Source organism: Cyclobacterium xiamenense (assembly GCF_042140265.1).
GTDB classification, from domain to species: Bacteria; Bacteroidota; Bacteroidia; order Cytophagales; family Cyclobacteriaceae; genus Cyclobacterium; species Cyclobacterium xiamenense_A.
The window spans coordinates 2,978,256-3,093,598 of record NZ_CP159481.1 but is presented as its reverse complement, the minus strand read 5'-3'; the positions used below and the strand labels follow the sequence as shown (position 1 = coordinate 3,093,598).

Sequence of the window (115,343 nt, the reverse complement as noted above, 5' to 3'; positions counted from 1 at the left end):
AGATGGCCAAGTATATTCGAATATTAGTGGTTTCACCACTTCTGATTTAGGAATCACCCACAAAAAGGGGTTTCCTACGCTTATACAAAAAGCTGAATATCCAGATAGCAACGCCTATTTAGACTGGTTCAATCAAGTGTGGGAGAATGAAGAAGACCTAAAGGATGTAACTCAAAAAGTGCAGGATTACTTCGAGAGTGCATATAAGGAGAACAGCCCCGATTTTATTTACTTCATTACGCTATACAACATATTTAACGATTTTTTAGATGATTTGTCCTTGGACAACCTACCAAATGACCAAATCGGTTTCAAAGACACATTGGTTTGGAACAAACTCTACAATTTTCAGCAAGATGCAGTTATTGGTGCCATTAACAAACTGGAAAAATACAAGGGATGCATCCTGGCTGATTCTGTTGGATTAGGTAAAACTTTTTCTGCGTTAGGGGTGATTAAGTATTACGAAATGCGGAATAAGGACGTCTTGGTCCTTTGCCCTAAGAAATTAGAAGCAAATTGGAACACCTACCGGCATAACGATAAAAATAATGTCTTAGCCTCCGATAGATTCCGTTATGACGTACTGTTCCATACAGATCTAAGTAGAAAAGGTGGTATCAGCAATGGACGTGAATTGGCCAATGTCAATTGGGGTAACTATGGGTTAATCGTAATAGACGAATCCCATAACTTTCGAAATAATAAGACTGTAGTTAGTAGAGAGAATCGCTATCAAAGATTGATGCGAATGGTTATTAAGGAAGGTATTGAAACAAAAGTACTTATGCTTTCTGCAACCCCTGTAAATAATAGGTTTAACGACCTCCGGAACCAATTGGCGTTGGCGTACGAAGGTGATGCTGAAAACATTGATCAGAAGCTAGATACGCAAAGTGGAATTGACCAGGTATTCAGAAAAGCACAGCTTGCGTTCAATATTTGGAGTAGATACGAAACTTCGGAACGTACTACTGAGAAACTGTTAGAAATGCTTGATTTTGATTTCTTTGAGATATTGGACTCATTAACCATCGCCAGATCAAGGAAGCATATTACCACCTACTATGATACGACTGATATTGGGAAATTTCCGGAAAGAAACAAACCCATATCCATTCAAAGTCCATTGACCGATTCCGATGAAGCAACGTACGAGGATATTGCCGAAAAGCTTACGCTACTTAATTTATCTATTTACACTCCCTTATATTACATTCTTCCTAGCAAAATAAAGGCATATGCCGATCTATATGATAAAGAAGTCCGCTCAGGGTTAGGAAAACTTTCTCAAGTAGATAGAGAATTGAGCCTACGGATACTGATGCGTATCAATTTGCTAAAGCGTTTGGAAAGCTCCGTGGACTCTTTCCGAATCACACTCGAAGGGATTATTGGACAAATTGAAAGTGCGATCAAAACCATTGATAAAGGTGGTGCTGATGAATATGAAGGTATTCATAAAATATTGAATGATGAGAATTACGATTTTGAATCTAACTGGGCGGATGAAGAACAAATAATTGGTAAGAAGATTAAGGTACACGTAGCCGACTTGGATACCACAAGGTGGCGTGAAGATCTGAGTGAAGACCTTGCTATCATAAGTCAACTGTGGAGTGATATTGTTGATATCACTGGTGATAAAGACATGAAGCTGCAACAATTGATTGGATTACTGAAAGAAAAAATTCAAAACCCCTTCAACCCAGGAAATAAAAAAGCAATCGTGTTTACAGCGTTCGCAGACACCGCTAATTACTTATTTGAAAATATTCATGACCTCCTAAAAGATACTTACGGGCTAAATACTGCGATAATCACTGGGTCCCGAAGATTGTGTACAACAAAGAAAATTCCGTCCGATTTAAATGCCATTTTAACTTGCTTCTCCCCCCTTTCCAAGGACAAAAAACAGCTTTATCCAAGGGTTTCAGAGTCAATTGATTTACTCATAGCTACAGATTGTATTTCAGAAGGTCAGAACCTACAAGACTGCGATTTCCTCATTAACTACGATATACATTGGAATCCGGTAAGAATCATCCAGCGCTTTGGACGAATCGATAGAATAGGCTCAAAAAACGAGACCATTACTATGGTAAACTTTTGGCCAGATGTAACGCTAGATAATTACATCAACCTCAAACAGCGTGTTGAAAACAAAATGCTTATCAGCAACATGGCAAGTACAGGTGACGATAACATTCTCAATACCGAAGAAAAGGACTTAGAATACCGAAAAATTCAGCTTCAAAAACTGCAAGAAGAAGTAATCGATTTGGAGGATTTACGTGAAGGGGTAAGTATTACAGATCTAGGTTTAAATGACTTTAGAGTCGATTTATCCAATATGATCAAGGAATACGGTGAATTGAAAAATATTCCCGAGGGACTGCATGCAGTAGTGAAATCAAGCCAAATACTTGAAAGCGGAGTTATTTTTGTTCTCAAAAACGTGAACTCTAACGTCAATATCAATAAGCTCAACAGGTTACATCCTTACTATTTGGTTTATATGAAGATGGACGGCGAGCTGATTCTAAGTCATTTAGAGTCTAAGAAAATTTTAGATGCCATGAGAATGCTTACAAAGGGAGAGACATTGCCAATGGAAGACGTTTGTAAAGAACTAGCGCAAGAAACTGATGATTACCATCAAATGAGTGACTATTCAATCTTACTGCAACAAGGAATTGGTTCAATACTCCAAAAAGAGGAAGAGAAAGAAATTTTGAGTCTTTTTAAACCAGGTGGAACATCAGCTCTCAAGGAAAAAATAAAAGGTGTTGAAGACTTCAAATTGGTATCATTCTTGATCATTCGCTAATGGAATTTTTTAATCTTCCAGTAAGAACAAGGGTTGGCAAAGTTGTTCCAAAGAATGCATTTGATCAATCAACGAATACCAAACAGAAAAAGATTTTTGCAGATTATATCAGGAGGATTACCTGGACCCATAAGCTTTCACCCGATACCATAAATCTGAACTCCCAGGATATTGAGGAAATCCAGGTTTTCAAGGTTGAACTCAAAATAAAATCCAATATCCTTAAAATCCTTGAAATCATAAACAAATCGATTCCATACCATATCGTATTTTGGGTCGAATTTGAAGACCATGCATACATCTCCGCATCGATGAAACACCCCCACCCAACCAACAACAACATTTCCGTAATCGATTGGACGTTTAATTCAGCGTGGTTTAAGAAAAACGAAAACAAAATTAATTTAACCTTAAAAGGTAGTTTAGATTCCGTTTTTAAAGATTTATGCGTGAAAATAACAGGAAAGCCAGAATTAGGGAGAAAATCTATGGCAGCGATCCTTCAAAATCAGGAGGAGATCAAAAGCTTAAAAGGGGAAATTAGGAGGATTAAGTCTGCAATCACTAAGAGTTCCCAATTCAATGAGAAAGTTGAACTTAACCTTAAATTAAAAAAACTTGAGCACCAAATGAAAATCATAGAATAGTCATTAATAATATCTTTTTAGTAATACTTTTTGTTATAATTGCCAAATTATTTATTTTTTTTACTATCTTATACACTCACCACCTTATAGATAGCCCCCCCCTGATAAATAGATTGGGAGTACCCCCGTCAAGTCAATACCAATCTGTTTTTTGTCATAACGCTTTCTTTAAAAAACACAGATTCATTTTACTGTCTGGATTTCGAGTATTGATTAGATCAAGGACGTATGCACACGAGCCTGATTTTGACCATTTACTCAATAAAATCTATTCTCTCACATTAAATAATATAGCACTTATGGAAAATTTGAATTTCAGAAAGGCTGCCAGGAAACAGGCTAAAATCAAAATAGGTCTGCAAGGATCTAGTGGATCTGGTAAGTCTTATTCAGGCCTATTACTGGCTTATGGACTGGTAGGTGACTGGTCTAAAATTGCCGTGATAGACAGTGAAAACAATTCTGCGGATCTGTATGCTCATTTAGGTGATTATAACGTGGTTCCAATTGCAGCCCCATTTACACCTGAAAAGTACGTGGAGGCAATTCATCTTTGTCTACAGCACCAAATGGAAGCCATCGTCATTGACAGTATGTCTCATGAATGGGAATACCTGGTAGATGCGCATTCCAAAATGCCTGGTAATACCTTTCAGAATTGGGGTAAAATTACACCCAGACACAATGCCTTTGTCAATGCCATATTACAGGCTCCTATACATGTTGTCGGAACAATTAGATCTAAACAGGACTATGTGATGTCTGAAAAAAATGGCAAACAGGTTCCGGAAAAAGTGGGTCTAAAGGGAATTACCAGAGATGGTATGGATTATGAGCTGACGATTGTATTTGACATTGACACTAGGCATAGAGCTACAGCATCTAAGGATCGGACCAATCTATTTGTAGATAAACCTGATTTCCTGATTTCAGCGGAAACTGGTAAGGCCATCAAAGAATGGTGCAACGTAAATAATCCATCTCAGGATTTAGAGCCTTTAGAGGATATCGGTGAAATGATAGCTGGCTGTACTACTCTGGATAAGCTGTATCATTTGTTCAATGAGCATCCTCAATTCCAGGAAAGCCACAAGGATAAATTTATCCGGCAAAGAGAAAAAATCGAGTTTAACCAAAAATTACATTCAAATGGAAAATTTTCAAATTCAGCATTCCGCCATTAATTCAGAAGCTGCCAGAGGCCATTCTCAGTCTGGATTTATTGAAGCAAATACAGTACCCATGCAATTGGAGGAAATCAGGGATAAGCACATTATCCCTGTTTTTTTGAAGGACAATGAACCCACCATTTCTCAGGTAGAGTTTGTGGAGGTAATGACAGAAGCTGCCAGAGAAGTGTTTGGTATTAGTGCCTTACCTAGTCCTCAGTTAAGGGTATCTCATCCAATTAAAGGGAGAGTATATGAAGCCAGGCACAAAAAGGCCAGTGATTTGATGGACAATGAAAAGACCATCTATTATGAGAGGATGGCCATGCTGATTACTATTCCAGGATTTACGGAAGAAATCAATGGCAATACCTTGGAGCTTAACATTGGTGGTGTTAAGGCGTATAACCTGGATAACCTTAATAGTACCAAGGGATCCAAAGAGCACTTTAAATTTTTTGTTGGATTCAAGAACATGGTCTGTACCAACCTCTGTATCTCCACTGATGGTGCTAAAATGGACTGTCAGGCCAGATCTTTGGATGAATTGTATGCTGCTGCATTAGACCTTTTCAGGAATTACAATGCAGGGTTTCACATGGATGCTATTAATGGGTTAACAGACTATTCATTAACCGAAAAGCAGTTTGCCCAGATAGTAGGTAAGTCAAGGTTATACCAATACCTGCCCAAGGAGGAAAAGCAACAGATTCCTGAGCTGCTGATCAATGATACCATGATTTCCAAGGTAGCGGATTGTTATTTCTCAGATAAAAATTTCAATAGATCCGGGAATGGTGAAATAGACCTGTGGAGGTTTTATAACCTGCTTACAGGTGCTGTAAAGTCCTCCTACATTGATCGTTTTATCGAAAGGGAAGTCAATAGTTTTGATTTCACCCTGCAAATCAAAGAAGCTCTGGATCGTGGTCATGGTAACTTCTGGTATCTCAATTAATTGTTCTCACCTAAATCAAAAGCCTGCCAGTTTGGTGGGCTTTTTTTTACTTAAAAAAATATACCATGATCAATACCGTAAATGAAATCAACATCAGCTACAGCCCTAATAAGCAGTACCTGGAAGGCTGTACTATTTCCAGTTCTCAGGATTCCTTTAATTTGTTATACACTTTGTTCGACCAGAATACCATTTATTTGAGGGAGGAATTTATAATCCTCTACCTGAATAGGGCAAACAAGGTATTGGGCTACTGTAAAGCCTTTACAGGAGGTGTAGCAGGAGTAGTTTGTGATCCAAAGATTATCCTGGCCATAGCCTTAAAAGGGTTAGCTTCAGGTATTATACTTGCTCACAACCATCCTTCAGGAAATAGAAGGCCCTCTGAAATGGATAGAAAGGTAACAAATAGACTAAAATTAGCTGCCAAGGAAATGGATATTCAGCTATTGGACCATTTAATCCTGACCCCTGATGCTGATTACTTTAGTTTTGCAGATGAAGGAATGATTTAACAATTGTGACACTGTCAACAGCCGTATTTCAAAGAAAGGGAAATATTTAATGGCTATTCGTTTTTTACTCTTTCGACTAATAGATTAGAGTAAGACATGGTTTAATTTTAATAGAAAAAACCGCTTTATTTGTGAGGCGGTTTTTTTCTTTTCACATTCGATTTTCCTTTGGTTAGTTCTTAATTCGAGATTTTTTACAGGTTTTGTATCTTATTTGTATCTCATATAACTTAACCTACTGATAATCAATAGTACTTCACATATTGTATCGGAAAGTAAAAACCTTTGAGGTTTTGAAAACCTCGAAGGCCATATGTTTGCAAGAGCAATAGCATAAGTTTCAGGAAATCATTAGATTAAGTTTTCTAGAACCATGCTATAACCTCCGAAACTTATGCAAACACAAGTTAACAAAAACGATTTTTCCGGCCAAAACATTTATGTGGGTATTGATGCCCACCTCAAAAGCTGGAAAGTTACAGTGATGATGGATAATCTTCATAAACGCACGTTTTCACAGGATCCCTGTGCAGAGACTTTGTACAATTATCTTGTCCGGAACTATCCGGGTGCTACCTACTTCAGTGCCTATGAGGCTGGATTCTCGGGATACTGGACTCATTACAAGCTTTGCGCTCTTGGGTTCAATTCCATTGTGGTCAATCCTGCTGATATTCCGACAACCGGCAAGGAAAAAGTACAGAAAGAGGATGCCAGGGACAGCCAAAAAATTGCCCGGTCCCTAAGAAACGGGGAACTGGTCCCTATCTACATACCCTCTTTGGCCTCTCTTGGTGACAGGGGGCTTATGAGGTTAAGAAAAACTGTCGTCAATGATACCACCAGGATCAAAAACAGGATCAAGGCCAGCCTCCATTTTAACGGCATAAGTATTCCCGGGGAAATAAACAGCCCAAAATGGAACAAAAAGCTTCTTAGATGGCTGGATGGACTTGAACTCGGTATGGTGGAAAAACAAATAATGGACAGTCATCTGTCCATTTTGTACCATATGCGGAAAACCACCCTAAATGTCACCAACCAAATACGAACCCTTTCCAAAACAGAAAAGTATGAGCAGGAAATCAAGTTATTGATGACCATTCCAGGAATCGGGCTCCTGACGGCAATGACCCTATTGACCGAGCTGGAAAGGCTGGACAGGTTCAACTCCCTCGACAAACTATGCTCTTTTATCGGCCTTGTACCGTCAACCAACTCATCCGGGGATACCGAAAGAACGGGTAATATCACCCCCAGGGGGCATAAGGTGCTGAGAGCTGCTCTAATAGAATGTGCCTGGGTCGCTGCAAGGACTGATCCGGCATTGGCAAAAAGCTATAACCAATATTGCAAAAGGATGAAAGCCAATCAAGCCATAACCAGAATAGCAAAGAAACTTTTAAGCAGGATCAGATACGTATTGAAAAACAAACAGCCCTATGTGCTTGGAGTCGTCAAATAAAACCGCACAAACATATTATTCTGTAAAACAATCCCCAACCTTTATTGGGACCGTTAAAAAACCTTGCAGCAACTAAGTTGACTGTTATCTCGAAGGCTACGGCCCAATATCCAATAAATTAAAATGTGGCAATGCAGCTCATTGAGTCTGTTAATAGAAGGTTGTTTTATGGAGTAAGTTGCTGTTTTTGATAGTAGTAAAACGAGTTTTTTAAGCTATCAAAAGACAAAGAATTCAAAGATAAAAAAAGCCCCTAACTAAAGGGGCCTGGGAGTATATTCTCCGTCATGAACCCTATTGCTGGTGGGTTGCTCTCCAGCAGAGCCCACTTCCTCTTCAGATTCATGTTTTAAAGATAAAATGTATCTTTCTCAAGAAAAAATATCCCCGCAAATTAGGAAAGCAACATAGAAGGTTTCACCGTGAATAGTATTAATGGATCCCAATTCTAGAAATTTTTAGAAAAAGTAGAAGACTCCTAACCATTAGTTAGCTATATTTTTAGACAACTTCTGAAGTTAATTTAATACCCCCAAAAAAATCTACCCATCTTTACCGATAACCTTATCCCCCTGTCACCTCCCGGATCACACGAAGCCAGTTTAAGCCCAGGATTTTTTTAATTCGTTGCTCGCTATAACCAAGCCGCTGCATGGCCAGGGTAATTTGGGGAAAATCGCTGATATCCTTAATTTCCCTTGGCAGTTCCGGACCACCATCCAAATCAGAACCTATGGCAATGTGGTCTTCTCCTACTAAATTCACCCCGTAGTCGATCACTTTCGCCAGTTGATCCACGTGCATCCAATAGGGATCTGGAATCGTTCCCGTGAAATTTAGGGGAACCTCTTTCATCAGTTCCTGATCCACTTCCTCAATGGTCTCCAACTCTGCGCTTTGAACGGAGGCCGGCGTGGTCTCTTTGGTGTCTGTCTGCCATTCCCAGTATTTTGGGTTGTTAAACAGGCTACCAAAGTGAATCCCAATCACCCCTCCTTTTGATGCCAGCGCTTTCGCTGCTTCGTCGGTAATGCAGCGTGGGTGAGGTACGATGCTGTAAAATCCTCCATGGCTGTAAATAACGGGATGTTTACTCGCCTCAGCAGTCTGCAGGATCGCCTCATTCGATGCATGGGCAATATTGATCACCATTCCAAGGCGATTCATTTCGGCAATGATTTCCTTTCCTAATTCGTTAATGCCACCCCAACGACGAACATCGTTACAGGTATCTATAAACGCATTGGTGGTATTGTGGGCGGTAAGCTGCATGGACCGAAGACCCAGGCGGTAAAGCGCCCGAAGCAGGTTGATGTCCCCATCCAGGTCAAAAGGTCCTTCCAAATCCAGAAATGCTGCAATCTTCCCCTTCCTGGTGATGCGCTCTATATCCGAAGCGGTAAGTGCCAGCTCGATTACGGAATGATTCTTTTCGATTTGATCCAGTGCCAGGTTCACCACCCGAAAGGTGTTTTTTGTTTCAAACCGTCCGGGATAATAATGCTCAGGAGTATAGACGGTGAAAAACATCGCATCCACGCCTCCTTCTTTAGCCCTTGGCAGATCTACTGTCCCGTCGCTGTAGCGTTGCCCAATATCGGTACCAAACAGCAGTTCCCGGGTCATGACATGTGTGTGTCCATCCATCACCAGTGCTTTGCGATGCAACTCAGGCATCTGATCATCTTGGGAGTACAAAGAACGATTGTCTCCGGCGGCGGAGGTGGATAACAAGGGTTCCAATGGAAAAACATTTCCAGCTAATGGCAACAAAGCCAAGCGCTTAATGAGGTCTCTGCGTTTCATGCGACTATCGGATTATCAGTTACGAGTCAAAACCCCTTATATAGGGCCGGCTGGGGGGTCGTTCACCTGTATTAAATTGTGGACCCCGGGTGGAGCGGTAGCTCATATCCATGTAAGGGGTCTGGATGGGGCGTCCAATCGCCGTGAAACGACCGTTCTCCCAGTTGGATTCCATGTAATGGTTAACAATGCCGGTCGAAAGCAATAATCGCTCGGCGGGGAAGGGTTCCTGCTTGGTAACCATCATTTCGGTAATCCAGTGAGGCTGGGCATTGGAAGCGTGGTACTGATCAAAGGGGCCTGCCCAGCCCAGCATAGAGACGATGGTGGGCGCTTCCTGTCCGTCAATCTCTCCGGCGTAGGTCCATCCCACATCCCTGCCTGAGAGTACCGCAGCGTTGTTTCCATCATTGTATTCCACCAGACACAAATTGGCCCGATCATTCTGCTTGAAATGTCCAGATGGTAATTCAAATTCTGTCGCGACTGCGTCGACCAACCTGCTGGCCCAGGCATTTCGTTCAACCCATTTCCAGACCTCAGGACCCCGGATTGACTGTACCGATCGGATGCCGGTCTCCCCACCCTTTCTGCGCTCTACGAACGCTTGAAGCACATCAATACAATGGAAAATACCGCCTTCGTCGGATGCCCCACCTAGTACGACCGAATGCGTTATTGGTGTATCGATAGGCAGCTCGATCTCAGGCTTGCGGTAGTAAAAAGGTATGGATGAACCACCGGTCAATGGAAAATTAAGCTCCCGGGATTTGTCAAACATCCACTTGGCCTCATCCCAATTGTAGGAAAGGTGCTTGTCATTGAAGACCGGAACGGACCGCCCGCTTTGCTCGAATACCTGGATCACCTGGCTGTAGAGCAGCCAGCGTGGCAAAAGCCAATGCCCCTTCAAATCCTTGGGATAATCACCATGTTCTCCGACGATAACCACGCCATCCACTGCCAGCTCCTTCCCTCCCAACGTCAGGGCATCCGCTACCTTTCTGAATAGCGGAATATCTTTGGCAATTGCAACCTTTTGGCCCAACTCACTTTGTTCGTATTGGTGCAGGAAAATCGATGCTACCTCTACTCTCGACGGGGTATGAGCACCCTGCCACCAGTAGCCATCAATCAGCTTGGTGACAATCCAGTCTGCGTGCGATCTCGTAGCCCCCCAATAACTCGCCAATACGGCAATACGAGGGCGGGCTTGCCGGGACTGAGCGACCGCCGGGAAACCGATTCCGGTTAAGGTAGAAATCCCTGCCAAACCAGTTATCCCGAGCATTTCGCGCCGACTTAAAAATCGATGGCCTTTTTTTCTTTCTTCTGGGAAATGGAAACCACTTTTCCCTGCATTTTCTTTTCCAGGTATTTTGCCCATAAGGTGTACGTCTTGTTCGAACCGGAATGAGTGACACATGCTTCCGGAACATACAAATCTATACAAATACCGGACATTTGCCCCTTTGTATCGGCTGTTTTTTGGGATTCTGCCACTGAATTATTTACCGAAAGCGAAGTATTACTACCTGTCCCACAGCTGCTTGATTCGACTAGCAATAATTCGAGCGTGCCGCACCATTTATTCTTTACTGTCGGTGAAACAACAAGTGTACCGGTACTTTCGTCGGACTTTTGGTATCTTTCCGTCCACAGCTACCTTCGCTGGATCGAAGCAGGTAGACATGCAATTCCCCTGCACCATCTCGCTATCTGCACCGAACGTTTTTCATGATGCGCTAAAGTGAAAATCTTAACAGCTTTTTCGTAGATTTGATACAACCGTAAGCAATCTGTCCCATGAAACAAAAGGTCCTGTGGGCGATTTTATTTATCGCCCCTTTTTTTGCATTCTCCCAAACGGATTCGTTTCACCATTCCTTTGTCGAGAATTTTTCCGATACTTCATCTTTATATTTTAGGTATGGGTCTACCGGAAACAAAACGGAATTTAAATACAAGTTGGGTGTGCCTTCTCCTACAGAAGTCAACTCCAAAATCCTATCCTTTAAATTAGATCCGAGCGATAGTGCCGGGGCCGGTCGGGGACCCGAAATCATCTCCAAAAAGTTTACCCACTTTGGTACCTATTCTGCCAGGTTGAAAATTCCTCAAGCCAATGCCATCCAACCAAACGTCGGTGCAGTGGTAGGTTTTTTCACCTATCACATGGATAGTATTTCCGGTTTGAGTGAAATTGATTTTGAATGGCTGCTGGCGGACCCGAAAGTTATCTACGTGGGTACCTGGACGGGCCATTCTGGTGAACTTAAACGCGTTGGCAGGATCATCAATCTGGCAGAAGGAATAATCTACAGCACGGCCTACAGGGAAGATCACCGGGATATTCGTGAACCGTTAAAAGGACTGCAAAATCAGCCACAGCACCTTCCGGCCAAGGAAGGATTTGATGCCTCCGAGCAGTTTTATACCTACGGCTTCGATTGGTATCCTGACCGGATCCGCTGGTGGATGCTCGATCCGGAAAGTGATGAAAAAATAATCCTCTGGGATTACCAGGGTACAGATAAAGGAATCCCCCAACACCGCAGCCTTTACCGGATGAATTTCTGGCATACCAACAATTGGTCCGTGCACACCAATCCACAATCGACAGAGAAACCGCTGCACCCTTACGAACTGGAGGTGGATTGGATGTCCTACAAGCCTTTCAAAGAAGACGCCAACTAATTTCCTTCCCGGTGTAGGACATCAGGCCCAGAACCGTAAGGATGCATTAAACCATCCCGGCCAGAGATAGCCTGATCAATCGGGCGGAAAAAAGCAGAAGCCTTATTTGGCTATGCGGACACCACCAAAGGTCTGCCGAATGATCTTTCCATTCCGGATAATAAAGGTATCGGTACCGTAGCTCAAAACAAATTCCGGGGTTTCGGCTTCCCATACGATGTACCCCACGTCCGCTACCGCCAGGCTTTGATTGAGGGTGAGCCGGGCTTCCTGACTGGGGAATGCGCGAAAGGCATTGCCAAAATTTTTCCGGATTTCATCCAAACCCCGAAAGGTACCGTTTGGGGTGATCAGAATGGATTCTTCTACATAGTCTTCCATGACCCCATCCAAATCGTTTGCCAGAAAGGTTTGCCAATGATGGTCCAGTACGGCTTTTGTTTGGGATTCGTCGATTTCCCCGGAGGAGGACTGGGAAACACATCCGTTTGCCAGCATCGCTAGCACAAAAAGAAAGGCAGGTAATTTTCTCATGACTGGTGGTTTTCCGGTAAATATAAAAAAACTTGGGTGTCAATCCCGCTTTTTGCGAAAGCAAATACAGAACCTTTGACCCAGTGACAGGAAAAAAGCAAAGCGGGAAGCTCTGAGGTTGCGCTGAAGGGACGAAGTACCCCGGCATTGAAAAAAGCCAGAACTTATAAAAAACCAACGTGCTCAAAACTACCCTAGAGGGCTGAAAGTCCTGTAAGGATGAGAGCAGGGCCAGGCCTTTGAGGTTAGGTCTTTTCGCAGAGCCTGGACGAAAAGAAGCCTCGAGGTGCTAGAGCCCTCAAGGACTTCGGAGACCAAGCTAGCGTTTCAACACCTCGTAAAACTCCTTTTCCATGGCCTCTGCATCAATGCGGACAAAAATCTTAACGCTAAACTTCTTGTTTTCGGGTGGGGCATTGACAGAAATCACCTCCGCTAAATCGGGACGCAAATAGGCTTGCACAAGGGCCAAATCCCACATCACGCGGGTTTTGTCCTGCGGGTTTTGCTCGCGCCAGCGATCTGCCAGCATCTTTTCCAGCGGTACGGCATCGTTCAGGTTGGCATAGGTCTCGTCCCGGTCAAATTTCAAGGGCAAGGCTTCTTCCACAGGCATTAAAGTAAAATCCAGCGCCTCCAAATCCATCAGGTAATCGAACGCATTCAGGTCATTGCGGATATTGAATTCATTCTTACTCCAGGCTTTTTGCTCAATAAAATATCGGGCACCCAGAGAATAAACCCGTATGCGGGGAAGAATGGAGGGATCCAGTATAAGGGCAGAAGCCACATTGGTCAATGCCCCCAGCGTGAGTATGTCTAACGTTTCTTCCGTAGTAAGCGCCTGGACTGCGCGAATGATGGCCTGAGCTGCGGGAGAATCCCTGGCTTCTCTGCCACCCCAGGCCCTTCCTACCTGTCGGTCCGCCCCTATGGGATGGGGAAGGTCCGCTTTCCCGGCCAATGCAAGCAACGCTTCATTCAGGCGTTGGCTATCTTCCACCGTCACTAAGCCCTTCGTATCGTACGCATTCCATTTGTCAAAAACCAGCAGATCGGGATTGTTAAAATGAGCGGAGCTCAATCCGATCAATTGGATTCCATCGTCTTTTAATACGCGGGCGATTGCATACAAATCATCCATCTCGTTGCCTGTATCCGCGTCCAACCAAACTTTCTGTCGTTGTCCGAAACTAGCCGTAGCAAGCAGCACCAAAAAAAACAGGCTATTTATGCTTCGTTGTACCATGATTTTTTCTTGTAAGGTACCAAAAATCGGGCGTAGATTTTTGATTTTCCAACAGAAATCGGCTACCGATCTCCTTAGAGACAGATTAGCAAGTGCCTCAGAATTGGACAAGTTTCTCCAAAGGTGGGTACTGCAGTTTTCCCAGGTAGCTCAGTTTTTGACCGAGGAAAAGAATGGGATCTATCAGTCGCTGCCCAACAATGGTACGGGTGATGCGGAAAAGCGGCAAGCAAAGGAGTCGAAGAAAGAAAGCATGTATACCAACCAAACGAGCTACTTTACCGGCGATCGTAGCCTGGATGATTTCCGGGGGAATAGTGCTGTTGGGAACGGTGCTATAACCATTCACGCAAAAATTGCAAAATGTCGGCGCGCATTTCCGGGGTTTCTTCGTGCGCAACCGGATATACCCCTAGTTGCCAGGCTTCGGGTGCACCGGCTTTCTGATAAACGGCCTTCAGATTTTCGTCGATTATTTTCAATCCTTCAGACGGAGTCAGGGGATCAAACGCCCCAGCCAGACCAAAATGAGGCCTCGGCGCTATCAATGCATTGATCGACGAGGTAGAAAAATGGGTTAGTAAATCAGGAACGTAATAATAGATGCCGTGTAGCCGGAGTTCTCCCCGATCCATTAAGGTCTGAAAATCGGTCAGGCAATTCAGGTCCACGCATACCTTAATTCGCTCGTCCAGAGCAGCCAGCCACCAGGCCATGGTGCTTCCCATGGACATGCCCATAGTGGCAATGCGATCCGGATCAATGTCTTCCCTGGAAACCAGGTAATCCAGTGCCCGGAGATTATCGTACACCATCATCCCAAAAAGCACCTCTCCCTTCCACAGCATTTCTTTAAAAAGATCCAACTCTGCCCTCCCGGACCTTTCCCCAAAACCCCAGGAATCGATACAAAGCCCGGCATACCCTTCCTTCGCCAGGGCAATAGCAAAGGGGGGCGACTGCATTTCTTTTCTCCCCAGGACAAACTCATTCTTCCCTACCTCGTACTGGCCAAAATGAGAATGGTTAAACAAGACCACCGGTAGTTTTCCAACGGCATTTTTCGGCTTGGAAAAAAAAGCGGGAACAAGTTCTTTCCCGTTGATATCCAAAAGTAATTTTTGGATAATCACGCCCTCTTTTTCCTGCGTCGACAGCAGCTCCACGCCAATCGGGCGGTCCCTCTCAGGAAGCCTGCCCAGCAGCGCGTAAAGTTTTTCGCGTTGTTCGGCTACGTTCCAGGTATCTGTCATAAAATCTTCCATGGGCAAGGATTTGGTTTGGGCGATGGCCGTATCATACAGACTCATACTACAAAGAAATCCGATGAATCCGATAATACTTCTGGCTAACTTTCGACGATTTATGGGCATTCTCCTTTGGTTTTAGGGTTTGACTTGCTTATTCGTTAGGTATTGGCCTACAACGTTGATGCCTGCTACCCCGTCACTATTCGCTTTTTTTTTGGCTGACAACCGTCGGTAGCGCAGCACATTTTTGATTCATCTGCCCGCCAGGGTCTAATTTGCTGCCAAAAAAAGAAAGTAGCGCGCATTCTTCTCCTGCACGCCGCCAGTGGGTTCGGGTTGATACAATTGATTCCCCATAGCTTGCGCAGTCGGCCTATTTATTCAACCTTCCGGTAAAAAGGCATGCCAGTCCTTACCATCCGTGAGCCAGGCCAGGTTAAAGACGACCATCTTCCCTACGGTTCCCGTATGCCCCTCGCCCTCGTACAACAGAAACACCAAGCCCTCACTGGGCGTACCAGCCCTACCTGCGGTCAATGAAGAGTAGGCAAAACCTCCAGCCTCCACCAATTTTTTTACAGGCCAGGTTTCACCACCATCAAAACTTGCCCATACCGTACCGTGGGTTCGTCCCTCCGGAGATTCGATATTGCTAAACAGGAGAATATCGTGTCCGGCTACCGGAAGCCGAACCAAACCCGCCATCAGGCCATAATCCCTACTTTGATCCCCATCCGGTAATACCTTGCTTACCGATAGCTCCTCCCAGGTTTGTCCCCCGTCCTGACTTTTGGCTATGTACCGCATGCGGGGATTCAGTCCATCGGTCGACAAATGTCTCCGGGAGTTGTAATAAAGGGTCCCGTCCGAAAGCTCCGCAATGGCCGCTTCGCCCGTACCCGTTGCGGGAAATGGCGCACTGGTTTGCCAGGTGTTGCCACCGTCGTCACTGTAGATGGCATTGGTGTAATGGCTTTCCCAAAATGCCCGATCGTTTCCTCCTCCGTAATAGCGCGTAGGCCGAATCAATCTTCCTTTTTTTTCTCCAAAGCGGAGTGTAATGCCGTGTTCGTTCATGTGCATGGAAGGTATATTTCCCAGACTATCCGGCAATAGCGTCATCGTTTCTGCCGCCCAGGTTTTTCCATGATCTTTGCTTCGGTACAGGGTAACCGGTGCAATGGGGTGGCTGTCCTCGACAAAGGCCAGGATATCCCCAGACCCTTCGTCCACGGTGACGCCTCCCCCCTGAAATCCAGGGTTGGCCAGAATGCTGATCGGAGACCAGGTTTTTCCCCCGTCTTCGCTTCGTCGCACCTGATAGTTTCGATTTCCCCAGGTAGCCACTATGGAGCCATCCAGGGCGGTTACCACATTGGGAAACCGTTCCCCTGGAAAAAGTTCCACCACCTCCATAACCGGTTTCCCTTCGTTCCAAAACGCATTTTCTTTGCTTTGTTCAAACGAACAGCCAAGAGAAAAAACCAGAATGGGTACCAACAACTGTTTCATCGTTATCGAAATTATGCGTTGCATTGCACAAGGGTGGACTGGCAACGCGGCTTTTATGATATATTTGCGAACCCAAAGGTTTTTTTTAGCGACGGGATCATCTGCTACCAAGGTACTCTGCAACCTGCCTGGCTTACACACTCCTGCTACCCCGGCAACTTTTGCAAACCATCCGCATTTTTTGGAGACGCTTCGAGCATTCGAAGCAATTCCATCCCGAATGAAGGCATTCGCTCAGCGACTACCCAATTATAGGAATATATTCCGAAAGTTCCACTTGCTACGATGCATTGCCTCGAAAACTAGCCAAAAAAGTATTCCGGGTCTCGGTGTTGCCTTGGCTTGACCGTTTAAATTACCGTAGAGGACCAGGGTAAGCGTATGAAAATAGCGCAAATCGTGCAAAGGAAAGAAAAAAAGAATCACTACTGCCGGTTGCCTTATTCATTTATTTATCGTAATATTGCAATAATAAAATAATACAAATGGGAGTAACAAAAAGCAATCTATTTTCCGAAGCGCAGAATGAACTGGCCCTCGCAGCAAAGGCATTTGACCACCCAGCACGCGTGGCCATCATTCAGTACTTGTTAAAATCCAACGCCTGCATCAATGGAGACCTGGTGCAGCAATTGGGTCTGGCCCAGCCAACCATTAGTCAGCACCTGCGCGAATTGAAGGAAATTGGGATCATACAAGGCACCATCGAAGGCGCTCGCATCAGCTATTGCATCAACCCCATCCGCTGGGCAGAAATAAAAAATCAGTTCAATCAACTCTTTGACCAATATCCCTCTCCCCTTTCCGGAGGATGCTGTTAGGGAATTGAAAAACCATTACTGAGGTAGCAGAACATCCAAAGACATGAAAAAAGAAAACGATTTAAAACACCTGGTAAAAGCGCGGTATGCGCGAATCGCAACGCAGGATAAAGCGGCCAACGCCGCCTCTTGCTGCGGCGCCACAACTCCTTCCAATAAAATCTACAACATCATGATGGAGGACTATTCCGAAACTGCGGGTTACCTGGAAACAGCTGACCTCGGCCTGGGATGCGGCCTGCCTACCCAATTTGCCAAAATCAAAAGAGGGGACACCGTCATTGACCTTGGCTCGGGTGCAGGCAACGATTGTTTTGTGGCCCGACACGAAGTCGGCCCGGAAGGAACAGTAATCGGCGTCGACTTTACGCCAGCTATGATCCAGAAAGCACGTCACAACGCCGAAAAAATGGGCTATAACAATGTGGAATTTCGGGAAGGCGATATCGACAGCATGCCGGTGAATGAAAACGTGGCAGACGTAGTGGTCAGTAATTGCGTACTAAACCTGGTTCCTGACAAAAAAAAGGTGCTCCAAGAGATTTTTCGAGTAATGAAGCCCGGTGGACATTTTAGTATTTCGGATATTGTGTTGATGGGAACGCTTCCCCAGGCATTGAAGGAGGATGCAGAAATGTATGCGGGATGCGTGGCGGGAGCTATTCAGAAAGACCAGTACCTGCATTACATACAGCAATCCGGTTTTCAAAATTGTACCATTCAAAAGGAAAAAGCCATTTCCATTCCCCAGGACATTTTGGGCAAATACCTTTCCCCGGAAGCGTTACAGGCCTTTAACCGGGGAAGTACCGGCATATACAGCATCACCGTATACGCCGAAAAACCCGGATCTGAAACAAAAGGACAGCAACCCCTCGCCTCGACCGGGCACGCATCCTCCTGTCAGGAAGGTACCGGTTGTTGCTGATTTTCCAGATTGGCAAGCTACAGTCGAGGAAGGAACCGTTGCGCCCTCCGTTTTCATCCTCGCCTTTTCCCCCTGTGTACCCACCGGAACGCAACACCGGTCTCTGACCCGTCTCGAAATTCCCGATATTGCAAGCCACCATGTGTACTAAGAATCGCCTATCCAAACCAACTCTCTACCCCGAACTGATCGAATACGTTCAATCCCTACTTCCCGAAATGGCGGCTATTCCAGAAGACCGTAAGGATGTTCTCCGGGAAATTGCTTTGTTTATTCGGGAAAAAAAAGAGGCCAACGAACCGGCAAACCTCACTTTTATCTGTACCCATAACAGCCGAAGAAGTCACCTAAGCCAGATTTGGGCGGCAACTGCCGCCGCATATTATGGGCTGGAAGAAGGAATGCATACGTATTCCGGCGGTACCGAGACCACAGCATTTAATCCCAGGGCAGTAGCCGCTATCAAACGCGCTGGTTTCAGGGTAAACCCTACGAATGGAGACAACCCGCATTACCTGGTGCGCTTTTCCGACGAAAGACAGGCAATCGCCTGTTTTTCTAAAAAATACGACGATCCTTTCAACGGTTTAGAAAATTTTGCTGCCGTTATGACTTGTTCGGATGCCGATAAAAATTGTCCCTTCATTCCGGGCGCCTCCCTCCGCTTCCCCATCCCCTACCTGGATCCAAAGGCGGCAGATGGAACGTCCGAAGAAGCCCAGGTTTACGACGAACGCACGCGTCAAATCGCTATCGAGATGTTTTACCTTATGTCCCAGGTCAATTCCGGATAACCCGGTAATCAACAAAAGCAACCGTTTCCATTCTTGTCCCAACTTCATTTTAAAAAATAGAATTCATTGCGGCACCGTTTACCGCCATCCAATCGGCAAGCGGTGCCCTAATGAGTGGTTGTTTCCGATTGAAGCGGAGTAGCACCGCATACGACTGGAAAAACAGGAAAATGAAACAAAGTAAATCCACACGTATCCCAAAACTCGATGAAAGAAATTGGTTTTTTTGAAAAATACCTGACAGTCTGGGTGATTCTCTGCATTGCAGTAGGAATCGGCATCGGCGCTATTTTTGGAGAAAACATGGGCTACCTGTCCTCGCTGGAAATCGCTCATGTAAACATTCCGGTAGCGGTACTCATCTGGTTAATGATTTATCCCATGATGGTGCAAGTGGATTTCAACTCGTTGAAACAAATTGGAAAAAATTCCAGGGGACTGGGGCTGACGGTAGTCGTCAACTGGCTGGTAAAACCTTTTACCATGGCCTTTTTTGCCTGGCTATTTTTTGACAAGCTGTACAGTGCCTGGCTAAGTCCCGAGCAGGCGGATGCCTATTTGGCGGGAGCCATACTACTTGGCGCTGCACCGTGTACGGCCATGGTATTTGTCTGGTCCTACCTTAGTAACGGAGATCCCAATTACACCCTGGTACAGGTATCCGTCAATGACCTTATTCTGTTGGTAGCTTTTGTTCCCCTCGTACAAGTATTGTTGGGCATCACCGATTTCCAAATCCCATACGACGTGCTGGTTACCTCCATTGTTGTCTTCGTCTTTATTCCACTGCTGGCAGGCTACCTAACCAACCGGCTCCTGATTCAGAAAAAAGGAGCGAACTGGCTGAAAACAAATTTTTTACCAAAACTGAAACTACTTTCCATTTTTGCCTTATTGACTACGCTGGTTTTACTCTTTGCTTTTCAGGGTGAACAAATTCTTGCACAACCCCAGCACATTCTTTTGATCGCCATTCCATTAACCTTGCAAACCTACCTGATCTTTTTTCTCAGTTGGGGGGCAGGCAGGTATCTGAAACTACCCTACCGGGTATGCGCTCCGGCCTCCATGATCGGTGCCAGTAATTTCTTCGAATTGGCCGTCGCGGTGGCCATCGCCTTGTTTGGATTGAGTTCGGGAGCGGCACTGGCGACGGTAGTGGGCGTACTGATTGAAGTACCGATCATGCTTTCGCTGGTGCAACTTGCCAAACGGTGGGCCTATTGATGAAAAAATGCGGCTACTTTTTCGCTTTCTTCCGGATCCTCGCCAGGTATGGATCAATGCGGCGAGGAAACAGGTATCGGTAAATCCATGCTTTTTAGGCAAACAAATCCTGTACGATTACTTGCACTTTGGGAGGAAGCAAGAATGTGTGGTTCGAATCAGCTGGTCGATCTGAACGCCGAAAACCTCTAAAAGAAATCGGGCAACTCACCAAATTCCCTTGGCTTTTTCATACGCTATATTGGGGCTGTTGAATTGCGCTTTGCATCAAAAGTTTTCGGGGATTCTTCCGTAGCGGTAACGGCTAGAACCATTGGTACAAAAAAATACAGACGTATACCGGAATAAAACGAGTCCAGCCACTGGTTTTATACGCCTATCTTGGGTATATTTCTATGCAATTAGAGCGACGATCGATACGATTTAACCGCAATTTTTGAAACTTTGTCGTTGAAAGCGCCGATTTTTACCGCCAGTTTTACCTCATTTACCGATTGAAGCATCTTGTTCACCGAATATTTCCCAACACGTTGAAAGGAATGGCTACTTTTATATCATTAAATTTTTAACCGGGAAATCCGGTACCGGAAGTGTCTTCGTAGGTACTTCCAATTGAAACAGCAAAATTAAAACAGCAGACAATGGGACAGTTTAGGTTATTGAGTTTCAGCGCAGGATTTCAAAAGAATCGGGAAAGCAACTTCCAATTGACCCGGGAAGAATCAAAAGATTTATTGACAGAAGTCAGAGAACAGTGCGGAGTGGCAGAAGCATTAATCTTGTCGAATCAGGATCGGACAGAAATTCTTTATCACAGTTCCCGACCGCATGAAGATGAGATTTATGCGGCCATTCGAAGGATAAAAGCAGGTGTAGGGCTACCTACAGAAACTCTTTTTCAACAAAATTGCAACGAAGAAAGCGCCCTTACACATCTCTCGGAGTTATGTTTTGGCGTACAGGCCAGCACCTATGGAGCGAACCCACTTTATTCGCAGTTTTTAGAAGCATTTGAATTATCCGATCAGGTAGGATTGAAAGGCATATTATTAAGTGAATGGAAAGCCTTCCTGCAGCGAACCAATCTGTTTTTGAGCAAGGAGGTAAGCTTCCAGGCGCCCACGTTTTCTGTTTCATTTACTGTGGCGGACATGGTGGCCGAGTTGGTAAAAAAAATAAAGCAACCCAAGATAGCCATCCTCGGTTTCAACGGAATGGGCAGGAAGGTCTACCAGAACCTGAGAAGCAGAGGATTCGAAAAAATTGTCATTGTTGAAAAGACGATTCAGCCATTTGCAGGCCTGCCTGCTTCGGAGTTAACGCAGTTTGTATACGAGCCATTTGAACAACTTGCAAATGTCGTACGGGAAAACGACATACTGATCTCTACTCTAGAAAACGAAGACAATGCCATTCAGGCGGCCCATTTCGACACCAATTTTTCCTCGGTAAAGATCCTCATAGACCTGGCAGTTACCAGTGAACTTAGCGATTCTTTGCAGTCGCATTCCCAGGTAGTCTTTTTTGAACTCGCCGATATTTATCAGGTGATTGAAGGTAAAATGGAAATTAACAAAAGTTGGTTGAAAAAAGTTAAACCGCTGCTTCAGCAACAAAGCAAAAATTTCTTCGAATGGCTCGATAAAAAAAAAGCCGACGAAATCCTCGAGCAGGCAAAGGCTCTCTTAATGCCAGCCGATGAAATGGGGCCTTCTTTTCCCAAGGTGATTACCGCTTCGAAAACACGGGTAAAAAAGGAAATTCTTTCCAGCCAGGCCTGTAGATTGGTGCTGGAGCAGGCATTGGATAAAATGCGCGCGCGTACTCCCTACAAAGATCTGGTCAGTTATGACCGATTCGTCAATGAGTTTTATCAATACAATTAGAACAGGTAAACGAAATTGGGATAAAAAATATATTTTTTTGGTTAGGTTGGTTTAATGATGGAGAGGCTCCGGTTGGGGCCTCTTTTTTTGCGTCAGTATTCCCTTTTTTATTTTGCTAGTTGGCAATAGCTCACTAAATTTGTATCGATATGAAAATCTCTGGGAGCAATTGCCATACATGTTCATTTTTCCACGCAGCAACTGCTCGCTGGCACCACATGGGTCATCATTCCTCCTAAACCCTTTGTGCGATCCAACCAAATGGATGTAGTCAGCCGATTGATTCGCCTCTTTAACTTAAAAATTCACCAGTGTATCATTTAATCCATGGAAAATAGTATTCGAATAGCTGTTCAGAAAAGTGGGCGGTTAAGTGAGGAATCGCTTAAGCTAATCAAAGAGTGCGGCATAAAATTTTATAACGGCACCGGAAAATTGAAATCCACGGCCACCAACTTTCCTGTTGAGTTTCTTTTTTTAAGAGACGATGACATTCCTGGATACGTTGCCGACGGCGTCGCCGATTTGGGAATTGTTGGTGAGAACGAGTTGGTGGAGAAAGACAAGGACGTGACGGTGTTAAAAAAACTGGGATTTTCCAAGTGCCGGCTTTCCTTGGCCATACCCAAGAGCGAAGTATACGATGGCATCCAGTATTTCAAAGGCAAAAGTATTGCAACATCCTACCCAAAAATACTGGGAGATTTCCTAAAGTCTCGGCAAATAGAGGCGGAAATACATGAAATAAGCGGGTCGGTGGAAATTGCTCCAAGCATTGGACTTGCCGAAGGCATTTGCGACATCGTTAGCTCCGGATCTACATTGATGATGAATGGATTGAAGGAAGTGGAAGAAATTTTCCAGTCCGAGGCCGTATTGATCAGCAACAAGAGCCTATCCGGTGAAAAGCAGCGCGTCGTGCAGAAATTACTGTTCCGTATGGACGCCGTACAAAAAGGAAAGAAAAACAAGTACGTATTGCTCAATGCCCCGAACGACTCCCTGGATACCATTGTTTCCCTGATCCCCGGGATGCGCAGCCCAACCATTCTTCCGCTGGCGGAAGCAGGATGGTCTTCCGTTCACTCGGTTATCAGTGAGGATCAGTTTTGGGAAAATATCGAAGAATTGAGGGCTGCAGGCGCTCAGGGGATCCTGGTGGTACCCATCGAAAAGATGGTCATTTAATCCGATCGAAAAACCGGCCTTGTGCTTCAAGGGATTCATAAAAAATCTACCTCTGTTTGGTTTAGGGGAATTTAAACGCATGTAACATGAAAATCCTGGTTAATCCCGATACAAAAACGTGGAATAAGGAACTGGCTCGTCCCGTTCAGAAAATGAAGGAGATAGAAAAGATCGTGAAGCCGATCATGAAAAAGGTCAAACGTCAGGGAGACAAAGCATTGAAAAAGTTTGCCCTGGAATACGATCATGTTGAAATTGACTCCCTGCTGGTAGAGGAGGCAGAAAGAAACGCTTCCGGAGCGAAACTCGGTGTCGAGCTAAAAGATGCCATCCAAACAGCCCGATACAACATCGAAAAATTCCATAAGCTACAGGAAATGCCGGCGATTAGTTCTGAAATCATGCAGGGGGTCACCTGCATGCGCAGGAGCGTTCCCATTCAAAAAGTAGGCTTGTATATACCGGGCGGCACCGCTCCCTTGTTTTCCACGGTTTTGATGTTAGGTATTCCGGCTAAATTGGCGGGATGTGAGGAAATCGTATTGTGTACTCCCCCGGATCCGAAGGGAGAGATTCACCCCGCTATCCTCTATACCGCTTCTCTGATTGGGATCACGAAAGTTGTCAAAGCGGGTGGAGCCCAGGCCATTGCTGCCATGTGCTACGGTACTGCCTCCGTACCCCGAGTGGACAAGATTTTTGGACCGGGCAACCAATACGTAACCGCCGCCAAACAATTGGCCACGAGACAGGGGGTCGCCATCGATATGCCCGCCGGACCTTCGGAGGTACTGGTATATGCGGACGATACTGCCATCCCGGAATTTGTCGCTGCAGACCTGCTTTCTCAGGCCGAACACGGCGTTGATAGCCAGGTAGTCTTGGTTTGTCCTACCGAAAAATTCGTAAAGAAAGTGCTGACTGCTGTCGAGGAGCAACTCAGGGAACTTCCCCGCCAGAAAATTGCCAAAAAGGCGTTGGAAAACAGTGTAGCGATCGTCATGGAAAAAATGAACAGTGCCCTGGATCTAATCAACGCCTATGCACCCGAACACCTCATTTTGGCCGTGAAAGAAGAGGAACGAGCTGTACAGGGAATTGTAAATGCCGGGTCGGTGTTTATTGGAAATTATACCCCCGAAGCTGCAGGGGATTACGCCTCGGGCACCAACCATACCCTGCCTACCAACGGGTATGCGCGAAGTTATTCCGGTGTATCGCTGGATAGTTTCGTGAAGAAAATCACCTATCAGAAAATCACCGCAGAAGGAATACAGTCCCTGGGACCCGCCATAGAAGTGATGGCCCATCATGAAAACCTGGAGGCCCATAAGCGTGCCGTTACCGTTCGTTTAAACTATCTCTCCAATCGAAAAAAAGATGGATTTTGATCTAAAGAAGCTCCTTCGTCCCCATATTGCAGGGCTGAAACCCTACTCCTCCGCCCGAGACGAATACAGCGGAAAAGCCGGCGTATTCCTGGATGCCAATGAGAACCCCCTGGGATCCATCACCAGGGAAAACTATAATCGGTATCCCGATCCATACCAATCCCTGCTCAAGGAACAGATCGCTGAATTAAAGAAGGTATCCGCTGACCGGATATTTCTCGGAAACGGTAGTGACGAAGCCATTGATTTATTGTTTCGCGCCTTCTGCCGACCGGGCATTGATAACGTGATCATCATGCCTCCGACCTACGGAATGTATGAGGTAAGTGCAGGAATCAACGATGTGCCGGTTAAAAAGGTACCCTTAAGCCCGGATTTTCAGTTAGAACCGCGAGAGGTGTTGGCGGCCGTCAACGCGGATACGAAAATGATTTTTATTTGCTCCCCCAATAATCCCAGTGGAAATAAAATGCAGCGAGCCTCCGTTCTCTCCATTTTGCGGGGGTTTAGCGGATTGGTCATCATAGACGAGGCCTACATTGATTTCAGTGACGAGCCGGGCTTCGTTCCGGTACTGGACGAATTTCCCAACCTGCTGGTCATGCAAACCCTCTCCAAAGCCTGGGGCCTGGCGGCACTTCGATTGGGAATGGCCTTTGCCTCACCGGAGATCATTGCCATACTCAATAAAATCAAGCCTCCGTATAATATCAGCGGACTCACCCAAAACACGGTGGTAGAGGCACTTGTAAACACCAAAAAACTCCAAGAAATGATGCATGAAATCCAGGTGCAGAAGGAGAACCTTCGGCTGCAGTTGGAAAATACAGCGGGTGTTGAAAAAGTCTACCCCTCTCAGGCCAATTTTTTCCTGGTAAAAATTCCCCATGCAAAAGCGGTATACCAACGTTTAATCGAAAAGAAAATCATTGTTCGGGATCGGTCCGGTGTGTACCACTGCGGCGACTGCCTGCGCATCACGGTGGGCAACGAACGGGAGAACGAAGAATTTATCCGTACCTTGCGGGCAATACTCGCTGACCCGAATCGCTCCGGCCTGGACCACTAACGAGTAGTTATGAAGAAAAAGATCTTATTTATTGACCGGGACGGCACCATCATCAAGGAGCCTCCGACGGATTTTCAGGTAGACAGTCTGGAAAAACTTGAATTTATACCCCGTGCGATCACCAACCTGAGTAAAATTGCCGAAGAAGGGACCTTCGAATTGGTATTGGTCAGCAACCAGGATGGCTTGGGTACCCCCTCCTTTCCAGAAGAATCCTTCTGGCCTGCTCAATACAAAATGCTTAAAACCCTGGAGCAGGAAGGCGTGGTTTTTGCGGCCATTCACATCGACAAAACCTTTCCTCATGAAAATGCCCCCACGCGAAAACCCGGTACGGGCATGCTGCTTTCCTACCTGAACGGCGACTATGACCTGGAGAATTCGTACGTGATCGGTGACCGAAAAACGGATGTGCAACTGGCCAAAAACCTGGGCTGCAAATCCATCTATTTCAACACGGAGGCCTACGCCGAGGCCGACCAATGCCTTGCTACCTGGGACGAACTATACGCCTATCTGAAAACGCCTGCCAGAAAAGCCAGCGTTTCCCGAAATACAGCTGAAACCCAAATAGCCATCGAACTCAATTTGGATGGCACCGGAAAAAGCCGTATCCAAACCGGCCTTCCTTTTTTTGATCACATGTTGGACCAATTGGCCAAGCACGGTGGCACAGACCTGGAGATACAGGTCGCAGGCGATCTTCATATTGACGAACACCACACGATCGAAGATACCGCGCTCACTTTGGGAGAGGCCTATCTCCGCGCAATGGGCGACAAAAAGGGGATCTACCGATACGGGTTTCTATTACCCATGGACGATTGCCTGGCACAAGTAGCGGTAGATTTCGGCGGCCGGCCCTGGCTGGTTTGGGACGCGGCATTCAAGCGGGAAAAAATAGGCGATATGCCAACGGAAATGTTTTACCATTTCTTTAAGTCCTTCAGTGATACAGCCAAATGCAATCTAAATATCAAAGCTGAGGGCGAAAACGAACACCACAAGATCGAAGCCATCTTCAAAGGACTGGCGCGAGCCATCAAAATGGCGGTACGCAAAGACTTACGCGCCCTGGATCAACTTCCCAGCACCAAGGGTACACTGTAAAAAAAGGGCTATCCTCGCTGCGTGGATAGCCCATTAAAAAATAGCTGTTACTTTTTTATCCCATCGCATTTTTTGATATCCCCTGGTATGGAAGTCTTCGGAAATACCAAAAGTCCGCTGCCTTCGAATTCCTGAAAGGGGAAAGTTTGACCTGAGTTACGAAGTTTCCTCCTTTCTGGATCAAATTCGATCGATTTTTTGTTGAAGAAAGAATATTTGTTATCTTCAAAAACTAATACGTTAATAACAATATGTTCCGATTCCATGCAGTCCATTCGTGTATCAGCCTTATCCTGGTGTTTTCAAGTTGCATAGGAAACTTCCGGGACGCGGAAAACCTATACAAGAATGGGCAGTACGAACGGGCCATCAAGGAATTTAACAAGGTCCTTTTCATCAGCGGCACCGATATCAAGGCATTGCATCTACGCGCCAGATCGTACGAGGAGTTGGGAAACTATACGAAAGCTTTGGCGGATTACCGAAAAATTCTGGTGTTGCATCCGGACCACGCCCAGGCGTATGCGGGAATTGGAAAAATAGCCTGGGAGCAAAAAGACTTGAAAACGGCGGAAAAAAATCTTTTACTGGCTGCCATGCACGATCCCAAAGATTTTGATATCCTGCTGCTACTGGCCCGCTCAATGATCAAGAATGGGAGGTACACAAGTGCAGTGGAGTTTTTGGAAGAGACCATTCGCCTGCAACCTGAAGCTTCCATGCCCCATTTTTACAAAGGCATTGCCATGGCCTATTCGGGAGATGGATTGGGCACCATCGTTTCCTTCAATAAGTACCTGGAAATCGAGCCGGATAATCTCACGGCCCATTACAACCGGGGCTTTGCTCTGATGAAACTGGGCTACAAGGAATGGGCCATAGAGGATTTTGATCAGGTATTGGAGAAAAACCCCAAGCACTACGACGCATTGGCCCGAAGGGCTCTTTGTCTGATGGATAAAAATCCCCGGCAGGCCTGTTTTGACCTGGAAACGGCTGCAATGCATGGGAACCGGCTGGCCAAAGCAAACCTACCTCGCTGCAATGCTGGCCGATGATCGGTTAGAGGAGGCAGGAAGCAGGCGTCTTCGCCTCGTTCGTGTTTTTTAACTTCCCATTGGGATCACTTATTTCTTTATCCCAAAAAAAAATCCGTTTTTAATTCTACTTTTGTAGTCTGAATTATGACCGATACCAAACTAGTCCTCATCCCCACGTACAACGAAAAGGAAAATATTCAGGACATCATCCGTGAGGTTATGTCTCTTTCGGAAAATTTTGACCTGTTGGTAATTGACGATGGTTCCCCGGACGGAACGGCCGACCTGGTGCGTGCCGTGCAAAATGAGTTTCCTGGAAGGGTATTTTTGAAGGAAAGACCCGGGAAATTAGGGTTGGGAACCGCTTATCTGGAAGGGTTTGCCTATGCGTTGGAAAGGGGCTACGCGTATATTTTCGAAATGGACGCTGACTTTTCACACAATCCGCAGGACTTGTGCCGTTTGTACGAAGCCGCGAAAAATAATGGTCACGATTTGGTGATCGGGTCCCGCTATGTGTCCGGCGTAAACGTGGTGAACTGGCCCATGGGCCGGGTGTTGATGTCCTTTTTTGCCAGCAAATACGTGCAATTCATTACCGGAATACCGGTTCGGGATACGACTGCGGGGTTCGTGTGCTTCCACAGGAGGGTTTTGGAAGCCATTGACCTGAAAAAAATCCGGTTTATTGGATACGCTTTTCAGATCGAGATGAAGTTTACCGCATGGAAACTGGGCTTTTCCATCCACGAGGTCCCAATTATCTTCACCGACCGGACCAGGGGCACGTCCAAAATGTCCAAACATATTTTCCGGGAAGCCGTCTTCGGCGTTATCTACATGAAACTCAAAAGCATGGTAAAGAAATACCGACCTGTTAATTAAACTTGATGGATTTGATGGGGTTGATATTACTAATGATCATGGCAGGTAAAAATAGCACGGTGGTGGTGACAAGCAATACCAAAAGGTTAAGTCCGAGAATGGTGCCCCAATCCCAAAAAACAGGCACATAACTCATGTAATAATTTTCCGGGTTCAGGCTCACCCAGCGTGTTTGATCTTGTATCCAACCAAAACCCAACCCAATCAGATTTCCCAGCAGCAGGCCCCTTCCGATGATGCGTACGCCATTCCAAATAAAAATATTTCGGATTTGTCGGTTCTTTGCCCCCAGGGCTTTTAGCAGCCCCACCATGGGAGTGCGCTCCATGATTAATATAAACAGGATAGATACCATATTGAAGGCCGCAACGAAAAGAATCAAGGCCAGAAAAACGTATACATTGTTATTCAGTAACTCCAGCCAATCAAAAAGCTGCATGAATTTGTCGGTGGCTTTTACCAAACGCAGGTCGTAATCGATGTAATCGTACAAGGCAGCCTCATAGGTATCGATAAGTGCCGGATCCTTCAGGAAAACCTCGAACCCCCCAACCTGGTCTTCATCCCAATCGTTGAGCACACGTATCAGTTGAATATCTCCAATGACAATTTTATCATCAAAATCCTCTAGAAAGGTCTCGTAGATACCGACCACCTTCAGTCGCCTAAACCGCGGTGGATCCTGTACAAAGTACATGGTAACCAGATCGCCCACGGACAGCAGCATTTTTCGGGCAATTTTCGCACTGAGAATGATTTCATTGGACGGATTATCGTTTTCAGAAAAGCTCAGGAACCTGCCGTCGATCAGTGAGGCCTTGAAGGAAAGGCTGTCAAATTCAGGGCCCACTCCTTTCATCATGACTCCTTCTACTTCGTCCTTTCCTTTTATTAGCCCAGGCTTATTCGCATACCCTTGAACGTGTCGGATGTAATCCAGAGACTCGTGATTGGTGTAGAAGTTACTCGCTGTACTAGTGGGCGATTCGTCAAGTGACTGACTCATGACAAATCGGTTGACCTGATAATGTCCGGTAAATGAAAAAACTTTATCTGCAATGACTGTCTGAAAACCTGCCAAAATCAAAAAAGAAACAATCATGATGGAAAGCCCCAAGGCAATGCTGGCTACGGCTATTCGGTGAATCGTACCGGTGAAACCTCCCGTTTTTTTAAAACTGATTCTTTTTGCAATGAAGTAGGAAAGGTTCAATGAAGTCGTTTATTTTGTTAACTGAAACGCAAATTAACATGAAGCAGGTAAAATTAATACTTCTCCCGGTATTTTTGTTGGGTAGTCTGACATTTTGCACAAGCAAAACGGAATCAACCACACAAGAGCAGGAATCCTCACTCCCTCAAAAAGATACCGAAATAAGGACAGGTGCGGACCGCCCATCCCTCTACTTACCCAAGTTAGAAAACAAACGGGTAGCACTGGCGGTAAACCAGACCAGTGTGCTAACTCAGAACGAATCCAAGCACCTGGTTGATTTTCTATTGGAAGAAGGCATCTCTGTGCAAAAGGTTTTTGTACCCGAACATGGCTTCCGTGGAAATGCGGATGCCGGAGAGAAAGTAGAAAACCAGATTGATCCACAAACCGGACTGCCGCTGGTATCGCTTTACGGAGATTCGAAAAAACCCTCACTGGAAGCCCTTGCCGACGTAGACCTGGTGATTTTCGACATCCAGGATGTAGGCGTTCGCTTCTATACCTTTATCAGCACCCTGCACTACCTCATGGAAGCCTGTGCCGAACAAGGCAAACCACTGATGATCATGGACCGGCCCAACCCGAGTGGCGATTACATAGACGGGCCCGTGCTTCAGCCAGGATTCGAAAGCTTTGTCGGCATGCATCCCATTCCAGTCGTTCATGGCCTCACGGTCGGTGAATTGGCTCACATGATCAATGGCGAAGGGTGGCTGAAAGGGGGAGTCAAGGCAGATATCGAGGTCATCCCGATAGAAAACTGGACCCATTCGGAGCCTTATTCGCTTCCCGTCAAACCTTCTCCAAACCTTCCGAACGATCTGTCGATCCGGCTTTATCCTTCCCTTTGCTTTTTCGAAGGCACAGACATCAGCCTGGGTAGAGGCACGCTGTTTCCCTTTCAGGTGTATGGGTATCCCGATCCGAAATTTGGGGATTTTACCTTCACGCCGGTAAGCATCGAAGGCATGTCCAAAAACCCTCCGCATCAAAATAAGGTTTGTTATGGGAAAGACCTTCGCTCCGAAGCCCTTAATCACCGGTTTACATTGACCTACCTATTGGAAGCCTATAGGATAGCGGACGGACGCGCTGGATTTTTTAATGCTTTCTTTGACAAGCTTGCCGGAACCGACGAATTGAGAAAAGCCATCGTTAACGGAGTCTCAGCGGCAGACATCCGGGAATCCTGGAAAGAAGACTTGGAAAATTACCGCCGAAAAAGGGCCAATTACCTGATATATGATTAATCAAAAATGAATAAAGATCTGAGAATCGTCTTCATGGGTACCCCGGAGTTTGCCGTTGCCTCGCTTGAACTGCTGGTACGGGAAGGGTGGAACGTCGTAGCCGTAGTGACAGCCCAGGACAAACCCCAGGGCCGGGGAAGACAAGCCAAGCCCTCCCCGGTAAAGGCCTTCGCTGAGGCGCATCAGCTGCCCGTGCTGCAGCCGCCCAATCTAAAAAGCGAAGCGTTTTTGGAGACCTTGCGCGATTTTCGGGCGGACTTACAGGTGGTTGTAGCTTTCCGGATGCTTCCGGAAGTCGTTTGGTCCATGCCAGAAAAGGGCACCTTTAATCTCCATGCTTCTCTTCTGCCAGACTATCGAGGAGCTGCACCGATCAATTGGGTGTTGATGAACGGAGAATCTAAAACCGGGTTGACCACGTTTTTTCTCCAACAGGAAATCGATACCGGCAGCATCTTATTCCAGGAAGAAGAGGCGATCTTACCCGAAGACAATGCTGGCACCCTTCACGACCGACTGATGCACAAAGGAGCCAGCCTGGTGCTTCGAACAGTAGCAGGCATTGCTAGCGGAAATGTTCGTCCACAGCCGCAGGATTCCTCCAGAGCCATCCACACCGCACCGAAAATTCATAAGGAGACCTGCGAAATAGATTGGAATCAGCCCGCCAGGCAACTACACAACCAAATTCGCGGACTTTCTCCCTACCCCGGAGCCTGGTGTCGATTGGGGACCACTACTTGCAAACTCTACCACAGTCATCTGGTGGAGCAAACCAAGGAAGCACTAAAACCGGGAGAATTTTCCACCGATTACAAAACTTACCTTCACTTTCAGACCGGAAAGGGGCTGCTAGCCATAACCGACCTACAATTAGCCGGAAAAAAGCGAATGGATATTTCGGCCTTTCTACGCGGAAATGCGGCCACCTTGCAAACACTTCGAGTCCAATGAGGGTCAAAAAACCCTTATCCCGGAAGGCCTATCCAATTTATTTGGAACAAGATCCGGTTTACGGGTACCAGCAGGGAATCGCTTCTTTTCTATGTCCATTATTAAACCTTTGCGGCTTTTCCTGGTCTAACCTTTCGGATGGTACCATTGATTGAAGCAAAACTCTTGGAGCAGATTAAGGACCCCAAAACCAGAGATAAGGGTTTTCGGGAGCTCGTCGAGACCTACCAAAAACGAGTGTATGGGATGGTTAGAAAAATGGTGATCATACACGAGGATGCAGACGATGTTGTCCAGAATACCTTCATCAAAGCCTATAAAAACATTGACTCCTTCCATGGAAAATCCTCTCTTTTTACCTGGATTTACCGAATTGCCGTCAACGAAAGCTTGAATTTTCTGGAAAAGAAAAAGAAGCGAAATTTCTTTTCCATGGAGGATCACCACGAGGTGATGATGGGTTACCTGGACCGCTCTTCGTTGATTGATGGTGATGAAGTGCAGCTTCAATTACAAAAGGCAATCCTTCGCTTACCGGAAAAGCAACGTTTAATCTTTAACTTGCGGTATTTTGAAGAGCTTTCTTACGAGGAAATAAGCAAAATGACACAAACCACGGTGGGCGGATTGAAAGCTGGTTACCACCATGCCGTAAAAAAAATTGAAGAAATTCTGAAGGAAGAGTAAACCTTTGTGTAGTAAACCTGTCTAACCAATAGTATGAACAAATTTCCAAAAGAATCGGTCTTTAAAACTCCGGAAAACTATTTTGATAGCCTTCCGGATAGAATCCTTAGGAAAAGAAGGCAACGAACCCGGCAGGTGTACCTGACTGCTTTGGCAGTGGCTGCCGCCTGTATCGTGGGTTTTCTCATGGTGGTTGTTTTTCCTACGCAGCAGCACACTACTGATTTCCGAACGGCAATCAACGAAGAGGTGGATTACTACATTACAACCGGAGCATGGGACGAGGTAGATGTTCTGCTGTTGGCAGACAATCCAAACGACTTATTGGATGCGATTACGGCAGCAGAGTGGCGTTCGGAGCTGGGGAACGAAGATGAGGAGTTGTTGTTGAACGAAATTTTGTTTTGATATGAAAAAATGGATGTTTCTGGCGCTATTATTGGCAAATTCTCTGACTGGCTATGGGCAGCGGGAAACGCGCGTAGACCGGGAAAAGTTGCAGGCAGCCCGAGTGGCATTCGTCACTAACAGGCTATCGCTCAGCCCGGAACAAGCGGAAAAATTCTGGCCGCTTTATAACGAGCACGAAGACAACCGAAAGGAATTGATGCGTGAATTGTATCGTATTTCCAAAAAAGCGAAAGAAGAAAGTTCTCAGCGAATCAGCAGCGAGAGCGTTGATCGACGAACGATTCGACCTCCAAAAAGCTCTTTTGGAACAAGAAAAGGAGTTTCTATACAAGGTTTCCGAAACACTAAGTCCCCAACAAGCTTTACGGCTCAACGAAACCAATCGGGATTTTGCCCGGCACATTTACCGCATGCAAGGTCGCGAGCGGGAAAAAGGCAGAGAGGAAGGACCAGAGAATTAGTGAAAGTGGTCAGATTAAACCAACTATTACCCAGGCTGGCTTTGTAAAGAAGCGGCAAATTCTACCGAAAAACCGGCCTTTTGCCGGTTTTTTTGGTTCAGACCCCGTGATTTTTTCGTTTCTTTGTGTATGCAACAGGCCATTTCATTAGTGACGCTTACCGAACAGATCAAACATGCCCTGGATGCAAATTTATCTCCCAGTTACTGGGTAATCGCCGAAATAGGTGAGCTGAGAGACTCGGTAAGGGGACATGCGTACCTGGATCTGATTGAAAAATCCACCACCGGGATGGTAGCAAAGATACGGGGTAATATTTGGTCCTATACCTACCAGACCATTCGAAGAAAATTCGAAAGGGTGACAGGCAGGCCCTTGCAAAGCGGGATGAGTATTCTGGCACTTGTGAACGTTCAGTTTCATGAATTGTACGGTATCAGTTTGATAATTAAGGATATTGATGCAAATTTTACGTTGGGAGAGCGGGCCAGAAAGCGTCAGGAAATCATCGATCGCTTGACATTGGAAGGTCTTTTAGAGCAAAACAAACAATTTGTCCTACCCAAAGTAAGTCAGAAAATTGCTCTCATCAGCTCGGTCACAGCGGCTGGATACGGTGATTTTATGACTCAGTTGGAGAAAAATGCCCAGGGATACCGGGTGCACGTGCGCTTTTTCCAGGCCTCCATGCAGGGAAACAATGCGGTCCCCGAAATAATTGAAGCGATCGAGCAAGTGGAAAAAAATCAGGTGGCGGAGGGATTTGACCTGGTGGTGATTATTAGAGGAGGCGGTGCCCAATCGGACCTGGATTGTTTTGACGACTACACATTGGCAAAAACCATAGCAAATGCCGCCCTGCCCGTTGTCACGGGCATCGGACATGAACGGGACGAGTCCATTGCCGACCTGGTGGCTCATACCCAGCTGAAAACCCCTACAGCCGTAGCTGCTTTTATTCTATCGGGTTTCCAGGAGTACGAAGATACCCTGCGGCGGCAAATGATGTACGTAGAACGATACACGCAAAAAAAACTGAAAGACGCCTCCGAAGACTTGCTTGGAAACGTACATTTACTTAAAAATCTTTTACAGGGAAAAATCACCGAGAAAAAAAATACGCTGAACAACGTCTCAAAAAACAGTCAGCGGCTTTCCCTCCATAAAGTAGATAAAATGCATATCCGGCTGGCCAATACGCTGGACTACCTAAAAAAGAACAGCAGGGGTAATTTGCACAAATCACTCCTGAAGATCGAACAATACGAAAAAATCGTCCGGCAGTCGGATCCCGTTTACCTACTATCCAAAGGATACACGCGTACTGAAAAAGACGGAGTTCCCATCCACAAGTGCACCCTCGAAACCGGTGACACGATCGTCACCTACAGTGTGGAAAAAAAGATAACCTCTCAAATAAAAAAAGTCGACAGCCCATGAAAAAAGCCACAAAAGACCTTTCCTACGATGAGGCGCTCCAGCGATTGGAAGCGATTGTTGCTCGATTGGAAGAACAGGAACAAGGAATGGATGAGCTTACCCAGTTGGTCAAAGAAGCCAGTTTACTGGTAAAAACCTGCAAAATGAAATTGAAAATGACCGAAGACGAAATAAAGAACGCTTTTCTGGAGGATGAAGGGTCGCCTGAATAATCCGCGAGGAAAATCACGTAAACTTGACCGAATTACATGCTGGGTACATGGTATATGAGCCAAAAATACTACATTTGAAAGAAGATACCTGTACCTTTTTTCAATGAACAAACCAAGCAAAGAAGAGGCGGAAAAACAAATCGCGGCACTGACAGAAACTATCAATTATCACAATCACTTGTATTACCAGGAAGACCGGGCGGAAATAAGTGATTATGAGTTCGATCAGTTGTTGAAAAAACTTACGGACTTAGAGGATTTTTATCCCGAACTAAGGCAGCCTGATAGCCCGACACAACGTGTAGGCGGGACGATTACCAAGAACTTCGAAACAGCGACTCACGCGGTCCGCATGCTGTCACTGGGTAACACCTATTCCAAGGAAGAACTAAAAGCTTTTGACGAGCGGGTCGAAAAAGGCCTGGGGCATCGTGATTTTGAATACCTCTGTGAGCTCAAATTCGACGGAGTGGCGATTAGTCTGGTGTATGAAAACGGACAATTGGTACGGGCGGTTACGCGGGGCGATGGGTACAAAGGAGATGTAGTCACAGAAAATGTTAAAACCATTCGCACCATTCCACTCCTGGTTCGGGGGGAGGAATCCCTGCCTCCTTATTTTGAAGTTCGCGGTGAGGTTTTTCTTTCGCGAAAGGAATTTGATAAAATCAATAAGGACCGAATACGCCGGGGCGAGACGCTACTGGCCAATCCAAGGAATGCTGCCTCGGGTACCATCAAAATGCAGGACTCCGCGGTCGTCGCCAAACGAAGGCTTAATTGCTACCTCTATCAATTGATTGCCGACGACCTCCCCATGCAGAAACATCACCAAGCCATCGATCGGTTGAAAACCTGGGGATTCAATATCTCTCCCACCTTTAGAAAATGTAGCGACTTGGACGAAGTACTCGCCTACATCGAGGAATGGCGGGAAAAGCGTCATCAATTACCCGTGGAAACAGACGGCGTAGTGGTGAAAATCGACGATTACCGCCAGCAAGAAGAACTTGGATTTACGGCAAAAATCCCCAGGTGGGCGATAGCTTTTAAATATCAGGCAGAAAGTGGAACGGCCACTTTACTTTCGGTTACCTACCAGGTGGGTAGAACGGGCGCCATTACTCCAGTAGCAAACCTATCTCCGGTTTTTCTGGCAGGAACTACCGTCAAGCGGGCCTCCCTACACAATGCCAACGAGATGTTACGACTTGACTTACACGAAGGAGACGTTGTACGGGTAGAAAAAGGAGGAGAAATCATCCCAAAAATCACCGAAGTGGTTCGGGAGAAAAGAAAAGATGGCAGCATTCCTGTCCGGTTCATTACCACCTGTCCGGAATGTGGTAGTAATCTGGAGAGAAAGGAAGGCGAGGCCAAACACTTTTGCCCCAACGAAGCTGGTTGTCCTCCCCAAATCCTGGGTAGGATGGAGCATTTTGTTTCCAAACGAGCCATGGATATTGATTCGCTGGGCACCGAGCGACTGCGCAGTTTGATCCAGCAAGGGTACCTCAGCAACCCGGCAGATATTTACGATCTTCCCGCCAAAAAAGACAGGCTTCTGGGCTTGGAGATCTCCGACGATCATTATACTAAAAGCAGCGAAGGGTACTTGCTTGTGGGGATAAAAAAAGCCCTTTATACGCTGACACAGCAGGTTCGACTAAAAGAGATTGAGTCCTTTTTAGAAGCGCAGCAGGCGACTGAATTGGTGGAAAAAATTATGCGTTTCGCCCACCAATGGGACACGATCCCAGGAAAAAAAGCGGAGGATACGAGCCGGTTGCACTGCCTGGTCGAACTTCTGAAAGAGCAGAACTTCGACGCCGTGGATGACTTTGTTCCAGTAGCCAGCGTGCTCGCCTGCATCCTACCGGAAGGAAGAAAACGTCTGCAGGAGCTTACCGCACTTTCGAAAAATAAAAGCACCCTTCATGAGCTACTCATGCGGGGAGACTTGGAGATTTCCGAGGCAGATCTGGACCAAATCAACAAGCTCAAAGGGGGCACCTTTCAAGAAGGGGTCATTCAGAACATGATGGAAGGTATCCGCCAATCCCTTTCCCAGCCGTTTCCCAACGTATTGTTTGCCCTTGGCATTCGCAATATTGGGGAGAATACCGCGAATGTATTGGCGCGGCATTTTAAGAGTATCGATCGATTAATGCAGGCTACAGACGAAGAACTGCTGGATATTAGTGGCATCGGCGAAACGCTGCTCCACAGCATGCGCCATTTTTTTTCCGAAGATAAAAATCTGGATATCATCACTCGTTTAAAGGCACACGGCCTTCGGTTTGAACTTGAAGAGGCCCAAATGACATTAGCCAGTCGTGCCCTGGAGGGCAAAAAAATACTTGCCTCAGGAAAATTAAACCACTTTAAACGAGACGAAATCATTGCATTTATTGAGTCCCACGGGGGTACCTACGTGAAATCCGTGTCAAAAAATCTGGATTTTATCGTGGAGGGCGAGGAAATGGGACCCAGCAAGAAAGAAAAAGCCACTAAAATGGGAATTCCACTCGTATCCGAAGAGGAATTTCTTGAGATTTGTAATCCATCTAAAAAAAGACTAAACGACGCACAATGAAGTGGATCAGGGAATATTTCGTAAAAAACGCTTTGGAGAAACCAAGGAAATTGAAGGCCCAAAAGTCCATCTTATTGCATATAGAAAACATCAAAACCATTGCGATATTGGGCAACAACAAGGAGGAAATTGATCAGATCGCTGCCGTGGTACACCGGGATTTGGACGACAAGATCACCATCCTCGGAAACTACTACGATGAAAAATCTGTCGATAAACAGGCATTTTCCTATAAAGATTTTACACTATTTGGTAAACCGGGAGAAAAACTAAACGAATTACTTTCCGTTCGCCCGGATTTGATTATTTTTACTTCGGAGAAGCTAAATTACTTTACCCTTTATCTACTCCAATTACAAGCTTCCTCCTACAGCATGGGTTTTTTTAGCGAAGAACTAAAACCCTATTTGGATTTGATGCTAAACAAAGAGGAAAAAGATATCCAATCGGGTACGGCATTATTGATTAAATACTTAAAGCAGATCAATTAGTACAATGAAGAAATTCAGAGGCACTGGTGTGGCATTGGTTACCCCTTTCCTGGAAAATGGCGCCATTGATTACCCCGCCTTGGAACGGGTAATTGAGCATGTGATACAAGGCAACGTTGATTACCTCGTCGTGCAGGGTACCACTGGAGAGTCGGCAACGCTAACGGAATCAGAAAAACTCGAAGTTTTAGCCTTTACAAAAAAGGTTAACCGACGGCGACTACCTATTGTGTATGGATTGGGAGGAAACGATACACGGGCAGTACTTACAGCCATCGACAAAATCGATTTCTCGGAGGTGGATGCCGTTCTTTCCGTGAGCCCCTACTACAATAAACCCAGTCAAGCCGGAATTATTGCGCATTACCAGGCCATTGCAAATCGTTGTCCGGTACCGGTAATCCTATACAACGTACCCGGCAGGACCATGTCCAATCTCAGGTACGAAACCACCCTTCAACTCGCCCAACACCGAAACATTATCGGTATCAAAGAAGCCAGCGGAGACATGGACCAGTGCATGCGTATTGCCAAAGATAAGCCGGATGATTTTTTGTTGATCTCCGGTGACGATATGTCCACCACCCTGATGCGAAGCATTGGTGCCGAGGGAGTCATTTCGGTGATGGCAAATGCCTACCCGGAAATCCTGGGAGCCATCATCCACGGAAATGAGACCTATTCGAAAAAAGGGACATTCAGCCTGTTGGAAATCAATCCACTGATGTACGAAGAAAGCAATCCAGTAGGAGTAAAATGCCTGATGCAACTCATGGGGCTTTGCGAGGATTTCGTCAGGTTGCCCCTTGTCAGGGCTTCTGAGGACTTAAAGGCACGTATAAAGACAACTGCCGAACAAATAAATACTCGGCTATTTTACTCACCTCACCTTGATTGATAAAAATAAATAAATAAAAAAAAAAGGGAACATTTAAACAAGTTCCCTTTTTTTTGGACTACGAATTCTTGATGTCTTGAACCTCTTTTCGGATATCTTGAGCCAAATTTTTCAAATCCTGCATGCCTTTTCTTACCCGTGTGCCAGCTGCTTGATTTTTCTTATCGTAGAATTTTTCAAAATCAGCTTCCAGCGACATGATAAGATCCTTGATTTCACTAAATCTGTTCATAATTAAAAGTTAATTTAGGTTGATGATGAGATTAATTTTTGATTCAATATAGTTAAAATGTTTATAAAACTACAGTTTGACAGGTATTTTCTACCATTATTCACCAAATGAAGCGGCAAGCTCAGTAGTTTTGTAGAAACCGGTATTCAACTTACCCTTAATGGCTTCAAAAGCTTCGATGGTTTCTTTCACGTCTTCCAGCGAATGAACAGCAGTGGGAATCAATCGCAATATAATCATTCCTTTTGGAACCACCGGGTAAATAACCACAGAACAAAAAATATTGTAATTTTCTCGTAAATCTTTGCTGAGTGTGGCCGCTTCTCCCACAGTGCCATTCAAGACCACCGGTGTAACCGGCGAATTAGTCGTACCGATGCTGAAACCCTTCTCCTTCAGGCCGTTTTGCAGGGCGTTTACCACTTTCCAGAGATTTTCCCTAAATTCCGGCCTACTTCGAAGCATTTCCAGACGCTTTAATCCGCCCTCTACCATTATTAATGGCAAAGCTTTCGCAAATATTTGGGAACGCATGTTGTATTTCAAATAATGAATCACCCGGGCATCTCCGGCGATGAAAGCACCTATACTGGCCATGGATTTGGCAAAGGTAGAAAAGTAAAGGTCCACCTGGTCTTGTACGCCCTGTTCTTCTCCACTACCTGCTCCGGTTTTGCCCATGGTACCAAAGCCATGTGCATCGTCTACCAGCAAGCGAAACTGGAACGCCTCTTTGTATTTGACGATCTCCTTTAAATTACCCATATCGCCCGTCATCCCGAAAACTCCTTCCGTGATAACCAATATTCCTCCTCCGGTTTCTTTCGTCAGCCTTTCTGCCCGCTTCAATTGTTTACCCAGACTTTCCATGTCGTTGTGAGGGAACACAAATCGTTTCCCCATGTGCATTCGCAGGGCATCAATGATACAGGCATGACACTCCCCATCGTACACGATGACGTCTTTTCGGTCAATTAGCGAATCAATTACGCTCATGATTCCCTGGTACCCGTAATTCAGAAGGTAGGCTTTTTCTTTCCCGACAAAAGACGCCAATTCGTTCTCGAGCTTTTCGTGAAGATCGGTATTTCCGGACATCATCCTGGCCCCCATCGGATAGGCAGCACCCCATTTTCTAGCCGCTGCCGCGTCCGCCTCCCGGACTTCGGGATGATTTCCAAGACCCAGGTAATTGTTTAGACTCCAGGTCAATACTTCTTTCCCCTTGAACTTCATCCGGGGGGCAATCTCCCCTTCAAGCTTCGGAAACATAAAGTATCCCTCTGATAACTCGGAATGCTTTCCCAGGGGACCAAGGTTGGTGTTCAGTTTTTCAAATATATCCAATGTACAACTACTTTGATGTAAAACAAGTCTAACGTATAATTAGGTATTTAAACCTCCAAAACTACTATTTTTAAGTGGTTTCCGCAAAATTAAGCTGAATTTTGCCAGTTAAATTCCCTGCAGAACAAGGAGTGATTACTCCCGGGAATGAATACTTTTGCTTATTGACGAAATCTTGAACACGGGTGCTGCCGCCTGAAGGCACTAACGCGCACCGCTACCGTTTACCAATTTATGGAAATCATTGATAAAACCATTGTCCTCGGGTCAAAATCACCCAGAAGACAACAGCTACTGAAAGAATTGGGATTTTCTTTTACCGTGAAAACCATGGATACAGATGAGTCCTTTCCCGACGCGATGGATAAATCTGCGGTCGCCACCTTTCTTGCCGAAAAGAAAGCAGCAGCGTTCCTTCCCTTCCTGGACGATCGAGAAGTCCTCATTACGGCGGATACCGTCGTACTCGCCCGCGACCGTATTTTCAATAAACCCGAAAATGAGCGGGAAGCCCGGGAAATGTTGCAGGCGCTACAGGGAGATACCCATCGGGTGATCACCGCAGTTTGTATACGAGACCTGAATCAACAGCTGCTGATTTCAGATAGCACACAGGTAGAATTCTCTCCCCTGGACGGTACGGAAATCGATTACTACATCAATACCTTTAAACCTTTCGACAAAGCCGGCGCGTACGGTATACAGGAATGGATCGGATTGGTTGGCATCATCGGAATAAAGGGGTCTTTCTACACCGTGATGGGCCTGCCGGTACAAAAGGTGTATCAGGCGATCAAGTCTACCTACGATTTACGTTACTAGCAGCAGAGAAAACCTCAGGTAGCGATGGTTTTGGAAAAGGCTCTGAGTATTTTATCGACAGAAGTTTCCAGATTTTTACTTTTTTGTTGTGGCTTGTTAATTTCACCAACCGCACTGATTCGTAACACGACTTTGTCTTGCCGGGTATCGATAAAATCTACGACCAGCTCTCCCATATCGTAATTTTCTACCCGGAATCCACCCATATTCGGGCCGTAAGGCATCATCCAGGGACTGTACATGCCCCAGCCAAAGGGACTCATCATCGGCATGGTGTTGATTTCCTTCTGCCGATCCATTAGGTTTGTATTGTACCGCACAATCAAATCCGGTTTTTCCATGTTTTCTTCAAAGCCAAAGGATTCCATGCCCAGGGTAAGGCTATTGTGGAGATTGTCCTCCAGCACCGGTGATTCGAAGGCATCTTTGTCGTAATATTGATTGATTACAAAAAATGTTTTGTAGTCCTCAACACTGGCCAACTCGTTTTTTTCCATAAACACGCGCACGGGACTGCAAGCGACCAATCCGATCAAAAGCGAACCCAACAATATGCTGCTACTATATTTCATAAATTGTTCCTAAATTTCTACCTTCAAGACGAAATCTATTAGCAAAATGTTGTATGGAAGTCGAAGAAATAAACTACCAGGGGTCTTTACCTTTCCCTGGGGCCAGGTTCAAGTCAACAGCCATTCCGAATGCAAAACAAATTGGACATCAATTGTGACCTCGGCGAAGGCATGGGCTCAGATGAGGCAATGATGCCGTTTCTGGACAGTTGCAATATTGCTTGCGGCGGACATGCCGGCGATGACCGCTCCATCGCTGCGACTGTAGACCAGGCCGTACGCCATGGCGTAAAGGTAGGCGCCCACCCCTCCTATCCGGATCGAAAAAATTTTGGTCGAAAGCCGCTTGAAATTCCCTTTACGAAGCTACAAGATAGCTTGATGGATCAAATACTGCGAGTAAAAGAAAGCGCCAAAAATCACCAGATTCCTCTTCATCATATCAAACTCCACGGGGCGTTGTACCTGGAAAGCCTTACCAACGCTTCCCTCGCGGATAATCTTATCGATTTTTTGCAGAAGGAATTTCCCGAACAATGGATTTATGCCCCCTTTGGCTCCGCCATCGCCCAGGCAGGAATGGCAAAAAACGCCCGGATAACTTATGAAGTATTTGCCGACAGAATGTATCTTTCCGCCAGTCAACTACTAAGTAGAACTCATCCACGAGCAATAATAACCGACCTAACCAAAATCATCGAACAGGTGTCCCTATTTGTGAAAGAAAGACGAGTAAAGACGATAAACGGGGATTATCATTCCGTAAAGGCCGATACCATCTGCATACATGGGGATCATCCCCTTGCGGTGAAAATCGCTCCGCTAGTTGCCCGCCTAACAGCCGGAACCCAGTTTCCATGAACTATCCCGTAAAAGTCCTATCCATCGGACCTGAGATTATTGAATTACATTGGCCGGAAGAAATATCCGAGGCCATACTTTTCGAAATTCTTACCTACAAAAATTGGCTAAACGAACGATGGGGAGATAAAATCCAGCGGATGTACCAAGGATATCAGGTGCTGGGCATGCAACTAAAAACCGGTTTGACTAATGAATCCTTGGTGAAGGAGTTGCGGGAGCAGCTCAACTCACCCATTCCAAAGCCACTTCGCCCACCCAGGGTTCGGTCCTGGAAGATTCCTGTTTGTTACGAAACAGCGTTGGTTCCGCAACTTCCCCTGTACCTGGATAGAAAATCGATTTCCTGGACCCGGTTTGTCACCCTACATACGGCAACTCTCTATCGGCTGTATTTCTACGGATTTTTACCGGGATTTATGTATCTGGGCGGACTTAGCGAGGACTTGTTTATTCCTCGAAAAACCATTCCGGACAAGAAGATTTCTGCCGGATCCGTAGCAATCGGCGGAAGACAGACCGGTGTGTATCCGATGGACAGCCCCGGAGGCTGGTACGTGGTCGGTAAAACGCCCGTCTCTTTTTTTAAAAATGGGGAACTACAAGTGCCCTTCCGCGCCGGAGATTCCATTCGTTTTGAGTCGATACCGCTGGCGCAATTTGAAGAATTGAGGCAAAAAGAAACCTTTTGCTGGACAAAGTGGGAGGACCATGGCTAGACTCTATTTTGAAAAATCCGGTATACAAACGTCTTTGCAGGACCTCGGCAGGGCCGCCTTTGCCGACCTGGGCATCCCCCTGTCCGGACCCATGGACGAGTCGGCTTTTCGTCTAGCTAACCACCTGATGCGGCGTTCTCCAAACGAAGCCTGTATCGAACTGTATATGGGAAACGTAGTGCTCTTGTTTGAAGCTTCCTGTCAAATCGTGCTCACCGGCGCACAGGTGGAAATGTGCAGCGAAAATCGCAGATACACCACGAACCAACTCTTTCAAATACCTGCTGGAGGACGACTGGTAATCCCTCAATTCATTTGGGGACAATGGGCTTATTTGGCAATCAACGGCCTTTTTTGTACCGAATCGATCCTGGGGAGTAAAAGCTTCTACCCGGGTATTTCCATAAAAACCCGATTTTTGGACGGAGACGAGTTGCTGTACAAACCCCAGGGAACACCGGTGTCGCAGACCTTTTCAACGATTAAGCCCAGGAGGCCCGAAAAGGTACCGGCACTTGAGGCGTTTAGCGCTCCCTCCTTCGAATTATTATCTGTTTCCCAAAGGGAGATGCTCCAGAACCAGGTATTTACCCTTTCGCGAACCCAAAATAGGATGGGAATACAATTGGAGGAAAAGATCCCCCACACATTGAACGAGTTGATATCCAGCCCCGTGTATCCCGGAACCGTTCAGCTTACTCCATCAGGGACGTTGATTGTACTGATGAAGGATGCACAAGTCACCGGTGGATACCACCGGATTCTCCAGCTACCCACCGCTTCCATCGCACACCTTGCACAATTACGACCGGGCGATACGTTTTGTTTTAAGCTACCGTAAGAAACGAGGAAAAGCCTTCCATTGATGCAAATACCATCACACTGAAAACTGAGTCCATAATTCACCCAATTTCATATTTTTTTATTTTAATACCGTATCTGGTAATTATTTTTTCACCCTATTTTTTGATTTTAAATGAATTATTTGATAATATTGATCTATATTTCAACCACTACTACGACCCGATTTTTCAATAAGCCCAGCTTGACAGAACACGATAATCACTTTAACCACATTGACATGATTGAACAGAGACGAGACTTTATTCGGAAAGTCGGTATTGCTGCGTTGGGAGCGGCAAGTTTAAGCAATGGGCTGTATGCATCGTCACAAAAAGGGCATGCGGATTTTGCCATCCTAAGCAAGACTCGCTTGCCGCCAGTGAAAATTTCGGCCTCTCGGGTCATCAAGGAGAGCGTAGGCTTACGCCCTTTTCGGCGCTCTGGCCCCAGGATTGAAACTCAGGAACTGGGGAACAAAAAAATTATTCACAACTACGGGCATGGAGGCAGTGGATGGTCGTTATCCTGGGGTTCTGCCATGCTTGCCGCAGAAATGATACCTCAAAATACCGACCTGAAAAAGATAGCGGTTATGGGATGCGGCGTCTTGGGTTTATCCACCGCACGCACCTTGCAAAAAAAGGGATACGAGGTAACCATATACACCAAGGATGTGTACCCCAATGTTACTTCCGCCATGGCTACCGGAACCTGGTCACCCTCTCACAAATTAATCGATCCGGATAAAGTGACGGAGGAATTTCAAGAAAAATTCAAACGTGCCTTCTATCATTCCTACCATACCTACCAGCGTATGTTGGGGCTAAACCAGGTGGTAGACTGGATGGATAACTATAGCATCAAAGGAGAAAACACTGCTGTTACCAACCCCAGTGAAGCTACATTGAAGTCACAATTGATAACGAAAGAAATGGATATTTATCCCAAAGGAGAACCACTATCCAGAGCGGAAAATCCATTTAAATTTAAGCAAGTTACCAAAAACCCCACCACGATATTTAATATTCCTTCCTATCTGAAAATGCTTACCAATGATTTTCTGCTTGCCGGAGGAAAACTGGAAATAAAGGAATTTAATCGCCTGGAGGACGTGGACGCATTACCAGAAACATGTATCGTCAATTGTACCGGACTTGGAGCAATGAAGCTATTTGGCGACAACGACATGGTCCCGGTTTCTGGTCAACTTTGTTTCCTGATCCCGCAGCCTGAGCTAAATTACCGGGCGAATATGTCCGGGGTTTATTTCATCCCCAGAAGGGATGGGATCATGCTGGGAGGAAACCATATCGAGGGAAACTGGGACACCAGCCCCGATCCTACAGTTAAAGAAAAATTCTTGACCACCGTAGAAGTGATGATGGAAAATCTAAAAGGATAAAAATAAAGAGGAAACTCCAGATTAGGACCGGAGCTTCCTCAGGTTGAACTTAGCCACTAACAACTAATTCATCTCAAACTTATGAAAAATTTATTGAAAAAACATTTTTTGAGACCGGGAACGTCGGCATTAAACCGATTAAATTCGGACTTGCTTGCGATTCGGCCACTAATTTTGATTCGGTACCGTGGATTCTGCGTTCGGCCAGTCCCAGTATCCCCCTGGAAGTAGCGGCCAGTTGCGTGTCATTGACGTATTTTTATTGCATACGAACCCTAATCTACATGAATGCAACCAGGTATCCGATTGGCCTTGGATTTCTTATAGGCTGTTGTTTTTATTTTCAGGCGGCAGTCGCTCAGGATTGGTCTGCCCGTTCGCAGTCGATCCCTTCCATCTCGGCAGTCACCGAGGGAATGGAAAAAAAACCCGGCTTCATTGACCTGTATTGGGATGAGAAGACAGGAAACCTGTGGATGGCAGTACCAGACGACGAACAAGAATTGCTGTACTACCCTTCCCTGGCTGCCGGGCTGGGGTCAAATGACATTGGCCTGGACCGAGGTAGATTGTCTCCGTCTCAGGTCGTACGATTTAAGGCGATTGGGAGCAAATTGCTAATGGAGGCCGAAAATTATACCTTCCGGGCTTCGGCCACAAATCCATTGGAACAACGTGCGGTAGCGGAATCCTTCGCCTCTTCGGTACTTTGGGGCTTCAAAATCCTCGCAAGGGAAGACCATCGGATTTTGGTAGATGCAACGGACTTTTTTCTCCAGGACGCCATAGGCGTGGCCAATAGCATCAAAAGAGCCGGGCAGGGAAGCTACAAAACAGACCCCTCCCGGTCTGCCATCTATCTCTCTCGAACCAAAAGCTTTCCTGAAAATACAGAAGTCGAAGCCAGTATCACCTTTACCGGAGATCAACCGGGGAATTATATTCGAGAGATTGTTCCCGACCCAAAGGCCATACACTTGCGAATTCACCATTCCTTCGTGAGACTACCGCCGGAAGGGTTTGAGATCCGGACCTTTGATCCCAGAGCCGGAGTAAATGCGCTGACCTATTTCGACTATTCCAGCAAGGTGGATCAAAATCTGGAAAAAAAGATCATGAGACGGCACCGATTGGTGAAAAAAAACCCTGGTTTGGCCCCAAGTGAGGTAGAAAAGCCCGTCGTGTATTACATAGATCCCGGTACTCCAGAACCGATTCGTTCCGCCCTGATGGAAGGAACTTCCTGGTGGGCCGAGGCTTTTGAAGCGGCCGGATTTATAAACGCTTTTCAAGTAAAACTACTTCCGGAAGATGCTGATCCGATGGACGTGCGGTACCATTTGGTACAATGGGTACACCGTTCCAGCCGGGGCTGGTCGTACGGCGGAGGAGTGACCGACCCACGGACCGGCGAGATTATTAAGGGCAAAGTAACACTAGGCTCGCTTCGGGTTCGGCAGGATTACCTCATTGCCCAGGCATTGGCAGCGGATTTCGATACAAGCCTGCCAGAGCATCAAGCGTTGATGGACCTCGCGTTGGCTCGGATGCGTCAATTGGCCGCCCACGAGGTAGGGCATACGCTTGGACTGCCACATAACTACATTGCCAGTGCCAAAGGCAGGACTTCCGTAATGGATTACCCCCACCCTACACTGACGCTTTCCGCGGACGGATCTATTGACCTATCAAATGCGTATGCAGAGGGAATCGGTAGTTGGGACAAGGTCGCCATCAAAATGGCCTATGCAACCCTGCCGGAAAACAGGAACGAGCAAGAGGTCTTTGACCAGTGGGTTCGGGAGTACCGGGAAAACGGACTGGATTTCCTTTCGGACCAGGACGCCCGACCCGTAGGCTCCGCGCATCCTGAAACCCACTTGTGGGACAACGGTGCAAATCCCGTAGAAGAACTTAAAAACGTACTGAATATTCGGGCGAAAGCACTTGAGGGCTTTGGTCCCAAACTTCTTCCCAAAGGTATGCCGCTGGCGCAATTGGAAGAACTCCTGGTGCCCGTTTACCTGCTCCATCGGTACCAGGTAGAAGCTGCCGCAAAGGCTATTGGAGGGGTGCGCTACGGATATGCGTTAAAAGGAGACAACAGCAAAGGCCACCAAACGGTGCCGCGAGAGGATCAACTCAACGCACTGGATCAATTGCTCCAAACACTGGATCCGCAAACCCTGGCTATCCCTGAGCACATTCTCGCGCAACTGCCTCCCCGGCCCTTCGGCTACAATCCGGATCCACGAGAGGTCTTTAGACGACATACTGGACCGGTATTCGATCCGATTGCCCCTGCAGAAATTGCAGCTCATCATACCCTTACCATGCTTTTGCACCCGGAGCGAGCCGCCAGATTGATCAGCCAGCGTGCACTGGAGCCGCAACAAGTCGGGCTGGAGGAATGTATCGAGAAGATCTTTCAAAGAACCTGGTACGTCCCGGCCACACCGGGGTATTTTTCAGAAATAAAACGGTCGGTGGACAAACTGGTGCTCCAACACTTGACGGAGCTGGCTGCCAATACTTCGACATCGCCACAGGTAAAAGCAGTTACCCTGGCGAAGATGGAAGAATTAAAAAACTGGATGCGCAAACAGGTTCCGAACGAATTTGCGCAAAAGGCACACCTGGTATTCTGCCTGAACCAACTGGAAAGATTTGAACAAAACCCCTCAGAAAAATTTAGACTTCTGGAACCCTTGCCGGCGCCGGCAGGTGCACCAATTGGCCAACTAGCAGCGTATGGGGCCGAACCTTGTCTCGTGTATTGATGGGCCTTTTTATCATTAACTAGGGTTAATTTTTTTATCTTTAATAAGTTGGAAAGGAAAAGAGGAGGTAGGTTACCTCCTCCTTTTTTTTATCCAGTCCGACGGAATACCCGAACCGTCTGCTCTTTTTACCTGGCGGCATCTAGCCCGGATTTCGCCCTGTTTGACTGGTCGGTTTAATTCCCCGTGTTGGTTTCTTTTTACCGCCGAAGGCTGATTGCCCGGCTAATGCCCGGCAGGTACCAAAAGATCACGGCCGGTACATTCGCTGGTAGCTAATCCCTAACCCGGCATATGCGGGAGCTATGGGGTTACCGCAGTAAAAAAAGGTCGTAAAGGAGTCCGCACAAAATTGCCAAACCAAAACTCAATAGTGTCCCGATCAGAATGTATTCGGTGAGTTTTCTGTCCTTTGACTGCCGCAGGTCTCCAAACCGAAAAACGGATTTGGCTGCAACCAAAAAGCCAATTGCTTCCCACCTGCCTGCCAGAATAAATGCGAAAACAAACCAGCGCTCAAGGATACCGATGTATTGGCCCGCCTTTTCCAACGAAGCTCCTGTGTCGTCAGGTAAGGGAGACCATTTGGAAATAATGGTCTGAATGATTACCGAGGCCGGTATGGACAGAAAAAACCACAAGGTAAGCAGGAGCCAATGGCGCTCGGATAAGGAAAACCCTGGAAGCAGCCTGGGATCGTAGTACATGGCGGCCAATAGTAAAACCAGCGCATGTGCAGCTTGATCGACAAAAAACCAATACCTGCGGGTTTTCGGCTTTTGTGCACTGATTTTTACCAGGTCAATCAATCCGTGTGTTGCAACAATCGCTGCTACCAGTGGCCAGTAGTGTAGCTCGCCCAAAAGTAAGAATAGCAAGGCAGCGTGTACCAGCAGATGCAGGTAAAACGGTGCCGCTCGAAGTTTCTTAGACTCTTTGGCCCGAACCCAGCGGATCGGTTGTAAAAGAAAATCGCCCAGCAAATGCGCAAGTATCAATTTAATCAGTAAAATCATTCAAGCTGCTTTTTAAGGCGTTTGGGAAAATAGTCCAAAAAAGATTCGATAATATCAAAGTGAGCCCTCGACAAGCGTGCACTTACTGCATGCTGGCTAATGTGTTCCAGGGCACCAAGCTCCGTTTGGTTTTTATCCGGATGCTTAAAAACAAGGTGAACCATTCGGGCCGAATTCGCCGTCCAATCGTCCATAAAAGTGAGACTCATTTTCAGCATCAAATTGATTTCCTCGTCAAACTCCGAATGGGTCGTCTTAATCCGTATTTTCTGGCGGTGCTCCTTCAAGGCATCAAAAGCTTCTCCGGAATGAATGTACGCAGTGCCGTTATTTTCCAGAAGACGGGCTGCAGTAAAATCCTCCGTCCCTATCCCTATTCCCATGCGACAATCCAATCCGTTAATGGATCGGATTGCTGCCTTTAGCCGCACGACCACCTGTAATGCTTGCGCTGGGTCTCTAATCTTTAGCTGAAAACTGTCTCCCCGGTAGATTTCCCAATCCGCGCCGGCTTTGCCCCAGATCCCCAATTCCTCCTTCAGCGTTCTCATCCACCGATCCGCTGCAACCTTTCGTGAATCCACGATGTCCCCGGTCACTATCGCCACCATATTTGGTCTATTTATACTGTATTTAAAGGATATCTGAATTTATCATATATTTAGATGATAATCAAATATATCATGTATTTAATAGATATAATCAACTATTGATCAGAAATCGATCCACCACGCCAAACATTCCGACGAGCGCCATACCAATCAGGCCGGTTACAACCAGGTAATAAAGGGTAGGAAAAATGGTTTTTCTCAGCACACTCCCCTCCTTACCCAGCAAGCCTACCGTAGCAGAAGCTGCTACCACATTGTGAATGGCAATCATGTTCCCTGCAGCAGCTCCTACTGCCTGCAGCGCCAGAATCCAAGTAGGCGCCATTCCAAGATTCGTTGCAACACCGTATTGAAACAGACTGAACATCAAATTACTAACGGTATTGCTTCCGGCTATGAAAGCTCCCAATGCCCCAATCATCGGGGCAAAAAATGGATATACCATTCCCACTTTCCTGGCGGTCCACTCCGCCATTAACAAGGGCATGCTGGCTAGTCCGGAATCTGTTTCTCCCGAATTGATGTACACACGGACCATTGCCACTGCAAACAATAGTACCAGACCAGCCTTTAAAATCATTCGACCACTGTCCGCAAATGCCGCACGAACCTGTCGACCATTCATGCCATGCAGGAAGTAGGTGAGAAAGCAGACAATCAAAAGCAAGGTACCGGGAAGGTACAAGGGACTACTACTCGCAGAAATCCCTGTTCCCAGCAAGTCTTCAACACCAACCGAAAATCCACTTAACCATCCTTTTAGCGGTAGCTGGGGCAATCGGCTCAGGACCAACAAAACCGCTAAAATCAGGTAAGGCAACCAAGCCCTGTGCAGGGAAATAGCCGCTTTCGGCGTAGTGGGGTTTCCTTTCCGCGAACGAAGCTCCATGCTGCCTTTCCAGCTTTCCGGCCAATCCGCCTCAGCTTCGATATCCCAGGCTTTTTTGGGCAGCAAAAACCCCTTCTTTGCTGCAGTCACTACCAGGCCCAGGCCCAGCAGTGAGCCCACCAATGATGGAAACTCCGGCCCCAGATAAAGCCCTGTCAGCAGGTAAGGCAGGGTAAACGCACAACCCGAAAACAAAGCAAATGGAAAAACCTCCAACCCCTCTCTCCAAGACTTATTTTTTCCAAAAAAGCGACACAACATCACTACCATCCAAAAAGGCATGAGCGTTCCGACCACTGCATGAATAATGGCTGCATTCGCCGTAACCTTCAACAAAACTTCTGAAAATTCCCAACCCAAAAATGCCAACCTTTCTGTAAGCTCTGGATTCTCCAAACCTCCCCTGATGCCGACAAGTATGGGCGTTCCCACGGCTCCAAAGGTAACCGCCGTGCTTTGTACCATCAGTCCCAAAATCACAGCGGACAGCGCTGGAAATCCGAGGGCTACGAGCAATGGGGCAACAATGGCTGCAGGCGTTCCGAATCCAGCTGCCCCTTCAATAAACGAACCGAACAACCAGACAATGATGATAACCTGTACACGCTTATCCCTGCTAATTCCCTGGAAGCCATTTCTGATCGTATCGACACCGCCGGAGTAGCTAAGAAAATGGAGCAGGAGAATGGCGGCGAATACAATGTACAGGATGTCAAATGTGATAAAAAAACTTTGCAGCACTGCCGCCAATATCGTCACCGGCCTCAAATCCCAAAAAAAATAGGCCACGACCACCGTCAGCAAAAAGGTAATGGGCATGGCTTTTCTGGCAGAAATTCGAAAACCCACCAACAGCAATCCGGCGACAAGAATGGGACAAATGGCAAGGAAGAACAGTAGGTCTGGACGCATGGCTCAAGTCAAAATCAAGCCGAAAAATCAAGGTTTGCGGTAATCCGCTGACCCGTTTCCTTCAACTGCTTCACGTACATATGAATCCTTTTCTCCGCTTCTTTCTGGCTGAAATTGTTCAGATTGATATTCAAGAGGTCTATAAACCAGGGGATTTTTGTAGACTCCTTCACATACACTTCCAGAATGCGTCTGGCAATAGGCAAGGTTGAAGTTTTGGAGGACTCATGAACATCTTTACTACTGGCTTTCAACAATTTATCATATTCCTCCACCAGTAGCTGTTCAAACAATTCCAACGTAAACACATCGCCGGCAGTAACCCCGGATGCTGCATCGCTTTCCGTAATGATAGCTTTTTTATGCAGCCACTCCCAAAGAATACTCAGGCGGATTTCACCCGTTGCCATGTCTTCCATCAGGTAGAGCACGTCCTCGTTGCCGAAAAAATCCGCGGGTTTGAGCGCTGCCGCCTGCATGCCCTGGCCAAATGCATTCCCGTATTGCAAGCCCACGCTAAGTAGGTTTCTTGCGCCCCGTATCGTCCGCGGAGCCTCCTCTAACAGGACCAGGCCGGCAGCATCTTCGGGCGAATACCCCAGAGGTGGAAAGTTCCTGCCCATTTGGTTTGGTTCGCCCACGCGCTGCCACACGGGCCGTACGATATGCACCATTTTCCAGTGTGCTACCCATTTACCGCTCGCTCCCTCTCGCTGTTCTCTTGCGGCCCCGGCCAACGCCTTCTCCATGCTGGACCGGACCCCTGCTTCGGATCCCACCGGAATATTTGGTTCCATACCTCCCTGCCAAAGGGCATAATTCCCATTTGCATCGGGCGTATTAACCGCCCGTCGTACACGGTCTTCGTAATTTCGCATGTACCCATAGGTCATGCCTATGGACTCTATATTGGGATTGATGAAGTCCGGATCCCAAGACAAGGCATCCGAAACACTATTGATATAATCCCATCGACCGGTATTGTATCCAACAAAATGCTTACCCAAAACCGCACGAATTTCCATTAGTTGAAACGTTGCCTCTAGCTGTTCCACCAAGACATATACTTTCACCGTACCAATGGGCAATCCCAGGTGATTTTCCAGCGCAGTAATCAATCGGTTCCATAACGCCGCCTCTTCTGCCGTCTGAATTTTCGGCAAATACAAAACCACCGAAGACCCGGCATCCATTAGTGCCCGATAGTTATTGGTGACATAAAGCGTTAAATCGGTAATAGAGGCCGAAAAAGAGATTCCTCCTGTCAATTCTATGTGTCGGTCATCCAGATGCAGGCCCCTTGCTCGGAAAATCTTGGTAGTAAAATCCAATTGAGAGCGCCAATCAGAAATTTTTTCTTCACCGAAAAACGATTGGCTCCAAGCATTCATCTGTGCAGCCACCGATTCGGCCACCTTGAGGAATACGGGAGAGCGTTGGATGGCCAATTTGAGGTTCCGTTGGTTATCCAGAGACATGGTATTTACCTGACCCAACGCATCTTCTCCATCAAACATCCAGCCATCCGCACCCGAAAGGAGCGCATAGGCCACATTTCGAATACTATTTTCTAACGGGGCGTTGGGCTTAGCGCCCGGTCCCGTTCCCTGTATCCATTGTCTTTGCAAATCAGCGGGCACCATCGCTCCTTCAAAATTACCCGCTCTGGCATCTTTGACCCGGATATCGCTACCCGGAATACGGGCCTCGGGATTTAAGAAATCAATGCGTATTGCTTTTTGTGCCCGTTCTTTCCGCCGTTGCATGCGAATATCCATCAGTTTCTTTACCTCCCGATTGAACGGAGCCATGATCTCCAGCGCGTCCAATACCTCTTTGGTGTAGACATCTGCATACGTTTCAATTAGTTGATCCCGAATAATGATTTTTTCTTTGTTCATAGTTTACTAAAAACCGTTCGTAGGTTTTGGATTGGTTGGTATTATTCTTGGTTGATGGTTATTTTTCTTCCGAGGCCAAATTGATCCCCTGCTGCCTGGACCTGCCCGTTTACCAAATGTAACTCGATCATCTTTTCACTCGCCACGTAATTATGATTCTCGTCCTGAAGCAAGTAAAGGATTTTTCGCGTTTCCACATCGATAACTTCCCCGCTGGAAGGATAGGCGTAGCGACCATCCCTACTGAAGGTAATCCACCCGGGCATATCCTGCAATGGAATGGTGGTCAATTGCTGGTACGGTGGAAATGCCTGAAACAAATGCAAACGCATATTGTGCCCATCGCATACCCACACCTCCGTTTCATCCGGGGTCAGGCCAATTCCGTGGCTGGGATTTCCGTGCCGGCGCACCGGCCCCTTTTCCCATCCCTCTACCTGGATTTCGGCAAGCACTTCTCCGGTGTGCAAATCTCCCACTTCAAAACCGAGTCGTTCATTTACATTCACAAAAACCAGTGATTCCTCGCTATTGATGGTAAACGGTCGGATTCCATGAGAAAAAGGACCGATTTTTCGAGTCACTTTATGCAGACGGGTATCTGCTACATGAAGGTAGGGCGAGTTGATATCGGCCAGGTAGGCAAAGGATCCTGAGGCACCGTAAATGGTATTATGGGCACGCTCGTGTACGGAAATGGTGGCCATACGATCGCCCGTTTCACAGTCGATGACGTTCCAAAAATCCTTCTCCAGAGACGGTAAATACATGGTCCTACCATCTGGAGAAATGGCCATACGATCCGCGCCTCCCTCGTAAGCCCGCTCCCAAACGATTTTTTCCGTTTTGAGACTCAATCGTTGCACCCCTTCCAGAGTACTTATAAACAGACTATTGAGAGGAATACTGACAGCAATTCCCTTTACATTGGATGGTTTGCCATTCGAAGAATAGCCTCTTGTCGGAATTCGCTTGACAAACCGATGTTCCTCCTCGATGTCAAAAACCAGTATTCCATGCCCCCCATAGCCCAGGTAATTCCGGATTCCAGGAACCGCTACGTAAAGGTATTTTTTTGGCTTATCCTCGTCAACCAGATTCCCTGCAATGGCAAAGTGGCTGGAAAATCGAGAGAAAAGTACAGATAAAACGATACTCAGTGCCAAAACGTGGCAGCGAGGAATGGAAGAGCTGTGCATGGTGATTTCGGGTTAATCCTTCTCAGAATAACAAGATAAGGAAATTGAAACAAGTTTCCATAAAGAACAGGGATTCTCCCAAAGGAAAATCCCTGTTCAAATCGTCTTACCGAATTATCCTGATTACAGAAATGCTTCCCCCTTCCCTAGAAGTAGACAGGGAGGAAGCCGATCGACCAACCGGAGGGAAATACAACGGTCTACTTTTACCAGTTTCTGTCCTTGAGGTAAGCATCCAGTTCCTCCCGACTCATAGGCAGGTCCTGCTTATTTTTTAACCAATTGAGAAAATCCTCCTTGATCGCATCGCTCCATCGACTGTCAATTTCTCCCGCCGTATATTTTTGTTCGCGCAGTCTAAGGTGTCCAAATTGATCTCTTAAAGCCGTAAACTCTGCGTTGATAACCAGATCGGCTACCAAATGTGCCGGAATAAATATCACTCCCCATTTATTCGCAAGGACTGCATCCCCTGGCAACACTGTCGCTCTCCCCAATCGGATGGGATAATTGATGGTGCTCAACATCATTTCCTGAATGTAAGAGGGATCGTGACCCTTTACCCAGGCATTGAATCCTTCGATTTTATCCAAGCCGGCCATGTCTCGAACCGATCCGTTGAAAATCACACCTCGCTTTGAATTGGCATAGATGGCGTTCCCAAGGTTATCTCCAATCAAGGTACCGTCCACAATTTTTCCATAGCCATCTGCCACATAGATGTCTCCATCGACCAGTGCATCAATCGGCCAGGAGTTCGTCCCACCGGATTGGGCACGTCCTTCCTGCTTACCAATTTCCTTTACCAGATTATTAACGTCCTCCCGAAAGGGCATGTATTGAGCCGTCACCGCTCTACCGGTCATTACCTCCTCTTCGTGGAGAATGATCCAATCGTTCTCAAATTGATTGTGGTAACCTTTGTTTCGCAAGATTCCCCAGGCTTCCTCCATGGAAATGGATTTTAATCGTTCCAACAGTTCGTCCGAAATCTTCGGCCGCCCGTCGGCAAAGCGTTCCCCCTCCCACTCAGAGGTTAGCGCTCTGATTTGCTCGGGAGTGGGTGTAATTTGCTGCGAATTACCCTGTATACTTCCCACCAGGAGCCAAACGAAACAAATAAGTGCAATTTTTTTCATCATTTTAGGATTAAATGGTTAATTCATCTCAAATTGTGCAAAAGAACGTAATAAAGCAACCTGCCTCCTACCTTATTTACAGGAAAGGTCCGCGGCCTCTGCAGAAATCAGCTCCACCAACGGTCGTTAGACCGGTCGGTGTCCCACTCATCGGTGGGAGCGAAATACTCAGTCCCTTCCACCAGATGCTGCCGAATTACTTCCTCGTTCAGTTCGATTCCTAAGCCCGGTCCCTCGGGCACCTTGGCAAAACCATCAATCACCAAAGGCTTAGGGATGGCCTTCACCATGTCTTCCCACCAGGGAATATCGACGGAATGATGCTCCAGAGCCAGAAAATTTTCCGTAGCGGCCGCACAATGGATGTTTGCCATGAAAGAAACCGGCGTACCGGCAAAGTGCATGGCCATCGGTATTCCTTGCTCCTCCGCATAATCGCCGATTTTCTTGGTTTCTAAGATACCTCCGGAAGAGGCCAGATCCGGCTGAATCATGTCGATTGCGCGGGCGTCAATTAGTTTGATAAATTCTTCTTTCAGGAAAATATCCTCGCCCGTAAGCGTAGGAGTTTTGATTGCATCCGTAATCTGCTTCCATTTCTCGGTGTAAAACCAGGGAACCATGTCCTCCAACCAGGCCAACCGGTAGGGCTCGAGAGCTTCTCCCAATCGGATACATTCCTTGTAATCAAAATGACCAAAGTGGTCCGCCGCGAGAGGTATATCGTATCCTACTTTGTTTCGAACTGCCGCCACATACGCCACCATCTCCTCAATTCCTTTGTCGGTAAGTTGGATACCGGTAAAAGGATGTGCGGTTCTTCCATAGCTTCCATACTCGGAAGCCCATGCATTACCTTTATCAAATGCTTTTGTGTTAACGACCGATCCATCGTTGTTTCTCACCATTTGCACACCAAAGTCCATTTTCAGAAAGGTATATCCTTTGTCTACTCTTCCTTGTAGCCGCTCGGCAAATACCTCCGGGTCGTTGGATTGCGTCGTATCTGAGTACAGCCGAATGGCGTCCCGGTATTTCCCGCCGAGCATCTGGTAGACGGGTACATTGTAGGCTTTCCCCGCTAGATCCCAAAGTGCCATTTCTATGGCACACACGCCGCCCGCCTGCCGGGCATGGTTACCAAACAACTTGATTTTTTTAAATAAACGCTCAATCTGACAAGGGTTTTCTCCCAAAATCCGACTTTTCAGGACCAGGGCGTACCGGGCACTGGCGCCATCTCTCACCTCTCCCAATCCATAGATTCCCTGATTGGTATCGATACGGATGATGGGGCACCGCATGGGTGCTCCGGCTACTTCCGCTATTCGTAGATCGGTGATGCGTAATTCGGAGGGATTGGAATACCGGTTTACTTTTTCTGTGGTATGAGCCAGGGTTTCTTCGATCGGCCGAAACATGAACGCGCCCAGGGCGAGTCCTCCGAGGCCAGCTTTTTGCAAAAAGTCCCGTCGTTGGGGAATTTTGTCGGGCACTGAAACGGATGAGTTGTCGTTGGATACTTTTTCCTGACGAACCGGAACCTTAAAAAGATCCCTGAATTTGGGATTATCTATTGATTTCATGATTTTTTGGTTAGATGGGTTATAACTGTTTTATTCAAAAAAGGGAATCCCCTTCACTGCATATTTTTTCATCCCCTCTTCGTTGATTTCCACACCGATTCCGGGTTTTTCGGACAGGGTAATGAATCCGTTTTCCGTCCTAGGTCCATCGTAAGTAACGATATCCTGCCAAAGCTGGTCGGTATCCATGTAGATTTGCCATTCCATGATTTGAAAGTTTGGGACGGACGCGCAGACATGACAGGCAGCCATGGCCCCCAGGAACGAAGCCACCATGTGAGGGCTAAATGGAACGTAGAAGAGATTTGAGAGGTTAGCGATCCGCTGCGCCTCTCCCAATCCACCGGCTTTTTGAATATCTGGCATGATAATATCCACTCCCCCCTCACTTAGGATATTCACAAAACCATAGGCGAGATAGATGTTTTCTCCGGTACAAATCGGGGTAGAGGTTTGTTGCGTCAGATTCTTATACAACTGTGGATTATCTGCGGGAATGGGTTCTTCCAACCACATCAAATCCAGGTCTTCGTACAGGCGGGCCATTTTTACTCCCGTGATGAAATCGTAACGTCCGTGCATGTCCACGCAAACATCAATATCGGGACCTACCTCCTCCCGGACGGCTGCAATGGCTTGGTACATGCGGTCAATCTCCTTCGGACTGGCGGTCCAGTTAAAACGGTCGTACTTGTTCGGGTCTCTGCCGTCATCCACATCAAATTTGACGGCGGTGTAGCCCCGGTCCACCGCGCCTCTGGCCGCCCTTGCGTAATCCTCTGGGCTGGGATTGGTGGCCGTATACAAGGCCGTGTCGCAATATACACGTATTTTATCCCTGAATTTCCCACCCAATAGCTGGTAGACGGGCACGCCGAACACTTTTCCCGTGATGTCCCAGAGCGCCGTCTCGATCGCTGTCAGTACGGCTACAAAAACACCCGATTGAGCACCTCCAAAAAAAGCTGCTTTTCGCAACTGTTCGGCCAGCCGATTCGGGTTTAGGGGGTTCTCCCCTTTGAGTTGGTTTCCCAAACGTTTGACAAGGTGATACGTACCGTGGATGGCATCAACGGCTTCTCCGCAGCCCCAAACATCCTGATTGGTATATACTTTTACATAGAGCGCCCCTCTCACATACCCACACTTCAGGTCCGTAATTTTCAGGTCGGAGGGATTGGATGCCTGTGGCATCTTGTCCACAGCGGCTGTCAGGCCAGAACCAAAATTGGAAAAAAAGGCACTTCCCGTCAAACCCGCCAGTGCGGTTTTAGATAAAAAGGACCTTCGGTTTACTTTTTTTTTCATAAAAAGGGTTAGTTAAGGGTTTATGCTTCCTGGTCTATCTTTCGCTAGGTTTGCGATACCGTCCCTACGCTCTTCTTCTTTTACCAGGTTCTATTTTTCAGGATTTCCTGGATCTGCTCCCGTGGCACAGGCAAATCGTCCATGCGATCGGAGAGCCACCGGGAGAAATCCCTTTCAATTTCTTCTGCCCAGCGGGTATCGATCTGTCCGGCGGTGTACACCCCCTCCCGAATTCGCTGGTGACCAAACATATCCCGGAGACGGACAATCTCGGAAGTTACAACTACTTTTTCGGCCAAATGAGGAGGAATAAAGGACACGCCTCCGTCTCTTCCCAAGACGACATCCCCCGCCATGACCGTCACCTGTCTGATCTTGGTGGGCGTATTGATACCGGTAAGCATGGTATTTAAATCACCGGATTGGTTGTGATGTGAAGGGTGGTAGCTGCTAAAGTAGGAGGTAAAACCCCCGATCTCCTTGAGGCCGTTGATATCCCGCACCGCACCGTCGTACACGATCCCATTGCCAGAATTTGCGAAAATCGCATTTGCTACATTATCGCCAATGGTGGGGCCACCAATATGTAATCCGAATTGATTGGCCACATATACATCTCCGGGAACCAGCAGATCCACCGGCCAGGAATTCTGGCCCTTTTTGCCCGCTTCCTTTCCGCGCTTGTCTATGGCTCCGTGAATATCCGGCCTTCCCGGCATAAATGTAGCCGTCAACGCCCGTCCCACCAGGACCGAATCCGGATTGATCGTTTCCCATCCTTCCGCATATTGGTACCGATAGCCCTCATTTTTCATCACTGCCCAGGCTTCCTCATGCGTAACTTCCTTCATTCGTTCAAGAAGCTTGTCCGGAACCCGGGGTCGCCCGTCCTCAAATCGTTCTCCGGTCCATTCTGGCGTCAGAAAAAGCATTTCCTCTTTGCTGATTTGCTGGGAATGAACCTGGCTCAGAACGAATAAAGTACCAAATACCAGAACCCAGACTTTTAATTTGAAACGCCTCCTCATGACTAATCGATTTTTACTGTAAAAAACATTTTCTCGTGTACCGCTTGTGATCGTTCTGCTGAAACCTCGGTTTTTCAGGGATTACCAGCGGATTTTTTGAAAGGTCCAATCGGGATGCACTTTTTGCATCTCAATTTGATCGTCTCGTTTTTTCAGACCACATTTTAGGTAGTTTTGGTGTAGCTTTTCCAGGGAAGCTCTATCCAATTCCACACCCAATCCGGGGCCAGAAGGCACCTGAACTGCTCCATTTTCGAACGCAAGCCTCCCCCCGGTAATGATTTCCTCCGACTGCCAGGGGTAATGCGTATCCAGGGCGTAGCGAAGCCGTGGGAGCGCAGCCCCCAAATGCACCATCGCTGCCAGGGAAATGCCCAGGTGACTGTTTGAATGCATGGACAAGTCTCTTCCAAAGACACTGCAAACCCGGGAAAGCTCCATGGACGCACGCAATCCACCCCAAAAATGGTGATCCGAAAGAATGATGTCTTCTGACCCCAGCAAGATGGCGGAGGGAATTTCGTCAAACGAAGTCGTACACATGTTTGTAGCCAAGGGTGTTTTGATTTGTCTGCGCAGCCAGGCCATGTTTTCCTGTCCCCTCACCGGATCTTCCAGGTATTCAAGAATCGGTTCCATGATTTTGCCAAATTTCAGCCCGGTTTCCCGCTTCCAGATGGCATTTGGGTCAAACCGTAAGGGCATCTCGGGACCGAATTCCTGATAGAGTGCCTGCATACAGGCCACTTCCAATTCCGGTTCAAAGGCGCCCCCTTTGAGCTTGATGGATTGGAAACCGAATTCTTTACACATGGCGATGGCCTGCTTCACAATCCCGGCCGGATCAACCGCTTCCTCCTGTCGAGCCGCCTCCCAAGCACCAGCATCAGGGTCTTTTCCAAATCCCCAGTCACCACCAGCCCCTTCGTATTTGAAAAAAAGGTAGGCGGCAAAGGGTACCGAATCCCTCATTTTTCCACCCAATAGATCTACTACAGGACGATTTACCAGTTTACCGATGCAATCCAGGCAGGCTACCTCAAGGGCTGAAAACACATGGACCAATTTTCGCTGGTCCCAGGGAGCATCTCCCCGATCTGCCACCGAATCCTTTCCAAAATACGCTTCCAACTCCTGTTGGAGTTTAGTCAATTGGTATACGTCCTTCCCAATGACCAGTCTGGAAGCCTCTTCCAATGCCTGATTGGTTGCTTCATTACCTGGGATCTCGCTGATGCCAATTATTCCGTCTTCGGTCTCCAATTCCACCACCGTACGCAATGCAAAGGGCGCATGCAATCCGGCGGCATTGAGCAAAGGGGGATCTTGAATGGCAATAGGCGTAATCCGTACCTCTCGAATCCGTGGCCCGTAGCCTGAGTGTTGTTGAATCATCCTTGTATCGCTAGTATGGGAAAACTCATTCAATACCGCTCAGTTTTTCCATAAGCAGGGCAAGGGCACTGTGATCCTTTTCATCGAATCCGGAGGCCAATGCCGCATCCATTTGGCTGGCAACCAACCCGGATCCATACAAGGGTACCTTGAATTCCTTGCCCGCCATCAGCGCGATATTCATGTCTTTTCGATGAAGTTTTATTTTAAACCCGGGTTCAAAGTTTCGATCAATGATTCGTTGTCCGTGCAGGTCGAGGATCCTGCTCTGTGCAAAACCTCCCAACAAGGCTTCCCGCATTTTTTCCAGGTTAACTCCCGCTTTTTTGGCTAACGCAAACGATTCGGCAACCGCTTGAATGGTAATTCCTACGATCATTTGGTTGCAAGCTTTTGTCATCTGTCCTGCTCCCGCCTCTCCAATCAAGACGGCGCTTTTTCCCATCACTTCAAAAAGCGGCTTTGCGGCTTCAAAAGCCTGTTCGGTTCCCCCAACCATGATGGAAAGATTTCCTGACTCTGCCCCTACCTGACCTCCGGAAACAGGTGCATCCAAGGCCTCTACTCCTTTTTTCTTCATGGCCGTGGCCACCTCACGGGCGGTAGAGGGTGCAATCGTAGACATGTCTACAAACACCGTCCCCGATCGAATCCCCGCAAGTACGCCGTCTGCTCCGAAGACAACTTCAGATACCTCCGGAGAATCAGGTAGCATGGTGATAACAATATCGGCACTTTCTGACAGCTCTTTACAGGTGGAATAGGCCTTCGCTCCTTTCTCTGTGAGAGCTCCGGCTGCTTTGCTATTTTTGAGCACCAGCAAATCGTACCCGGCGTTCAATAAATTGATTGCCATGGGTTTTCCCATGATTCCCAAACCTATAAATCCTACTTTCTTCATAATAGTTACTCGTTTATTGATCTTAAAATTGATTATTCAGAGGCAAACGAATCGGTTAGGAGACCTTTCAGGCCTCGTCTTTCAGGGCCTGAAGGATGCCAATAATGTGTCCATAAGCGAAAGCAAAGGCCTGCAAACTTGCTCCCTCTGCTTCGTGCTGAGGTACGTGATCCGGCATGACCATTCCATCAAATTCTACATCGCGCAAGGCCCGCATTACACGAAAGAAATTCATTTCCCCGTTATCCGGATACACTTCCTGGAAATTGTTGTAATTCCCTTTTATGTTTCTCAGGTGAACGTTGAAGATCTGTTTCCGCTTACCAACCCAATCGATGATGGGGAAGATTTCATTTTCAGGATCTCGAAGACCTTCGGCTATGGACCCGATACAGAAATTAAACCCGTGATAAGGGCTGTCGTACAATTGAGCAAACCGCTTGATGCCGTCGAATACCTCCGGACTGTTCCAACGCATGATACCATTGTAGGCATCCGGTACGGGCGGATCGGCAATGTGATTGCCCAATTTGACCTTATACTCTTCCGCTACGGGAAGAATACGATCCAAAAGATAGGTAATTCTTTCGAAAACTTCATCCGCATCTGCCCTGCCGGCTTTGGTCAATTGCTGTTCACGTTGAAGAGCTTCCTGATAATTCCAGGTGCTGTAAGAAGCAAATCCACGGCTGGAATCAATGGTTCTACTGGTCCGCAATACTGGCAAAATGGTCGTATTGTAATTCAATAATTTTACTCCCGTCTTGGCAGCCACTTCGATCATCTGCTGCACCATTTCAATTTCCCGGTCTCTTTCTGGACTTTTTCCCATCATAATGTGTGGGATGATGACCCGATCAATCCCCGCGGAAGTCAGAGGTAAGTGATAGGCATCCAAGCTGATGCCATACTTCTCGCAAGCTTCCCTTTTTTTGAGGGAATCCTCCAGATCCCAGCCCTTCCCTTCAATGAATTTGGGCATCCCGCCATCCAGGTTATACACCCCATGCCTGGCCTTAAAGGCTAGGTTCTCTTCGGTAGTTCCGCCCGACTGGCAGCCTACCTTCATCAATACTTGTTTCTTGGAAGCAGCGGAAGTACCGGGTTTGCGATCAGTTTTTGCCTTTGCACCAAAGGCCATGGATCCAGTGGCAAATGCCCCGGCTGTTCCGGATGCAACAAGTTTTACAAACTTTCTACGCTGCTGATTTTTCAGGAAATTTTTCATCTATTTAATGGGTTTATGTCATACAGTTTTATACCAAAGGAAGAATTTTTGCAGCAAGCATGATTGATAGCAGCCCCACTACTCCCATGATCGTCAATAAAGGAGAAAAGGTTTTTAGCGCCTCCTTTTCGGTCAGGTTGCTCATCTTGCACACGATCCAAAAGCCACTGTCGTTCATCCAGGGAATGAGCTTGGAGCCACATGCAATGGACAGCCCCAGGTACAGGTGGTGATAGTCCAGCCCTGCCGTCGACATTCCGGACAATATGCCAGAAGCGGTAATCATGGCAACCGTGGCAGACCCCTGGGCAGTCCGTACCAATGCCGTGATAAAAAAAGCGAGGGGTATCAGCGCCATCTGGTATCCTTCCGTAAGACTGGCGATTTTTAAGCTTATCCCGGTCTGCTGCAACATGGCTCCAAAAGCGCCTCCAGCCGCTGTAATCAAAATGATTACCCCTCCACTGGTTAGGGCTGCCTGTACGGCTCCTTTCATTCCTTCTTCCTGCTTATTTCGTTGAAGAAAAAGCGTAAGCAATGCCGCCATTGCCCCGAGAATCAGTGCCATGTTCTTTTCTCCGAGAAAATGTATCCAGTCAACTAGTGCCGGAGCATTTTCCACCCCATCGATTCCCCAAAATGTATTGATAAATGCACTTCCAGTGATAAGTACCAACGGAATGGCAATGGGAGAAACCGCCAGGCTAAGTCCGGGTAATTGGGACTGAGGTTTGTCGGCAAGCGACTGTATTTCGCTCAAGGGAGCATCCAGCGAATCACGCAAAGGGATTGGACTTCGCTTATTGGCCCAAACCGCAAAAAGATACCCTGCCCCTATGGTAATCAATCCGATCAGAAATCCGCCCACCATCATCATGCCTATGGGAATATCCATTTCGGCAATAAGAAAAAGGGGGCCCGGTGTCGGTGGTACCAAGGAATTGGCCATGGCTGCGCCGGCCGTGATGCAAAGGACCAGTAGCAGGTAGCTCTCTTTTAACCGCATGGCCATGGCCTTGGCAAGCGGAATCATGAGGTAAAACACCGTATCGAAAAACACTGGAATTCCCAGAAAAAAACTACCACTCAAAAAGGCCAGAGGTGCGTTTTTTTCCCCCGTAAGGCCCAGTATGGAGCGCACAATGCGTTCTGCAGCGCCGCTCATCAGCATGGATTTTCCGATGATAGCAGCCATGGCGATAAGTATTCCAATTTTACCCACGGTACTCCCAAAAGCCTCGGCAATTCGCTCCCCTATGGAACGCTGGGCAAGGGCCGCTGCAGCTGCCTGAGACTGCCCTTTGCTCAATGCAAATTCAACAATGGCGGAAGCAGGGGTCATCCATGCCACCACCAAAGCCGCCAGAAGGAGGGCAATAAACGGGTTTAATTTACCACCGATTATCCCCCCTACCACTATCAACATTCCTACCAGTAAAATAAAAAAGGGATCTTGAATCATGAACCGTGGTTTTTATTTTGGCGTAGCGTTCGGTACAATTCCCTGGCCCCAGTTGCCACAAAGGTGGCATCTGAGCCACAGGCGATCAATTGAATACCCTGATTCTGGTATTTTACAAAATCAGCCGGGTCAAATAGCAAAATACCAACGGCTTTAGAAGCTTTTTTAGCTGCTTTCACAATCTGATCAACTGCATTCAGGAACAGGGGATGATTCAAATCGCCGTCGATTCCCAGGGCAACCGTGAGATCGGCCGGCCCAATAAACAATACATCCACACCTGGAGTCGCCGCGATTTCGTCGAGTTCATCCAGTGCCTCTTTGGTTTCTATTTGGATGATGCCAAGTAGGTTGTCAGTAGTACCCGACTTGTAGCTATTAAAATCCTTTCCAAAACCCGTCGCACGCACCATTTTGGCTACCCCCCGAATTCCAAGCGGCGGATAATGCATACCGGCAACAGCCAGTCGGGCCTCAGCCGCAGAAGAAATTCGCGGGCACATCACGCCAGCTGCCCCCAGATCCAAGACCCGGTGGATGCGTTCTTTTTGGTAACTCTCCACCCTGACGATGGCGGTAGCACCGGTATGTTCAAGTGCCTGGAGCTGGTGCAACAAGTCTTTCGGCTCGCCCGCACCGTGCTCCAAATCGATCAGCACCCAGTCAAATCCGGAGAGCCCTACGATCTCTGCCGTTACCGAACTTCCCAGATTTAACCAGCAGCCGATTAAGGTTTCTCCAGATTTTAAGCGATTTTTTAGTTGTTTCATGCAAACGAATGGATTGGTTAGTTGGTTAGATGCACTAAAGATAGAATTTTACAACGAAAATCCTACCTTACATCCCACCAAACCCGGGTATCCAAAACGTCGGGACCCATCCGGTTAGTCGCTTCCTGTACATTTTCAAAATTCACGGTCAGCTCAGAGTCGGGATAGGTCAGTCTACGGATAAAATCCTCTGTCTGCAGGTCGCTTCCGGGATACGGGTTCGGGCTGACTATGGGATATCCGCTTCGTCTGAAATTGGCCCAGGTTTCGGGACCAATAAGGAAGGAGGATACCCAATATTGGGTATTGATCAATTCCAGTTCCCTACCAGCTTCCAACGGATTCGTTTGAATATAGGCATCTATGGCTTCGGGAGCAATTTCAGTATCGTTGGGCCAAAAAGCCATCTGCTCCATATGGGCGCGAATCCCATCGTGATACAGCTGTTCCGCATCTCCCTGTACCCAGCCCCTGGCTACCGCCTCGGCCCATAGCAACAAGGTTTGAGAATAGGTGACCAAGAAATTAGGCGCTTCGGGGTTTCCGAGACGTCTTCGGTCCAATTGACTGTACGCAAACATACTGGCCAGGCCTGCCTGCTCTGCCACAGGAATGATGGTGGTGTTATCATATCCCTGAGGCATTCCGACCTGCACTTCCGGCGACCGGTTTGCGTTTGCTTCTGTCTGCTCTCCTCCACTTAATGCTCCTACATACCGAACCGCAATCGACTCCAGTCGGGGATCGTTATTACTTTGAAGAAAATTAACAAATTCTTCGTCCAGGTAGTAGAACGGCGCCTGACCCCCGTTCAGATTGGTACCCACATTGTTTCGGTAATCGGCATTGTGCCGTACCAGTGCATTGTCTTCGTTGGATTGCATCAGGCCACCGTTGATCGCTTTGGTCGCATATTCCTGTGCCAGCGCGGGATTTACTTTTACCAAACGCATCGCTGCCCGCAGCAATAACGAATTACCCAGCCTCCGCCATTGTCCGATATTGCCACTATACATGATCTCCTGATTGATCGGGTCATTGGCTTCGTTTAACGTTTGCACCGCAGCCTCCAGATCAGTTAATAGATTGGTGTAGATGGCTTCCTGTGGATCATAAGATGGGAATACATTCCCTTCGATGTATCCCAAACCCGCTTCGGAATAGGGAATATCTCCATAGGTGTCCGTGAGCATCATGAATGAATGGGCTCTCCAAATGCGCATGATACTAAGCAAATTCGAGCGCTCGGGAGCATCCCGAAGGTTCTCGATGCCGTCGATTAGGTTTTTTATAATGTTTCGGTAGCCATTTTGCCAGTTGCCCTGGGTGGCTGATCGGTTATCCTGATTCAGATTTCCACCGGTACCCACACCCTGAAAAGGGGTAATCATCTGTCTGACGATAGTGGTTTCGTAGGTAAGGTTGTTGTATCCAGGGGAGCTGGAAATTATTGCTTGATTTAATTGAAACGTGGGATCAATGGATGTTAGACGTACCGGATTGGTATTCATTTCGTCAAACCCCTCGTCACAGGCGCCGAAGAAGAACGCTGCGGTCAATCCCAGGAAAACGTGTAGTATTGTTGACTTTTTCATTTCATTTTCATTTATGAATCGTAAGTATCAATGTTTTGGTGAAGGAGTTCAACCTTAAAACTTAACATTTAGATTGAATCCAATGCTGCGGGTTACGGGCAGTCCAGTGGCCTCCAGGCCAGCTCTGTTATCGGAGATAATCCCGTTTTGATCGGGGTGGATATGGGGTACCCACTGCTTCAGCACCGCGACATTATTAGAAACCAGGTTCAGACGCAATCCCTGAATGAAGTTGTTTTCTGGCAGATGGGGAGTGAAATCATACCCAACGGTCACCTGGCGCAATTGCCAGGAACCGGCATTGAAAACGGATTGCTCCGACATTCTTCCGGATCGAATGGTCTCATAATAGGTTTGAATGGGCGATTGAGCCGTGTTGATTTCGCCATTTGGATTTACTCCGTCACCCACGACAAATCCCTGCTCCCTACCTACCAGGGTGGCCTTATCCAACCCGTGCCGATACGCGTTGGTGTGCGTACCGGATATCATCTTATGGCCCAGCTTATAATCGATCAGGAATGAAAAATTCAGGTTCTTGTAATTAAAACTGTTGGTGAAGCCTCCCACCCAAATGGGAATAGCTGTCCCGAAGTTCAATTGCTCTGTTGAGCGAAGGGGGCGTCCATTGTTTGGGTCAAAAATCTGCCTGCCTTGTTCGTCTCTGAGGTAACCCCAACCGTACAATTGGGCCATGGGCTTTCCTACTTCCTGCCGTACCTCACCGTGAAAATCAGCCTGTCCCACAGTAATGAACGTGCCTTCCACATCGTCACCCAGACTCAATACTTCGGATTGATTGTAAGCAGCATTGGCGCTGAAATTCCAATTAAAATTACGCCCGGTGATTGGGGAGATGGCTGCGAACATTTCAAGTCCCGTATTTTTACTCTCCCCGACGTTGATCAACTGGTTAATGTATCCGGATCCATCCGAAACCTGCGCCTGCAGGATCTGATCTGAGGATAGCTTATCGTAGTACGAGACTTCAAAACGAAGGTTATCGAATAACGTCATTTCCAGTCCGATTTCACGTTCGGAGACCCTCATGGGACGAAGATTATCATTCGGAACCACCGATCCGCTGATGGATCCTACCGGCTGTGCAATACCGTTGGAGTTGGGGAACTGCTGTTGATTTATATTATAGAAAAGGTTATTCGCGTAAGGCTGAACGTCGGTATCGCTACCCACTTCGGCATAGGCAACCCGAACCTTTCCAAAGGAAATCCAGTTGGGCAGATTGGCAAAGGCCTGTGAGAACACGAAGCTACCGGTAATGGAAGGATAAAGTATACTTCGGTTTGCTGGAGAAAGGGTAGAAAACCAATCGTTTCTTGCTGTCCCGTTTACGTACAGGAACCCTTTATAGGACAATTCGGTACTTGCGTACAGCGAGTTAACCTGTCTCTCCGAAATGGTATAATTGGTGGTGATTTTACTTGAGTTACCAATGGTATACAAATCACGGGTATAAAAGTTTTCTCCAAGCAGTGTGTTTACATCCAGACGTCGATACATTTGGTTTCCACCAAGGTTTACCAACAATCCGAAATCACCAAACGTTTTATCCATCCCTATAAGAAAGTCAGCGTTTACCTCCCGGAAGGTCCGCATGTCCTGCACAAATTGGCCATTTACAAAGCCCGGCGGAGGCGCTGACTGCCGCTGTGAACCGGTAGGCAAGTTGTATTCTGAGTCCCGGGAGAAAAAATCCTGCCCGATCCTACCCTGCGCATACAACCAATCCGTAATGTCATACCTGGCAGTAATGTTGCCATACACCCGGTCACGCACGTTGTTCTCAAATCGTGAAAGGGCAAAAAAGGGATTGGTACGGTTCGTAAATCGGGAATACGGAAACTCATCGCCATTTTCATCAAAGGCGTATTGCTCCAACAAATCCATGGGCATAGAAGTGGACAAGGTGTAAATTACCACGGGACTAAAATCCTGCTCTGCAATGTTGGGGGGGTTGATCCGATCCTCTTTAGAATAGTTGATATTTCCTGAAACGGTAAGTTTTTTAAAGTTTTGGGTGAATCCCATATTGATCGTCTTTCGGTTATAGTTTGATCCCGGAAGGATGGCCTTGCTGTCCATATTAGACGCCGAAAGACTAAAACCTCCGTTTTCCCCTCCTGACGAAATGGTTACGGTGTTTGTAAACGTGGAACCATTTCGGTAGTAATCACGAATTTTATTGGGTTGGGGCTCGTAGGGAACCTCTATACCGTCAAATAATATTTGTGTCATGCCCGGTTGGAATCGCTCTCCAAAACTCCAGACACCCGATACCGGTCGGGGTGAATTGGGCCGAACGCCCCCTTCTCCCTGACCGTATTCGTACTGGTAATCGGTAAAATCCAGGGGTGTATCGTTCGTGAAATTGGAATTCAACTCCACCTGTATCCCCGATCCACTTGCCCTGTTTCTGGTTGTAATCATGATTACTCCGTCCTTTGCCCGGGCACCGTACAAAGCAGATGCAGCGGCGCCTTTCAAAACGGACATGGAGGTAATATCGTCCGGATTGATGCTACTCAATCCATCCCCGCTGTCTGAGTTTCGATTACTACCGACTTCCGAAACATCGCCACTGACACCAAAATTCGTGTTGTCGATCGGTACTCCATTGACGACAATCAAGGGAGAATTATTTCCACCAAACGAGGATACTCCCCGAATTCGTACTTTGCTACTCCCCTGTGGTCCCGAGCCCATGGCCGTAATGTTTACACCGGCGACTTTTCCCTGAAGGGAGTTCATGAAATTCGGTGTCCGGTTGATGGTCATTTCCTCGGATTCTACCGTGGAGGTAGCGTATCCCAGACTTTTTGCTTCTCGCTTGATACCCAATGCTGTCACGACCACCTCTTCCAGTCCGGCAATGTCTTCCTCAAGGGTGATGTTGATAATTGATCTGGAATTGATCTCAATCCGTTGGGTACTAAACCCAATATAGGACACCTGCAACACACCGTCTTCAGGAGCAGTCAGGGTAAACTCCCCATCGATATTGGTAATGGTGCCGATATTGGTACCGGATACGGATACGGCGACCCCAGGTAAGGGCTCTCCGGATTGATCCACCACTTTTCCAGACACCTCAATATCGGCCACTTCCACGATGATCTCCAACGCTTTTCGACTGGATTTTCCTGTCAGAAAGCGAACGCTGATGGTATTGTTTACTTGTTTGAAGTGGAGTCGTTTTTCCCTCGCCAGCTCCTTGAGGATGTCAGCGACGCTGCCCTTCACCTGGTTTAGTATCAAAATCTCTTCGTCATCCATTTCACTACCGGTAAAGAAAAACCGGTAATCGGTTTTGCTTTCAATATGCTGGAGAATTTCCTGAAGACTCCCCTGCCGTATATCCAGCTTGATCACGACCTCTTCGATACTCTTGACGCTGTCAAATGAATAACTGGTATGAACTACCAGAAAGCATAAAACTCCCAATGCCAGCAATCTGACGTTGAGATTTTTAATCGGTTTTAATAAAACATGTTTCATGGGATTTTGGGTATTGGTTTAAACTCTTGTATAACATTTTCAATAGACTCCATTTGCCCCGGGATAAATGACGACGCTTTTCCCATCAATTTCGAAATCAAAATGCATGGAGTGCGCCAAAACGGTAAGCACGTCAGACAAATACGCCTGTTTTTTAAATGTACCAGAACAGGTTACTTCCGGAACGGGTCCTTCCACGGCGATTTGAACGCCGTACCAATTTTCAAGCTTAGTTTTGACCAGCGCGAAGGGTTCTTTGTCAAAATGAAGAACGCCCTCCGTCCACAGAGAAATCTTCTCCGGGTCTACCGTATATTTTTTCATAGGTTGCTCGCCCCTGAAGACGAGACTGGCTTCGCCCGGACGCAAAAGCATGTCCTTACCGGTATCATCGTTCCGTATGTGGATTTTACCCGTGGCCAACGCAACTGCAGTGGATTCCAGGTAATCGGTATTAATATTAAAAGAAGTACCGAGAACGGTGGTCGTGAGGTGAGCGGCCTTCACCACAAATGGTAGCTGTTTGTACTTCTTTACTTCAAAAAATGCTTCGCCTGTCAACCGGACCTGGCGATTTTCTTTAAAGTTACGCGGATAACTGAGTTCACTGTCCGCATTTAAAAAAACAACGGAACTATCGGGTAATAAAATTTTTGATTTTCTGCCCTTTGGATTACTTTTCACTATCCAGGTAGTTTGTGCCTCCGGCACAGATACCCTCTCTGCGTCCGTAAACCGCTCCATGAACCCCACTTCGCGCAGCACGAAAAATAACAAAGCCAGGCAGGCAGCATACCGCAGCCAGGTGCGCAGGTGCCGAGAAAGCCCGCTATGGTTTCTTACTGATGCCATAGGCAGGTGTCCTCCCTTGCCCGGCTCAGGAGGATCAGGTTTCGCCGGTAGGCCCATTCCGTTTTGCCGCGTATTGGCCGCTACCCCCCACACCTTTTTCAACAAAAGTTGGAAATCTCGCTTTCCTTCAGGGCTTTCCAGGTAATTGATAAATTCCCGCGCCTGGCTTTTTGAAAGCTTACCTTCGTGAAAATCTTTCCAATGTTGATCAAAGCTCCTCATGTTTACCTGCTAGGTTATACGGTATATATCCCTAACACAGTCTATTTACTCATGCAAAGCTAAAAATTTCAATATTTTTTAATGAAAACACTTTTTTTGATAAAATAAAAAAATGAAAGCGAAAAAAAATTAGAAAAACAGCAAGAAAACGAAGAAATCGGAAGGGATTAAATCACTGGACGAAAGTTCCTGTTTCAATCTTTTGGTAGCTTTATAGAGTTGATTCTCAACGGTGCGTTTGGAGAGCTGCAATCGTCCAGCGATCTCATCCGCCGTAAGGTGCTCGGAAAATTTCAATTTAAAGACTTCCTGTTGCCCTTTGGGCAATGCCGCGATGGCTTTTTCCGAAAAGTGTTTTAACTCTTCGTACTCCATTTCCATTTCGGCGCTGCATGTTTCCCGCTCCCCAAAGTTCAATTGGTATTGGCGATAGGCGATTTCGAGTGCATGTTTCCGTGAGCGTTTAAAAATAGAGGAACGCATCATGGTAAAAAGATAGGCATTAAAGGAAAGCGAACAATCCAGCCCTTGCCTTTTTTCCCACACCTTTAGAAATACCTCCTGAACTACCTCCTCTGCGTCTTCATGAGGCAGGTACATTTTTTTACAGGTACAAAGGATTTTGTTAGCGAATAGCCCGTAAAGCTGATGAAAGGCATCTCGATCCCCATCCTTTAGGAGGCGTACCAGTTCTGGAATCGCCTTGAGATTTTTTGTTGACATTGGTCATAGGGACATTATCAGCTACAAGTAATGTATTTTTCCCAAAAATCACAATTATTTACTTGATTTTAAAAAATTGAAAAAATAATTATTGGTATTTCGATTTATTGATATTTTAGTATAGCCTATAATATAATATTTTTTATTAGTAGAGTAAACAATCATATATTTTTTGTATAATTAGAAAATTAACATAATTATTTAAAAAATAAACAAGGGATTAGGTTTTATTTTTTGTATTGAATTTAGAAGACTGGCTGAAAATCCATTCATTTTTTACCGCGCATCCCGATATCAGACGGAAATTTCCGACCTCGGTGCATCGGCTAAGAATAACCGGCACATTTTTTCGGTTAATCAACCGCGATTGTGTAAATTTAACCCTCGCAACGAAAACAAATAAGCCAGTTATGGAAATTCTTCTATTCGGGATTTCAAAGGAAATTATCGGTCGCCAAACGCTTGAGGTACCGAAAGAAGCGAATATAAAGTCGGTTAAAGGTCTGAAACAATGGATCCTGTCATCGTATCCGGAGATGGGAACAATCGCTAGTTTTGCGATAGCCGTGAATCAGGAATACGCAACCGACGAACGCCTTCTTGGAGAGAATCAAGAAATTGCGCTTTTACCACCAGTAAGTGGGGGCTGACATGAAAAAAATCGTACTCGTCCAGGAAATTGACCTACACGAAGTCCACGAATGGTTGCAACACCCGGAGGCCGGGGGTAGTACCCTTTTTATAGGAAACGTCCGGAACCACGCACAGGGAAAAGCAGTTGTTCGACTTCACTTCGAAGGATACGAACCGATGGCCCTTCGTCAAATGGAGGAGATTGCCTCAGAGGCCATGAAACGGTGGCCGATAAAGAAATTGCTAATGGTACATGCGCTGGGAGACAAGGAAATTGGTGAACCGGTGGTAGCCATCGGTACGGCTACCGCCCACCGAAACGATGCCTTTGAAGCCAGTCGCTACTTGATAGATGAGCTGAAAAGTCGGGTTCCGATTTGGAAAAAGGAGTATTTTACGGATAATACGGTTTGGGTAAATGCCCGCCCCTAACAGAAATCAGGAATGCATAAATGATATGAAAGGAACGCTGACAGATAGTTACGGAAGAACATTGGATTACTTGAGGTTGTCGGTCACTGATCGCTGCAACTTCAGGTGCTATTACTGCATGCCAGAAGAAGGAATAGATTTTGTTCAACGAAAAGATCTGCTCAGCTACGAGGAACTGGATTACCTTTGCACACTTTTTCTATCGCTTGGCGTAAAAAAAATTCGTATCACCGGGGGAGAGCCGTTTGTCCGAAAAGGCATCATGGGATTTTTAACCCAGCTTTCCCGACACCCTGAACTAAAAGAAATCACCCTCACCAGCAACGGGTCCATCAGTGAGTCTCAAATCAAGCAGTTGGCAACCCTGGGAATACGGAAAATTAACATTTCACTGGATTCTTTGGATCGGCAGCGTTTTTATGAAATCACTCGGAGGGATCGCTTCGAGGAGGTATTCGCTTGTATTTTGAATTTGGTAAAGGAGGGTTTCCTTGTTAAATTGAATTGCGTGGTGGATGGAAAGAAAAATACCCAAGATATCCTTCCTTTTGTTGAATTGACTAAAAACCAACCGATATCGGTACGTTTTTTGGAAGAAATGCCGTTTAACGGCACGGGCAAATTTGTTCCGCCCACATGGAACCATATTGCATTATTTGACTACATCAAACAACATTATCCGGACCTATTAAAGGTGCCAGACGAAAAGAACAGCACCTCGGTAAACTATCGGGTTCCTGGCTATGCCGGTAGCTTCGGAATTATCCCCGCGTTTAGTCGAACCTTTTGCGGTACCTGCAACAGAATCCGTCTTTCTGCCACCGGAGAGCTTCGGACCTGCCTATATGGACCACCTGTTGCAAACCTACGGGACGTACTTCGAAGCGGCGTGAGTGAAGGCGCGCTTATCGAAGAAATTGTCCGTGCAGTGGCAAGAAAGGAGAAAGATGGTTTTGAAGCGGAAGCGCAAAGCAAAAAAATTCCCAAAAAATCGATGTCATTTTTAGGGGGATAAGTACCCCTATCCATTCGACAATACGCATTGCCATGATATCCGTAGACGAAGCCAAGGAAATACTCTCAAAAAACCCCATAGCGCTGGCAGATACTTCCCTTCCCTTTCAACAAAGCCTGTACCATACCCTGGCTTCGGATGTATTTGCAGACAGAGATGCGCCCCCTTTTCACCGGGTGACCATGGACGGCATCGCCATCCGGGCCGCATCGCTGAAGTCCAACAAACGGTATCACATTGAAGGCATTCAAGCGGCTGGTCAACCACAACTCAGCCTCTCCGACGCCCACCATTGCCTGGAGGTGATGACCGGAGCAATACTACCAAAGAATACCGATTGTGTGATTCCGTACGAAAAAATCCACCTATTGGATGGAGTCGCTGAAGTAGACGATACCGGTTACTCACCCTTCCACAATGTCCACCTGAAAGGAACAGACGCTAAGAAAGGAGATCGGATTCTACAAAAAGGAACCTGGATTCACCCGGGAAAATTGAGTGTACTCGCCAGTCTCGGTAAGGCGCAGGTAGAGGTCCGTCAACTTCCAAAGGTGCTGGTATGTGCAACTGGCGATGAACTGGTGCCCGTGGCGCAGCAGCCACTCCCTCATCAGATTCGAAGCTCCAATGTATTCATGCTCGAAGCAGCGCTAAAAAGCCTCGGAATCAAGGGGCAAACGGCCCACCTGACAGATCACCGGGAAAAACTAAAAACGGAGATTGAAAAAGCACTGGAAACCTACGAGGTGTTACTGTTTTCAGGGGCCGTATCCAAGGGGAAATTTGACTTTCTCCCGGAAGTATTCCGGCAACTAGGCGTGGAGATTTTAATTCATGGAGTCAGACAGAAACCTGGAAAACCCTTTTTATTTGGTAGAAAGGGTAACCGGTTTGTTTTCGGATTTCCCGGAAACCCAGCTTCTACCCTGGTATGTTTTCATGCCTTTTTCAAAGCCTGGTTAGGTACATCCTTACAAAGGGAAACCGAATCCTCCTCTGCTATTCTGAGTGATGAGGTCCTGTTTAACCGCCCGGTTACCTACCATCTATTGGTGAAAACAGTCTTACGTGAGGGGAAAGTATGGGCAGTTCCCGTTAAAAATTCCGGTTCCGGAGACTGGGTACACCTATCGGAGGCCGACGCATTTCTCAGCCTTCCGGCGGTACCCTCCGTTTTTAAAAAAAACGACGTGTTTCCAATCACCTATTTTCACAAGGATAGCTTTTAGCAACCAATGAAAGAAATAAAGTCCATTGTAAAGGCCTATGAAGCAGCCCTTCAAAACGGAGAGGTGTCCGCATTGGCGACCGTAGTAAAAGTAGACGGCTCTTCTTACAGAAGACCGGGAGCACGCATGTTGGTAACCGAAAACGGTCAACTGACCGGAGCGATTTCCGGTGGATGCCTGGAAGGGGACGCGCTTAAGAAAGCCCAAATGGTAATCTTTAGCGAAAAATCCATGCTGGTCACCTACGATACTACCGACGAAGACGATGCGAAATTTGGCGTAGGACTTGGTTGTAACGGTATCATACATATCCTTATCGAACCCATCCTCCCGGATGCAGAAAACAATCCCATTGCCCTATTGAAGCAGTGCCTGGAAAACAGGGAAGAGAAAGTGATTGTGACCTTCTTTGATACGCAAAATAAAAGGGCCATCCAAACCGGCACCTGTATGCTACTAAGCGAAGACCGGCTCATCACCAACTCCAACCTGGACTCCGTACAAAAACCTTCCATCCAATTTGCTCAAGAAAAGGCAAAAAGCGTATTGAGTCAGCGGCAATCGCTGATCCTTCCGGTAGACCCTGCCAATACCTTGCAGGCCTTCGTGGAATTTATTTCGGCTCCGGTACAGTTGGTGGTTGTTGGTGCGGGCAACGACGTAATACCGCTGACTCAAATAGCCTCGGTCATGGGTTGGGACCTGATCCTGGTGGACGGCCGTTCCGATTATGCCACGAAATCGCGGTTTCCGATGGCTTCCCAACTGCTGCTGGGGAAAGCTTCCGAGGTACTTCCCCAGCTGCAACCGGACAGACGAACGGCGGTGCTATTGATGACCCATAATTTCAATTATGACCTCGCCGTTATGATCGAATTACATCCGTACGTATTTCCTTATTTGGGGGTGCTGGGTCCAAGGAAAAAACTCGAAAAATTGATTGAAAACCTGGAAAAGGAAGGGATTCAACTTTCTCCGGAGGACATGCAGCGAATCTACGGCCCAATGGGGCTGAACCTTGGAGCAGAAAGCCCCGAAGAGATCGCCTTGTCGATTGTTTCTGAGGTAACTGCCGTCCTGTCCGAACAAGAACCGATACATCTGAGAAGCAAACCTGGCCCCATACATACCGACGAAAATCTGCAAAACTAGTACCAGCCTAAACCAGTGGACTGATGTTTTTCAACGGGTTTCAAGCGCACAAAAGTAACGAGACAGCAGGTGGAAAAGCAGCAAAGGTACTTTCGTGTCAATGGTACCTGGAAGGCAAATAAAGCTCCTATCGAACAGCAATTGGAAAACAAAAAGGCTTCGTTTTCAATAAATTACGGTGCCCGTTGCCTACGGAATCATTTGACGTAGCTTCGGCCAGAAACCTCTCCTGAGGTATCGGAGGCCATAGACCAGCAGCAAAACCAATCGGTTGGAAAGATCATTCGTTTAAGTTTCAGATGATCACCGGGAGGATAATTGAGTAACAATCATTACCGGAGAACGCTACGGCTCTCATCCATTAATGCGCGCGGACAAAAAAAAACGGTGCATCGATTGAATTTTTTTATCGAATTATCCTGCATTGCGTGGACATCCTTCAATATGTGCACCGCACCGTTTATTCCGAGATCCTTTTTAAGAATCTATGGTTCGATACGTTTCTGATCGTTCACGCTAGGCCTTTCAGGAACAGGGTTGGCTTTTTTAGTAGTCGGATTCAACCCATCGCTCAACACGCTACACGCGAAAGAGATCCACTACCGCTGGAGGTATGACCAGACCCAAAGTCAACGCCTAGGGAAGCAGGTCATTCCATTAATTAAATGGCTCTTCGAGTGTCGCGAGGAAACTTACCAAGTCCCTGATTTCTCTCCGGGTGAGGTACTCCTTCATGTCGGGCATACTGGACGGAGCATCGCGCCGGTTCACTATGCTCGATTTTTGAATGAGTGTGTCGGGCTGATTCCCCATTTTAAGTGTGATGCTGTCGGCATTTTCGTCCACCTTTATCCCCGCAAGTTTTTTTTCTGACGCAAGCGTAAGCGTGACTACGCCAAACCCTGGTGCCAATCGTTTGCTGGGATTTATCAATGCTTCCAGCAATTGCTTCCGGCTAAGTTTTTTTCCGATACCGTTGAGCTTCGGCCCCGCATTGCCCCCAAAATCATCGTAGGCATGGCATTTGATGCATTGGCCGGTGGCATGCTGGAAGAAGATTCTCCTTCCCTTTGCCACATCCCCACCGTACATACTCCCACTATAGCTGGCAAGCAAATCGTCTTCCGACATTTCAGCCTTGATTTTTTCGTAGCGACTCAGCAGGTTTCCTGCTTGCATCCCCTCCATGGCTTCAAAAAACTCCAATTCGATAGCCGGTGGCAGTTGCCCGTTTTCCAATTGTTCCAATAGGCCCTCCAGCACGGGAAGAGAAGCTTTTTCATCGAGCTTTGCCAGCGTTGTGACGGCCGCTTGTTGTTCTTCCACCGTTCTCTTCTGAATTACCTCCTGAAGCAGCGATGCTTTCGTGGTATCGTCTATGTCTTGCTGTTCCAACAAGGCCAATCCAGCGACACGAACCTCCTTTTCCTTATCTTCCAGCGCAATTTCGATGGCATCGCCGATCGGGGCCTCCTCCATAGCGGCCAGCGACCGAAGGCAGGCCTCCCTCACTTCTGCAGCCGGGTCGGTCTCCAAAAGGCGTAACAAATTTCCAGCTGATTCACTGATTTCCAAACTACCTAATGCCTGGATGGCTGCTCTCCGTATGTCCGGGCTACTTTTTGCTATCAATTGCTGCAAGGTTTCAGCGCTATTTGCTCGCAAGCGGTTCAGGTCTCTATCCATTTCTCCACGGTACCAACCATCCACCCGGTCAAGTACGGATGGCGAGGCCCAGCTGCTAACCGTGGCAATGGCTTCCATCCGCATGGCCTCGGGTGCGTCGGATCGGGTACTGTAGTTCAAAAGATTCCTCAATGCCTCTTCCGATCCCCACCTGAGATTGGCATTAATGGCCCTACGCAGCAGAGGCTCAGAGGTAAAGCCACGACGATTCAAAAGATTACCCAGCGCGGGCAATGCTTCCGGTATGGAAAAATCATCGTTTATTGCGCGGGCTGCTTCGGCAACGATATACTCGCTCTCATCTTCCAAAAATTGTTGAATACCTTCGTGCCGCAATCTCCTAAGAGCCAGAACGGCTCCAAGGCGGGCATGTGAAGAAGGATGCGCTGCCAGCCCTACCAAAAAGTCCGGATCGGCAACACGGGACAAGGCCAGGCTGGCCGCATGACGGATGTACACGTCTTCGTCCATATTTTGTACCAGCAGGTCCACCAAAGGCTCCCTCCCTTCGGAATATCCAATCCGACCGATCGCTTCGGCGGCAAAAAACCGAACCCGGGCGTTAGAATCTCGTAGCAGTGGAAGCAATTCCCCTCCTGCAGGAGCATACCTCAGGTCGCCCAGCCATTTGGCAGCTTGCGCGCGAATCTCGGGGTCGCCGTCTTTAAGAAGAGGAAGTAGCGTTGCTGCTTTTTCGCGATCCATCCTGGCCAACTGGGAAATTCCCCATATCGAATGAATTCGGGCGAGCTGATTGTCGCTATCGCTTATTGTCACCTGAAACGCCTTAAATCCTTCCTCGCCTCGCTTCGCCAGCTCAAACTGAGCTTTTTGGCGTACCCGCTGGTCCTCATACGCGAGGAGTTGGTTCAGTTCCTCCCAGGACTTTTCCTCGAATTTAGCCGCCAAATGGGAGGCCGTGGTCTCAAAAAAACTGGAAGGCGCTGTCGTATCGGTCAATTTCCAAATCCTCCCGTATCCCTTATTTACCCAACCGTCGATCCAATCGGAGAAGTAAAGAGAGCCATCGGGACCAAAATCCATCCCCGTGGCCAGGATACCTCCGACCACCTTGTCCGTTTCTCCCATCTCAAAGCCCGCTCCTTTGGGTATAAGATCAAATGCGTGGATACCCGAACGAGCCGGATTTCCTGCAAATTCCGCAACAAAAAACTTATTTTTCCACTCGGGCCCCAGGGCCGTGCCCGGGTTGTACACCATTCCGGTAGGACCATTGATGTAATTCGCTATGGTGGGAATAAAATAGGCTGCTTGTCCTTCTGTTCTGGGCAAGTGCATGTTTTCGTCCATCCATACTTTGTAGGAATTATTCTTCGGATCCCGGTATTTACCAAATTGCCAATTGATACGCCAGCCTGTATCCGACCCTTCGACCAGATAGACAATACGTTCTCGTTCACCGCGGTGATCTCCGTCATTGTCCACGCTGATCAGGTTTCCGTATTCATCAAAGTCGAACTCATGGGTATTGCGAACTCCATAGGCAAAAATTTCAAAGTCACTCCCATCCGGGTTGGCCCGGGCGATGACTCCACAATTGGGATAGACATGCTCCTTGCCCTCCTTATCGACACCATGAAACCCAATGTCTCCAATGCCCCAGTAAATCTTCCCTTCCGGACCTACTTTTAATCCGGACATGTTGTGCCCACCAAAGCCGATATGCACGCCAAACCCGTGGACCAAAGACTCCTTTTCATCCATGAACCCGTCTCCGTCGCTATCCCGTAGTTTCCAGAGGTCCGGTGCAACGCCAACAAACAATTCGTCCTCATGGTAGAGGACGGCACCGGCCACATCGGATATTTCCTCATTGAAATCACTCACTATAAGTTGAGATCGGTCGGCACGCCCGTCGCCATCCGTATCTTCCACACGAAATACATTCTCTTTCTCTACGGTCAAATCCTTCCAATCGTGAGAACCGTCTTCGTTGATGTCGGGTAACCATTCGTTTTTTGAACTATTTTCCGGAGCAAGCTCCTCTCGGATGAAAGCCCTCCTGTCGTCGACATGCTGCATTTTCTGTGACGCGATCTCCCAATCTTGGTGACTCCGGATATCGAATTCCGAAATTTTCCTTCGATTGGTCTTCGAATAAAAAACGGTGCCCTCGTCGTCCATTTGCATGGAAATGGGGTCTGCGATCAACGAATCGACCGCCCATATGTCCAGCGACAGGTTTGGGTGAAATTCAGGCTTCACCAGGTTTAGAATTGCCGTTGCCTGCTGATTCACTTCTTCCCGGCTTAGTTCGCGACTTTCCGGGACCTCCGGCTTTTGGGAGCAGGCAATGAAAACAGGCAGGGAAACTGCCAACAAAAAATACATTCTAAAAAATCTGCTTCCAAACATTGATTGACTCGTGTAAACCATATAATGTAAACCAATTATTTTTTCTTCTTGTTTCTTCGTTTATCCATTAAATCCGGTCACCCATCCCCAATTACTATTCTTCGGTCAGGGTAACCAAAAAGCTGACCAAATTACGGATCTCTCGCTTGCTCAGCAAACCTTTCATATCGGGCATGGAGGAAGGCGCATTCGTCCGCTCTTTGATCTGCGTTTTCGGGATGGTCTTTTCCGGATCATTGCCTATTTTGAGCACGATCGAATCCTCATTCTCCCCGACCAATACACCCGTTACCGTTTCATCATCCAGCAACTGCAGGTTTACCCTACCGAAACCGGGAGCCAGGCGCTTTCCTGGATCGATCAAAGCTTCCAGCAACTGCTCCCTATTCAAAACAGATCCGATCCCATTTAATCTCGGACCCGCCGTACCGCCATAGTCATCGTACGCGTGGCAGCGGATACATTGACCCGCCTGGTGCTGAAAGAAGATTCGCCTTCCGGCGTTCTCGTCCCCTCCGTAGAGGCTTCCCGAATAGCTAGCCAATAAATCATCGGTAGCCCGAGCGGACCGCACGGAAGAAAAATGCTTCATTAGGGATTCATTTCCAAGTGATTCTACTGCCTCACCCAATTCCAATACCAATCCAGGATGGAGCTTTCCTGCCTCCCATTGATCCAGGAGCGCTTTCACTACAGGCAGCGCATAGATTGCTTCGACATCATTTAAAGCCAGCAAGGCTGCTTGTTTTTCTTCTATATCCTGCTTGTCGATCACGTCCATTAATAGACTTGCCGCCAATTTACCCCGAACATCCATGGTCCCCATCAACTCTATCCCTGCGATCCGTACGTTTTTCGCCGGGTCACGGGTAGCGCTTTCCAGCGCACGTTCCATATCTTCCGACCGCATTGCCGCTAACGCATCAAGTGCCGCTTCCCGAACCGCAGCATTCGAATCGGTCTCGAGTCGTTGAAACAGGCGACCGGAGGCCTGGGCTAACCCGATGTTTCCAGAGGCTTGAACAGCGGACAAACGCAGCTCAGCATTGGGATGATCAATGAGCGGAAGCACTGTCCCTGCCGATAAAGACTTGAGGCTCGCTGCATCGCGTTTTAACGCTCCCCTGTATCTCCCATCTACCCTGTCCAAAACCGAAGGGTCTGCCCAGGTTGCTAACGCTTCCAATGCCTCTCTACGAAGTAGGATCGGCGCCTTTTCGCTGGAAACAAAAGCAAGCAGATTCGCGAGAGCCGCGTCGGTCCCTACCCTGAGGTTGGCGTTGATCGCCCGTCGTAGTAACGGCTCCGACTGAAGCCCCTCTCTTTGGAGCAGGTCTCCCAATGCAGGTAAGGCCTCCGGTATGGAGAAGTCGTCGTTTATGGCTCGAGCGGCTTCTGCAACAATATTTTCGGATTGGTCTGGCAAAAATTCTGCGATAGAGGGATCCTGCATTCTACGCAAAGCGATCACAGCAGCTAAACGAACAGCAGCGGATGGATGGGTATGCAAGGAAGCCAATTCAGCCGAATTGCCAATTCTCGCAAGGGCCAGACTCCCCGCGTGACGCAGGTAAAGATCTGTATCCTGATTGCTCTGCAACATGTCGACAATGGGCTGTATGGCTGGTTCGTAAGCTATTCTGCCCAATGCCTCCGCGGAGAAAAAACGCACGCGGGCGTTGGAATCTTTCAGCAGCGGAATCAAAGCCTCCCCTGCACCCTCAAACCGAACGTCACCTAACCAACGTGCAGCCTGTGCGCGAATTTCCGGATCTTGGTCGGTAAGGTAGCTCATCAGAAGAACGCCACCCTTTTCCGTGGTGCTCGCCCGTTGTAGCTGGGCAATCCCCCAAATGGCATGAATACGCGCAAATTGGACGGAGGATAGACGAAGTTGCTTTTCAAAAATAGTAAAGCCCTGATCTCCTCTTTTTACGAGTTCGAACTGAGCTTTTTGCCTGATTCGTTGATCGGGATGTTCGAGTAGTGTACCTAATTCGGAAAGCTCCTTCCGTCCGAATCCAGATTTGATCAGCTGCTCCGTTTCCTTTCGGATCTGATTATTCTTCCCGGAGAGGTCGTCCAGTTTCCAAACCCTACCGTTATCTTTGGTTCCCCAGCCATCTATCCAATCCGAAAAATACAAGGCTCCATCCGGTCCGAAATCCATTCCGGTAGCCAAAATCCCTCCCATGATCTTTTTGGTTTCTTTCAAGTCAAAACCCGCTCCTTTTGGTTCCAACCTAAAGGCATGGATGCCCGAACGTGCAGGATTCCCGACAAATTCGGCTACAAAGAACGTATTCTTCCAGTTGTCCCCAAGTGCCGTGCCGGGGTTGTACACCATTCCGGTAGGACCATTGACGTAGTTGGCAATTGGAGGAATAAAGTATGCTGCCTGACCCTCGTGTCGGGGGAGATACATGCCTTCGTCCATCCACACTTTGTAGTCGTTGTTTTTGGGGTCCCGGTATTTACCGAATTGCCAGTTAGTTCTCCAACCGGTATCGGAACCATCTACCAGGTACACCAACCGTTCGCTTTCGCCCCGATGGTCACCATCGTTATCAACGCTTATCAAATTACCATAAGCGTCAAAAACAAATTCATGCGTATTTCTTAGGCCCATCGCAAAAATCTCGAAATCCGTCCCATCCGGGTTGGACCTGGCGATCACTCCTCGGTTCGGGTAATTGTAGGTGTTTCCCTCCTGATCGGTTCCCTGAAATCCGATATCTCCGATTCCCCAATATACCCGGCCATCGGGCCCCATCTCTGCACCGGACATCCCGTGCCCGCTGAAACCGATATGTACCCCATATCCATGGGAGATAGCAGTCTTTTCGACCACCAACCCGGTGCGTTCGTCCTCCCGCATGCGCCACATGTCTGGACCGGCGCCCACAAAGAGATCATCCCCGTATTTCATTACAGCCCCGGCCACATCGGTGACTTCTTCGTTAAGCCCTTCAAATACCAATTGGTATTGATCTGCCAATCCATCACCATCGGTGTCTTCTATCCGGTATATTTGTTCTTTTTCGATGGTTAAATCTCTCCAATCGCGTACACCGTCTTGGTTCACATCGGCGAGAAATTGGTTTTTTTCGCTGTTTTCTATCGACAACTCTTCCCGGAGAAAAGCCCGCTTATCCTCAATGGATTGCAGGCCAATCGACCTGATCTCCCAATCCTGGTGGCCACGAATATCAAACTCGGAATTTTTCTGGCGGTTGGTACGGCTGTAATAGAGCGCTCCATTGTTATCAAAATCAATGGATATGGGGTCAAAAACGAGAGAATCAGGTGCCCAGATACGAATTTCCAAACCTTCTTCCAGTTCGGGCTGTACCTTTTTTTCCAGCAACTCCGCCAATTCGGACACGGCTGCAGTATCCATTCGCTTGATTTTGAAGGATTCCGGTGAGGAATTGCAGGAGGATAAAATGACCAGTCCTATCAGACTGGCAATCGGCACACACGTTCTAAACCATGTGCCTTTTGGTACAGTTGGATTCATTGCTCGCTTGTGTCATTTGTTTTTTCCTCATCGCTGAGAAAAAAACAAATTGGATGAAATTTGGCAGGTAATATAAGGAAAAGTTAGGGAGTGGGAAATTGAATTTTTATAAACGCTTAAATACCGGTCCGTTTTCAATGATCCTCCCTATCAATGGTAAGTGCAAGGTGGGACGGATCGCGAAGTTTTTGGTCACAATTGTTTAACGCACGAAAATTATGATATGCCGTTTTCCAAATGTGTCCTTTTCTTTCCTTTTCCAATTCTGGCTGCTTATCCAAACCACCGGAATACCACTCTCCGTATTGGGGATCGATCAGGTATTCTTGTATGTAGGTCCATTGTTTTTTAAACTTTTCAAAATAGCGGTTAGGGTCATTGGGATACAGATCGGCCAGGATCAATAAGGTATTTAACCCTTCTGCCTGCGCCCACCAATTTTTCGTATCCTTTACGGTTTCCGGCGTATCCTCGCCTGGAAAATAATAGCCACCGTCATAAAACCCCCCGGTACCATTGTCCCATCCGAATTTTAGTGCATGGTCTACCATTTTTTTTCCTATTTCCCAGGTTTTGTAATCGTTTTTTATCCCCAAAACGTGGGAGGCCTCCATCATCAGGTAAGCTGTCTCTACGTCGTGCCCGTAGGAAACGTGATCGATGGAGTGATGCTTTTCGATGGCTTCCCGTCCCTCGTTTCGAAAACTAACGGGCGTCCAGTCTGGCTGAAGAAAGAGTTGCAAATACCCTTGCTCTTGCACAATTTTGTCCCGAATCAAGACAAGAAGCGCCTCCGTGCGTGTTTTTAACAGCGGATCTTTCCAAACCTGATATAGCTCCGTAAACGCCTCCAGCAAATGAATGGAGCTGTTTTGATCTTTGTATCCTACCGTGGAAGTGGAGGGTGTTTCAGGCGTTCGAGGCAAAGGATTGCCATTCCGGGAAAGGGACTGGTAATAGCCTCCATAAACGGGGTCATAACTGTGCGATTCCAGCCAGTAAAACGCCTTTTTCGCCAGATCCAACGCTTCCGGGTTGCCGGTTTCCGCATAGTAAGCCGCCAGACCATAAATTCCAAAAGCATTGCCATAGGCAGTTTTTTCGCCATCGCTCTCGCCAGGCAAATCCCCCGTTCGGGTAAGTAGTGTGTAAAACCCACCATAGGTCGCATCCCAAAACGAATCCCGTAAAAACTCAAAACCTATCTTTGCCCCTCGTTCGTAATGACTCACTTTCGGGTACCGCTCCATGAGTTTGGATAAGGTCCAGAGGTGCCGGGCCTGAGATACGATCATTTTTTGTTGATTTTCAGAAAGCGAAAAGTCGAACTCAAAGCTACTTAAATATCCGCCATATTGGGTGTCGTAGGCTTTGGGGTACCACAGGTTGACCATCTGGTGTTCGATGGAGTACGTTATTTCATCGGCAATTTCCAAACGCACCTCCTCCTGAGCGGAGCCGCGGTAGGCAAGAAGGTACACGATCAAGAAAGCGATTGATTTAAAGCAGGTCATGAATTTTGGGTTTTCAATGATTTTTGATTGGATCCGGCCGACACCCAATCCATTGGTTAAAAATAAGATACTTACTGCTAATGTGCATTATTTTTTCCGTTTTTTCCAGAATCGATACAAGACAACAATAAATATGGGAAGTAAGACGATCGGCCAATAGTCGAGAAAAGGAACGCTCCCTGCGGAACCATCGTCCTGGCCGTAGACCAACAGTGGAAGGAGAAAAAAAAAGAAAAGGATCAGGGGTGTAGTTTGCATGTTTTGGTTTTTTTATTTTGGTATTGTCACGATGAACCCCCACCGGATCGCAGGGGAATAATTCTAAATTTTTTCGATTATGTTTTGAAATTTAATTAAAAAAATGGTTTTAGCTTTTATTTTATGAAACTTTTGGAGGGGATTCCTGTAAAATCCCTAAAAAAGTGCTTTTTTTGCACTGCCAAATTACTATGGCTACCTTAACCCACAAGCACTGGCAACCTCTGGAAAAGGAATTGTTTTGAATCAATCAATTAACCACCAATATGATTTTAGGAATTTTAAAAGAACCTTCGCAGGAAACCAGGGTTTCTCTGCATCCGGAAGCCGTGAAGGTACTCACCGGATCGGGTAATCAGGTGTTAATCGAAGCGGGAGCAGGAGATTCCTCCTTTCTTTCGGACACCGTGTACCAGCAAGCGGGAGCAGTGGTCAAATCAAGGGCAGAGGTACTGGAAAGTGCAGAAATGATATTCCAGATCAATCCTCTTGGCGCCGAGGACCAGAAAAAACTCGGTCGGGGCAAGTACCTGATTGGGGTTTACCAGCCTTTGGTAGCCAGAGATCTAATGAAAACCCTGGCCGAAACGGGAGTTACCCTGTTCAGTATGGATTCCATACCACGCATCACCCGGGCGCAAAGCATGGACGTGTTGTCTTCCATGAGTACGGTATCCGGTTACAAAGCCGTACTACTCGCTGCGGCAAATTTGCCACGCTTTTTTCCCATGTTGATGACAGCCGCCGGAACCATTGCACCGGCCAAAGTACTGGTGATCGGAGCCGGGGTAGCCGGACTGCAAGCCATCGCCACTGCCAAACGACTGGGAGCTGTTGTGGAAGCGTTTGATACCAGACCCTCAGTCAAAGAGCAGGTAGAAAGTCTCGGAGGCAAATTTGTGGAAGTGCCTGGCGCGGTGGAAGACAAGGGAGCAGGAGGATATGCGGTAGAACAGTCGGAAGAGTACAAGCAAAAGCAGTCGGAAATGCTGGAGAAATCGATTATTAAATCGGATGTTGTCATTACGACTGCCCTAATCCCCGGGAAAAAAGCCCCCATCTTGATCACTAAGAGCATGCTTGAAAAAATGAAGCCTGGTGCCGTGGTGGTAGATTTGGCCGCTGCCAATGGAGGGAATTGCGAAGGAACGGAAAACAATAAAACAGTTACCCTATCTGATGTAACCATCATTGGCAATTCAGCCCTGCCATCCAGTATGCCGGAAGATGCCAGCAAAATGTACAGCAAAAACGTGCAAAACCTGCTGAAGTTATTGTTGAAAGAAGATAAAATCAACCTCAATTTTGAGGACGAAATCATCAAAGGAACCTGCATCACTCACGACGGTGCGGTTATTTATGAACCTTTATTAAAGTAAAATGGACGCAATCATCAACTATATATCTGTCAATCAACAGGAGTTTTACATTTTCATCCTGGCGGTATTTGTGGGGATAGAAGTCATCTCTAAAGTACCGACTGTATTACACACTCCGCTCATGTCAGGGTCAAATGCCCTCTCTGGGGTGGTAATCGTGGGTTCCATTATTGTTTTGGGAAAAACCGATCCCGCCAATTACCTGGCGCTGACGTTGGGATTTCTGGCGGTGCTCCTGGCGACGCTGAATGTGGTCGGTGGGTTCGCCGTGACCAACCGCATGTTAGAAATGTTTAAGAAGAAACCCGGTAAAAAATAAAAATTATGATTTTACAATTAATCGATATAGGCTACCTGGTTGCGGTGGTGCTTTTTATTCTGGGAATAAAACTGATGAGTCATCCAGAATCAGCAAGAAAGGGCAACAGCATCGCACTGGCCGGAATGATCCTGGCCATTGTGGTTTCCTTTTTCACCCCTGGATTGAATAATATTGCCCTTATTCTCACGGCCATAGCCCTGGGAACGGTGGGCGGACTTTACTCCGCCAAGACGGTGCAGATGACAGCCATGCCCCAATTGGTCTCTTTTTTCAACGGTATGGGTGGTGCCGCCGCAGCATTAATTGGCCTGGTGGAATACGGTGATCTTCCCGTGGACGATATCGGCAAAGGAAGCGTTTTGATGGCAAGTCTCGTGATCGGTTCGGTTTCCTTCTCTGGCTCCCTGGTTGCGATGGGTAAACTGCAAGGGGTCATAAAAGACATACGTGTGAACAAAATTCTCGCCTTCCTGGTGTTGGGTCTGGCCATTGCACTTGCTGTTTACGTACTGCTTTCCGGTCAACCAAAACCCCTGCTAGTCTACGGACTGGTCGCGCTGGCATTGATCTACGGATTGCTTTTCGTTTACCCCATCGGAGGTGCCGACATGCCAGTTGTCATCTCACTACTCAACTCACTCACGGGCGTAACGGCGGCAACAACAGGCTTGTTGTACGACAACAAGGTCATGCTTATGGGAGGTATACTGGTAGGCTCTGCCGGTCTGCTGCTGACCTTACTTATGGCCAAAGCGATGAATCGCTCTGTCAGCAATATCCTGTTTACTTCTTTCGGTACGGCTGCTGGTCCTGCCGGATCGGGGCAGGACGGAGACCAAGTGGCCAAAGAAATCAGCGCTTACGACAGTGCCATCCTTCTGGCCTATGCCAAACGAGTAGTCGTCGTACCGGGATACGGACTGGCTGTCGCCCAAGCCCAACACGCCGTACACGATCTGGAAAAGATTCTGGAAGAGAAAGGTGTCGAAGTAAGTTACGGGATCCATCCGGTAGCGGGTAGAATGCCCGGCCATATGAACGTCCTTTTGGCGGAATCCGATGTCTCTTACGACAAACTCATTGAGATGGACGACATGAACGAACAGCTTCCAAACACGGACGTAGTCATGGTAATCGGTGCCAACGACGTAGTGAACCCTGCTGCAAATGATGATCCTTCCAGCCCAATATACGGCATGCCCATTCTTGAAGTCAACCGGGCAGCCAACGTCATTGTTATCAAACGTAGCATGAGTTCCGGTTATGCCGGAATTCAGAATGCGCTCTTTTTTGACCCGAAAACCCGAATGCTTTTCGGCGATGCCAAAAAAGTATTAAATGGCCTTGTTAGTGAAGTAAAGAACATGTAAAAAGACACAAGGGACTACCTACTGAAAAAAGGCTACCTGGCACATTCAGGTAGCCTTTTTTTAACTCAAGGGATACCTACAAAAAAAGAGGCCTTAAAAGAGGAAACCCACTCGACCCGCAGGTACCGCAAGTTTGTGGGGGTCAATGTCAATCAGACAAGGAAAAAATATGATCCATCCGAACCCATTTTTCACCGGGTGGTGCCCAGGGCAACGATTTTTGCAGCCTGCCCATCAATTCTTCCCATTCCTGCACTTGCGGATTGGACGCATCCATCTTCGCCTTTTTTTCAAAAGAAAACTCCTCTCCCACTTCCATGATCATAAATAGCCGATTGCCTGTCAGGTAAATATCCATCAACTTGATGTCGGCATCCCGAATACTTTTCTTAATGGCATCAGGAACCCTAAGGTGGTGGGCTTTGTACTGTGCGATTATTGCAGGATCGTTTTGAAGATCCAATGCAAAGCAATAGCGTTTCATACGTAGTATTGATTAATCATAGTCTGTAAAATCTTTGGGCATTGTCGTGCCAGATCTTCTGCTGCAAGGGTAGCGAATGCGCCTTTAGGTATGCCTCCAACACCCCAATCACTTGTCCATAGGTAGCCGCCAATCCGCAGACAGGCCAATCCGAACCAAACAATAGTCGATCTTCTCCAAAGGCTTCTGCTATGGTATCCAGGTAAGGAAAAAAATCTTCTTTTTTCCAGCGAAACCAATCGGCCTCCGTGACCATTCCGGATACCTTGCAGCAAACCTGCGGATGGGCTGCAAGTTCACCTATCTTTACCTTCCAATTCGCAACCTCGCCTTGCTTGATGTCTGGTTTTGCAAGATGATCCAACACAAACCTGCCCTGTGGAAAATTCCCCACTGTTTGTATGGCTGCGTCCAATTGATGGGGAAGCACCAATAGGTCGTAACTGTAACCTGCCTCGAAAATCATTTGGAGTCCCTGCTGAAAAGAGGGCTGCAGCATGAATTCGGGATCTTCCTCATCCTGGATTTGATGTCGAAAGCCTTTCAGCTTATTGAAAGGCTGATAGGCCTTCAAGGAATCTGCGAGATGACCTGACCTTAGGTCAACCCAGCCCACCACCCCCAGTATAAAGGGGTGTTCGGCCGCCAACTCAAGTAAAAAATGGGTTTCCGATGCTTCCGCTACAGCCTGAACAGCTACGGTTCCCAGGACCTCATGAGCTTGCAGATAGGGCAGCAAATCCTTCGGCAAAAAATCTCTGGCAAGGTATTCCATACCGGTCCCAATCCAGGGATAGCGTTCGGGGAGGTATTGCCAAAAATGCTGGTGTGAATCGATTTTTTTCATGGTACATATGGCTTTAGTACGGATGGCGATATATCATGACATTGATATTCATTCCGGCACCTACTGAAGCAAACAACGCATGCTCACCTGGAACAAACCGGTGGTGATCCAACTTGCCTTTGGCTACCAGGTCGTACAGAATGGGAACGGTCGCCACCGAGTTATTTCCTAATTTCTGAATACTCATGGGCATCAGATCATCCGGTATCCGATCCTGCTCATACAAGTGAAAAAGACGCTGCAGAATGTTGTGATCCATCTTGGCATTGGCCTGATGAATCAACACCTTTTTGATTTTCTCCAGCGGCAAGCCGGCTCGATCGATACAAGCTTTTACTGTCACCGGAACGGTTTTTATGGCGTATTCGTATAGTTTCCTTCCATTCATCTTTAAAAAAAGTGTATCGTCCGGATAATTCGAGTTATAAGAGGAGCCCATGGTGAGTAAATGAGCGTGATTTAAGGTATCCGACCGGGTTAGATGGGTGAGTATACCTACCTTTTCCTCCGTTTCGTATGCTTCCAGAATGACAGCACCCGCCCCATCGGAAAAAATCATGCTATCCATATCGTGTGGGTCCGAAATCCTCGAAAGATTCTCCGCACCGATGACCATCACGCGTTTCGCTTCGCCGGATCGGATGTAGTAATTGGCCTGGATCATGCCCTGTACCCAACCTGGACAGCCAAAAGGCAGGTCATAGGCGACGGTGTAGGGATTTGCTATACCCAATTTATGCTTAACCCTCGCTGCCAGGGTCGGACAGGTATCGATGCGAATATTGTCGCTTCGAATGTCTCCAAAGTTATGGGCAAAAATGATGTAATCGAGGGATTCACCATCGATGCCAGCGGTGTCCAAGGCATCCCTTGCCGCAAGATAGCCCATATCTGAGGTCATAAGGTCTTTCTCCAGGTACCTTCTTTCGCTGATTCCCGTAATTTTCTGCAGTGTTGCGACAATGTCCTGGTTTGGTTTTTCCAGTCTTTCTCCGTCGGCGCCGAAAAATTCTCTGGTTAAAAAATAATCGTTGGGAATTCGAACGGTCGGCAGGTAGCTTCCCGAACCAATTATTATGCTTTGTATCATCTGCTTTTCTATCTGTAATCCGTTTGTCGGAAACCTAAAACTCCTAAAGTAAGAAATTTTCGCTTACGGCTATTAAAAAATAAAAAATCATTGGCGCTGGACCACTACATTTAGATGGGTAATGCGCGGATTCTGGCAAAAAACAAAAAAAAGGATGATTTGCATCATCCTTTTTTCGTTTTTAAAGATTAGGTTGCGGCGTGGTCCGTAAGTAAGGTTTGATCTCCTGATGTCCTTTTGGAAATTTAGCCGGTATGTCCTCGTTCTTGATGGCGGGAGAAATGACCACATCCTCGCCATGCTTCCAATTGGCGGGTGTAGCAACGCTATAATTCGCCGTAAGCTGCAGGGAATCGATCACGCGAAGTAATTCGTCGAAGTTTCTCCCGGTACTCGCAGGATAGGTGATGATCAACTTTATCTTTTTATCGTTTCCAATAACAAATACCGAACGAACCGTGAGTTTGTCGTTTGCATTCGGATGAATCATGTCGTACAATTCGGACACTTTCCGATCTTCGTCCGCGATAATTGGAAAATTTACGGTCGTATGCTGGGTTTCATTAATGTCATTGATCCAGGCGTGGTGACTATCGATACCATCCACGCTGAGCGCCAGCATTTTAACATTTCGCTTTTCAAATTCCTGCTTTAATTTGGCGGCAGCCCCCAGTTCCGTTGTACATACCGGTGTGTAATCAGCGGGGTGAGAAAAGAGGATTCCCCAACTATCGCCCAGGTATTGGTGAAAATTGATTTTTCCCTCGGTCGAATCGGCTGTAAAATCCGGTGCAATATCTCCTAATCGTAATGACATAGTTAATAAATTTAAATTAATCTATAGGTTTTGTAGGGAAACGAACTTACGCGGAAAAAAGTTTGGTAAACGAGACCTTTTTGCACAAAACCATTTTTAATGGCTAATTTTCAAAGGTTTGGCACAGGTCTACCGAATAATTTATTGGTGGGTTTTGGTTTGTTATTGAAAGAGTCTATATTTGCATCACCTTTCAGGAAAGAGCAAAATCCCATCTGAAATGGTCCGTTCGTCTAGGGGTTAGGACGCATCCCTTTCACGGATGAAACACGGGTTCGATTCCCGTACGGACTACCAATAGTATTCATTGCATTTGTTCTTTTTTCCTTTAGGTCCGTTCGTCTAGGGGTTAGGACGCATCCCTTTCACGGATGAAACACGGGTTCGATTCCCGTACGGACTACAACAAATTCGATTCGTTTGTCTTTGCACAGACGAGTCCTATTTGTGGTTGTTAGTGGTTAAAGTGAATAAAAAAGCCTGGTCTCTTGACCAGGCTTTTTTTTGTACCTGTGCGTTGGAAAAGAAAGCGCAAGCAATGCATCCCGTTTTCATTAGGTCCAATAACCAAAAAACCCGGTCTTCCGACCGGGTTTTTTGCTCCATTTTGGGTAATTAATATGCAACAATAAGACGCAGTTGCTTACTACCCCCTTGCTTCGAAATCAACCGAACCAGATATACTCCCTGTTCGAGCCGATCTATTGGTAACAGGTATTCCGATGGTGCTTTTTCTGCGGTATTCAGCAACATTACCTGCTGTCCCGAAAGCGAATAGATACCTATCCAATCCAAAGGCATGTCTCCATCGATCTTCACGAATGCTTCGTTCTTCGCTGGATTGGGATAAATCGTAGCCGATGGGAAGGGTTGGATACCCTCCTCACCAAACCTCATTTCTTCGGCATCATTCGAATGAACCAATAGCCTGGCGCTGCTACCCAGTGTTCCATCTTTAGCAGTAAATCGTTCCAGAACGAGCCCGGTTAGGCTTGCGTTATTGGCTGACGCGATAAGACTGATATCCATCACACCATCCGTTACCTCTATGTTCTCGAATACCAACTCCGTTGGAAGGTTGCCGCTTTCTACGAAAATATCGAAATCATCCTTCACCAACTGCCCCTCTATCTGGATGTCAAATACACGATTTCCCGGGCCGGCCGCTGGGCCAGCTTTTCCATACCACAATTCGTTGTGAAAGGTCCTTACCCTATAGGTTCCGTTTTCTACCGGAATGGTGTAAGAGAAATTACGTCCGAACCGCTCTGATTGGAACAAGGGTATGCTACTACCCGACCCATTGACAAAGGTGCTGTTACTTGAGTAAATAGATGGATAGTTCTGATCCCCAACAAAGTCCTCTCCCTGGTAATTGGTACTAGCCAAGGTGCCGGCGTTTAAATAAAGCGCCCAAACAGGCAACTCGTCGGTAATTTCAACAGAAACCTGATCCGTGCTGCTGGCATTGGTCGAGTCCGTGACGACAAGCTGCACCTGATACACACCCGGAGTTGTAAAGACATGGGTCGGATTCATTTCCTCGCTACTACCTCCATCTCCAAAATCCCAGGAATAGGAAAGTGGTCCGTTTCCAATCGAATTTGAACCGTTAAATGTGATCTCAGCGGGCGCTACCCCCTCCAGCGTGCCTGGCAAAATCAAGGCCTGGGGCTCTGTCAGAGCATCCGCTACCGATTCAATACTAAACCCTGAAATGGAAGCATTATTGGCCTGAGCGAAGAGATTGATGTTCAATTCGCCATCTCGAACAATCACATTCTCAAACGTTAGTTCGGTAGGTGCGTTGTTGAACTCTGCAAACAAGTCGAAATTACTCTTCACAATTTCCCCCTCCAGACGAATGGAAAATACCCGTTGTCCTACTGCTGCAGCCGGACCGTATTTCCCAAACCACAATTCATAATGGTACGTTTTTACGCGGTAAATTCCGTTTGCTACGGGTATGGAGTAGGTAAAGTCTTTACCAAAGCGTTCTGTCAGGTACAAGGCCGCGGCTCCTGCACTTGGATTGCTGTTGGCAGAGGAAGTCGTGTAGCTGGCTATCGAAGTGTCCTCACCGATAAAATCAGTATCGAGGTAACCAACCGTCGCATTGGACCCCGAATTAACCCGCAAAGTAAACGCCGGCTGAACTTCCTCTGCAGTCACTTGAATGGAAACCACAGCGGTATCTTGATTGCCTAATGAGTCGGTTATGGTCAACTGGGCAGTGTAGGAGCCAGGATCGGTATAGGTATGTACCGGATCCGCTTCAGTAGCATGCTGACCGTCCCCAAAATCCCAATAGAATTCCAACGGCTGCAGTCCCCCCGAATTACTACCGAAAAACTCCACGGCTAATGGTGCCATACCGGATTCGTTCGTTGCTGTCGCCACGGCCTCCGGTACTAACGTAGCATCCTCCGAAATAATTGAGAACCCTGCAATGGACCCATTATTTGACGAAGCAACCAATCGGATTGACAAAACGCCATCCCTCACCTCGATACTTTGGTGGGTCAGTTCGAGTGGTTGATTGGCATTTGCCACAAACAAATCGAAATCATCTTCTACCACCTGTCCTTCGACGGCAATGTCGTACACGCGCTGCCCGGGGGCACTCGCAGGACCATTTTTACCAAACCATAATTCGTTGTGGTAGGTTTTCACGGTATATACACCGTTGGGGACTGCGATGTCGTACCCGAAGTCCTTTCCATACCGCTCCGTAAGAAAAAACTCACCGTTCGCTCCACCTCCGATAAAAGAGGTCCGAGAAGTCGTAAACGTAATGTCCGCATCTCCCTCTCCCTGGAAATCCACTCCGCCATACGTACTGGAAAAATTGGTGCCTCCGTTCACATGTAACTCGAAATAATTGGGCGAAAGCACGCGAATCTGGATCTCATCGTTTGCCTGATCCCCCTGTTCGTTGTACACAGTCAACGAAACCTGATAGTCTCCGGGAGTATCGAACACATGGGTTGGATTGAGTTCTGCAGAGAAGGTTCCGTCTCCAAAATCCCAGAAATGACTGAAATCAGATGGTCTTCCGATGTCGTTTGAAAAAGTAACTTCCAGAGGCCCTTTTCCTGACACCGTAGAAGGATTGATCGACGCCAGCGGAACCGATCCCAATTCTCCCTGATTCACGATCGATATGCCAGATATCGACGCGTTATTCGCGGATGCAACCAATTCGATTTGCAGCATTCCGTCCAATACTTCAATGTTTTCAAAAACCAGCGCGGTCGGTTGATTGTCATTCTCCAAATAGATATCAAAATCGTTCTTTACGACATCGCCTTCCAGGATCACGTCGTACACCCGTTTCCCAGGCCCGGCAACACCCCCTCCGGGTTGCCCAAACCAGGTTTCCGTGTGGTGAGTAGTGACCTTGTATATCCCATTCGGCACCGGTATCTCATAGACTATGTACGGAGAGAATCGTTCGGATCTGTAAAGGGTGTCCAGGGCAAGATTTGAATTGGTGTAATGGGAGCCACCGTTATGAATCTCGGTGCGAAGTATGTCGCCCAGGTAGGTATTGCCTTCGAAATTTGTATCCTTTGACGAACCTGTATTGTAATAAATCGATACCTGCTCAAAATTGCCGTCCCCAAGCAGATCGACTGTTGTTTGTCCTTTCTTTTCCCCAATTGATAATCAGCTGCGCCTCTCCATCGATGGCATCGCCCTCGTAATCCAACACCAACTCAAATCGGTGACCGGCTGCCCATAGCTGATTTTCTGGTAAGTCCCCTTCCAATAGGGTAAAATCGGCTGCATTCGGCCCAATCAACTCCACCGACCGGATCCACAATCCGGTATTTCCAGCGTCAAGGGCTAGTTCGATGCTCTTTGGTTGTCCTTTTTTAAACTGGACCATCGTAGGCGCCACCAGTTCACTCTTGACAAGCTGTTGGCCCGCAGGTTGATCAAAACCAAAGACCTCCATGTTTTTTTGATTGCCCCCGCCCTTTTTGGGAGATCCTGCCGCTACGTACAGACCTTTTCCGGAAACGATACCCTGCGTACCGTGTCTGGCAAAATTAAGCGGGCTAAGCGTTTGCCAGGATTGCAGCAAGGGATCGTACATTTCCGTAATGTTCAGAGCGACACTACTGGTATCCACTTCTCCTCCCGCGACGATCAGCTTGTCGAGGTAATTGTTAACGATTGCCCCTGCCCTCGGTGTTGGTAAATTTAGTTCTTCTGCCAACGTACTCCAGGTCTGGGTATTGAAATCGTACACGTCTACCTCCGGTAGAACCGGAGCAAAGGTACCTCCGGGGCCACCCGACTGCCTTCCGGAGGCTACGTAAAGTCGGCTTCCGATGGTGACAGCAAAGAAATGATCCCTTGCGCGAGGAGCGTCCGGAAGGACTTCCCATTCCCCGGTCTTCGGGTCAAATGAATCAAAGTAATTGACAAATCCACCATCGTGACCTTGGGTATTGCCTCCGACGATGTAAAATTTACCACGGTATTCAACCACACCAGCAGATCCCCGCCGTCTATTTTCAGGAATAGCCGGCCCCTGAATCCATACTTCATCTGCCGGATCAAACATCCATATATTCTCAGCAGGTAATTCATTCGGGTAATTGTTGGTTTGGAATGCAGCAATGACCCAAATCAATCCTTCGTAAGAAACTGCCTGAAAATGATTGAAACTATACGGGTTGATATTGGGTAATGATCGCCACTCGTCGTTCGAATAATCGTAGATATCGATAGTTTTGGAACTTTCTCTTCCTCCTAGGAGATAGAACTTATCACCTGCCTGCACAAAACTGTTTTCATGCCTACCCGTGTACGTAGTATCTTCATTACGCGCCTTCCATGTCTGGTCAATCAGATCCGGGCTGATCGTCCAGGTAAAGTTAAACGATTTGGAATCGGAATGAATCTCGTCTTCGTCATCAATGGTAATGGTAATTCGGTAAGGGCTATTGGCAAGTGCCCCATCCTCAATTTTTCCATAGATGGTACCGTTGGTCGGCTCCAGGTACACGCCAGGCGGTAATCCTTCTGCGGCATAGCTAAGGTTTCCATTGCCCCCTGAGGCAGAAACAAACATGCTTCCGTCCAATTCGAACCCGGCAAAATTTATTTGGTCTTTTATTGCCGTAAATTCAATGGGAACCTGGATCGGCTTTCCAATAATCTCAATGCCATTTACAAGCGGGTTTTCCTTTTGTTTAAGGAAGGAAATTGAAAGCTCTCCATCTACCACAGTGGCCGGGAATTGCATCATTCCTCCAATGAGATGCCCAAACGTCTCCACCAGGTCCAGTGATGTTGCGACCGTTTCTTCCTCGATCTCGATAGTGAAATAGCGATTCAACAAGCCAGATGTACCTGAGAAACCATTGCCCATGTACAAATTGACCAAATAGTCTCCGTTTGGCAAGGGAATTTGGTACTCCATGGTTTCTTCGGTCGCATACCGCTCCTTATTGAAAATCTGCACGTATTGCTCGTCCGAGATATAGGCAGGAATGGACTCGTGCCGCTGATCCGCAGAAAAGGAATTGGTGGCACTTCTACCCCCTGAAACCGAAAAATTGCTCGTAACCTCCGGACCTGTGAGCTTATTTGCCAACCAGTTTGGCGCACCGTTTTCATCGGTAAGTACCTCTCCCCCGGCATTGATTCTCAGGAGAATCTCAAAATCTTGCTCCACAATCACTGCAAACGACTGCTCAATAAAATAGCCGTTTGCATCGGTCGCCCGAACCGTAATCGTTGAAGTCACTTCGTCGTTTGGAATAATCAATCGAAGCATGTTGCCTTCGACTGAAGCGCCTATCACTGGATTGCTATTCCCGGCCACCGAAAAGGTTAGGTTATTTAACCCATCGTCGTCGCCAAAATATTCTTGGAGGTTAATTTGCACGTCGGGATCACCCATCAGGCGATTTACGTCGCGAAGGCTTCGGATGGAAAAAGGAATTTCTCCGCTTGCTTCAAAAAAGCTCCATACAGCGATAAAACTCTTTTCCGGATCGTGGGAAGATCCGTAAATTCCAATGGCAAGTGGTACAGCGCTATTCTGTATGGCCTCTTTTACGGCTCCCTTTGCCGTCATGGTTCCGAGCGAAATTGCGGAATCATTATTGTAGGCATATTTGGGTTCGATCGTTCCGTCCACAGGGTTGACATCGAACGAAAGTTTGATCAACGTATTCGCATCGGCACGTTGATCTGCGGGGATTTCAAGGAAAAGAGAATCTACATCGACCGAATCATCGATTTCCTGAACAGCAGAAATTCCATCTTTGGTAAAAACCAATTTGACAAAGTTGCTTTGGCTACCGTCTCCAATCTGTATACCTACTTCCCCATTACCGTCGAAATCATAAAGCTGACCGGGTGAAGATAGGCCAATAAGTCCGGATGAAATCGTGTAATTACCCGTTTCTGTTCCGACATTGACCCCAAGCTGGAAGCCTTTATCCTGATTATTTGCGGTTCCATTTGCCGTGCCTCCTGTCATCGAAACCTGTATGGCACCGGCCGTTCCCCCATAAATATCGGGTGGTCCGGGGCTATCGTTTCCTTTGTCCAGCCATTCCAGCCAGTTAGGGTTGTCGCTCCCATTGTTCATCAGACCGGTGAGGCCAAGTCCCAGGTAGCCAAATTCATTTCCAGAGGCATCGGATTGGTTGGTGAAAAGCTGGTTTTCCAGGGGTAAATCTCTGGGAAAACCGACTTGAAACGGATCGTCTTTGTCTAAAATACCATCACCGTCGTCATCCAGGTCATTCAAATTGGACACCAAATCCTTGTCGTAATCATCCGGTGCAGACGCACCCGAACAATAATCCGTACCATTATCCAATTCGTCCTGATTGGTATAGCCATCGAAATCGTAATCGGCAGTCGGATCGAAATCGGGATCGTCCACCGGGATGCAAAAGACGTCATCCGCAGGCGTCAACACCATTATTCTGTTATCAAATGTGGCAATCCATATGGTACCTGGAAAAACTTCCCCATCGCCGTTGGTCGCAATGCCCAGCGCATTTCCTCCGTTTAGATTCCACTTGCTGAATTCCGCCTCTTTAAGCGAACCGTCCTCGTTAAGGTGAATCAAATGCAGGGTTCCGCCATTTTTACCAACCACCAGCGAACCTTTGATTGCACCCTCAAAATTGGTCCCTTTGTATTCAGCGATCCCGTTGGAGTTGTTTGGAAATATGGTGACGATTGAAGGCTGAGTTCCGTTAGGATTTGCCATGGTAGGCGCAATGAAATCTGCTTCTGCTGCGTTTGCCATGCTGGCCGGCACTGGTGGCCAGTTAGCCGGCAGGCTGTTGGCAGCGTAGGCATCAAAACCCGGTTGGCCCGGAGCAACAGGCTCCAAAATTTGGGTTCGGAATTGGTCCGTGGGCGTAAATGCAGGGGTAACGTTTTTGTAATTTTCATTGTCACCGATGAATTTCGTGTACAAACCGGCTCCTCCCGGCTCAAAGGGAAAGGCTGCACCCGGGGTGTAGGCCGTGCCAGGGTTTGCTCGAATAGGTGTGGGATGTCCCCCGTAAAAACTGCCGGGCTGATAGGTGTCAAGATCAGTTGTTACCAATAGCAAATGATCCTGATTATCGACGAACTCGCCACTTGCTGAAGGATTTAATGGGCTGGCACCGGGTTCTTCCGGATCATACGCATTGCTGACAAGGGTTGCATCCCCTTCGTTTAGTGGCAAGCCCCCCCAGTTGATATTGGCCCCGTTGTCCGTTACAAAAAGCTTCCGGTCCTCGGTAACCACCAGGTCATATGAATTCCGGTAACCGGGCGAAAAAATCTGTACGGGTCCGTCTTCTGTAACCATTCCCATGTTGAGACCATCGTTGCCACCAAACGGATCGTTCACATCCAGGCCGTTGTAGTTGGGATCATTCGGGTCATAAACACCGTTCACATTTTCCCTGCTAGGATCATCGAGTGTGGGAATATCGTATTTGAACAATCGCCCCGAGTGACTGTCTGTTTGGGTAGGAAGGGCCTCAATGGCTTCTAAGTCTATGCTTAGTATAGCTGCTGAAAGTGCAACCTCTGTAATATACGTAAAGTTCTTGGAAGGCGATCCCGCATTGGTCAATCCGCCACTGGCTACCAAAAGGTAGGGCTTACCATTAATGGTGGTAAACTCCAATCCATTGGTGGAGTGGTTTTCTTCCGATCGGGGCAATCCACGAACCAAATCAATCGCTTCCCAGGACGCTCCATTCCAGCTCAACCGGGTGATTACGCCCGAGTTGGTGTCCAAAAACTTATCCCCAATCGGCCCACCCCACTTCGGATCACTGGAGCTCACGTAGATGATTGGGTTTTCCGCTGTTCCCACTACCGTCAAACCGGTAATTTGACGGTCGTCACGATTATCAAAGGCCAGTAGACCGTTATCATCGTGATTCGGAAGACTCTTTACACCCAGCAAGACCTCCTCTCCCACTACATCGTACTGGTTGGGCCCTTCTTTTGAAATGGTGTAAATTTTAATTTCTCCTTTTAGCTGCGCCACATAGAGTCGTTCATCCGGCCCAAATTGCAGCGAGGTTCCCAAGTCAATATTTTGGAAGCCGTTGAAATTTAGGGAAGTCTGATTAAAACTGATGTTTTGGCTGTAAACATAATTCTGGTTTGCGAAACCAATAAAAATTATGAATAAAAAAAAGGATAGGGGGTTTAATTTTACCTTTTCCATAGTATACGGAATATTAGATGGATAAACTGTTTTTTGTTCGAACTGTAAAAATTTGATGCTGTTATATCAATACAATATTACATATTTAATTTGAAATAGTCAATGCTAAAAAACGTTTTATCTTATTTAAAATACATTTTTCATGATTTCAACACATCTTCCGATCGTTTACCTGAACAAAAGCCCGAATAGTTTATTTTAATAAGTATTTTTGTACGTTCGTATGAAACAGCAAAAGAATTATTTCATCCTGGTCTTGATTTTAGGTGCGTTGAGCACCATCAGTCCTTTTTCGGTAGACATGTATTTGCCCGCCTTTCCGGCCATCGCCGAAAACTTGCATACCAGCATACCGCGGGTTCAACTCTCCCTTACCAGTTATCTAATTGGTATCGCTGTTGGGCAACTTTTCTATGGGCCGTTGCTGGACAAGTTTGGCAGAAAAAAGCCCTTGTATGCCGGGCTTTGGATTTACATCGCTGCCTCCGTCGCATGTGCCTTTACCCGTTCTGTGGATGCTTTGATTGCTATGCGCTTCGTTCAGGCCATTGGAGGCTGCGTCGGTATGGTAGCTGCCCAAGCCCTGGTTCGGGATTTGTTTCCGGTAAACAAGATTGCCCAGGCATTGGCCCTACTTACTCTGGTCATTGCAGTTTCGCCCATGGTTGCTCCCACCCTGGGAGGATACCTTACTGCCCATTTCGACTGGCATTGGATGTTTATTTTGCTTGCCGCCATATGTGGGGCCATTCTATTTGCCTGTAAATGGCAGTTGCCGGACGGAGCGGATCCGGAACGGAACTTGTCCATGCGGCCAGGAAGGGTCGCGCGTAAATACCATGAAGTGTTGCAAAACAAGCAATTTCTTACCTATATCCTTGTCGGAGGCATTGCTGGAGCGGCGCCATTCGCTTACATAGCCGGTTCCTCGGATGTGTTCATCAATATCTACGGACTTAGTCCCACCGAGTACGGATGGCTTTTCGCGTTTTTGGCGGTGGCCATGATTGGCGCGACTCAGTTGAACCACGTTTTACTCAACCATTACAGCAATCGAACCATCGTCATCACCGCACTTTGTTACCAACTAATCGTCGGTGTGCTCATCATTGCAGGAGTAAGCACCGGCTTTTTTAATGTATGGATGCTAATTGGAATGATGTTTATCTTCCTTACAGGGCATGGATTAAGCGTACCCAATGCAGCAGCCATCTCACTTGCTCCTTTTTCAAAAAATGCCGGCAGCGCCTCCGCCATGATGGGCTTCATGCGTATGTCGATCGGTGGCATCGTTTCAGGTCTGGTCAGTATTTTCCACAACGGGACAGCCCTACCCATGGTAGTGCTGATGGCCGGCTGCATTCTTCTTGCCGGCCTCGTTTTGATGTACTATTACCATACTACCCGTGAACTGTATACCTGGCGAAAAAAGGACCCGGGTCTTTCGGCCCGGTGAACCGGAAAATAGGTCATGCTGGAATATTTTTCTAACTTTGCGCTTTGTTAAAATTCTCAGACTGTTGTTAAAATGATTTCAGTAGATAATTTATCCCTCAAATTCGGAAAAAGAACGCTTTTCGAAGACGTTAATCTAAAGTTTACTCCTGGAAATTGTTACGGGGTAATTGGTGCAAACGGAGCAGGGAAATCCACTTTTCTAAAAATCCTTACCGGAGAAGTAGATAGCACCACTGGTTTGGTCAATATTACCCCGGGATTGAGAATGGCGGTACTTTCGCAGGACCACTTTGCCTTTCAGGAAGAAGAGGTCCTACGGACGGTCATCATGGGCCATAAAAAGTTATTTGATATCATGACAGAAAAAGATGCCATCTATCTGAAGGAGGATTTTACCGAAGAGGATGGTAATAGAGCTGCCAGTCTGGAAGCCGAATTTGCGGAAATGGACGGCTGGAATGCGGAAAGCGACGCGGCTGCTTTGTTGTCAGGCTTGGGTGTAAGCGAGGCCCATCATGGAAAGCTCATGAAAGATCTATCTGGCGATCAGAAAGTACGGGTTCTGCTGGCGCAGGCTCTTTTTGGCAACCCCGATATTTTGATTCTGGACGAACCAACCAATGATCTGGATGCCGAGACCATAGGCTGGCTGGAAGATTTTCTCATCAACTTTAAAAATCTGGTCATTGTGGTTTCACACGACCGGCATTTTCTGGACCAGGTAGCTACCCATATCGTGGACATCGATTTTGGCAAAATCAATATTTACTCCGGAAATTATTCGTTTTGGTACGAATCTTCTCAATTAGCCGCCAAACAAAAGGTAGACCAGAACAAGAAGGCGGAAGAAAAGCGTAAAGAACTTCAATCCTTTATTGAACGATTTTCGGCAAATGTCGCTAAGTCCAAACAAGCCACGGCCCGAAAAAAGATGCTGGAAAAGTTAAATGTGGATGAAATCAAGCCTTCTACCCGCAAATACCCCGGCATTATCTTCAAACCGGAGCGGGAAGCTGGCGACCAATTGCTGCTAACCGATCAACTGGAATTAAAGAATGAGGAAAAAATCTTTTTTACGGATGTCAACCTGATGGTCGACAAGGGCGACAAAATTGCTTTTTTATCGAGAACCAAGCAGGCCGTCACCAAGTTTTTCCAAACGATCATGGAGGAGATCCCTGTTCAATCCGGTAGTTTTAAATGGGGTGTGACAATTAATAAGGCGTACATGCCGAATGACAATTCTTCCTTTTTTAATTCAGACCTGAAGCTGATCGACTGGCTGAGCCAATACAGTGAAAATCAGGAAGAGGCATACGTACGGACGTTTTTGGGAAGGATGCTGTTTACAGGAGAGGAATCACTAAAAAAAGCATCGGTCCTATCTGGAGGGGAAAAAGTACGGTGCATGGTTTCCCGAATGATGTTACAAAACCCTAATTTTCTGGTCCTGGACGAACCGACAAACCACCTGGACCTGGAATCCATTCATGCCCTAAACAATGCGATGATCGACTTTACGGGCACCTTACTGTTTTCTTCGTACGACCATGCTTTTGTCCAATCGGTTGCGAATCGCATCATTGAGTTTACGCCTTCGGGGACGATTGATCGAAGAATGGATTACGAATCCTATTTGGAAGACCCGACCATTCGCACGTTGCGGGAAAAGATGTACCACGTTTAACTGCTCCTTGCTTGCTGGCCGCCGCAATCGTTTGTTACCTGTTGGGAACCATGGCATTGGGAGCATGGGCTTCACGGTGGGTAAAAACGTCGGGGGATTTTATGTTGGCAGGCAGGCAACTTCCACTTTTCTTGAGTGCTTCTGCCCTTTTCGCTACCTGGTTTGGCTCCGAAACTATCTTTGGCGCCTCGTCCGAATACCTTGAGCATGGTTTATTGGGTGTTATCGAAGATCCATTTGGTGGTGCCCTCTGCCTGTTTTTATTCGGCTTATTTTTTGCAAAGCCCATTTACGCCATGAAGGCACGTACACTGGGGGATGTCTACCTGATGCTGTTTGGCAAGCGAGTGGCACTTTTCGCCAGCATTTTCATGATACCGGCTTACTTTGGGTTCATCGCAGCCCAATTGGTTGCTTTTGGCTTGATCCTGGGTGCCGTAGCGGACACTTCGCTTGAAATCGGAATCCTGATAAGTGCTGCCGTTGTGTTGTTTTATACCTTTCTTGGCGGTATGTGGGCGATATCCATTACCGATTTCGTTCAGACCATTGTGATCGTGGTCGGGCTACTTTGGCTAGCCGTCACGCTAAGTCAAGAGGCTGGAGGCGTTAGCAGCATCCTGCAGAAAGCTCCCTCCGCCAGCTTCACCTTCTTTCCGGAGCAAACCCTCAGCGCCTGGATGGAGTACATCGGTGCCTGGGCCATATTGGGTTTGGGAAGCATTCCCAGCCAAGATATCTATCAGCGTTCTATGGCAGCGAAGAACAGCAAAATAGCGAGAAAATCCCTGTTTCTGGCAGCCGGCTTCTACCTAACTGTTGGTCTTCTGCCGCTATTTATCGCCTTAAGTGCAGTGGTTTTGTACCCGGCTGGTTCCCCCGAAAACCCACAAATGCTGCTCCCCGACCTGGTGATGAAGCACAGCAGCTTGCCGTTACAAATTGTGTTCTTTGGCGCCTTGCTGTCGGCCATTATGAGCACCACCAGTTCCTCCATGCTCGCTCCCGCTGCTTTGCTCACGGAAAACATTATCAAACCTTTGAAAACAACTAGCAGTTGGTCCGAGAAGCAATTACTACGCGTATTACGTGTCTGCCTTGCGGGCATTACGCTCGTTTCCGTATTGCTTGCCTTTTGGAAAACAAATATTTACTCCCTGATCGGTGAGGCCTCCATGTTGCTGTTGGTATCCTTATTGGTGCCGCTAACGGCAGGCCTCTACTGGAGAAAGGCTTCGCCTACCGGAGCGAATGGATCTTTATTTGCCGGAATGATTGCCTATTTACTATTTTACTCCGAACTCGTCTACATGCCTGTACCGCATCATTTGGCAGCCTTATTGATCAGTGCTGCCGCCATGGTAGCAGGCTCTTTGGCCTATCCAAAAACCGCTCATGAAAACGTGTCCTGAAATCATTCTAAAAAAAGGAAAGGAAATTTCCATAAAACGACGTCACCACTGGATTTTTTCTGGTGCAATTTATTCCAAACCACCTGATTTACGGGAGGGTGAGTTGGTAAAAGTTGTCGATGCAAGAAATCAGCTGCTGGGCCATGGATTCTATGCACCTGGTTCGATCATGATCCGCATGATAGCCTTTGCCAATGAGGAAGTAAACGAGGCATTTTGGTTGGAAAAACTCACAGCCGCCTATCAACTGCGCAAGCAAATAGTTACCGTCCAAGGGGAAGCTACCAATGCCTACCGACTGGTACACGGGGAAGGAGATCATCTGCCCGGCCTCGTCATCGATAATTACGACGGTAATTTGGTAATTCAGGCGCACCACTTGGGTATTCTAGGGGAATTAGCTCCGATATCATCGGCGCTAAAAACACTTTTCGGAACGGATCTAAAATCCATATATAACAAAAGTGCCACTGTATTGCAGGGAAAAAGCAACCAGGAAGATGGATGGATCCTCGGCAAAGAACCTAATGCCAGGGTTCTGGAAAACGGCTTGCGCTTTGAAATCAATATGGAAAAAGGCCAGAAAACTGGTTTTTTTCTGGATCAACGGGACAACCGGCGCCTGTTACAACGCTACTGTACCGGCAAAAAGATTCTCAACACGTTTTGCTATTCGGGAGGGTTTTCAGTCTATGCACTACGTGCGGGAGCCAGTCAGGTCACCTCCGTGGATATTTCATTGGAAGCAATCGGGCTATGTCAAAAAAACCTTGAAATAAATGGTTTTGACGTCGAACAAAATCCCTGCCTCACAGCAGATGTACTCAAGTATTTGCAGGAAATCGACCATTCCTACGATGTGATCATACTTGACCCACCGGCTTTTGCGAAAAATACCCGCTCCCGACACAATGCCGTGCAGGCCTACAAGCGGCTTAATGCGCTGGCCATAAAAAAAATAAAACGCGGAGGTATCTTATTTACCTTTTCTTGCTCGCAAGTCATCGATCGGGAACTCTTTACCCATACCGTAACGGCGGCTGCTTTGGAAGCACAGCGCCCGACCCAAATCCTCCACCAGCTATCCCAGGGCCCCGATCACCCGGTGAATGTTTTCCACCAGGAAACTTCGTACCTGAAGGGATTGGTTATATACGTTAGTTAAAAAAAAGTGGCAGGAATTCCGGTCCTGCCACTAGGTATTTCCTTAGGCATTCACCCCCGTGGTGCCTCCTCCTTTCAGGGTAAGTTCCACTGGCTGATTGGTTTGCCAGGACCCGGCTGTAAAGTCGGGGATATCTATTGAATTGGACCGGTTCGCAACGGACCATTCGCTGAGCGGCGTAATGGCACTCCAAAGTGCTGCATCGTATACATCTTGATCCAATGGCAGGCCGTTTCTCAGGCAATCCACCAAACGCCAATCCATCATGAAATCCATACCGCCGTGACCGCCAATTTTCTTCGCCATTTCACCAACTTTCTTTACAATTTCAGGTGTATATTTTTCCTCCAGGGCTTTGATTTCATCGGCTTCCATCCATCCATGTCCTGTGGACACGCCAGGAACGGGCCACTTTCGAGCCATCCCCTTGGTGCCGCTGATCAGATGTATCCGAGAATAAGGCCTCGGAGAACTCACATCGTGCTGGATCATGATGGATTTTCCCTTTTTGGTTTTTACCAGAGTGGTGTTCATGTTACCTCGGAACTGCTTCGTTGCAAAAGAAGCATAAAAATCATCCTCAGCTGCCAATTCTTCTGCCCGGGCCTTCATGTGGAAATCCTGGCTGGACAAAGAGGTAAGGTAATCCATTTGATCTCCTCTATTGATGTTCATGATCTGACAAACCGGACCTAACCCATGGGTCGGATAGATGTTCCCGTTACGGTAATTCTCCTTCAGGCGCCACATGTCCTGATAGCCGGTATTTTTTTTGAAATTCAACTCGAGCAAGTCGTGAATGTACGCCCCTTCCCCGTGGATGATATCGCCAAAAAAACCGTCTCGCGCCATATTCAAGGTCATCAACTCGAAAAAATCGTAGCAACAATTCTCCAATTGCATGCAATGCTTTTTGGTTCGCTCAGAAGTCTCTACCAGTTGCCAGCACTCCTCCAAACTGATAGCAATCGGGACTTCAGATGCCGCGTGTTTGCCTGATTCCATGGCATACACAGCCATCGGGGTATGCCACTGCCAGGGGGTTGCGATATAGACCAAATCCAGATCGTCCCTATCTACCATTTTTTTCCAGGCATAGGTACTGCCGCTATAGGTAGCAGGCGTATGACCGGAACCCTCCAGACTTTTCATCACCTTATCTACCATTTCGGGTCGCAAGTCACACAACGCCTTGATCTCGACACCCTCTATTTTGCTCAATCGATTGACCGCACCCGGACCACGCATGCCCAGGCCGATTACACCCACGCGCACCCTATCCAGTTTCGGCGCCGCGTACCCGGACATATTGAAGCGCTGAGCGTGTTGCCGCTTGCTGTGAAAAAGCACTTTTTCCTGTTCCTCCTGAGACAAACCAGTAAATCCTGTTCCCATGATTCCTATTCCGGCAAGGCCGGAAAGTTTTAAAAACTCTCTCCTTTTATTACTCATAGTTTACGTTTTATTTTAAGTTATTTCGATCAAACTCATTATCCCTGCGGATAGCATTAGGGTTTATATTTTAAAGAAAATCTTTTTTGTGTAGAGAAAATAGCATAGGTACCACATGCATGCTAAGGAAAGGAAGGCAGTAAGAAGAGCCATGGTATTTTCAGGAAAACCCAGGTACCCCAAGAATCCATAGCTAAAAATTCCCACAAACCCCGTTAACCAGTCATGTCCCAATACCTGTGCAAAGAGGTAGATAAATATCGGGTTCATTCCTACAATTAAAAAAGCAAAGGTCCATTTTTTGTACTTTTTTACATCAATCAACCAATAAAAAAAAGCAAGAGCCAGAATCGCCCACCCGCCCGATGCCAATACAAAAGCACTGGTACTGATTCGCTTTATAATCGGGGTGATACCTGCCCAGTCCAACCCAAAACCGATCAACAGGCCAACCGCGCCTGCCAGAAGTAAGGCCTTAATTTTTTCCCCATCCTTTCTTTCCAACAAAAGCAGCTTTCCACACATCGCTCCCCAAAGAGTATGCGCTGCGGTCGGCAGGCAATTAATGGCCACCCATCCTCCCCCGCTGATCTTGCCCATCAGGATTCTATCAACAAACGACCCGAAATTCTCCCCTTTGACAAACGGAGCAGAGGGGTCGTATGATCGATAGAGTACCTCTGTGAGCAGTAACAGACCCACGGACAAGAGAAATTGCCATTTTGCAGGATAATTGATCACCAAATAGGTAAGTAAAATGGTAAACGACAACTGAGTTAGCACGTTCCACAATTCGAAGACCAACGCCTCCGCATACACACAATGCAACCCGGTCCCAAACATAAACAAGAGGAAGCAACGCCGAAGGACATGCCGGGTAAGCTCAGAGGAACTTGATCCTTTTTCCAGCCGGTTTTTGATCGAAAAAGGCATTGCCACGCCAACAATAAACATGAAAAAGGGCTGAATGAGGTCCCAAAACCGCAGGCCATTCCAGGGATGGTGGGTGAATTGCTGAAAAATTGCGAAACCAAACGAGCCTTCGGACACCATTCCTAAAAGCGCCCGGTAGACCAGGGCAGATTCGGCGACCAACAAAAACATGGTTATTCCCCGGTAAGCATCCAAAGAGACCAGTCTACGACCAGAAAGGGCTGGGTTTGGGTTCATAGGTGTGGCGGCAAAACGATAACTGTGAAAAACCCTCTAAAGGAAGGTGTTGCTCAAATATAGCTTTTCACGGAACAGGTTCAAACAAGTCATAGAGAAAAAAGGATGAATGGTTTAATACTTCTTTTTACAGATTAAAAAAAAAATAATTACATTTAAAACCTGCTCCAAATGAATGTATCCCTCATTCGGCTGCAGGGATTCATTTTCCCGTCTCCAAATCTATCGGTCTCATGCGCACTTCCTCATTACTGTTTTCGGTTATTTTGATCGTACTGCTTTTTCATTCCTGTGGCACGCCACAGCCGGATTCAGAGCAACCAAACCAGGAAACTACTGCCGAGAGTTCGGTCGAAAACTTGCTCTTAAAAGACCACAGGCCCGTATCGCTTTATCGCGGAAACGAGCATCCCGTACCCCAGGCAGCTTTCCCTGTTATTGACATGCATTCTCACCCGTATGCCAAAACCGAAGCTCAACTAGACGAATGGGTAAAAACCATGGATAAAGTCGGCATTGAAAAAACCGTTATCCAATCGTACCGCACCGGTGCTGCTTTTGATTCATTGGTGCGGGTTTACAGCAAGTATCCGGACCGATTTATTCTATTTTGTGGTTTTGATTATACCGGATACGAAGGAGATGATTTTGGTCCTGCGGCCGTGCAGGAATTGGAGCGATGTTTTTCGATGGGTGCAAAAGGAGTTGGCGAATTGGGTGACAAGGGGAAAGGCCTGTTTTATTCGAGACCGACCAAGGCACTTGGCATGCATATAAATGACCCAAAAATGAAACCACTTATTGAGAAATGCGGTGAATTGGGTATGCCGATAAGTATCCATGTGGCTGAGCCAATTTGGATGTACCAGCCCATGGACGCCCAAAACGATGGTTTGATGAATGCTTTCAAATGGCGGCTCGATGACCAGCAAGGGATTGTAGACCATGACGGAATGATCAAAATTTTGGAGGATGCCGTGGCAGAAAATCCAGAAACTACCTTCATTGCCTGCCATTATGCCAATACAAGTTACGACTTGAGCTTTCTCGGCGACCTCTTCGATGCCTATCCCAATTTGTATGCCGACAATAGTGCGCGTTATGCCGAAACAGCGACCATACCACGTACCGTCAATCGCTTCTACAGCCGGTATGCCGACCGACTGGTCTATGGAACGGACATGGGTATGGGGGAAGACATGTACCGTACCACTTTTCGAATACTAGAGACAGCAGACGAGCATTTTTACGATAGAAATATCTCCTCCTACCATTGGCCGATGCATGGGTACGACCTTCCCCAAAATGTTTTGGAAAAGGTATATCGATCCAATGCTCTAAAACTACTGGATTTGGTACCTTGATTACTTGAGCAGATCGCTTACCAGCCGGGCATATGCCTGCGCATATTGATCCATTCCCAAATCCGAGGGATGAGTCCCATCGACGGTAGCATCCATGGAAAGGCCTATTGCTTCCTTTTGCAGGTAAAACAGGTCGCTCAGCCCCGAATCCAAAAGTGCTGCGTACACTTCACGTGACCATTGGTTTCGTTTTTGGTAGGCAGTTTTCCGTTCCAAATTTATTAAATCATCCGTGTATCCGGCATGCTCTACCAAAAGTATCGGAGTAGTTGGGCGCTTTGATTTCAAATAAATCACTGCATCCCGTATTCGACGCTTTACTTCGGACTCCGAAAACGTATCTCGAACCAAATTCGGAAGGCAATCCAAAACGTACAAACTACTCTCTTGAGATGCCATGTATTGAATTAGTGGAGCCTCCAGCTGTCCATTTCCGGAAAACCCGAGATTCACCAGGGGAAGATGTAAATGCCTTTCCAAAATAGCGGTCCAGGCCATTCCCGGTCTGGAAGCACAGGCACCCTGAGCAATGGAAGTTCCGTATACCACTACCGGCAACGCATCTTTTGATTTCGGAACGAACGCAAACGTTGCTCCAGACGGTACACCTACCTGCATAAAAACGACTTCGTTATACAGGGGAAGGTACAAATCAAACTCTCGTAGGGTCGTTGGCTGACCTTTCAAAGAAAAGCTATAACGAATCGTATCGGCAAACGAATAATCACCTTTTATCCAGACCCAATCCTCCGATGCATCTTTCGTGTACAAATCCAATCCGCTTACGCCAGTTGATGGCATGTGTGGCATTGCCAGATTTCCGGACACCAAATACCTGACTTGAATATCACTGGCATTCGTAGAAAATTTGAGTTTTAGTCCCGCTGCATGCCTGGAAAGGTTCCATACAGGTGTTCGTACCTGTCCCTTCAGATGATCCGGTAAACGAGAAAAATCACCTTCATCGCCTATCTTACCGTGGACGATACCTTGCGTTGCGGATTCCAGCGGATCGGTCCAGGTCCACCCGTCCTGCCCGAAAGAGGTAAATTGAATCGCACCGATTAGTAAAACGGCGATGGTAAAGACCCATTTTTTCATAACACGTATATAAACCTTACTACATTCGTATAGTTGACAACCCTTGATCGGCGTCGTTCTTGCGGTCGAACAATATTCTACGGTCTAAACGTGGAGAATCTCCAGATCAGTGCCATAGATTCTTTTGGCTACTCCTGAAAAAGAACTCCAATAGGAACCGTATATTTTCTTGGTGCCGGCAAGCAGATACAGTTCCAGGACCGCATCCATCATCCCTTCTTTGGTATTTCTGCCAAAGGTTTTGGGATAGGTAATGACGGCATTGGGGTATTTGCCTTTAAAATAGTCCGATACTTCGGGATCATCCGTCGCCAGGAACACGGCAAAATCGTCTCCCTCAACTTTCAGGTATTCCTCTATTTTGTCTTCGAACAAATGTAGGGGACTATTGGCAATCGCGATGTCGTGGTCAGACCGACGAATGTGTATGCCTATTGTATTTTCCTTGAACTGCTTCCTGGCGGCCTCAATTTTAGCCGCAACATCGCTACTGGGAACGAAAGCCTGGAACCCCTCTGGATAGTCGATGCACTGATTACCCGTTATTACCAGAATATTGAATTTTCCTTCACAGACTTTCTGTAGATGTTCAGCCCCCTTTTTCACGTCCTCGTCGAGTAAAACACAATCCACTCCTATCAACCGGGAAACGATGGTGTTGTACAGCCGGGACAACCACCTGACAAGCCCGAACTTATTATTCAACAGGGTCTTACTTTTGGTAATCAATTGGTAGGTAAAATTTGGGCGGAGCAGATTGAAATAGGGGCTCGGTTTAAAAATTTCCAAGTAGTGAATGTTCAAGCCCGCATCAGGCACCCAAATGACATTTAACTCCGCATCTATGAGTGACTTAAAGTAAATAAAAGACGAAATAGCTCTCATCCTGTTTCCCAATCCTGAGGTTGGTTTTAATAAGATTCGTTTTTTTTTCATCGGATTTTATTTGCTAAGTTAAGGCGTTTTAAACCAAATATGCTAATTTCTATGAGTTGGATGCTAAAAATCGTCTCCGGATTCGCTGTCATTTTCTGCCTTTCTTCCGCCCAACTGTCAGGCCAGACAAAACCAAATGTTCTGGTAATTCTTACCGATGACCAAGGATATCTGGACCTGGGTAGTTACGGATCGACCGATCTCGCGACCCCCAATATCGACCGTCTCGCCCAAAAGGGGATTCGTTTTACCCAGTTTTATGCGGGAGCACCGGTTTGCTCCCCATCGCGAGTAGCGTTATTGACAGGTAAATACAATTTTAATGCGGGACTTTTCGGCAATGTGGCCCCACCTCACCAGGATCCAGAGGGAAAATCGGGGCTGCCCAGCAGTGAAATCACCATGGCAGAAGTGTTTCGCTCGAATGGATACCGAACAGCACTCATCGGAAAATGGCATTTGGGCCACACGGCCGATAAACTTCCCAATGGGCAGGGCTTTGACTATTTCTTCGGGCACCAACGAGGGTGCATAGACAATTTTTCTCATTTCTTTTACTGGAGTGGGCCAAATCTCCACGACCTGTACCAAAACGAGCAGGAAATCCATCGACCTGGGGAGTTTTTTGGTGACCTCATGGTAGAGGAAGCCAAAGACTTCATGAATCAGGAGTCGGAAAAGCCGTTTTTCATTTACTGGGCAATCAATATGCCGCACTACCCCTATCAGGGAGATCCCAAGTGGCTGGAGCACTATGCCGGGCTGGAAAGCCCACGCAAGGAATACGCTGCCTTTGTGTCAACCATAGACGATTTGGTAGGCGATGTGTATGCGCATCTTGAAGCGATTGGTGCGCTGGATAATACCATCGTCGTGTACCAATCCGATCACGGTCACAGCGTGGAGGAACGGGCCTTTTTCGGGGGGGAAATCCCGGTCCTTTTAGCGGAGCAAAGTTTAGTATGCTGGAGGGAGGCATCCGCGTACCTGCCATCATTAGCTATCCAAGAATGTTGCCCGAGAACGAAATCCGGCACCAGTGGGCAAATAGCATCGACTGGATGCCGACCCTCACGGAAATCGCCGGGGTCGCTCTCCCCCACAATAACCGGATTGACGGCAAAAGTTTGCTCCCGCTCTTGATGGATGCCCGGATTTCAAGCCCTCATGAAACCATGTTTTGGGGAACGGGCATGCCAGAAAATGAAAACCACCCCTGGGCCGTGCGAAAAGGTCCCTGGAAACTGCTGGGCAACCCGAGCGATCCCACAGGTAAATTGCACTTCGATGAAAAGGACAAACTCTACCTCGTCAACCTGGAATCCGACTCAACGGAG

The 115,343-nt window shown here is 47.2% G+C and carries 90 protein-coding genes, 2 tRNA genes and 1 pseudogene (2 of these 93 cut by a window edge); 51 read left to right on the top strand and 42 right to left on the bottom strand.

Translation table 11 applies throughout. The features are described from left to right. From ABWH99_RS12745 to ABWH99_RS12720, 6 genes are all read left to right on the top strand, one after another. Window positions 1–2,830, top strand: partial view of a helicase-related protein gene (locus ABWH99_RS12745; protein WP_375582232.1) — the 3' portion only. The gene continues 404 nt to the left of window position 1, outside the view; the window shows 2,830 of its 3,234 coding nt (coding positions 405–3,234); the start codon falls outside the window, past its left edge; the stop codon is at window positions 2,828–2,830. Beyond that, window positions 2,830–3,477 carry a DUF4391 domain-containing protein gene (locus tag ABWH99_RS12740; protein ID WP_375582231.1) on the top strand — a complete coding sequence of 216 codons (648 nt, stop codon included), beginning with the start codon at window positions 2,830–2,832 and terminating at the stop codon, window positions 3,475–3,477. The genes ABWH99_RS12745 and ABWH99_RS12740 overlap by 1 nt, the downstream gene beginning before the upstream one ends. Window positions 3,478–3,776: 299 nt before the next feature. Further along, window positions 3,777–4,661: an AAA family ATPase gene (locus ABWH99_RS12735; protein WP_375582230.1), complete on the top strand. Its 885-nt coding sequence runs from the start codon at window positions 3,777–3,779 to the stop codon at window positions 4,659–4,661. After that, the gene (locus ABWH99_RS12730; RefSeq protein ID WP_375582229.1) at window positions 4,627–5,604 is read left to right on the top strand and encodes a DUF3871 family protein; all 978 of its coding nucleotides are present in this window, start codon (window positions 4,627–4,629) and stop codon (window positions 5,602–5,604) included. The genes ABWH99_RS12735 and ABWH99_RS12730 overlap by 35 nt, the downstream gene beginning before the upstream one ends. Window positions 5,605–5,669: 65 nt before the next feature. Beyond that, on the top strand, window positions 5,670–6,119 hold the full coding sequence (locus ABWH99_RS12725; protein WP_375582228.1) for a RadC family protein: 450 nt from the start codon (window positions 5,670–5,672) through the stop codon (window positions 6,117–6,119). Window positions 6,120–6,513: 394 nt separating this feature from the next. Next, a complete protein-coding gene (locus ABWH99_RS12720) occupies window positions 6,514–7,584 on the top strand; it encodes an IS110 family transposase (RefSeq protein WP_375582227.1) in 1,071 nt (356 codons plus the stop codon). A 564-nt stretch (window positions 7,585–8,148) separates the two neighbouring features. Here ABWH99_RS12720 and ABWH99_RS12715 read toward each other — a convergent pair. The 3 genes from ABWH99_RS12715 to ABWH99_RS12705 are packed head-to-tail and all read right to left on the bottom strand — an operon-like array spanning window position 8,149 to window position 10,854. Next, a complete protein-coding gene (locus ABWH99_RS12715; protein ID WP_375582226.1) occupies window positions 8,149–9,390 on the bottom strand; it encodes a dipeptidase in 1,242 nt (413 codons plus the stop codon). A gap of 19 nt (window positions 9,391–9,409) precedes the next feature. After that, the gene (locus tag ABWH99_RS12710) at window positions 9,410–10,681 is read right to left on the bottom strand and encodes a hypothetical protein (RefSeq protein ID WP_375582225.1); all 1,272 of its coding nucleotides are present in this window, start codon (window positions 10,679–10,681) and stop codon (window positions 9,410–9,412) included. An 11-nt stretch (window positions 10,682–10,692) separates the two neighbouring features. Next, window positions 10,693–10,854, bottom strand: coding sequence for a hypothetical protein (locus tag ABWH99_RS12705; RefSeq protein WP_375582224.1), 162 nt, complete (start codon window positions 10,852–10,854; stop codon window positions 10,693–10,695). A 342-nt stretch (window positions 10,855–11,196) separates the two neighbouring features. Between ABWH99_RS12705 and ABWH99_RS12700 the strand changes: the two genes are divergently transcribed. Continuing rightward, window positions 11,197–12,087 carry a glycoside hydrolase family 16 protein gene (locus ABWH99_RS12700; RefSeq protein ID WP_375582223.1) on the top strand — a complete coding sequence of 297 codons (891 nt, stop codon included), beginning with the start codon at window positions 11,197–11,199 and terminating at the stop codon, window positions 12,085–12,087. A 102-nt stretch (window positions 12,088–12,189) separates the two neighbouring features. Here ABWH99_RS12700 and ABWH99_RS12695 read toward each other — a convergent pair whose 3' ends face one another. The 4 genes from ABWH99_RS12695 to ABWH99_RS12680 all read right to left on the bottom strand — a co-directional run bounded on the left by ABWH99_RS12695 (window position 12,190) and on the right by ABWH99_RS12680 (window position 16,632). Further along, entirely contained in the window at window positions 12,190–12,621 is a 432-nt protein-coding gene (locus ABWH99_RS12695) for a nuclear transport factor 2 family protein (protein ID WP_375582222.1), read from the bottom strand. Between the two features lie 319 nt (window positions 12,622–12,940). Then, window positions 12,941–13,870 carry a nucleoside hydrolase gene (locus ABWH99_RS12690; protein WP_375582221.1) on the bottom strand — a complete coding sequence of 310 codons (930 nt, stop codon included), beginning with the start codon at window positions 13,868–13,870 and terminating at the stop codon, window positions 12,941–12,943. A 335-nt stretch (window positions 13,871–14,205) separates the two neighbouring features. Next, a complete protein-coding gene (locus ABWH99_RS12685; protein WP_375582220.1) occupies window positions 14,206–15,243 on the bottom strand; it encodes a dienelactone hydrolase family protein in 1,038 nt (345 codons plus the stop codon). 258 nt (window positions 15,244–15,501) lie between these two features. Then, window positions 15,502–16,632, bottom strand: coding sequence for an exo-alpha-sialidase (locus ABWH99_RS12680; protein ID WP_375582219.1), 1,131 nt, complete (start codon window positions 16,630–16,632; stop codon window positions 15,502–15,504). Window positions 16,633–17,117: 485 nt separating this feature from the next. Here ABWH99_RS12680 and ABWH99_RS12675 point away from each other — a divergent pair, with 485 nt between their 5' ends. The 11 genes from ABWH99_RS12675 (at window position 17,118) to ABWH99_RS12625 (ending at window position 28,971) form a co-directional block, all read left to right on the top strand. After that, window positions 17,118–17,453 carry an ArsR/SmtB family transcription factor gene (locus tag ABWH99_RS12675; RefSeq protein WP_375582218.1) on the top strand — a complete coding sequence of 112 codons (336 nt, stop codon included), beginning with the start codon at window positions 17,118–17,120 and terminating at the stop codon, window positions 17,451–17,453. Between the two features lie 43 nt (window positions 17,454–17,496). Next, a complete protein-coding gene (locus tag ABWH99_RS12670) occupies window positions 17,497–18,381 on the top strand; it encodes an arsenite methyltransferase (RefSeq protein WP_375582217.1) in 885 nt (294 codons plus the stop codon). A gap of 140 nt (window positions 18,382–18,521) precedes the next feature. After that, a complete protein-coding gene (locus ABWH99_RS12665) occupies window positions 18,522–19,175 on the top strand; it encodes a protein-tyrosine-phosphatase (protein ID WP_375582216.1) in 654 nt (217 codons plus the stop codon). Window positions 19,176–19,382: 207 nt separating this feature from the next. Beyond that, window positions 19,383–20,402, top strand: coding sequence for an ACR3 family arsenite efflux transporter (gene arsB, locus ABWH99_RS12660; protein ID WP_375582215.1), 1,020 nt, complete (start codon window positions 19,383–19,385; stop codon window positions 20,400–20,402). Window positions 20,403–21,043: 641 nt separating this feature from the next. Next, window positions 21,044–22,288, top strand: a complete 1,245-nt coding sequence (locus ABWH99_RS12655; protein ID WP_375582214.1) for a hypothetical protein — start codon at window positions 21,044–21,046, stop codon at window positions 22,286–22,288. A 327-nt stretch (window positions 22,289–22,615) separates the two neighbouring features. Continuing rightward, complete coding sequence (hisG, locus tag ABWH99_RS12650; RefSeq protein ID WP_375582213.1) at window positions 22,616–23,476, top strand: ATP phosphoribosyltransferase; 861 nt, start codon at window positions 22,616–22,618, stop codon at window positions 23,474–23,476. 86 nt (window positions 23,477–23,562) lie between these two features. Then, on the top strand, window positions 23,563–24,867 hold the full coding sequence (gene hisD, locus ABWH99_RS12645) for a histidinol dehydrogenase (RefSeq protein WP_375582212.1): 1,305 nt from the start codon (window positions 23,563–23,565) through the stop codon (window positions 24,865–24,867). Then, window positions 24,857–25,936: a histidinol-phosphate transaminase gene (hisC, locus tag ABWH99_RS12640; RefSeq protein ID WP_375582211.1), complete on the top strand. Its 1,080-nt coding sequence runs from the start codon at window positions 24,857–24,859 to the stop codon at window positions 25,934–25,936. Before hisD ends, hisC begins: the two co-directional genes overlap by 11 nt. A gap of 9 nt (window positions 25,937–25,945) precedes the next feature. Continuing rightward, the gene (hisB, locus tag ABWH99_RS12635) at window positions 25,946–27,046 is read left to right on the top strand and encodes a bifunctional histidinol-phosphatase/imidazoleglycerol-phosphate dehydratase HisB (RefSeq protein WP_375582210.1); all 1,101 of its coding nucleotides are present in this window, start codon (window positions 25,946–25,948) and stop codon (window positions 27,044–27,046) included. Between the two features lie 251 nt (window positions 27,047–27,297). Further along, window positions 27,298–28,104, top strand: a complete 807-nt coding sequence (locus tag ABWH99_RS12630) for a tetratricopeptide repeat protein (protein WP_375582209.1) — start codon at window positions 27,298–27,300, stop codon at window positions 28,102–28,104. Between the two features lie 126 nt (window positions 28,105–28,230). Continuing rightward, complete coding sequence (locus ABWH99_RS12625; RefSeq protein ID WP_375582208.1) at window positions 28,231–28,971, top strand: polyprenol monophosphomannose synthase; 741 nt, start codon at window positions 28,231–28,233, stop codon at window positions 28,969–28,971. Here ABWH99_RS12625 and ABWH99_RS12620 read toward each other — a convergent pair. Beyond that, a complete protein-coding gene (locus ABWH99_RS12620) occupies window positions 28,964–30,184 on the bottom strand; it encodes an FtsX-like permease family protein (RefSeq protein WP_375582207.1) in 1,221 nt (406 codons plus the stop codon). The two genes, ABWH99_RS12625 and ABWH99_RS12620, sit on opposite strands and share 8 nt — an antisense overlap. A gap of 38 nt (window positions 30,185–30,222) precedes the next feature. Between ABWH99_RS12620 and ABWH99_RS12615 the strand changes: the two genes are divergently transcribed. The 10 genes from ABWH99_RS12615 to dapA all read left to right on the top strand — a co-directional run bounded on the left by ABWH99_RS12615 (window position 30,223) and on the right by dapA (window position 39,587). Then, entirely contained in the window at window positions 30,223–31,437 is a 1,215-nt protein-coding gene (locus ABWH99_RS12615) for an exo-beta-N-acetylmuramidase NamZ domain-containing protein (protein ID WP_375582206.1), read from the top strand. A gap of 6 nt (window positions 31,438–31,443) precedes the next feature. After that, window positions 31,444–32,391, top strand: coding sequence for a methionyl-tRNA formyltransferase (gene fmt, locus ABWH99_RS12610; protein WP_375582205.1), 948 nt, complete (start codon window positions 31,444–31,446; stop codon window positions 32,389–32,391). 138 nt (window positions 32,392–32,529) lie between these two features. After that, the gene (locus ABWH99_RS12605; protein ID WP_375582204.1) at window positions 32,530–33,078 is read left to right on the top strand and encodes an RNA polymerase sigma factor; all 549 of its coding nucleotides are present in this window, start codon (window positions 32,530–32,532) and stop codon (window positions 33,076–33,078) included. A gap of 33 nt (window positions 33,079–33,111) precedes the next feature. Beyond that, the gene (locus ABWH99_RS12600; protein ID WP_375582203.1) at window positions 33,112–33,486 is read left to right on the top strand and encodes a hypothetical protein; all 375 of its coding nucleotides are present in this window, start codon (window positions 33,112–33,114) and stop codon (window positions 33,484–33,486) included. A gap of 203 nt (window positions 33,487–33,689) precedes the next feature. Beyond that, window positions 33,690–33,950: a hypothetical protein gene (locus ABWH99_RS12595; protein ID WP_375582202.1), complete on the top strand. Its 261-nt coding sequence runs from the start codon at window positions 33,690–33,692 to the stop codon at window positions 33,948–33,950. Between the two features lie 129 nt (window positions 33,951–34,079). Continuing rightward, on the top strand, window positions 34,080–35,390 hold the full coding sequence (gene xseA / locus ABWH99_RS12590) for an exodeoxyribonuclease VII large subunit (protein ID WP_375582201.1): 1,311 nt from the start codon (window positions 34,080–34,082) through the stop codon (window positions 35,388–35,390). Continuing rightward, window positions 35,387–35,602, top strand: coding sequence for an exodeoxyribonuclease VII small subunit (gene xseB / locus ABWH99_RS12585; protein ID WP_375582200.1), 216 nt, complete (start codon window positions 35,387–35,389; stop codon window positions 35,600–35,602). Before xseA ends, xseB begins: the two co-directional genes overlap by 4 nt. 103 nt (window positions 35,603–35,705) lie before the next feature. After that, on the top strand, window positions 35,706–38,198 hold the full coding sequence (ligA, locus tag ABWH99_RS12580) for an NAD-dependent DNA ligase LigA (RefSeq protein WP_375582199.1): 2,493 nt from the start codon (window positions 35,706–35,708) through the stop codon (window positions 38,196–38,198). Then, window positions 38,195–38,689, top strand: coding sequence for a DUF6913 domain-containing protein (locus tag ABWH99_RS12575; protein WP_375582198.1), 495 nt, complete (start codon window positions 38,195–38,197; stop codon window positions 38,687–38,689). Before ligA ends, ABWH99_RS12575 begins: the two co-directional genes overlap by 4 nt. Window positions 38,690–38,693: 4 nt before the next feature. Next, entirely contained in the window at window positions 38,694–39,587 is an 894-nt protein-coding gene (gene dapA / locus ABWH99_RS12570) for a 4-hydroxy-tetrahydrodipicolinate synthase (protein ID WP_375582197.1), read from the top strand. A gap of 58 nt (window positions 39,588–39,645) precedes the next feature. On the opposite strand, the gene ABWH99_RS12565 is transcribed toward dapA, so the two are convergent. Further along, the gene (locus tag ABWH99_RS12565) at window positions 39,646–39,819 is read right to left on the bottom strand and encodes a histone H1 (RefSeq protein WP_174238248.1); all 174 of its coding nucleotides are present in this window, start codon (window positions 39,817–39,819) and stop codon (window positions 39,646–39,648) included. A gap of 96 nt (window positions 39,820–39,915) precedes the next feature. After that, complete coding sequence (locus tag ABWH99_RS12560) at window positions 39,916–41,166, bottom strand: aminotransferase class I/II-fold pyridoxal phosphate-dependent enzyme (protein ID WP_375582196.1); 1,251 nt, start codon at window positions 41,164–41,166, stop codon at window positions 39,916–39,918. 234 nt (window positions 41,167–41,400) lie between these two features. Between ABWH99_RS12560 and ABWH99_RS12555 the strand changes: the two genes are divergently transcribed. Next, window positions 41,401–41,988 carry a Maf family nucleotide pyrophosphatase gene (locus tag ABWH99_RS12555; RefSeq protein ID WP_375582195.1) on the top strand — a complete coding sequence of 196 codons (588 nt, stop codon included), beginning with the start codon at window positions 41,401–41,403 and terminating at the stop codon, window positions 41,986–41,988. Between the two features lie 14 nt (window positions 41,989–42,002). Here the strand turns inward: ABWH99_RS12555 and ABWH99_RS12550 are convergent, their stop codons facing one another. After that, window positions 42,003–42,560 (bottom strand): DUF4136 domain-containing protein, encoded by a 558-nt coding sequence (locus tag ABWH99_RS12550; RefSeq protein WP_375582194.1) that lies wholly within the window; start codon window positions 42,558–42,560, stop codon window positions 42,003–42,005. Between the two features lie 129 nt (window positions 42,561–42,689). Between ABWH99_RS12550 and ABWH99_RS12545 the strand changes: the two genes are divergently transcribed. The 5 genes from ABWH99_RS12545 (at window position 42,690) to ABWH99_RS12525 (ending at window position 49,165) form a co-directional block, all read left to right on the top strand. Then, window positions 42,690–43,421 (top strand): LamB/YcsF family protein, encoded by a 732-nt coding sequence (locus ABWH99_RS12545; protein WP_375582193.1) that lies wholly within the window; start codon window positions 42,690–42,692, stop codon window positions 43,419–43,421. Continuing rightward, window positions 43,418–44,140 (top strand): allophanate hydrolase subunit 1, encoded by a 723-nt coding sequence (locus ABWH99_RS12540; RefSeq protein WP_375582192.1) that lies wholly within the window; start codon window positions 43,418–43,420, stop codon window positions 44,138–44,140. Before ABWH99_RS12545 ends, ABWH99_RS12540 begins: the two co-directional genes overlap by 4 nt. Continuing rightward, a complete protein-coding gene (locus ABWH99_RS12535; protein WP_375582191.1) occupies window positions 44,133–44,981 on the top strand; it encodes a biotin-dependent carboxyltransferase family protein in 849 nt (282 codons plus the stop codon). Before ABWH99_RS12540 ends, ABWH99_RS12535 begins: the two co-directional genes overlap by 8 nt. Before the next feature lie 240 nt (window positions 44,982–45,221). Further along, window positions 45,222–46,385 (top strand): FAD-dependent oxidoreductase, encoded by a 1,164-nt coding sequence (locus tag ABWH99_RS12530; RefSeq protein WP_375582190.1) that lies wholly within the window; start codon window positions 45,222–45,224, stop codon window positions 46,383–46,385. Between the two features lie 284 nt (window positions 46,386–46,669). Next, window positions 46,670–49,165, top strand: a complete 2,496-nt coding sequence (locus tag ABWH99_RS12525) for a zinc-dependent metalloprotease (RefSeq protein WP_375582189.1) — start codon at window positions 46,670–46,672, stop codon at window positions 49,163–49,165. A 311-nt stretch (window positions 49,166–49,476) separates the two neighbouring features. On the opposite strand, the gene ABWH99_RS12520 is transcribed toward ABWH99_RS12525, so the two are convergent. From ABWH99_RS12520 to ABWH99_RS12435, 18 genes are all read right to left on the bottom strand, one after another. Then, the gene (locus ABWH99_RS12520; RefSeq protein ID WP_375582188.1) at window positions 49,477–50,181 is read right to left on the bottom strand and encodes a DUF3307 domain-containing protein; all 705 of its coding nucleotides are present in this window, start codon (window positions 50,179–50,181) and stop codon (window positions 49,477–49,479) included. Continuing rightward, window positions 50,178–50,792, bottom strand: coding sequence for a SatD family protein (locus ABWH99_RS12515; RefSeq protein WP_375582187.1), 615 nt, complete (start codon window positions 50,790–50,792; stop codon window positions 50,178–50,180). The genes ABWH99_RS12520 and ABWH99_RS12515 overlap by 4 nt, the downstream gene beginning before the upstream one ends. A gap of 91 nt (window positions 50,793–50,883) precedes the next feature. Continuing rightward, the gene (locus ABWH99_RS12510; RefSeq protein WP_375582186.1) at window positions 50,884–52,593 is read right to left on the bottom strand and encodes an L-lactate permease; all 1,710 of its coding nucleotides are present in this window, start codon (window positions 52,591–52,593) and stop codon (window positions 50,884–50,886) included. Window positions 52,594–52,607: 14 nt separating this feature from the next. After that, the gene (locus ABWH99_RS12505; RefSeq protein WP_375582185.1) at window positions 52,608–54,494 is read right to left on the bottom strand and encodes a malate synthase; all 1,887 of its coding nucleotides are present in this window, start codon (window positions 54,492–54,494) and stop codon (window positions 52,608–52,610) included. Between the two features lie 41 nt (window positions 54,495–54,535). Continuing rightward, window positions 54,536–55,693, bottom strand: coding sequence for a YncE family protein (locus ABWH99_RS12500; protein ID WP_375582184.1), 1,158 nt, complete (start codon window positions 55,691–55,693; stop codon window positions 54,536–54,538). A gap of 206 nt (window positions 55,694–55,899) precedes the next feature. Continuing rightward, window positions 55,900–56,832: an RraA family protein gene (locus tag ABWH99_RS12495; RefSeq protein WP_375586575.1), complete on the bottom strand. Its 933-nt coding sequence runs from the start codon at window positions 56,830–56,832 to the stop codon at window positions 55,900–55,902. A 107-nt stretch (window positions 56,833–56,939) separates the two neighbouring features. Then, window positions 56,940–58,418, bottom strand: coding sequence for a mandelate racemase/muconate lactonizing enzyme family protein (locus ABWH99_RS12490; RefSeq protein ID WP_375582183.1), 1,479 nt, complete (start codon window positions 58,416–58,418; stop codon window positions 56,940–56,942). A gap of 30 nt (window positions 58,419–58,448) precedes the next feature. Beyond that, window positions 58,449–59,726, bottom strand: a complete 1,278-nt coding sequence (locus tag ABWH99_RS12485) for a mandelate racemase/muconate lactonizing enzyme family protein (protein ID WP_375582182.1) — start codon at window positions 59,724–59,726, stop codon at window positions 58,449–58,451. Between the two features lie 80 nt (window positions 59,727–59,806). Further along, window positions 59,807–60,754 carry an RraA family protein gene (locus tag ABWH99_RS12480; protein WP_375582181.1) on the bottom strand — a complete coding sequence of 316 codons (948 nt, stop codon included), beginning with the start codon at window positions 60,752–60,754 and terminating at the stop codon, window positions 59,807–59,809. Window positions 60,755–60,835: 81 nt separating this feature from the next. Continuing rightward, on the bottom strand, window positions 60,836–62,149 hold the full coding sequence (locus tag ABWH99_RS12475) for an enolase C-terminal domain-like protein (RefSeq protein WP_375582180.1): 1,314 nt from the start codon (window positions 62,147–62,149) through the stop codon (window positions 60,836–60,838). 25 nt (window positions 62,150–62,174) lie between these two features. Beyond that, window positions 62,175–63,050: a 2-hydroxy-3-oxopropionate reductase gene (locus ABWH99_RS12470; RefSeq protein ID WP_375582179.1), complete on the bottom strand. Its 876-nt coding sequence runs from the start codon at window positions 63,048–63,050 to the stop codon at window positions 62,175–62,177. 67 nt (window positions 63,051–63,117) lie between these two features. Continuing rightward, entirely contained in the window at window positions 63,118–64,278 is a 1,161-nt protein-coding gene (locus tag ABWH99_RS12465) for a mannonate dehydratase (RefSeq protein WP_375582178.1), read from the bottom strand. Between the two features lie 28 nt (window positions 64,279–64,306). Continuing rightward, a complete protein-coding gene (locus ABWH99_RS12460) occupies window positions 64,307–65,740 on the bottom strand; it encodes a GntP family permease (protein WP_375582177.1) in 1,434 nt (477 codons plus the stop codon). Continuing rightward, window positions 65,737–66,510, bottom strand: a complete 774-nt coding sequence (locus ABWH99_RS12455; RefSeq protein ID WP_375582176.1) for an HpcH/HpaI aldolase/citrate lyase family protein — start codon at window positions 66,508–66,510, stop codon at window positions 65,737–65,739. The genes ABWH99_RS12460 and ABWH99_RS12455 overlap by 4 nt, the downstream gene beginning before the upstream one ends. Before the next feature lie 62 nt (window positions 66,511–66,572). Beyond that, window positions 66,573–68,105 (bottom strand): SusD/RagB family nutrient-binding outer membrane lipoprotein, encoded by a 1,533-nt coding sequence (locus ABWH99_RS12450; RefSeq protein ID WP_375582175.1) that lies wholly within the window; start codon window positions 68,103–68,105, stop codon window positions 66,573–66,575. A gap of 54 nt (window positions 68,106–68,159) precedes the next feature. After that, a complete protein-coding gene (locus tag ABWH99_RS12445; RefSeq protein WP_375582174.1) occupies window positions 68,160–71,621 on the bottom strand; it encodes a SusC/RagA family TonB-linked outer membrane protein in 3,462 nt (1,153 codons plus the stop codon). Window positions 71,622–71,660: 39 nt separating this feature from the next. Then, complete coding sequence (locus ABWH99_RS12440) at window positions 71,661–72,695, bottom strand: FecR family protein (protein ID WP_375582173.1); 1,035 nt, start codon at window positions 72,693–72,695, stop codon at window positions 71,661–71,663. Between the two features lie 129 nt (window positions 72,696–72,824). Next, entirely contained in the window at window positions 72,825–73,418 is a 594-nt protein-coding gene (locus ABWH99_RS12435; RefSeq protein WP_375582172.1) for an RNA polymerase sigma factor, read from the bottom strand. Between the two features lie 239 nt (window positions 73,419–73,657). Here ABWH99_RS12435 and ABWH99_RS12430 point away from each other — a divergent pair, with 239 nt between their 5' ends. Genes ABWH99_RS12430 through ABWH99_RS12410 form a run of 5 tightly spaced genes read left to right on the top strand, consistent with a single transcriptional unit; the run spans window position 73,658 to window position 77,879 of the window. Beyond that, a complete protein-coding gene (locus tag ABWH99_RS12430) occupies window positions 73,658–74,068 on the top strand; it encodes a MoaD/ThiS family protein (RefSeq protein ID WP_375582171.1) in 411 nt (136 codons plus the stop codon). Between the two features lies 1 nt (window position 74,069). Beyond that, the gene (locus ABWH99_RS12425; protein WP_375582170.1) at window positions 74,070–74,483 is read left to right on the top strand and encodes a molybdenum cofactor biosynthesis protein MoaE; all 414 of its coding nucleotides are present in this window, start codon (window positions 74,070–74,072) and stop codon (window positions 74,481–74,483) included. Between the two features lie 25 nt (window positions 74,484–74,508). Next, window positions 74,509–75,498: a GTP 3',8-cyclase MoaA gene (gene moaA, locus ABWH99_RS12420; protein WP_375582169.1), complete on the top strand. Its 990-nt coding sequence runs from the start codon at window positions 74,509–74,511 to the stop codon at window positions 75,496–75,498. A 32-nt stretch (window positions 75,499–75,530) separates the two neighbouring features. Next, entirely contained in the window at window positions 75,531–76,727 is a 1,197-nt protein-coding gene (locus tag ABWH99_RS12415; RefSeq protein ID WP_375582168.1) for a molybdopterin molybdotransferase MoeA, read from the top strand. A 6-nt stretch (window positions 76,728–76,733) separates the two neighbouring features. Continuing rightward, complete coding sequence (locus ABWH99_RS12410; RefSeq protein WP_375582167.1) at window positions 76,734–77,879, top strand: XdhC family protein; 1,146 nt, start codon at window positions 76,734–76,736, stop codon at window positions 77,877–77,879. A gap of 657 nt (window positions 77,880–78,536) precedes the next feature. Here ABWH99_RS12410 and ABWH99_RS12405 read toward each other — a convergent pair. From ABWH99_RS12405 to ABWH99_RS12395, 3 genes are all read right to left on the bottom strand, one after another. After that, window positions 78,537–81,941: a HEAT repeat domain-containing protein gene (locus tag ABWH99_RS12405; RefSeq protein WP_375582166.1), complete on the bottom strand. Its 3,405-nt coding sequence runs from the start codon at window positions 81,939–81,941 to the stop codon at window positions 78,537–78,539. Between the two features lie 94 nt (window positions 81,942–82,035). Then, the gene (locus ABWH99_RS12400; RefSeq protein WP_375582165.1) at window positions 82,036–85,461 is read right to left on the bottom strand and encodes a HEAT repeat domain-containing protein; all 3,426 of its coding nucleotides are present in this window, start codon (window positions 85,459–85,461) and stop codon (window positions 82,036–82,038) included. Window positions 85,462–85,595: 134 nt separating this feature from the next. Further along, complete coding sequence (locus ABWH99_RS12395) at window positions 85,596–86,975, bottom strand: AGE family epimerase/isomerase (protein WP_375582164.1); 1,380 nt, start codon at window positions 86,973–86,975, stop codon at window positions 85,596–85,598. Window positions 86,976–87,499: 524 nt separating this feature from the next. Here ABWH99_RS12395 and ABWH99_RS12390 point away from each other — a divergent pair. The 3 genes from ABWH99_RS12390 to ABWH99_RS12380 are packed head-to-tail and all read left to right on the top strand — an operon-like array spanning window position 87,500 to window position 90,304. Continuing rightward, window positions 87,500–88,612, top strand: a complete 1,113-nt coding sequence (locus tag ABWH99_RS12390; RefSeq protein ID WP_375582163.1) for a Re/Si-specific NAD(P)(+) transhydrogenase subunit alpha — start codon at window positions 87,500–87,502, stop codon at window positions 88,610–88,612. A gap of 1 nt (window position 88,613) precedes the next feature. Beyond that, on the top strand, window positions 88,614–88,931 hold the full coding sequence (locus ABWH99_RS12385; protein WP_375582162.1) for an NAD(P) transhydrogenase subunit alpha: 318 nt from the start codon (window positions 88,614–88,616) through the stop codon (window positions 88,929–88,931). 5 nt (window positions 88,932–88,936) lie between these two features. Beyond that, window positions 88,937–90,304 carry an NAD(P)(+) transhydrogenase (Re/Si-specific) subunit beta gene (locus ABWH99_RS12380; RefSeq protein WP_375582161.1) on the top strand — a complete coding sequence of 456 codons (1,368 nt, stop codon included), beginning with the start codon at window positions 88,937–88,939 and terminating at the stop codon, window positions 90,302–90,304. A 148-nt stretch (window positions 90,305–90,452) separates the two neighbouring features. Here ABWH99_RS12380 and ABWH99_RS12375 read toward each other — a convergent pair whose 3' ends face one another. From ABWH99_RS12375 to ABWH99_RS12360, 4 genes are all read right to left on the bottom strand, one after another. Beyond that, window positions 90,453–90,788, bottom strand: coding sequence for an L-rhamnose mutarotase (locus ABWH99_RS12375; RefSeq protein WP_375582160.1), 336 nt, complete (start codon window positions 90,786–90,788; stop codon window positions 90,453–90,455). A gap of 16 nt (window positions 90,789–90,804) precedes the next feature. Beyond that, complete coding sequence (locus ABWH99_RS12370; RefSeq protein ID WP_375582159.1) at window positions 90,805–91,635, bottom strand: amidohydrolase family protein; 831 nt, start codon at window positions 91,633–91,635, stop codon at window positions 90,805–90,807. A 13-nt stretch (window positions 91,636–91,648) separates the two neighbouring features. Next, entirely contained in the window at window positions 91,649–92,725 is a 1,077-nt protein-coding gene (locus ABWH99_RS12365) for a 3-oxoacyl-ACP synthase III family protein (protein WP_375582158.1), read from the bottom strand. 181 nt (window positions 92,726–92,906) lie between these two features. Beyond that, the gene (locus ABWH99_RS12360) at window positions 92,907–93,542 is read right to left on the bottom strand and encodes a peroxiredoxin (RefSeq protein WP_375582157.1); all 636 of its coding nucleotides are present in this window, start codon (window positions 93,540–93,542) and stop codon (window positions 92,907–92,909) included. Window positions 93,543–93,764: 222 nt separating this feature from the next. On the opposite strand from ABWH99_RS12360, the gene ABWH99_RS12355 reads away from it, so the two are divergent. Both ABWH99_RS12355 and ABWH99_RS12350 read left to right on the top strand, forming a co-directional pair. Continuing rightward, window positions 93,765–93,839 (top strand) — tRNA-Glu (locus tag ABWH99_RS12355). A 34-nt stretch (window positions 93,840–93,873) separates the two neighbouring features. Beyond that, window positions 93,874–93,945 (top strand) — tRNA-Glu (locus ABWH99_RS12350). Between the two features lie 212 nt (window positions 93,946–94,157). Here the strand turns inward: ABWH99_RS12350 and ABWH99_RS12345 are convergent. Further along, complete coding sequence (locus ABWH99_RS12345) at window positions 94,158–97,139, bottom strand: malectin domain-containing carbohydrate-binding protein (protein ID WP_375586574.1); 2,982 nt, start codon at window positions 97,137–97,139, stop codon at window positions 94,158–94,160. 10 nt (window positions 97,140–97,149) lie between these two features. Next, a complete protein-coding gene (locus ABWH99_RS12340; RefSeq protein ID WP_375582156.1) occupies window positions 97,150–102,261 on the bottom strand; it encodes a malectin domain-containing carbohydrate-binding protein in 5,112 nt (1,703 codons plus the stop codon). A gap of 223 nt (window positions 102,262–102,484) precedes the next feature. On the opposite strand from ABWH99_RS12340, the gene ABWH99_RS12335 reads away from it, so the two are divergent. The 4 genes from ABWH99_RS12335 (at window position 102,485) to ABWH99_RS12320 (ending at window position 107,983) form a co-directional block, all read left to right on the top strand. Further along, window positions 102,485–103,717, top strand: coding sequence for a multidrug effflux MFS transporter (locus ABWH99_RS12335; RefSeq protein WP_375582155.1), 1,233 nt, complete (start codon window positions 102,485–102,487; stop codon window positions 103,715–103,717). A 72-nt stretch (window positions 103,718–103,789) separates the two neighbouring features. Then, the gene (locus ABWH99_RS12330) at window positions 103,790–105,406 is read left to right on the top strand and encodes an ABC-F family ATP-binding cassette domain-containing protein (protein ID WP_375582154.1); all 1,617 of its coding nucleotides are present in this window, start codon (window positions 103,790–103,792) and stop codon (window positions 105,404–105,406) included. Window positions 105,407–105,417: 11 nt separating this feature from the next. Beyond that, window positions 105,418–106,818 (top strand): sodium:solute symporter family protein, encoded by a 1,401-nt coding sequence (locus ABWH99_RS12325; protein ID WP_375582153.1) that lies wholly within the window; start codon window positions 105,418–105,420, stop codon window positions 106,816–106,818. Next, on the top strand, window positions 106,802–107,983 hold the full coding sequence (locus ABWH99_RS12320) for a class I SAM-dependent rRNA methyltransferase (RefSeq protein ID WP_375582152.1): 1,182 nt from the start codon (window positions 106,802–106,804) through the stop codon (window positions 107,981–107,983). The genes ABWH99_RS12325 and ABWH99_RS12320 overlap by 17 nt, the downstream gene beginning before the upstream one ends. A gap of 42 nt (window positions 107,984–108,025) precedes the next feature. Here the strand turns inward: ABWH99_RS12320 and ABWH99_RS12315 are convergent, their stop codons facing one another. Both ABWH99_RS12315 and ABWH99_RS12310 read right to left on the bottom strand, forming a co-directional pair. After that, on the bottom strand, window positions 108,026–109,435 hold the full coding sequence (locus tag ABWH99_RS12315) for a Gfo/Idh/MocA family protein (protein WP_375582151.1): 1,410 nt from the start codon (window positions 109,433–109,435) through the stop codon (window positions 108,026–108,028). A 63-nt stretch (window positions 109,436–109,498) separates the two neighbouring features. Then, window positions 109,499–110,605 carry an acyltransferase family protein gene (locus ABWH99_RS12310; protein WP_375582150.1) on the bottom strand — a complete coding sequence of 369 codons (1,107 nt, stop codon included), beginning with the start codon at window positions 110,603–110,605 and terminating at the stop codon, window positions 109,499–109,501. A 233-nt stretch (window positions 110,606–110,838) separates the two neighbouring features. Here ABWH99_RS12310 and ABWH99_RS12305 point away from each other — a divergent pair, with 233 nt between their 5' ends. Beyond that, entirely contained in the window at window positions 110,839–111,969 is a 1,131-nt protein-coding gene (locus ABWH99_RS12305; RefSeq protein WP_375582149.1) for an amidohydrolase family protein, read from the top strand. Here ABWH99_RS12305 and ABWH99_RS12300 read toward each other — a convergent pair whose 3' ends face one another. After that, window positions 111,970–113,070 (bottom strand): SGNH/GDSL hydrolase family protein, encoded by a 1,101-nt coding sequence (locus ABWH99_RS12300; protein ID WP_375582148.1) that lies wholly within the window; start codon window positions 113,068–113,070, stop codon window positions 111,970–111,972. It abuts the gene before it with no gap. A gap of 84 nt (window positions 113,071–113,154) precedes the next feature. Next, entirely contained in the window at window positions 113,155–114,006 is an 852-nt protein-coding gene (locus ABWH99_RS12295; protein ID WP_375582147.1) for a hypothetical protein, read from the bottom strand. 39 nt (window positions 114,007–114,045) lie between these two features. Between ABWH99_RS12295 and ABWH99_RS12290 the strand changes: the two are divergent. Continuing rightward, window positions 114,046–114,858: pseudogene (locus ABWH99_RS12290) on the top strand (sulfatase-like hydrolase/transferase); the annotation flags it as partial. Window positions 114,859–114,968: 110 nt separating this feature from the next. Then, window positions 114,969–115,343, top strand: partial view of a sulfatase/phosphatase domain-containing protein gene (locus ABWH99_RS12285; protein WP_375582146.1) — the 5' portion only. Its footprint extends 90 nt past the window's final position; 375 of the gene's 465 nt are visible here — the first part of the coding sequence; its start codon is at window positions 114,969–114,971; the stop codon falls past the right edge of the window.

Excerpts from the sequence above, each read along its gene's own strand:
- ABWH99_RS12740 (WP_375582231.1), top strand. The coding sequence starts at position 2,830 with ATGGAATTTTTTAATCTTCCAGTAAGAACAAGGGTTGGCAAAGTTGTT.
- ABWH99_RS12735 (WP_375582230.1), top strand. The coding sequence starts at position 3,777 with ATGGAAAATTTGAATTTCAGAAAGGCTGCCAGGAAACAGGCTAAAATC.
- ABWH99_RS12730 (WP_375582229.1), top strand. The coding sequence starts at position 4,627 with ATGGAAAATTTTCAAATTCAGCATTCCGCCATTAATTCAGAAGCTGCC.
- ABWH99_RS12725 (WP_375582228.1), top strand. The coding sequence starts at position 5,670 with ATGATCAATACCGTAAATGAAATCAACATCAGCTACAGCCCTAATAAG.
- ABWH99_RS12720 (WP_375582227.1), top strand. The coding sequence starts at position 6,514 with ATGCAAACACAAGTTAACAAAAACGATTTTTCCGGCCAAAACATTTAT.
- ABWH99_RS12715 (WP_375582226.1), bottom strand. The coding sequence starts at position 9,390 with ATGAAACGCAGAGACCTCATTAAGCGCTTGGCTTTGTTGCCATTAGCT.
- ABWH99_RS12710 (WP_375582225.1), bottom strand. The coding sequence starts at position 10,681 with ATGCTCGGGATAACTGGTTTGGCAGGGATTTCTACCTTAACCGGAATC.
- ABWH99_RS12705 (WP_375582224.1), bottom strand. The coding sequence starts at position 10,854 with ATGTCCGGTATTTGTATAGATTTGTATGTTCCGGAAGCATGTGTCACT.
- ABWH99_RS12700 (WP_375582223.1), top strand. The coding sequence starts at position 11,197 with ATGAAACAAAAGGTCCTGTGGGCGATTTTATTTATCGCCCCTTTTTTT.
- ABWH99_RS12695 (WP_375582222.1), bottom strand. The coding sequence starts at position 12,621 with ATGAGAAAATTACCTGCCTTTCTTTTTGTGCTAGCGATGCTGGCAAAC.
- ABWH99_RS12690 (WP_375582221.1), bottom strand. The coding sequence starts at position 13,870 with ATGGTACAACGAAGCATAAATAGCCTGTTTTTTTTGGTGCTGCTTGCT.
- ABWH99_RS12685 (WP_375582220.1), bottom strand. The coding sequence starts at position 15,243 with ATGCCCATAAATCGTCGAAAGTTAGCCAGAAGTATTATCGGATTCATC.
- ABWH99_RS12680 (WP_375582219.1), bottom strand. The coding sequence starts at position 16,632 with ATGAAACAGTTGTTGGTACCCATTCTGGTTTTTTCTCTTGGCTGTTCG.
- ABWH99_RS12675 (WP_375582218.1), top strand. The coding sequence starts at position 17,118 with ATGGGAGTAACAAAAAGCAATCTATTTTCCGAAGCGCAGAATGAACTG.
- ABWH99_RS12670 (WP_375582217.1), top strand. The coding sequence starts at position 17,497 with ATGAAAAAAGAAAACGATTTAAAACACCTGGTAAAAGCGCGGTATGCG.
- ABWH99_RS12665 (WP_375582216.1), top strand. The coding sequence starts at position 18,522 with ATGTGTACTAAGAATCGCCTATCCAAACCAACTCTCTACCCCGAACTG.
- arsB (WP_375582215.1), top strand. The coding sequence starts at position 19,383 with ATGAAAGAAATTGGTTTTTTTGAAAAATACCTGACAGTCTGGGTGATT.
- ABWH99_RS12655 (WP_375582214.1), top strand. The coding sequence starts at position 21,044 with ATGGGACAGTTTAGGTTATTGAGTTTCAGCGCAGGATTTCAAAAGAAT.
- hisG (WP_375582213.1), top strand. The coding sequence starts at position 22,616 with ATGGAAAATAGTATTCGAATAGCTGTTCAGAAAAGTGGGCGGTTAAGT.
- hisD (WP_375582212.1), top strand. The coding sequence starts at position 23,563 with ATGAAAATCCTGGTTAATCCCGATACAAAAACGTGGAATAAGGAACTG.
- hisC (WP_375582211.1), top strand. The coding sequence starts at position 24,857 with ATGGATTTTGATCTAAAGAAGCTCCTTCGTCCCCATATTGCAGGGCTG.
- hisB (WP_375582210.1), top strand. The coding sequence starts at position 25,946 with ATGAAGAAAAAGATCTTATTTATTGACCGGGACGGCACCATCATCAAG.
- ABWH99_RS12630 (WP_375582209.1), top strand. The coding sequence starts at position 27,298 with ATGTTCCGATTCCATGCAGTCCATTCGTGTATCAGCCTTATCCTGGTG.
- ABWH99_RS12625 (WP_375582208.1), top strand. The coding sequence starts at position 28,231 with ATGACCGATACCAAACTAGTCCTCATCCCCACGTACAACGAAAAGGAA.
- ABWH99_RS12615 (WP_375582206.1), top strand. The coding sequence starts at position 30,223 with ATGAAGCAGGTAAAATTAATACTTCTCCCGGTATTTTTGTTGGGTAGT.
- fmt (WP_375582205.1), top strand. The coding sequence starts at position 31,444 with ATGAATAAAGATCTGAGAATCGTCTTCATGGGTACCCCGGAGTTTGCC.
- ABWH99_RS12605 (WP_375582204.1), top strand. The coding sequence starts at position 32,530 with ATGGTACCATTGATTGAAGCAAAACTCTTGGAGCAGATTAAGGACCCC.
- ABWH99_RS12600 (WP_375582203.1), top strand. The coding sequence starts at position 33,112 with ATGAACAAATTTCCAAAAGAATCGGTCTTTAAAACTCCGGAAAACTAT.
- xseA (WP_375582201.1), top strand. The coding sequence starts at position 34,080 with ATGCAACAGGCCATTTCATTAGTGACGCTTACCGAACAGATCAAACAT.
- xseB (WP_375582200.1), top strand. The coding sequence starts at position 35,387 with ATGAAAAAAGCCACAAAAGACCTTTCCTACGATGAGGCGCTCCAGCGA.
- ligA (WP_375582199.1), top strand. The coding sequence starts at position 35,706 with ATGAACAAACCAAGCAAAGAAGAGGCGGAAAAACAAATCGCGGCACTG.
- ABWH99_RS12575 (WP_375582198.1), top strand. The coding sequence starts at position 38,195 with ATGAAGTGGATCAGGGAATATTTCGTAAAAAACGCTTTGGAGAAACCA.
- dapA (WP_375582197.1), top strand. The coding sequence starts at position 38,694 with ATGAAGAAATTCAGAGGCACTGGTGTGGCATTGGTTACCCCTTTCCTG.
- ABWH99_RS12565 (WP_174238248.1), bottom strand. The coding sequence starts at position 39,819 with ATGAACAGATTTAGTGAAATCAAGGATCTTATCATGTCGCTGGAAGCT.
- ABWH99_RS12555 (WP_375582195.1), top strand. The coding sequence starts at position 41,401 with ATGGAAATCATTGATAAAACCATTGTCCTCGGGTCAAAATCACCCAGA.
- ABWH99_RS12550 (WP_375582194.1), bottom strand. The coding sequence starts at position 42,560 with ATGAAATATAGTAGCAGCATATTGTTGGGTTCGCTTTTGATCGGATTG.
- ABWH99_RS12545 (WP_375582193.1), top strand. The coding sequence starts at position 42,690 with ATGCAAAACAAATTGGACATCAATTGTGACCTCGGCGAAGGCATGGGC.
- ABWH99_RS12540 (WP_375582192.1), top strand. The coding sequence starts at position 43,418 with ATGAACTATCCCGTAAAAGTCCTATCCATCGGACCTGAGATTATTGAA.
- ABWH99_RS12535 (WP_375582191.1), top strand. The coding sequence starts at position 44,133 with ATGGCTAGACTCTATTTTGAAAAATCCGGTATACAAACGTCTTTGCAG.
- ABWH99_RS12530 (WP_375582190.1), top strand. The coding sequence starts at position 45,222 with ATGATTGAACAGAGACGAGACTTTATTCGGAAAGTCGGTATTGCTGCG.
- ABWH99_RS12525 (WP_375582189.1), top strand. The coding sequence starts at position 46,670 with ATGAATGCAACCAGGTATCCGATTGGCCTTGGATTTCTTATAGGCTGT.
- ABWH99_RS12520 (WP_375582188.1), bottom strand. The coding sequence starts at position 50,181 with ATGATTTTACTGATTAAATTGATACTTGCGCATTTGCTGGGCGATTTT.
- ABWH99_RS12515 (WP_375582187.1), bottom strand. The coding sequence starts at position 50,792 with ATGGTGGCGATAGTGACCGGGGACATCGTGGATTCACGAAAGGTTGCA.
- ABWH99_RS12510 (WP_375582186.1), bottom strand. The coding sequence starts at position 52,593 with ATGCGTCCAGACCTACTGTTCTTCCTTGCCATTTGTCCCATTCTTGTC.
- ABWH99_RS12505 (WP_375582185.1), bottom strand. The coding sequence starts at position 54,494 with ATGAACAAAGAAAAAATCATTATTCGGGATCAACTAATTGAAACGTAT.
- ABWH99_RS12500 (WP_375582184.1), bottom strand. The coding sequence starts at position 55,693 with ATGCACAGCTCTTCCATTCCTCGCTGCCACGTTTTGGCACTGAGTATC.
- ABWH99_RS12495 (WP_375586575.1), bottom strand. The coding sequence starts at position 56,832 with ATGAAAAAAATTGCACTTATTTGTTTCGTTTGGCTCCTGGTGGGAAGT.
- ABWH99_RS12490 (WP_375582183.1), bottom strand. The coding sequence starts at position 58,418 with ATGAAATCAATAGATAATCCCAAATTCAGGGATCTTTTTAAGGTTCCG.
- ABWH99_RS12485 (WP_375582182.1), bottom strand. The coding sequence starts at position 59,726 with ATGAAAAAAAAAGTAAACCGAAGGTCCTTTTTATCTAAAACCGCACTG.
- ABWH99_RS12480 (WP_375582181.1), bottom strand. The coding sequence starts at position 60,754 with ATGAGGAGGCGTTTCAAATTAAAAGTCTGGGTTCTGGTATTTGGTACT.
- ABWH99_RS12475 (WP_375582180.1), bottom strand. The coding sequence starts at position 62,149 with ATGATTCAACAACACTCAGGCTACGGGCCACGGATTCGAGAGGTACGG.
- ABWH99_RS12470 (WP_375582179.1), bottom strand. The coding sequence starts at position 63,050 with ATGAAGAAAGTAGGATTTATAGGTTTGGGAATCATGGGAAAACCCATG.
- ABWH99_RS12465 (WP_375582178.1), bottom strand. The coding sequence starts at position 64,278 with ATGAAAAATTTCCTGAAAAATCAGCAGCGTAGAAAGTTTGTAAAACTT.
- ABWH99_RS12460 (WP_375582177.1), bottom strand. The coding sequence starts at position 65,740 with ATGATTCAAGATCCCTTTTTTATTTTACTGGTAGGAATGTTGATAGTG.
- ABWH99_RS12455 (WP_375582176.1), bottom strand. The coding sequence starts at position 66,510 with ATGAAACAACTAAAAAATCGCTTAAAATCTGGAGAAACCTTAATCGGC.
- ABWH99_RS12450 (WP_375582175.1), bottom strand. The coding sequence starts at position 68,105 with ATGAAAAAGTCAACAATACTACACGTTTTCCTGGGATTGACCGCAGCG.
- ABWH99_RS12445 (WP_375582174.1), bottom strand. The coding sequence starts at position 71,621 with ATGAAACATGTTTTATTAAAACCGATTAAAAATCTCAACGTCAGATTG.
- ABWH99_RS12440 (WP_375582173.1), bottom strand. The coding sequence starts at position 72,695 with ATGAGGAGCTTTGATCAACATTGGAAAGATTTTCACGAAGGTAAGCTT.
- ABWH99_RS12435 (WP_375582172.1), bottom strand. The coding sequence starts at position 73,418 with ATGTCAACAAAAAATCTCAAGGCGATTCCAGAACTGGTACGCCTCCTA.
- ABWH99_RS12425 (WP_375582170.1), top strand. The coding sequence starts at position 74,070 with ATGAAAAAAATCGTACTCGTCCAGGAAATTGACCTACACGAAGTCCAC.
- moaA (WP_375582169.1), top strand. The coding sequence starts at position 74,509 with ATGAAAGGAACGCTGACAGATAGTTACGGAAGAACATTGGATTACTTG.
- ABWH99_RS12415 (WP_375582168.1), top strand. The coding sequence starts at position 75,531 with ATGATATCCGTAGACGAAGCCAAGGAAATACTCTCAAAAAACCCCATA.
- ABWH99_RS12410 (WP_375582167.1), top strand. The coding sequence starts at position 76,734 with ATGAAAGAAATAAAGTCCATTGTAAAGGCCTATGAAGCAGCCCTTCAA.
- ABWH99_RS12405 (WP_375582166.1), bottom strand. The coding sequence starts at position 81,941 with ATGTTTGGAAGCAGATTTTTTAGAATGTATTTTTTGTTGGCAGTTTCC.
- ABWH99_RS12400 (WP_375582165.1), bottom strand. The coding sequence starts at position 85,461 with ATGAATCCAACTGTACCAAAAGGCACATGGTTTAGAACGTGTGTGCCG.
- ABWH99_RS12395 (WP_375582164.1), bottom strand. The coding sequence starts at position 86,975 with ATGACCTGCTTTAAATCAATCGCTTTCTTGATCGTGTACCTTCTTGCC.
- ABWH99_RS12390 (WP_375582163.1), top strand. The coding sequence starts at position 87,500 with ATGATTTTAGGAATTTTAAAAGAACCTTCGCAGGAAACCAGGGTTTCT.
- ABWH99_RS12385 (WP_375582162.1), top strand. The coding sequence starts at position 88,614 with ATGGACGCAATCATCAACTATATATCTGTCAATCAACAGGAGTTTTAC.
- ABWH99_RS12380 (WP_375582161.1), top strand. The coding sequence starts at position 88,937 with ATGATTTTACAATTAATCGATATAGGCTACCTGGTTGCGGTGGTGCTT.
- ABWH99_RS12375 (WP_375582160.1), bottom strand. The coding sequence starts at position 90,788 with ATGAAACGCTATTGCTTTGCATTGGATCTTCAAAACGATCCTGCAATA.
- ABWH99_RS12370 (WP_375582159.1), bottom strand. The coding sequence starts at position 91,635 with ATGAAAAAAATCGATTCACACCAGCATTTTTGGCAATACCTCCCCGAA.
- ABWH99_RS12365 (WP_375582158.1), bottom strand. The coding sequence starts at position 92,725 with ATGATACAAAGCATAATAATTGGTTCGGGAAGCTACCTGCCGACCGTT.
- ABWH99_RS12360 (WP_375582157.1), bottom strand. The coding sequence starts at position 93,542 with ATGTCATTACGATTAGGAGATATTGCACCGGATTTTACAGCCGATTCG.
- ABWH99_RS12340 (WP_375582156.1), bottom strand. The coding sequence starts at position 102,261 with ATGGAAAAGGTAAAATTAAACCCCCTATCCTTTTTTTTATTCATAATT.
- ABWH99_RS12335 (WP_375582155.1), top strand. The coding sequence starts at position 102,485 with ATGAAACAGCAAAAGAATTATTTCATCCTGGTCTTGATTTTAGGTGCG.
- ABWH99_RS12330 (WP_375582154.1), top strand. The coding sequence starts at position 103,790 with ATGATTTCAGTAGATAATTTATCCCTCAAATTCGGAAAAAGAACGCTT.
- ABWH99_RS12320 (WP_375582152.1), top strand. The coding sequence starts at position 106,802 with ATGAAAACGTGTCCTGAAATCATTCTAAAAAAAGGAAAGGAAATTTCC.
- ABWH99_RS12315 (WP_375582151.1), bottom strand. The coding sequence starts at position 109,435 with ATGAGTAATAAAAGGAGAGAGTTTTTAAAACTTTCCGGCCTTGCCGGA.
- ABWH99_RS12310 (WP_375582150.1), bottom strand. The coding sequence starts at position 110,605 with ATGAACCCAAACCCAGCCCTTTCTGGTCGTAGACTGGTCTCTTTGGAT.
- ABWH99_RS12305 (WP_375582149.1), top strand. The coding sequence starts at position 110,839 with ATGCGCACTTCCTCATTACTGTTTTCGGTTATTTTGATCGTACTGCTT.
- ABWH99_RS12300 (WP_375582148.1), bottom strand. The coding sequence starts at position 113,070 with ATGAAAAAATGGGTCTTTACCATCGCCGTTTTACTAATCGGTGCGATT.
- ABWH99_RS12295 (WP_375582147.1), bottom strand. The coding sequence starts at position 114,006 with ATGAAAAAAAAACGAATCTTATTAAAACCAACCTCAGGATTGGGAAAC.